Annotated in this window: 103 protein-coding genes, 1 tRNA gene and 1 pseudogene; 47 read left to right on the top strand and 58 right to left on the bottom strand. The window is 71.8% G+C overall.

Annotation, left to right across the window (positions count from 1 at the left end):
• The first annotated feature begins 31 nt into the window (after positions 1-31).
• The 3 genes from AB0L00_RS03325 (at position 32) to AB0L00_RS03315 (ending at position 3,486) form a co-directional block, all read left to right on the top strand.
• Positions 32-754, top strand: a complete 723-nt coding sequence (locus tag AB0L00_RS03325; RefSeq protein WP_364427642.1) for a TIGR03089 family protein — start codon at positions 32-34, stop codon at positions 752-754.
• Positions 755-798: 44 nt separating this feature from the next.
• Positions 799-2,223: an LCP family protein gene (locus tag AB0L00_RS03320; protein ID WP_364427639.1), complete on the top strand. Its 1,425-nt coding sequence runs from the start codon at positions 799-801 to the stop codon at positions 2,221-2,223.
• 141 nt (positions 2,224-2,364) lie between these two features.
• Positions 2,365-3,486 (top strand): acyltransferase family protein, encoded by a 1,122-nt coding sequence (locus AB0L00_RS03315; protein ID WP_364427636.1) that lies wholly within the window; start codon positions 2,365-2,367, stop codon positions 3,484-3,486.
• On the opposite strand, the gene AB0L00_RS03310 is transcribed toward AB0L00_RS03315, so the two are convergent.
• Genes AB0L00_RS03310 through wecB form a run of 3 tightly spaced genes read right to left on the bottom strand, consistent with a single transcriptional unit; the run spans position 3,416 to position 7,381 of the window.
• Positions 3,416-5,650, bottom strand: a complete 2,235-nt coding sequence (locus AB0L00_RS03310) for a glycosyltransferase (protein WP_364427633.1) — start codon at positions 5,648-5,650, stop codon at positions 3,416-3,418. The two genes, AB0L00_RS03315 and AB0L00_RS03310, sit on opposite strands and share 71 nt — an antisense overlap.
• Positions 5,647-6,321 carry a hypothetical protein gene (locus AB0L00_RS03305; protein WP_345353348.1) on the bottom strand — a complete coding sequence of 225 codons (675 nt, stop codon included), beginning with the start codon at positions 6,319-6,321 and terminating at the stop codon, positions 5,647-5,649. Before AB0L00_RS03305 ends, AB0L00_RS03310 begins: the two co-directional genes overlap by 4 nt.
• Complete coding sequence (wecB, locus tag AB0L00_RS03300; RefSeq protein WP_364428983.1) at positions 6,314-7,381, bottom strand: UDP-N-acetylglucosamine 2-epimerase (non-hydrolyzing); 1,068 nt, start codon at positions 7,379-7,381, stop codon at positions 6,314-6,316. The genes AB0L00_RS03305 and wecB overlap by 8 nt, the downstream gene beginning before the upstream one ends.
• 50 nt (positions 7,382-7,431) lie before the next feature.
• Here wecB and AB0L00_RS03295 point away from each other — a divergent pair, with 50 nt between their 5' ends.
• The 3 genes from AB0L00_RS03295 (at position 7,432) to AB0L00_RS03285 (ending at position 11,342) form a co-directional block, all read left to right on the top strand.
• Positions 7,432-8,889 carry a glycosyltransferase family 4 protein gene (locus AB0L00_RS03295; protein WP_364427630.1) on the top strand — a complete coding sequence of 486 codons (1,458 nt, stop codon included), beginning with the start codon at positions 7,432-7,434 and terminating at the stop codon, positions 8,887-8,889.
• Positions 8,890-8,901: 12 nt separating this feature from the next.
• Entirely contained in the window at positions 8,902-10,170 is a 1,269-nt protein-coding gene (locus AB0L00_RS03290) for a nucleotide sugar dehydrogenase (protein ID WP_364427627.1), read from the top strand.
• Between the two features lie 68 nt (positions 10,171-10,238).
• Positions 10,239-11,342, top strand: a complete 1,104-nt coding sequence (locus AB0L00_RS03285) for a glycosyltransferase (RefSeq protein WP_364427625.1) — start codon at positions 10,239-10,241, stop codon at positions 11,340-11,342.
• Between the two features lie 90 nt (positions 11,343-11,432).
• On the opposite strand, the gene AB0L00_RS03280 is transcribed toward AB0L00_RS03285, so the two are convergent.
• The gene (locus tag AB0L00_RS03280) at positions 11,433-13,217 is read right to left on the bottom strand and encodes a PQQ-binding-like beta-propeller repeat protein (protein ID WP_364427622.1); all 1,785 of its coding nucleotides are present in this window, start codon (positions 13,215-13,217) and stop codon (positions 11,433-11,435) included.
• Positions 13,218-13,285: 68 nt separating this feature from the next.
• On the opposite strand from AB0L00_RS03280, the gene AB0L00_RS03275 reads away from it, so the two are divergent.
• Positions 13,286-15,472: a UvrD-helicase domain-containing protein gene (locus tag AB0L00_RS03275; RefSeq protein ID WP_364427620.1), complete on the top strand. Its 2,187-nt coding sequence runs from the start codon at positions 13,286-13,288 to the stop codon at positions 15,470-15,472.
• 654 nt (positions 15,473-16,126) lie between these two features.
• Here the strand turns inward: AB0L00_RS03275 and AB0L00_RS03270 are convergent.
• The 7 genes and pseudogenes from AB0L00_RS03270 to AB0L00_RS03240 form a co-directional block, all read right to left on the bottom strand.
• Positions 16,127-16,279: pseudogene (locus AB0L00_RS03270) on the bottom strand (helix-turn-helix transcriptional regulator); the annotation flags it as partial.
• Between the two features lie 327 nt (positions 16,280-16,606).
• Positions 16,607-17,467, bottom strand: coding sequence for a glycosyltransferase family 2 protein (locus AB0L00_RS03265; protein ID WP_364427617.1), 861 nt, complete (start codon positions 17,465-17,467; stop codon positions 16,607-16,609).
• Positions 17,464-18,255, bottom strand: coding sequence for a CDP-alcohol phosphatidyltransferase family protein (locus AB0L00_RS03260; RefSeq protein WP_364427614.1), 792 nt, complete (start codon positions 18,253-18,255; stop codon positions 17,464-17,466). The genes AB0L00_RS03265 and AB0L00_RS03260 overlap by 4 nt, the downstream gene beginning before the upstream one ends.
• Positions 18,233-19,288, bottom strand: a complete 1,056-nt coding sequence (locus AB0L00_RS03255; protein ID WP_364428980.1) for an iron-containing alcohol dehydrogenase family protein — start codon at positions 19,286-19,288, stop codon at positions 18,233-18,235. Before AB0L00_RS03255 ends, AB0L00_RS03260 begins: the two co-directional genes overlap by 23 nt.
• A gap of 17 nt (positions 19,289-19,305) precedes the next feature.
• Positions 19,306-20,037: a phosphocholine cytidylyltransferase family protein gene (locus AB0L00_RS03250; RefSeq protein WP_364427611.1), complete on the bottom strand. Its 732-nt coding sequence runs from the start codon at positions 20,035-20,037 to the stop codon at positions 19,306-19,308.
• Positions 20,034-20,720 carry a DUF5941 domain-containing protein gene (locus tag AB0L00_RS03245; protein WP_364427608.1) on the bottom strand — a complete coding sequence of 229 codons (687 nt, stop codon included), beginning with the start codon at positions 20,718-20,720 and terminating at the stop codon, positions 20,034-20,036. Before AB0L00_RS03245 ends, AB0L00_RS03250 begins: the two co-directional genes overlap by 4 nt.
• Positions 20,717-22,372, bottom strand: coding sequence for a CDP-alcohol phosphatidyltransferase family protein (locus AB0L00_RS03240; protein ID WP_364427605.1), 1,656 nt, complete (start codon positions 22,370-22,372; stop codon positions 20,717-20,719). The genes AB0L00_RS03245 and AB0L00_RS03240 overlap by 4 nt, the downstream gene beginning before the upstream one ends.
• Positions 22,373-22,601: 229 nt before the next feature.
• On the opposite strand from AB0L00_RS03240, the gene ispD reads away from it, so the two are divergent.
• On the top strand, positions 22,602-23,345 hold the full coding sequence (ispD, locus tag AB0L00_RS03235; RefSeq protein ID WP_364427602.1) for a 2-C-methyl-D-erythritol 4-phosphate cytidylyltransferase: 744 nt from the start codon (positions 22,602-22,604) through the stop codon (positions 23,343-23,345).
• Here ispD and AB0L00_RS03230 read toward each other — a convergent pair.
• Positions 23,308-24,324, bottom strand: coding sequence for a glycosyltransferase family 2 protein (locus AB0L00_RS03230; RefSeq protein WP_364427600.1), 1,017 nt, complete (start codon positions 24,322-24,324; stop codon positions 23,308-23,310). The two genes, ispD and AB0L00_RS03230, sit on opposite strands and share 38 nt — an antisense overlap.
• A gap of 81 nt (positions 24,325-24,405) precedes the next feature.
• On the opposite strand from AB0L00_RS03230, the gene AB0L00_RS03225 reads away from it, so the two are divergent.
• The 4 genes from AB0L00_RS03225 to AB0L00_RS03210 all read left to right on the top strand — a co-directional run bounded on the left by AB0L00_RS03225 (position 24,406) and on the right by AB0L00_RS03210 (position 27,663).
• Complete coding sequence (locus AB0L00_RS03225) at positions 24,406-26,040, top strand: LCP family protein (protein ID WP_364427597.1); 1,635 nt, start codon at positions 24,406-24,408, stop codon at positions 26,038-26,040.
• Positions 26,041-26,134: 94 nt separating this feature from the next.
• On the top strand, positions 26,135-26,896 hold the full coding sequence (locus AB0L00_RS03220) for a hypothetical protein (protein ID WP_364427594.1): 762 nt from the start codon (positions 26,135-26,137) through the stop codon (positions 26,894-26,896).
• A gap of 100 nt (positions 26,897-26,996) precedes the next feature.
• On the top strand, positions 26,997-27,269 hold the full coding sequence (locus AB0L00_RS03215) for a hypothetical protein (protein ID WP_364427591.1): 273 nt from the start codon (positions 26,997-26,999) through the stop codon (positions 27,267-27,269).
• A gap of 37 nt (positions 27,270-27,306) precedes the next feature.
• On the top strand, positions 27,307-27,663 hold the full coding sequence (locus AB0L00_RS03210; RefSeq protein ID WP_364427588.1) for an STAS domain-containing protein: 357 nt from the start codon (positions 27,307-27,309) through the stop codon (positions 27,661-27,663).
• A 6-nt stretch (positions 27,664-27,669) separates the two neighbouring features.
• Here the strand turns inward: AB0L00_RS03210 and AB0L00_RS03205 are convergent, their stop codons facing one another.
• Both AB0L00_RS03205 and AB0L00_RS03200 read right to left on the bottom strand, forming a co-directional pair.
• Positions 27,670-28,122, bottom strand: a complete 453-nt coding sequence (locus AB0L00_RS03205; RefSeq protein ID WP_364427585.1) for a CoA-binding protein — start codon at positions 28,120-28,122, stop codon at positions 27,670-27,672.
• A gap of 89 nt (positions 28,123-28,211) precedes the next feature.
• Positions 28,212-29,531, bottom strand: a complete 1,320-nt coding sequence (locus AB0L00_RS03200; protein ID WP_364427583.1) for a UDP-glucose/GDP-mannose dehydrogenase family protein — start codon at positions 29,529-29,531, stop codon at positions 28,212-28,214.
• Between the two features lie 114 nt (positions 29,532-29,645).
• Here AB0L00_RS03200 and AB0L00_RS03195 point away from each other — a divergent pair, with 114 nt between their 5' ends.
• Positions 29,646-30,815 (top strand): acyl-CoA dehydrogenase, encoded by a 1,170-nt coding sequence (locus AB0L00_RS03195; protein ID WP_364427580.1) that lies wholly within the window; start codon positions 29,646-29,648, stop codon positions 30,813-30,815.
• Between the two features lie 121 nt (positions 30,816-30,936).
• Here AB0L00_RS03195 and purE read toward each other — a convergent pair whose 3' ends face one another.
• Both purE and AB0L00_RS03185 read right to left on the bottom strand, forming a co-directional pair.
• Complete coding sequence (purE, locus tag AB0L00_RS03190) at positions 30,937-31,419, bottom strand: 5-(carboxyamino)imidazole ribonucleotide mutase (RefSeq protein ID WP_364427578.1); 483 nt, start codon at positions 31,417-31,419, stop codon at positions 30,937-30,939.
• Complete coding sequence (locus AB0L00_RS03185) at positions 31,416-32,579, bottom strand: 5-(carboxyamino)imidazole ribonucleotide synthase (RefSeq protein WP_364427575.1); 1,164 nt, start codon at positions 32,577-32,579, stop codon at positions 31,416-31,418. The genes purE and AB0L00_RS03185 overlap by 4 nt, the downstream gene beginning before the upstream one ends.
• 168 nt (positions 32,580-32,747) lie before the next feature.
• Here AB0L00_RS03185 and AB0L00_RS03180 point away from each other — a divergent pair, with 168 nt between their 5' ends.
• Positions 32,748-33,296, top strand: a complete 549-nt coding sequence (locus tag AB0L00_RS03180) for a GtrA family protein (protein ID WP_364427572.1) — start codon at positions 32,748-32,750, stop codon at positions 33,294-33,296.
• Here AB0L00_RS03180 and AB0L00_RS03175 read toward each other — a convergent pair.
• The 3 genes from AB0L00_RS03175 to AB0L00_RS03165 form a co-directional block, all read right to left on the bottom strand.
• Positions 33,280-34,560 carry a HAMP domain-containing sensor histidine kinase gene (locus AB0L00_RS03175; RefSeq protein WP_364427570.1) on the bottom strand — a complete coding sequence of 427 codons (1,281 nt, stop codon included), beginning with the start codon at positions 34,558-34,560 and terminating at the stop codon, positions 33,280-33,282. The genes AB0L00_RS03180 and AB0L00_RS03175 overlap by 17 nt on opposite strands.
• 60 nt (positions 34,561-34,620) lie before the next feature.
• Complete coding sequence (locus AB0L00_RS03170) at positions 34,621-35,292, bottom strand: response regulator transcription factor (protein ID WP_141956913.1); 672 nt, start codon at positions 35,290-35,292, stop codon at positions 34,621-34,623.
• A gap of 165 nt (positions 35,293-35,457) precedes the next feature.
• Complete coding sequence (locus tag AB0L00_RS03165; protein WP_364427567.1) at positions 35,458-36,303, bottom strand: MBL fold metallo-hydrolase; 846 nt, start codon at positions 36,301-36,303, stop codon at positions 35,458-35,460.
• 66 nt (positions 36,304-36,369) lie between these two features.
• On the opposite strand from AB0L00_RS03165, the gene AB0L00_RS03160 reads away from it, so the two are divergent.
• Positions 36,370-36,969, top strand: coding sequence for a TetR/AcrR family transcriptional regulator (locus AB0L00_RS03160; RefSeq protein ID WP_364427565.1), 600 nt, complete (start codon positions 36,370-36,372; stop codon positions 36,967-36,969).
• 6 nt (positions 36,970-36,975) lie between these two features.
• Here AB0L00_RS03160 and AB0L00_RS03155 read toward each other — a convergent pair whose 3' ends face one another.
• Complete coding sequence (locus AB0L00_RS03155; protein WP_364428977.1) at positions 36,976-37,911, bottom strand: NADP-dependent oxidoreductase; 936 nt, start codon at positions 37,909-37,911, stop codon at positions 36,976-36,978.
• A gap of 113 nt (positions 37,912-38,024) precedes the next feature.
• Between AB0L00_RS03155 and AB0L00_RS03150 the strand changes: the two genes are divergently transcribed.
• Positions 38,025-38,996: a helix-turn-helix domain-containing protein gene (locus tag AB0L00_RS03150; RefSeq protein WP_364427562.1), complete on the top strand. Its 972-nt coding sequence runs from the start codon at positions 38,025-38,027 to the stop codon at positions 38,994-38,996.
• Here AB0L00_RS03150 and AB0L00_RS03145 read toward each other — a convergent pair whose 3' ends face one another.
• Positions 38,997-41,285 (bottom strand): LuxR C-terminal-related transcriptional regulator, encoded by a 2,289-nt coding sequence (locus tag AB0L00_RS03145; RefSeq protein ID WP_364427559.1) that lies wholly within the window; start codon positions 41,283-41,285, stop codon positions 38,997-38,999.
• Positions 41,286-41,759: 474 nt separating this feature from the next.
• Between AB0L00_RS03145 and AB0L00_RS03140 the strand changes: the two genes are divergently transcribed.
• Complete coding sequence (locus AB0L00_RS03140) at positions 41,760-42,383, top strand: hypothetical protein (protein ID WP_364427556.1); 624 nt, start codon at positions 41,760-41,762, stop codon at positions 42,381-42,383.
• Between the two features lie 332 nt (positions 42,384-42,715).
• Positions 42,716-43,204 carry a hypothetical protein gene (locus AB0L00_RS03135; RefSeq protein WP_364427553.1) on the top strand — a complete coding sequence of 163 codons (489 nt, stop codon included), beginning with the start codon at positions 42,716-42,718 and terminating at the stop codon, positions 43,202-43,204.
• Positions 43,205-43,217: 13 nt separating this feature from the next.
• Here AB0L00_RS03135 and treZ read toward each other — a convergent pair whose 3' ends face one another.
• The 3 genes from treZ to glgX are packed head-to-tail and all read right to left on the bottom strand — an operon-like array spanning position 43,218 to position 49,298.
• On the bottom strand, positions 43,218-44,942 hold the full coding sequence (gene treZ / locus AB0L00_RS03130) for a malto-oligosyltrehalose trehalohydrolase (RefSeq protein ID WP_364427551.1): 1,725 nt from the start codon (positions 44,940-44,942) through the stop codon (positions 43,218-43,220).
• Positions 44,939-47,212, bottom strand: a complete 2,274-nt coding sequence (gene treY / locus AB0L00_RS03125; RefSeq protein ID WP_364427548.1) for a malto-oligosyltrehalose synthase — start codon at positions 47,210-47,212, stop codon at positions 44,939-44,941. Before treY ends, treZ begins: the two co-directional genes overlap by 4 nt.
• On the bottom strand, positions 47,205-49,298 hold the full coding sequence (glgX, locus tag AB0L00_RS03120) for a glycogen debranching protein GlgX (RefSeq protein WP_364427545.1): 2,094 nt from the start codon (positions 49,296-49,298) through the stop codon (positions 47,205-47,207). The genes treY and glgX overlap by 8 nt, the downstream gene beginning before the upstream one ends.
• Before the next feature lie 157 nt (positions 49,299-49,455).
• Between glgX and AB0L00_RS03115 the strand changes: the two genes are divergently transcribed.
• The 4 genes from AB0L00_RS03115 to AB0L00_RS03100 are packed head-to-tail and all read left to right on the top strand — an operon-like array spanning position 49,456 to position 51,811.
• Positions 49,456-49,659 (top strand): (2Fe-2S)-binding protein, encoded by a 204-nt coding sequence (locus tag AB0L00_RS03115; RefSeq protein ID WP_345353282.1) that lies wholly within the window; start codon positions 49,456-49,458, stop codon positions 49,657-49,659.
• 52 nt (positions 49,660-49,711) lie between these two features.
• Entirely contained in the window at positions 49,712-50,191 is a 480-nt protein-coding gene (bfr, locus tag AB0L00_RS03110; protein WP_364427542.1) for a bacterioferritin, read from the top strand.
• Positions 50,188-51,333 (top strand): DUF2786 domain-containing protein, encoded by a 1,146-nt coding sequence (locus AB0L00_RS03105; protein ID WP_364427539.1) that lies wholly within the window; start codon positions 50,188-50,190, stop codon positions 51,331-51,333. Before bfr ends, AB0L00_RS03105 begins: the two co-directional genes overlap by 4 nt.
• Before the next feature lie 49 nt (positions 51,334-51,382).
• Positions 51,383-51,811 carry a hypothetical protein gene (locus AB0L00_RS03100; RefSeq protein ID WP_364427536.1) on the top strand — a complete coding sequence of 143 codons (429 nt, stop codon included), beginning with the start codon at positions 51,383-51,385 and terminating at the stop codon, positions 51,809-51,811.
• 25 nt (positions 51,812-51,836) lie between these two features.
• On the opposite strand, the gene AB0L00_RS03095 is transcribed toward AB0L00_RS03100, so the two are convergent.
• Entirely contained in the window at positions 51,837-52,511 is a 675-nt protein-coding gene (locus tag AB0L00_RS03095) for a pentapeptide repeat-containing protein (protein WP_364427533.1), read from the bottom strand.
• A 116-nt stretch (positions 52,512-52,627) separates the two neighbouring features.
• On the opposite strand from AB0L00_RS03095, the gene AB0L00_RS03090 reads away from it, so the two are divergent.
• A complete protein-coding gene (locus tag AB0L00_RS03090; RefSeq protein WP_364427530.1) occupies positions 52,628-53,299 on the top strand; it encodes a class I SAM-dependent methyltransferase in 672 nt (223 codons plus the stop codon).
• A 319-nt stretch (positions 53,300-53,618) separates the two neighbouring features.
• Here AB0L00_RS03090 and AB0L00_RS03085 read toward each other — a convergent pair whose 3' ends face one another.
• Both AB0L00_RS03085 and AB0L00_RS03080 read right to left on the bottom strand, forming a co-directional pair.
• Positions 53,619-53,900, bottom strand: a complete 282-nt coding sequence (locus AB0L00_RS03085; RefSeq protein WP_364427527.1) for a hypothetical protein — start codon at positions 53,898-53,900, stop codon at positions 53,619-53,621.
• Entirely contained in the window at positions 53,897-54,394 is a 498-nt protein-coding gene (locus AB0L00_RS03080) for an ATP-binding protein (protein WP_364427524.1), read from the bottom strand. Before AB0L00_RS03080 ends, AB0L00_RS03085 begins: the two co-directional genes overlap by 4 nt.
• Positions 54,395-54,569: 175 nt before the next feature.
• Between AB0L00_RS03080 and AB0L00_RS03075 the strand changes: the two genes are divergently transcribed.
• Positions 54,570-55,424 carry a helix-turn-helix transcriptional regulator gene (locus AB0L00_RS03075; RefSeq protein ID WP_345353266.1) on the top strand — a complete coding sequence of 285 codons (855 nt, stop codon included), beginning with the start codon at positions 54,570-54,572 and terminating at the stop codon, positions 55,422-55,424.
• Positions 55,425-55,762: 338 nt separating this feature from the next.
• Here AB0L00_RS03075 and AB0L00_RS03070 read toward each other — a convergent pair whose 3' ends face one another.
• Entirely contained in the window at positions 55,763-56,128 is a 366-nt protein-coding gene (locus AB0L00_RS03070; protein WP_364427521.1) for a hypothetical protein, read from the bottom strand.
• A 21-nt stretch (positions 56,129-56,149) separates the two neighbouring features.
• Positions 56,150-56,896 carry a TetR/AcrR family transcriptional regulator C-terminal domain-containing protein gene (locus AB0L00_RS03065; RefSeq protein WP_364427518.1) on the bottom strand — a complete coding sequence of 249 codons (747 nt, stop codon included), beginning with the start codon at positions 56,894-56,896 and terminating at the stop codon, positions 56,150-56,152.
• 114 nt (positions 56,897-57,010) lie between these two features.
• Between AB0L00_RS03065 and AB0L00_RS03060 the strand changes: the two genes are divergently transcribed.
• Complete coding sequence (locus AB0L00_RS03060) at positions 57,011-58,486, top strand: MDR family MFS transporter (protein ID WP_364427515.1); 1,476 nt, start codon at positions 57,011-57,013, stop codon at positions 58,484-58,486.
• 10 nt (positions 58,487-58,496) lie between these two features.
• Here AB0L00_RS03060 and AB0L00_RS03055 read toward each other — a convergent pair whose 3' ends face one another.
• The 9 genes from AB0L00_RS03055 to AB0L00_RS03015 form a co-directional block, all read right to left on the bottom strand.
• The gene (locus AB0L00_RS03055) at positions 58,497-59,375 is read right to left on the bottom strand and encodes an NUDIX domain-containing protein (protein ID WP_364427512.1); all 879 of its coding nucleotides are present in this window, start codon (positions 59,373-59,375) and stop codon (positions 58,497-58,499) included.
• Positions 59,365-61,434 (bottom strand): RNA degradosome polyphosphate kinase, encoded by a 2,070-nt coding sequence (locus AB0L00_RS03050; protein ID WP_364427509.1) that lies wholly within the window; start codon positions 61,432-61,434, stop codon positions 59,365-59,367. Before AB0L00_RS03050 ends, AB0L00_RS03055 begins: the two co-directional genes overlap by 11 nt.
• 94 nt (positions 61,435-61,528) lie before the next feature.
• Complete coding sequence (locus AB0L00_RS03045; protein ID WP_364427506.1) at positions 61,529-62,509, bottom strand: adenylate/guanylate cyclase domain-containing protein; 981 nt, start codon at positions 62,507-62,509, stop codon at positions 61,529-61,531.
• Positions 62,510-63,019, bottom strand: coding sequence for a PH domain-containing protein (locus AB0L00_RS03040; RefSeq protein WP_345353248.1), 510 nt, complete (start codon positions 63,017-63,019; stop codon positions 62,510-62,512).
• Between the two features lie 49 nt (positions 63,020-63,068).
• Complete coding sequence (locus tag AB0L00_RS03035; protein WP_345353246.1) at positions 63,069-63,701, bottom strand: hypothetical protein; 633 nt, start codon at positions 63,699-63,701, stop codon at positions 63,069-63,071.
• Positions 63,702-63,714: 13 nt separating this feature from the next.
• Complete coding sequence (locus AB0L00_RS03030; RefSeq protein ID WP_364427502.1) at positions 63,715-66,264, bottom strand: FtsK/SpoIIIE domain-containing protein; 2,550 nt, start codon at positions 66,262-66,264, stop codon at positions 63,715-63,717.
• 78 nt (positions 66,265-66,342) lie between these two features.
• Positions 66,343-66,603, bottom strand: a complete 261-nt coding sequence (locus AB0L00_RS03025; RefSeq protein ID WP_345353242.1) for a hypothetical protein — start codon at positions 66,601-66,603, stop codon at positions 66,343-66,345.
• Between the two features lie 105 nt (positions 66,604-66,708).
• A complete protein-coding gene (locus tag AB0L00_RS03020) occupies positions 66,709-67,554 on the bottom strand; it encodes a biotin--[acetyl-CoA-carboxylase] ligase (RefSeq protein ID WP_364427500.1) in 846 nt (281 codons plus the stop codon).
• A gap of 80 nt (positions 67,555-67,634) precedes the next feature.
• Positions 67,635-68,510, bottom strand: a complete 876-nt coding sequence (locus AB0L00_RS03015) for a sigma-70 family RNA polymerase sigma factor (protein ID WP_364427497.1) — start codon at positions 68,508-68,510, stop codon at positions 67,635-67,637.
• Positions 68,511-68,584: 74 nt separating this feature from the next.
• On the opposite strand from AB0L00_RS03015, the gene AB0L00_RS03010 reads away from it, so the two are divergent.
• Positions 68,585-69,352 (top strand): SDR family oxidoreductase, encoded by a 768-nt coding sequence (locus tag AB0L00_RS03010; RefSeq protein ID WP_364427495.1) that lies wholly within the window; start codon positions 68,585-68,587, stop codon positions 69,350-69,352.
• Between the two features lie 16 nt (positions 69,353-69,368).
• Here AB0L00_RS03010 and AB0L00_RS03005 read toward each other — a convergent pair whose 3' ends face one another.
• The gene (locus AB0L00_RS03005; RefSeq protein WP_364406639.1) at positions 69,369-70,346 is read right to left on the bottom strand and encodes an NYN domain-containing protein; all 978 of its coding nucleotides are present in this window, start codon (positions 70,344-70,346) and stop codon (positions 69,369-69,371) included.
• Between the two features lie 264 nt (positions 70,347-70,610).
• Here AB0L00_RS03005 and AB0L00_RS03000 point away from each other — a divergent pair, with 264 nt between their 5' ends.
• The 4 genes from AB0L00_RS03000 to cydC are packed head-to-tail and all read left to right on the top strand — an operon-like array spanning position 70,611 to position 76,510.
• On the top strand, positions 70,611-72,020 hold the full coding sequence (locus AB0L00_RS03000) for a cytochrome ubiquinol oxidase subunit I (protein ID WP_364427492.1): 1,410 nt from the start codon (positions 70,611-70,613) through the stop codon (positions 72,018-72,020).
• Positions 72,021-72,042: 22 nt separating this feature from the next.
• On the top strand, positions 72,043-73,089 hold the full coding sequence (gene cydB, locus AB0L00_RS02995; RefSeq protein WP_364427489.1) for a cytochrome d ubiquinol oxidase subunit II: 1,047 nt from the start codon (positions 72,043-72,045) through the stop codon (positions 73,087-73,089).
• Entirely contained in the window at positions 73,086-74,744 is a 1,659-nt protein-coding gene (gene cydD, locus AB0L00_RS02990; protein WP_364427486.1) for a thiol reductant ABC exporter subunit CydD, read from the top strand. The genes cydB and cydD overlap by 4 nt, the downstream gene beginning before the upstream one ends.
• Before the next feature lie 11 nt (positions 74,745-74,755).
• Positions 74,756-76,510 (top strand): thiol reductant ABC exporter subunit CydC, encoded by a 1,755-nt coding sequence (cydC, locus tag AB0L00_RS02985; RefSeq protein WP_364427483.1) that lies wholly within the window; start codon positions 74,756-74,758, stop codon positions 76,508-76,510.
• A gap of 74 nt (positions 76,511-76,584) precedes the next feature.
• On the opposite strand, the gene AB0L00_RS02980 is transcribed toward cydC, so the two are convergent.
• On the bottom strand, positions 76,585-77,046 hold the full coding sequence (locus AB0L00_RS02980; RefSeq protein ID WP_364427481.1) for a GNAT family N-acetyltransferase: 462 nt from the start codon (positions 77,044-77,046) through the stop codon (positions 76,585-76,587).
• Between the two features lie 181 nt (positions 77,047-77,227).
• Positions 77,228-79,804: a phosphoenolpyruvate carboxylase gene (locus AB0L00_RS02975; protein ID WP_364428973.1), complete on the bottom strand. Its 2,577-nt coding sequence runs from the start codon at positions 79,802-79,804 to the stop codon at positions 77,228-77,230.
• 155 nt (positions 79,805-79,959) lie between these two features.
• Here AB0L00_RS02975 and AB0L00_RS02970 point away from each other — a divergent pair, with 155 nt between their 5' ends.
• The 5 genes from AB0L00_RS02970 to AB0L00_RS02950 all read left to right on the top strand — a co-directional run bounded on the left by AB0L00_RS02970 (position 79,960) and on the right by AB0L00_RS02950 (position 83,841).
• The gene (locus tag AB0L00_RS02970) at positions 79,960-81,564 is read left to right on the top strand and encodes an acyl-CoA carboxylase subunit beta (protein WP_364427478.1); all 1,605 of its coding nucleotides are present in this window, start codon (positions 79,960-79,962) and stop codon (positions 81,562-81,564) included.
• A gap of 11 nt (positions 81,565-81,575) precedes the next feature.
• Positions 81,576-81,791, top strand: a complete 216-nt coding sequence (locus AB0L00_RS02965; RefSeq protein ID WP_364427475.1) for an acyl-CoA carboxylase subunit epsilon — start codon at positions 81,576-81,578, stop codon at positions 81,789-81,791.
• A gap of 77 nt (positions 81,792-81,868) precedes the next feature.
• Entirely contained in the window at positions 81,869-82,162 is a 294-nt protein-coding gene (locus AB0L00_RS02960; RefSeq protein WP_364427472.1) for a type II toxin-antitoxin system Phd/YefM family antitoxin, read from the top strand.
• A 5-nt stretch (positions 82,163-82,167) separates the two neighbouring features.
• Positions 82,168-82,596, top strand: coding sequence for a type II toxin-antitoxin system VapC family toxin (locus AB0L00_RS02955; protein ID WP_364427469.1), 429 nt, complete (start codon positions 82,168-82,170; stop codon positions 82,594-82,596).
• A gap of 135 nt (positions 82,597-82,731) precedes the next feature.
• A complete protein-coding gene (locus AB0L00_RS02950; protein ID WP_364427466.1) occupies positions 82,732-83,841 on the top strand; it encodes a hypothetical protein in 1,110 nt (369 codons plus the stop codon).
• A gap of 32 nt (positions 83,842-83,873) precedes the next feature.
• Here AB0L00_RS02950 and AB0L00_RS02945 read toward each other — a convergent pair whose 3' ends face one another.
• The 10 genes from AB0L00_RS02945 to AB0L00_RS02900 form a co-directional block, all read right to left on the bottom strand.
• Positions 83,874-86,927, bottom strand: coding sequence for a BTAD domain-containing putative transcriptional regulator (locus AB0L00_RS02945; RefSeq protein WP_364427464.1), 3,054 nt, complete (start codon positions 86,925-86,927; stop codon positions 83,874-83,876).
• 146 nt (positions 86,928-87,073) lie between these two features.
• On the bottom strand, positions 87,074-87,514 hold the full coding sequence (locus AB0L00_RS02940) for a pilus assembly protein TadG-related protein (RefSeq protein ID WP_345353208.1): 441 nt from the start codon (positions 87,512-87,514) through the stop codon (positions 87,074-87,076).
• Positions 87,511-87,999, bottom strand: coding sequence for a TadE family protein (locus AB0L00_RS02935; protein ID WP_364427461.1), 489 nt, complete (start codon positions 87,997-87,999; stop codon positions 87,511-87,513). Before AB0L00_RS02935 ends, AB0L00_RS02940 begins: the two co-directional genes overlap by 4 nt.
• On the bottom strand, positions 87,996-88,418 hold the full coding sequence (locus AB0L00_RS02930) for a TadE/TadG family type IV pilus assembly protein (protein WP_345353204.1): 423 nt from the start codon (positions 88,416-88,418) through the stop codon (positions 87,996-87,998). Before AB0L00_RS02930 ends, AB0L00_RS02935 begins: the two co-directional genes overlap by 4 nt.
• 7 nt (positions 88,419-88,425) lie before the next feature.
• Entirely contained in the window at positions 88,426-88,629 is a 204-nt protein-coding gene (locus AB0L00_RS02925) for a hypothetical protein (protein ID WP_345353202.1), read from the bottom strand.
• Between the two features lie 49 nt (positions 88,630-88,678).
• On the bottom strand, positions 88,679-89,593 hold the full coding sequence (locus tag AB0L00_RS02920) for a type II secretion system F family protein (protein ID WP_364427458.1): 915 nt from the start codon (positions 89,591-89,593) through the stop codon (positions 88,679-88,681).
• Positions 89,590-90,555, bottom strand: a complete 966-nt coding sequence (locus AB0L00_RS02915) for a type II secretion system F family protein (protein ID WP_364427456.1) — start codon at positions 90,553-90,555, stop codon at positions 89,590-89,592. The genes AB0L00_RS02920 and AB0L00_RS02915 overlap by 4 nt, the downstream gene beginning before the upstream one ends.
• A complete protein-coding gene (locus AB0L00_RS02910) occupies positions 90,552-91,853 on the bottom strand; it encodes an ATPase, T2SS/T4P/T4SS family (protein ID WP_364427453.1) in 1,302 nt (433 codons plus the stop codon). The genes AB0L00_RS02915 and AB0L00_RS02910 overlap by 4 nt, the downstream gene beginning before the upstream one ends.
• Positions 91,834-92,856, bottom strand: a complete 1,023-nt coding sequence (locus AB0L00_RS02905) for a hypothetical protein (protein ID WP_364427450.1) — start codon at positions 92,854-92,856, stop codon at positions 91,834-91,836. Before AB0L00_RS02905 ends, AB0L00_RS02910 begins: the two co-directional genes overlap by 20 nt.
• Entirely contained in the window at positions 92,856-93,731 is an 876-nt protein-coding gene (locus tag AB0L00_RS02900) for a hypothetical protein (protein WP_364427447.1), read from the bottom strand. The genes AB0L00_RS02905 and AB0L00_RS02900 overlap by 1 nt, the downstream gene beginning before the upstream one ends.
• A gap of 396 nt (positions 93,732-94,127) precedes the next feature.
• Here AB0L00_RS02900 and AB0L00_RS02895 point away from each other — a divergent pair, with 396 nt between their 5' ends.
• A complete protein-coding gene (locus AB0L00_RS02895; RefSeq protein WP_364427444.1) occupies positions 94,128-98,459 on the top strand; it encodes an FtsK/SpoIIIE domain-containing protein in 4,332 nt (1,443 codons plus the stop codon).
• A 28-nt stretch (positions 98,460-98,487) separates the two neighbouring features.
• Here the strand turns inward: AB0L00_RS02895 and AB0L00_RS02890 are convergent, their stop codons facing one another.
• The 3 genes from AB0L00_RS02890 to AB0L00_RS02880 all read right to left on the bottom strand — a co-directional run bounded on the left by AB0L00_RS02890 (position 98,488) and on the right by AB0L00_RS02880 (position 99,162).
• Positions 98,488-98,739: a hypothetical protein gene (locus tag AB0L00_RS02890; RefSeq protein WP_364427441.1), complete on the bottom strand. Its 252-nt coding sequence runs from the start codon at positions 98,737-98,739 to the stop codon at positions 98,488-98,490.
• The gene (locus AB0L00_RS02885; RefSeq protein WP_364427438.1) at positions 98,703-98,915 is read right to left on the bottom strand and encodes a hypothetical protein; all 213 of its coding nucleotides are present in this window, start codon (positions 98,913-98,915) and stop codon (positions 98,703-98,705) included. The genes AB0L00_RS02890 and AB0L00_RS02885 overlap by 37 nt, the downstream gene beginning before the upstream one ends.
• Before the next feature lie 79 nt (positions 98,916-98,994).
• Positions 98,995-99,162, bottom strand: a complete 168-nt coding sequence (locus AB0L00_RS02880; RefSeq protein ID WP_364427435.1) for a hypothetical protein — start codon at positions 99,160-99,162, stop codon at positions 98,995-98,997.
• Positions 99,163-99,207: 45 nt separating this feature from the next.
• Between AB0L00_RS02880 and AB0L00_RS02875 the strand changes: the two genes are divergently transcribed.
• Together AB0L00_RS02875 and AB0L00_RS02870 are read left to right on the top strand one after the other, a co-directional pair.
• Positions 99,208-99,957 (top strand): DUF5753 domain-containing protein, encoded by a 750-nt coding sequence (locus AB0L00_RS02875; RefSeq protein ID WP_364427433.1) that lies wholly within the window; start codon positions 99,208-99,210, stop codon positions 99,955-99,957.
• Positions 99,958-100,101: a DUF397 domain-containing protein gene (locus tag AB0L00_RS02870; RefSeq protein ID WP_364427430.1), complete on the top strand. Its 144-nt coding sequence runs from the start codon at positions 99,958-99,960 to the stop codon at positions 100,099-100,101. It begins immediately after the preceding gene.
• A 305-nt stretch (positions 100,102-100,406) separates the two neighbouring features.
• On the opposite strand, the gene AB0L00_RS02865 is transcribed toward AB0L00_RS02870, so the two are convergent.
• The 3 genes from AB0L00_RS02865 to AB0L00_RS02855 form a co-directional block, all read right to left on the bottom strand.
• The gene (locus AB0L00_RS02865) at positions 100,407-100,904 is read right to left on the bottom strand and encodes a hypothetical protein (protein WP_364427427.1); all 498 of its coding nucleotides are present in this window, start codon (positions 100,902-100,904) and stop codon (positions 100,407-100,409) included.
• Positions 100,905-100,961: 57 nt separating this feature from the next.
• Positions 100,962-101,231: a WXG100 family type VII secretion target gene (locus AB0L00_RS02860; protein ID WP_364427425.1), complete on the bottom strand. Its 270-nt coding sequence runs from the start codon at positions 101,229-101,231 to the stop codon at positions 100,962-100,964.
• 157 nt (positions 101,232-101,388) lie between these two features.
• Positions 101,389-102,630 carry an MFS transporter gene (locus tag AB0L00_RS02855; protein WP_364427422.1) on the bottom strand — a complete coding sequence of 414 codons (1,242 nt, stop codon included), beginning with the start codon at positions 102,628-102,630 and terminating at the stop codon, positions 101,389-101,391.
• 355 nt (positions 102,631-102,985) lie between these two features.
• Here AB0L00_RS02855 and AB0L00_RS02850 point away from each other — a divergent pair, with 355 nt between their 5' ends.
• The 3 genes from AB0L00_RS02850 to AB0L00_RS02840 all read left to right on the top strand — a co-directional run bounded on the left by AB0L00_RS02850 (position 102,986) and on the right by AB0L00_RS02840 (position 106,638).
• Positions 102,986-104,749, top strand: coding sequence for a biotin carboxylase N-terminal domain-containing protein (locus tag AB0L00_RS02850; RefSeq protein WP_364428970.1), 1,764 nt, complete (start codon positions 102,986-102,988; stop codon positions 104,747-104,749).
• A gap of 191 nt (positions 104,750-104,940) precedes the next feature.
• Positions 104,941-106,281: a hypothetical protein gene (locus AB0L00_RS02845; RefSeq protein ID WP_364427419.1), complete on the top strand. Its 1,341-nt coding sequence runs from the start codon at positions 104,941-104,943 to the stop codon at positions 106,279-106,281.
• A gap of 12 nt (positions 106,282-106,293) precedes the next feature.
• Positions 106,294-106,638, top strand: coding sequence for a DUF5313 family protein (locus tag AB0L00_RS02840; protein ID WP_364428967.1), 345 nt, complete (start codon positions 106,294-106,296; stop codon positions 106,636-106,638).
• Between the two features lie 130 nt (positions 106,639-106,768).
• Here the strand turns inward: AB0L00_RS02840 and AB0L00_RS02835 are convergent, their stop codons facing one another.
• Positions 106,769-108,154 (bottom strand): NAD(P)H-quinone dehydrogenase, encoded by a 1,386-nt coding sequence (locus tag AB0L00_RS02835; RefSeq protein ID WP_364427416.1) that lies wholly within the window; start codon positions 108,152-108,154, stop codon positions 106,769-106,771.
• A 70-nt stretch (positions 108,155-108,224) separates the two neighbouring features.
• On the opposite strand from AB0L00_RS02835, the gene AB0L00_RS02830 reads away from it, so the two are divergent.
• The 6 genes from AB0L00_RS02830 to AB0L00_RS02805 all read left to right on the top strand — a co-directional run bounded on the left by AB0L00_RS02830 (position 108,225) and on the right by AB0L00_RS02805 (position 113,404).
• On the top strand, positions 108,225-108,677 hold the full coding sequence (locus AB0L00_RS02830; RefSeq protein ID WP_345353176.1) for a gamma-glutamylcyclotransferase: 453 nt from the start codon (positions 108,225-108,227) through the stop codon (positions 108,675-108,677).
• Between the two features lie 33 nt (positions 108,678-108,710).
• Positions 108,711-109,511, top strand: coding sequence for a purine-nucleoside phosphorylase (locus AB0L00_RS02825; RefSeq protein WP_364427413.1), 801 nt, complete (start codon positions 108,711-108,713; stop codon positions 109,509-109,511).
• A gap of 10 nt (positions 109,512-109,521) precedes the next feature.
• Positions 109,522-111,183: a phospho-sugar mutase gene (locus AB0L00_RS02820; protein WP_364427410.1), complete on the top strand. Its 1,662-nt coding sequence runs from the start codon at positions 109,522-109,524 to the stop codon at positions 111,181-111,183.
• A 119-nt stretch (positions 111,184-111,302) separates the two neighbouring features.
• Positions 111,303-112,562: a histidine kinase gene (locus AB0L00_RS02815; protein WP_364427407.1), complete on the top strand. Its 1,260-nt coding sequence runs from the start codon at positions 111,303-111,305 to the stop codon at positions 112,560-112,562.
• A 96-nt stretch (positions 112,563-112,658) separates the two neighbouring features.
• Entirely contained in the window at positions 112,659-113,300 is a 642-nt protein-coding gene (locus AB0L00_RS02810) for a response regulator transcription factor (RefSeq protein WP_345353168.1), read from the top strand.
• Between the two features lie 30 nt (positions 113,301-113,330).
• Positions 113,331-113,404, top strand: a tRNA-Gly gene (locus tag AB0L00_RS02805).
• Positions 113,405-113,604: the final 200 nt, after the last annotated feature.

Here is a 113,604-nt window from a genome sequence, read left to right as displayed (position 1 = left end):
TGACGGCCGGGTGGCCGTAATCTTCACTTTCATGTCACATCCCGTTGAGCTCCTGCGCGGGGCCCTGGCCGCCGACCCGTCCCGTCCGCTCGTCACCTTCTACGACGACGCCACCGGCGATCGCGTCGAACTGTCGGTGAAGACGTTCGACAACTGGGTGGCCAAGACCGCGAACCTCCTGGTCGACGGACTCGGTGCGGTACCGTCCGGACGGGTGGCCCTCGCCCTTCCGGGGCATTGGCAGACCGCCGTCTGGCTGTTCGCATGCTGGTCGGCCGGGCTGACGGCGGTGCCGGTCGGCGACGGCGCCATCCCGGGCGACGCCGACATCGTAGCGGCGGAGCCCGCCCGGCTGGCCGAGGCCGCGCGCTCGGCCGCCGACGTCGTCGGGCTGTCCCTGGACTCGCTCGGCGCGCCGCTGGCGGAGTGCCCGCCGGGCGTCATCGACTACGCGGTGGAGGTGCGCGCGTACGGCGACCGTTTCCCCGGCGGCGTCCTCGATGCCGGCGCCCCGGTGGTGGAGTTCGCCGGGCGGACCCTGACGGGGACGGAACTCCTCGCCGAGGCCCGCGCGTTGGGCACGCCGGAGAGCAGCCGGGTGCTCACTACTGTGGGCTTCGACACACCTGAGGGTCTCCTGAAAGGTCTGCTGGGGCCTTTGACCTCGGGGGGATCAGTAATAATCTGCCAAAACCTCGACAGGACAGGTTTGGAACGCCGAATCTCAGTAGAACATGTGACATCCGTGATCTGACCGGATCGCCCGTTACATGGATTAATGCCGAGCCGATGGGGCCGATGATCAGCGACTACGACTACCTGGACCAGGACCATGCGTCCGGTCCCCCGCCGAAGCGGGGGATCTGGTGGCGCGTGATCGGCTGGGCGTCCATCGGGATGGCGGTGGTCCTCGTCGGCACGAGCCTGGCCGCCTACGCGGCCTACCGGAAGCTCGAAGGCAACATCAAGCACGAGGACGTCGCCGCCCAGCTGGGCGGCAAGCGCCCGCCCAAGCTCAACAACGCGCTGAACGTCCTGCTCATCGGCTCGGACCAGCGGAACGGCGCGAACGCCAAGTACGGCAGGGACGTCGGCGAACGCTCCGACACGATGATCCTGCTGCACCTGTCCCCCGGCGGGAAGAAGGCCGTCGGCATCAGCTTCCCCCGGGACTCGATGGTGCCGATCCCCTCCTGCAAGACGAGCAGCGGCCGCACCATCCCCGCGCAGAGCGTCGCCATGATCAACTCGTCGTTCAACAACGGCGGCGCCGCCTGCACGATCCGGACCCTCGAGTCGCTGACGAAGATCCGTATCGACCACTTCGTCAAGGTCGACTTCTCCGGGTTCAAGCGGGTCGTGGACGCCCTCAACGGCGTCGAGATCTGCCTCCCCAAGCGTGTCGCCGACAAGAGCAGCAAGCTGTACCTGTCCGCGGGGCGGCACGTCGTCAAGGGCGAGCAGGCGCTGGCCTACGTCCGCATGCGCCACGGCCTCGGCGACGGCTCCGACACGGACCGCATCAAGCGCCAGCAGAAGTTCCTCGGCGCCGTCGTGAAGAAGGCCACGAGCAACGGCACGCTGACCAACCCGTCGAAGCTGCTGAGCTTCCTCGACGCCGCCACCAAGTCGGTCACCACCGACAAGGACTTCACCATCGACGAGATGAAGAAGGTCGCCGGCAGCGTGCAGGGGATGTCGGCCGGCAAGGTGCAGTTCATCACCGTGCCCTGGGGGGCGTACGCCCCCGACCCCAACCGCATCGCGTGGCGGCAGCCGGACGCGGACAACCTGTTCGCCGCGATCCGCAACGACAACCAGGTGCAGGCCCAGGCCGCCACCAAGAAGGTGAAGATCCCGCCGGCGCAGGTGAAGGTCGAGGTCCTCAACGGCACGGCGACCCCCGGGCTCGCCGGACGGGCCGGGGACCAGCTCAAGGCGCGCGGCTACCAGGTGGTCAAGGTCGGCACCCTGACCGGCACGAAGCCGAGCGCGACCGAGGTGCGCTACGGCACCGGCGCCGACCAGCAGGCCGCCGCCCTGGCCCAGGTCGTCCCGAACGCCAAGCCGGTCGCCGGACAGGACACTCCGGCCGGGACCGTGGACCTCGTCCTGGGCCCCGACTGGCAGGGGCTGAAGAGCGCGCAGTCGGCCGAGATCCCCTCCTCGAGCGCCGCCGGAGCGGTGAACGCCGCCGCCGACGTCTGCTCGGACAAGTCCTAGACCCGCCGGTCCGCGCCGTTCCTGAGAGGTTCCTCATAGCTCGGCCGTTGTCCTGCGTGTGCCTCCGAGTGTCGGTATGGTCGTTTCTGAGCCCCGTGTTACCCCCGGGGTCCGGAACTCCGCCTCCACTTCCTGGAATCGATGACCTCGCCGACCGCGAACTACGCCCATTACCCGTCGTCGTCCCCGCCAACGATCCCCGACCTGTACGCCGTCTCCCCCGCGCTGCCCGCCGTGCCCGCACCCCGCGCGCGCCGCCGGCGGGACCCGTTCTTCGACAACGCCAAGTTCCTGGCGATCGTCCTGGTCGTGATGGGCCACTCGATCGTCAACCTGCGCGACGTCCGGTTCGCGCATGCCCTGTACCTGTTCGTCTACACGTTCCACATGCCGGTGTTCATCGTGATCACCGGCTACTTCTCCCGGAACTTCACGTTCTCCGGCGGCAAGGCCCGCAAGCTGATCACCAACCTGGGCGTGCCGTACATCGTCTTCGAGACGGCGTACTCCACGTACCACTGGGCGGTCGGCCACTCCGCCTTCCAGATCAGCCTGCTCGACCCGTACTACCTCACCTGGTTCCTGATGGCGCTGTTCCTGTGGCGCCTGTCCACGCCGGTGTGGCAGCAGATCCGCTGGCCGGTGCTGGTGGCCCTGATCATCTCCCTGCTGTCGGGCATGAGCGACCTGCCGGACGAGCTCGAGATGCACCGCACGTTCGGCCTCGTGCCGTTCTACGTCCTGGGCCTCATGCTCAAGCAGGAGCACTTCGACCTGCTCAAGCAGACCAAGGCCCGCGTGCTGGGGGCGCTGACGCTCCTGTTCGGGTTCGTCTTCACCTTCCTCGTCGCCGACCGCCACATGACGACCGAGTGGGTGTACTGGCGCAGCCCCAACGCCCACATGCACGTGAACAACCTCACGGGCACGGGCATGCGCCTGGGCCTGATGATCGCGGCGACCATCCTGGTGGCGGCGTTCCTGACCATGGTGCCGGCCAAGCAGACGTGGTTCACCGGCCTCGGCGGCGCCACGCTGTACGCCTACCTGCTGCACGGCTTCCTCACGAAGCTGATGGAGTACATGGGCTGGTACGACGTGTCGTTCCTGCACACCATCCCGGGCGTGCTGGTGACCGCGGCGACCGGCGCGGTGGTGGCGACGCTGCTCTGCACCCCGCCGGTGCGCAAGGTCATGCACTGGGCGCTTGAGCCGGATATGTCGTGGGCGTTCGTGCCGCTGCGGCGGCCGAGGAGGGCCTGAGCAACTCCACCCACCGCTCGCCGACGAGATCGAGGGCGTAGGACCGCGTGACCTCCGCGTGGGCCTGCGCCCTCTCCTCGTCCCACCGGCCCTCCGCGACCATCGCGGCGATCCCCCGCGCCATCGCGGCCGGCGACTCGTGGATCCAGCGCCGGTCGTAGATGGTGTCCGCGCCCGGCCAGCCGAGCAGCGCGGGCACCGCCCCGGACGCCATGCCCTCGGCCGGCGCCAGGTGGAAGCTCTCGTCGTCGCTGGTGGACAGCACGAAGCCGACGCGGCGCAGCCACGCGGCGACGTCCGGCCCGGCCGGGTCGAAGACGACCGAGCGCGCGAGCAGCGGCGACCGCCGGATCCGCCGGAACAGCGCCTCGAACGCCTCCCGCTCCTCCGTGCGGTTCCAGATCCACGGCAGGTCCCAGGGCAGCTTCGACTTCACGAACAGCGTGAACCGCGGGTCCTGCCGGCGCAGCTCCTCCAGAACGTCCACGGCCAGGTCGAGGCGCTTGCGCCACGGCGCGATCCCGATCATGCCGAGGTGGAACCGGGCGCCGGGCAGCTTGGCGCGGTCGAACTGCGCGACGTCCACCCAGTTGGGGATCACGGTGATCTTCTCGGCGGGCCAGCCGGTCATCTTGCGCGTCAGCTCCGCGTACGACGGGCTGACGCAGACGACCTGGTCGATCAGGTCGATGTCCAGCCGTCCCGGCCACGCGCCGTACAGCTCGAAGCGGTGCAGCCGGACGATCAGGCGCTGGTCCGGGCGGCCGTGCTTCTTGCGCCACTCGCTGTACCAGACGGCGTTCGGGCCGCACCACTCGCAGATGATCACATCGGCCCACTCGGCCAGCTCCGTGCTGACCTCCGGGTCGTGCGTGCCGAGGGCGGGCCAGCGGTCGACGCGCACCTCGACGTCCGGGAGCGCGCCGATGTGGTCGAGCAGCCGGGTGAAGAACTTCAGGTCGTGCCCGGCCACGACGATCCGCGTCTTGCGCCCGGCCCCGTCGGCTCGCAGCGGCGGGGGGAACGCCTGCCCCAGGTACGTACGGAGCCGGCCGGCCGCCGCGTCGAGGGTGAACGCCCGTGCGGCGTCGAGGCACCGGCGGCGGGCGAGCGCGTACACCTCCGGGTCGGTCACGTCCGCGAGCACGTCGACGACGTCGTCCTCGGTCGCGGCGAACAGCGGATAGTCCGCGCCGAGGAGGTTCTCGTGCATCGGGGTGCGGTTGAGGACCACCGGCAGGCCGAGCGCCCCCATCTCCAGGACCTTGGTGGACAGCTCCAGGCTCGCGTCGAGCTCCGGGTGGCGCCAGGACAGCCCGACGTCGCAGCCGGCCGACACCCGCATCGCCTCGGCGCGCGGGTGGCCGCCGTGCCAGGTCAGACCGGGCGTGGACTCCAGGGCCACGCGCATGCGGCGGGAGAAGCCCGGGTCCTTCCTGTCGTGGTGGATCTTGTCGCCGATCATGTGCAGCTCGGCGTCGGTCTGCCGGGCGGCCAGCCTGCGCGGCAGCGCGGTCATCTCGTAGGTATTCCAGCGCGGCGCGAACTTGCCGGTGTAGACCAGCCGCAGCGGCCTGCCGGGCGCGCGCTCCGCCGCCGGTTCGAGGCCCTCGGGGAGGGCGACGACCGGCGGGAACAGCACGCACTTGCCCGTCGCCTTGTGCAGCACCCCTTCCAGGTGGCAGCGCAGCTCCTCGGTCTGGCAAAGCAGGAACCGGGACGCCTTGGCGACCGCCGCCAGCTCGCCGCGCGTCCTCCCGTCCAGGTCGGCGACGGTCTGCGGCACGTCGGTGAGGTACGTCCACAGCCGCCCGGCCAGGGGCGTCGCGGTCAGTCGCACGGCCAGCCGCTTCCCGCGCACGACGATCAGGTCGTACGGCCGCTCGGCGTCGAGCTCGGTGAGCAGCCCGGCCGCCTCCTCGACGGTCAGCGGCGTGGTCGCCTCGTCCGGCCGCCGGCGTACGGTCACCCCGGCCAGCTTCTCCAGCGGCTCGACGAGGCGCGCGGTCCGCACCGGGGCCTTGAGGACGAAGGTCACCTCGACGCCGGCGAGCCGCAGCGCCTGCACCATCCCCTGGGCCCAGATCGCCGACCCGTCGATGAGGTTGAGATCGACGTCGCCGTACACGAGAGCGCGCACGCGTTCTCCTTCTCGCAGGATCATGAGAGTTCTTCGATGCCGAACCGGGCGCACAGGCCGGGCAGCGCGTCGGCGATCGGCGTGCCGGGCGGCACGGTCGCGTCCCAGCCGAACCCGGCGATGGCCGGGGCGGAGCCGGCCAGCACGACGGGACGGCCCCGGTCGTGGGCGACGCTCATCAGGGCGAGGAGCGCCCGGTCACGGTCGGGAACGCCCGGGACGCCCAGGTAGGCCCACGGCCCGCCGGGCGCCCCGGCGGCGGCGTCGACGATCACCAGGTCGACGTCGGTCGTGTCGAGGACGAGGGCCGCGTCGTGCGGCATCAGCGGCACGACGTGCGCGACGTCCGCCAGGGCCTCGGCGGCGGCCGGGCCGAGCACGCCGGCGACCACGAGACCGGTCGCGGGCGCCGCCGCGATCAGCCGGTCCTCGTCGCGCGCGGTGAACATCGGGCGTTCGCGGGCGTCCACGGACGTCACGACGTTCGGCGCGCCGCGGTGCCGCCACATGCGGTACAGCTCACGCGGCAGCTGGACGACGCCCTTGCCGGGCCTGCGGGCCGCGTCGGTGACGGCCCGGCCGACCTTGAGGGACGTGGAGCCCTCCAGAGCGGCGACCCGCGCCTCGAGGATCTGGACCCGCGCCTCCCGGTCGGCCAGCGCCGCCTTCAGCCGGGCCACCTGCCGGTCAGCCACCGAGCCACCCCTCCACGACGCGGGCGATGCGCGGGCCGGCGTGGCCGTCCCACAGCGGCGGGTGCTCCCGGCCCCCGTGGTCGGCCGCCAGCGCCTCGGTGACCGCCGGAACGACGTCATCGGCGGTGACGAGCCGGTTGGTGCCGTGCGTGATCGTGATCGGCCGCTCGGTGTTGGGCCGGAGCGTCAGGCACGGGACGCCGAGGATCGTCGTCTCCTCCTGCACGCCGCCGGAGTCGGTGACGACCGCCGCCGCTCCGCGTACGGCCGCCACGAACTCGACGTAGCCGAGCGGTTCGAGCAGCCGCACGCGCGGGTGCGCGTCCAGGCCGGCCTCGGTGAGCACCTTCCGGCCGCGCGGGTGCACCGGCATGACGACGTCCACCAGCTCGGCGATCTCGTGCAGCCGCTTGACCAGGCCCGCCGCGATCTCCGGGTCGTCGACGTTCGCGGGCCGGTGCAGTGTCGCGACGACGTACCGCGCGGGCAGGTCGTACGCCCGCCGCACGGCCTCGGTGTCGAACTGGTCCAGATTCGCGAGCAGCGTGTCGATCATCGGGTTGCCCACGAAGTGGATCCGCTCGACCTTCACGCCCTCGGCCGCGAGATGGCCGACGGCCTCCGGGCTGGTGACGAGGCACAGGTCGGACAGCTGGTCGACGAGGCGGCGGTTGACCTCTTCGGGCATGGTCATGTCGAAGCTGCGCAGCCCCGCCTCCACGTGGGCGACCGGGATGCGCAGCTTGGCCGCGACGAGGGCGGCGGCGATGGTGGAGTTCACGTCGCCGTACACCATGACGAGCTCGGGTGAACGCTCGATGAACTCCTTCTCCAGCGCCACCATGATCGCGGCGGTCTGGGCGGCGTGACTGCCGGACCCGACCTCCAGGTTCACGTCGGGTTCGGGCAGGCCGAGGTCGCGGAAGAACACCTCCGACATGCGCTCGTCGTAGTGCTGGCCCGTGTGGATCACCCGCTGCTCGCGGCCCGTCGAGGACAGCGCGGCGATCACCGGCGCCGCCTTGACGAAGTTCGGCCGGGCGCCGAGGACATGCGCGATCACAGTTGCGTTTCCCTTTCGTTCACGAACGATCCCTAACCTCGCCCGCCATGCAGGTGGCGAAGATGCTCTTCTTTGGAACGGTGCTCGCGTGGCGGCACGCGATCGCCGATCCCCGCCGTGCGGTCCGGCTGGCCGTACGGCTGGCGCTCCGCGCGGCACCCGGGCGCGTGCGCACGCGGTTCCGCGCGCTCGCCGCACCGGCCCCGCAGCGCGCCGACCGGGAGAACCGGGACCTGCGCGCGCTGCTCGCCGACGCCGCTCAGGTCAAGTCCCGAGACCACCGCCAGGCGCCCCGGCCGGACGGCGACCGGATGACGGTGCTGCACCTGGTCACGAACGCGCTGCCGCGCACGCAGGCCGGGTACACCGTGCGGACGCACCGCATCGTGTCCGCGCAGCGCGAGCTGGGCCTGGACCCGCACGTCGTGACGCGGCTCGGCTACCCGCTGACCCAGGGCGTCCGGGACGCGCGGGCGCGGTGCGAGGTGGACGGGATTCCCTACCACCGGCTGCTGCCGTGGACGCCGCCGCGCGGGCCGGTGCGTGAGGTGAGCAAGGCCGCCGACCTGGCCGGACGCCTCGTCGAGGAGCTCCGCCCGTCGGTGCTGCACGCGGCCGGCAACCACCTCAACGCGGCCGTCGCGCTGGAGCTGCGCCGCAGGTACGGCCTGCCGGTGGTGTACGAGGTGCGCGGCTTCCTGGAGGACTCCTGGCTGTCGCGGGACCCGGCGCGCTCGACGGGCGATGAGTTCTACCGGCTCACCCGCGAGCTGGAGACCGCCCGGATGCGCGACGCCGACCTGGTGGTGACGCTCGGCGAGGCGATGCGGGCCGAGATCCAGGGGCGCGGCGGCGTCGGCGACGTGCTGGTCGTGCCGAACGCCGTCGACGACAGCTTCCTCGCTCCCCTGCCGGACGGCGGGAAGCTCCGCGCCGACCTCGGCATCGCCGAGGGCGACGTCGTCGTCGGGCTCACCTCGACGTTCTACGGCTTCGAGGGCATCGACACGCTCATCGAGGCGGCGGCGCTGCGGCGCGACTTCACGCTCCTGCTCGTCGGCGACGGCCCCGAGCGGCCGGCGCTCGAGCGCCGCGCCGCCGAGCTCAAGGTCCCGGCGATCTTCACCGGCCGGGTGCCGGTCGATCAGGTACGTCGGTATCACGCAGTCCTCGATGTTTTCGCGGTCCCGCGGAGAGCGGACCGGGTGTGCCAGTTGGTGACTCCGCTGAAACCGCTGGAGGCGATGGCAGGGGGACTCCCAGTAATAGCAAGTGATGTCAAAGCGCTCCGCGAAATCATCGAACCGGGCGTGACCGGCACGTTAACTCTTCCAGAAGACCCGGAAGCTTGGGCGAATTGCCTGGACCAGCTCATTTACAGTCCGAAGCTACGCGGCGAAATCGGTCAGGCGGCCCGGAAATGGGTCGCGGCGAACCGCACCTGGCGGGCCGTCACGGCCCGCTGTCTCGGCGCCTACCGGGACATCGCCTCCGCAGCATCCTGAAGGGAGCCACTGGTGGATCTGGTGGTCATCGGACTTGGCTACGTCGGCCTCCCGCTCGTGCGGGAGGCCGGCCGCGCCGGCCTCCGGGTCGGCGGGCTGGACCGCGACGCCCGTGTCGTCGCCGGGCTCAAGGCCGGCCTGTCCCACGTCGACGACGTGAGCGCCGAGGACGTCGAGCACATGCTCGCCGCCGGGTTCACGCCCTCACGGGACGAGGACATCCTCGACGGTGCGCGCACCATCGTGATCTGCGTGCCCACGCCGCTGTCGACCGACGGCGGCCCGGACCTGACGGCCGTCCGGGCCGCCGCCCAGACGGTCGCGCGGCACCTGGACCCCGGCACGCTCGTGGTGCTGGAGTCGACGACCTACCCGGGCACCACCGACGAGGTCGTCCGGCCGATCCTGGAGGAGTCCGGCCTGGTCGCCGGCGAGGACTTCCACCTGGCCTTCTCCCCGGAGCGGATCGACCCGGGCAACCCGGTGTACGGCGTCCGCAACACCCCGAAGATCGTCGGTGGCCTCACGCCGTCCTGCGCGCACGCCGCCGCCGCGTTCTACGGCAAGTTCGTCGACCACGTCGTGCAGGCCAAGGGCACCCGCGAGGCCGAGATGGCCAAGCTCCTGGAGAACACCTACCGGCACGTCAACATCGCCCTGGTCAACGAGATGGCGGTGTTCTGCAACGAGCTGGGCATCGACCTGTGGGACTCGATCGCCTGCGCCGCCACCAAGCCGTTCGGCTTCCAGGCCTTCTACCCCGGCCCCGGCGTCGGCGGGCACTGCATCCCGATCGACCCGAACTACCTGTCGTACAAGGTGCGGTCCCTCGGCTACCCGTTCCGGTTCGTCGAACTGGCCCAGGAGATCAACGACCGGATGCCCCGGTACGTCGTCGAGCGCGCGCAGTCCCTGCTCAACCGCGAGGGCCTGGCGATGAAGGGCGCCAAGGTGCTCGTCCTCGGCGTCACGTACAAGCCCGACATCGCCGACCAGCGCGAGTCGCCGGCCCGCCCGGTCGCCCGGCGGCTGCGGAAGATGGGCGCCGACCTGAGCTTCCACGACCCGCACGTCGAGAGCTGGGAGGTCGACGGCGAACCGGTGCCGCGCGCCCGCGTGCTGTACACGGGGCTCGCGGAGGCCGACCTCGTGATCGTCCTCACCGACCACCGGGAGTACGACCCGGAGAGCCTCACCCGGCACGCGCGGCTGCTGTTCGACACCCGGGGCGCCACACGCCGCCTCGAGGAAACGGCCGCCGAACGCGTCGAATTGCTGTGACCTGATGGCCTCGTGGAATTCACCGAACATTCTTCCGCGCCCGCGAGACTCTCGGCGAAGTGAGAACAATGCGGATTTTCGTGTGCACCGTCGTGCACCATCCAGAGGACGCGCGAATTCTGCACCGGCAGATCCGCGCGCTTTTGGACGCCGGCCACGACGTCACCTATGTGGCGCCGTTCCGGACCTGTAATGTGACGCCCTGGCCCGAGATCGATCCGCTCGATGTCCCGCGCGCGACCGGCCGGAACCGGCTGCACGCGTTGCGGACGGCGCGGCGCGTCCTCGCCAGGCACGCGAAGGACGCCGACATCCTCCTGCTGCACGACCCCGAGCTGCTGCTCGCGGTGCCGCACCGGCTCCGCTCGCGCACCGTCTGGGACGTGCACGAGGACACCGCCGCCGCCCTGGGCGCCAAGGGCTGGCTGCCCGCGCCGCTGCGCGTCCCGCTGCGGTTCGCCGTGCGCCGGATCGAGCGCCGCGCCGAACGCCGGCTGAAGCTGCTGCTGGCGGAGGAGGGGTACCGTGACCGGTTCCGCCTTCCACACCCGGTGGTGCCGAACACCACCCACGTCCCCGACCTGCCGCCGGCCCCGCCCGGCGACGACCGGATCATCTACGTCGGGCAGCTCTCCTTCGCCCGCGGCGTGAACGACCTGATCGCGCTGGCCCGGCTGGTGCACGCCGACGGGATCACGCTCGACCTGATCGGCGGCGCCGACGCCGACGTACGGCCCCTGCTGCGCGACGCCCAGCGGGAAGGGATCCTCCGGTGGTACGGGTTCGTGCCGAACGACCGGGCGCTGCGCATGGCCGAGGGCGCCCTCGCGGGGCTGTCGCTGCTGCACGACACGCCGAACTACCGGCACTCGATGCCCACCAAGGTCGTCGAGTACATGGCACGCGGCATCCCCGTCGTCAGCACACCGAACCCGATCGCCGCCCGGATCGTCGAGGAGGCGGGCTGCGGCCTCGTCGTGCCGTTCGAGGACCCCGAGGCCACCGCGGCGGCGGTCCGGCGGTTGCGGGACGACACGGAGCTGCGCCGCGAGATGGGCAAGCGCGGCCACGAGGCCGCCCGCGCGCGGTTCCACTGGCCCGAGCAGGCCCGGTTGTTCGTCGCCCAGTTGGAGGACTGGGCCCGCGACGCGTCCAAGGCCCCGGTGGCCTGAGCCCGGCTACACGGCCGGGGGCCGGCGCCACGCGACGGCGGGCAGACGCTACGCGACGGCGGGCTGGCGCTACGCGGCGGCGGGCTGGCGCTACGCGGCGGCGGGCAGACGGGCGGCGATGACGGCGGCCAGGCGCGTCGCCGTGTCGGGCAGCCCGGAGCTGACGGTCACGATCGTGCGGCCGACCCGCATCACCACCGTGCCCGACGACGTGCCGATCGCGTACGCCTCGTTGCCGGCGCGCACCCGGTCCCGCGCGCCGTTCTGCGTGTCACGGGCGGCGGCGAACAGCGCCTTGGCCGCCCCGTCGTCGGGAGCGACCCACTGCACGGTGACCGACAGGACCCCGGCCTCCCGCTCCGGCCCGTCGGGGGCCCGTCCCCGCGCGCGACGCGGCCGGAACGTGCAGCCGGCCGGCACGCGCAGGCCGTCGACGGCGGCCGCCGTCGGCTCGCCGGAGTATCCCCGCGGCAGGTCCCGCTTCGGCAGCAGGGAGCAGGCGTCCGGCCACTGACGGGCCGGCACGCCGGCCAGCTCCGGCGGCCCCGCACCGCGAACGCCGCCCCGCAAGGCCACCAGCCTGGCCGCGCCGAACGGACGCGGCCGCGCGGCCGGCGCGGCGACGTAGAGCAGCCCGCCGCCCGCGGCGAGCCAGGGCCGTACGCCGTCCAGGCCCGCCCGCAGGACGACGGGGATCGGCACCGTCGTGCCGTTCCCGCTGACCGGGTCGATGACGTCCACACCGGCGGGCAGCAGCGGATCGGCGAGCCGGGACCGCAGCCCGTACACCAGTCCGCCCGCGACCGACAGGGCGCTGTAACCGGGCATGTCCCGATGCCAGGACGACGAGCCCGACGCGATGTCCACCGACTCGAGGCGACGCGTCGGCGTCGCGTCCTCGGGCCGCCGCCCGGTCTCGTAGGCGACGAGCAGATGCCCGGCGGTCACCGCCATCGGGCACATGTCGCGGCACAGGTCCTGACCGGCGCGGTCGAGGAAGACCCGCCCCTTCTGGTCGAACGCCTGCAGCGACGAGCCGTCGAAGACGACCGTAACGTCGCCGCCGACCGCGAGCGCCGAACGGGCGGTGCTCCGGGTGACGACCGTGAAGTCCGTACGTCCCTTGACCGGGTCGACGACCAGGATCCGGTCACTGGCACCGCAGTCGATGCTGAAGGCGGCGATCTGCTCGCTGCTGTCCGACGCGTACGGCACCGCCTCGGGCAGCAGGCAGCCGTGCGGGAGCCGCTTGGCCCACAGCCGCCGGCCCGTCGTCGCCGACCGGCCGTACAGCGTGTGCCGCCCGTCCTCGGTGACGAACACCACTCCTCCGGCGGCCGGCCAGCGCAGCGTGGTCCGGTCGATGGCGGCGGGCACGTCGCCCCGCTGCCGCCACAGCAGCGTGCCGTGCACCGCGTCCAGGCCGACCATGAGGCGGTTGCCGCGATGCCCGGTGCGTTCGAGGTAGGCGATGAGGACCTGTCCCGTGCGCGCCCAGCCGAGCATCGACCACTCGGCGCGGTAGTAGTGCCAGCGCTCCCGGCCCGTACGCGCGTCCCGGACGTCGAGGCCGTGCCCGGACACGACGACGAGCTGGCCGTCCATGATGGCGTACGCCACCCGGTCGTAGGCGGGCAGGTCGCTGTCGCCGACGGGCGTGCTGAGCTGCCAGCTCATGGTCACCGGCGTCGCCGGCGGACCGAGGTCGGCCAGCGGCGGCTGCGGCGCGTGCGTGACGGTGCGGTTCACCTGCCACCACTCCGCCTGGAGGACGAAATGGTCGGCCAGCACCCCACCGACGATCACGGTCAGCAGGGCCGTCAGGACGCTCAGGACGATGTGCCTACGGCTCCGCGCGGACTCGACCGTGATCACCCCTTCCCATGTGTGCCACGCACTGCCGAGCGTACGGGGTTCCGCGGCGGCGCACCGATAATTGGTCCATGGTCCCGACCGTCAAGGACGAGCAGATCGCCGCGGAACAGTCCCGTGTCGACGAAGCCTACGCACGCCTGGAGGAGATGCGCGCAGGCGCTCGCCGGATGCTGGAGGAGGGGTACCGCCAGGCTCAGGCCGGAACGAAGGGCTCGCTCGTCGACCGGGACGCGATGGTCCACCAGGCGGCCGTCCGCAGCCGTGCGCTGGACGTCGCCGAGGAGGGCCTCGTCTTCGGCCGCCTCGACCTGGTCGGCGGCGAGACGCTGTACGTCGGCCGGATCGGCGTCCGCACCAGCGAGCACGACTCGCTCGTCATCGACTGGCGTGCTCCGGCGGCCGAGGCCTTCTACCGCGCCACCCCCGAGGACCCGCGCGGCGTCGTACGCCGGCGGGTGCTGCACTGCCGGGGCCGCAAGGTCGTCGACCTGGAGGACGACCTGCTCATCCCCGACGCCCGGCCGGATCTGACCATCGTCGGCGACGGGGCGTTCCTGGCCTCGCTGGCCCGCAGCCGGGAGGGGACGATGCGCGACATCGTCGCCACGATCCAGCGCGAGCAGGACGAGGTAATCCGCGCCTCCGCCGACGGCACCGTCATCGTGCAGGGCGGCCCCGGCACCGGCAAGACCGCCGTCGCCCTGCACCGGGTGGCGTACCTGCTGTTCCGGCACCGGCGCAGGTTCGGCTCGCGCGGCGTGCTGATCCTCGGCCCGAACCCGCGCTTCACCGCGTACATCGAACGCGTGCTGCCGTCCCTGGGCGAGGGCGGCGCCACCCTGCGCTCGCTCGGCGACCTCGTCCCGGGCGCCGCGGCGGCCGCGCACGACGCACCGGAGCTCGCCCGCGTGAAGGGCGCCGCGATGATGACGCGCGTCCTGCGGCGTGCCGTACAGGACGCCCCGCCGGACAGCCCGGACATCCTCCGCACCGTCTACCGCGGGGTCGTGGTGTCGCTGGACCGCGAGACCCTCGACCGCATCCGCCGGGAGGTGCACCGCACCGCCAACGGCTCGGTCAACACCGCCTACCCCCGCGCCGCCGACCTGCTCCTCGGCGCGCTCTGGGAGCGGTTCTGCGAGGTCGGCGGGCTGGACGACGCGCCGGGGACGAAGCGCGCGGCGTTCACCGCGCACGTCCGCGACGAGCGGCGCTTCGTCGAGTTCCTGCGCGACTGGTGGCCGGTCCGCCGCCCCGCCGACGTGCTGCGCGCGCTCACCGACCCCGACCGCCTGCGCCGCGCCGCCGGCCGCTCGCTCAACGACCGGCAGGCCCGGCTGCTCGCGGAGTCCTGGCGCGGCCCCTGGTCCTACCTCGACATCGCGCTGCTCGACGAGGTCGGCGCGATCCTGGGTCCCCCGCCGCGGCCGCCGCGCGGCAGGAAGCGCAAGGCGGAGGACCCGTTCGTCATCGACGGCGTCAACGTCTTCACCGGCGAACGCGTCGAGGTGGAGGACGACGACGAGCCGACGCTGCGCGAGCTCACGACGTACATCGAACGCCGCGAGCAGGCGATGCGCCGCGACGACGAGGACGACGCGGACCTGCCCGTGGAGTACGCCCACATCGTCGTCGACGAGGCGCAGGACCTGTCGCCGATGCAGTGGCGCATGCTGGGCAGGCGCGGCCGGTCGGCCACCTGGACCATCGTGGCCGACCCGGCCCAGAGCGCCTGGGAGGACTCCGCCGCCGCGCGCAAGGCGCTGGACACCGCGCTCGGCCGCCGGCCGCGGCACGCGTTCGAGCTGACCACCAACTACCGCAACTCGGTGGAGATCGCGGACGTGGCCGCGCGGGTGCTGGCCCGGGCGGTGCCCGAGGCCCGGCCGGCCCGCGCCGTACGCGCCTCGGGCCACCGCCCGGTGATCCGGCACGTTCCGGAGCTCGACGGCAACGTGCGCGCCGAGGCCGCCGCCCTGGCCGACGCGGTCGAGGGCACCGTCGGCGTCATCCTGCCGGTGGGCCACCCGGCCCCGCCCCTGCCCGGCCTGCCGGAGCGGGTGCAGGTCCTCGACGCCCTCGAGGCGAAGGGCCTGGAGTTCGACGCGGCGCTGATCGTCGAGCCGGGCGAGATCGCGGACTACGCGCGGACGGGCCTGCGCACGCTGTACGTCGCCGTCTCCCGCGCCACCCAGCGCCTCACCGTCCTCACCACCGCCCCGGACTGGCAGGAGTTGCTGTCGGGCACCGGATAAGAGCCTCGCGCGGCTCATCCGGTCCAGGACCCGGCGCGCGTAGCCGTCGGTGGTCTGGATCTCGGCGAGCGGCATCACGGGGAGCCGTACCCGGGTCAGCATCGGGATCTCGCGCCGGAACGAGGTCGCGCGCAGGCACTTCTGCGACAGGTCTGTGATCTCCGTCCACAGCACCGGCGCGAACTCCTCCACCAGCCGGATCCGGAACTCCCCGTGCGTGCACTTGTACGAGAAGGGGTCCTTTCCCGAGGCGCACGGCGGCATTCGGCCGTCGGCGGCCGCCCCACCGGTCGCGGCGAGGTCCTCCTCATCCTCCTCGGCCGCGCGCGGGTCGAGGGGCATACCGCCCCACTGCAGCCAGTAGGAATTCCAGCGGGAGGCGCGCATCTCGTCCAGGAGGTCCGTCAGCCGGTCCAGCGCGTCGGGGTCGCGGGGGACCGCGACCTCAAAGACGGTGACAGGGACCGGTGCCCCCTGCAGCGCTGCCGCCATCAGACCATCGGCGAGGTACGGAGTCTCGGCGAACCAGGAGACGAAGGACGTGAACTCGATCTTCCAGTCGGCGACCCGCTCCTTCAGCGGGCGCCCGGCCGCCGCGGCGATGGCCGCGTCAATCGCCTCCCACCTCGGCTGCGCCTCCAGGTGTAACTCCAACTCCATCGCTTCCAGGATCCGGTCGGCCAGCGGAAGGCTGACATTGCGCGTGCCCCGCTCGATGGCGCTCAGCGTCGCCACGCCGACATCACACAGGTCGGCGAGGCTCCGCATGGACAGCCGCCGTGTCCTCCTCGCCTGCCTGATCAGCATCCCGATCCGCTGACTGCTCCCATCGGACATGACAGCATCATCGGCCGTACTGACGGCCGGCATCCACCGCCATCTCCAGGCTGTGGAAAACGCGTGTATGAGCGAACCCGGACGCGGGCCCGCTGGCACGGCCTGGGACGAGTCCCGGACAAGGCGGACCGCCGGATCCGGGGGTGGAGGCGCTGTTTTCCGCGCCGTCTACTCAGCGGAGAATTCGTCTCCTCTGAGTAGACGGCGCGGAACGAGGCACGGCACCCCCGGGGCGCTTCCGTCCCGGTCTAGGGCGTTTTGTCGCGCTGACCGGGTCGGCACTTGCTCGCGCGCCGCCTAGATGATCGGGGGGCGGCCTAGGCGGGTCATGCGCCAGACGGTGCGCCAGGAGATGGGACGGCGCTTGCCGGCGGGCTTGCGCCAGCCCTCGAGGAAGCCGCCGAACCAGGGGCGCAGCGCGGCCGGCTTGCGCTCGCGCAGGACCGTCATCCCCACCCACACGCCGAGGTAGGCGAAGACGAGCGGCCACGGCAGGTTGCGCCGGGCCAGCCAGACGCGGTTACGGGCGTTGAGCCGGTAGAACATCTCGTGCCGGGTCGGCGCGACCGCCGGGTGGAACATCACCGACTCGGCGTCGTACACGATGCGGTAGCCGGCGTTCAGCGCCTGCCAGGCGAGGTCGGTCTCCTCGTGGGCGTAGAAGAAGTCCTCCGGGAGCCCGCCCGCGACGTCGAACACGGCACGGCGCATCGCGCAGGCGCCGCCGAGGAACGTCGTGACGTCCGACGAGCGGAGCGGGTCGCCGGCGCGCAGCCGGGGGACGTGCCGCCGCTCCCCCGGACCGCCCTCGGGGTCGCGCACCCGGAAGGACACGATGCCGAGCTTCGGGTCCCGGGTGAACATGTCCCGCAGCCGCGCGCCGAGGTCCGGCGATTCGTACCAGCCGTCGTCGTCGAGGAAGAGGATGAGCTCCCCGGACGACGCCTCGACGCCCCGGTTACGGCCGCCCGGGATGCCGAGGTTCTCCGGCAGGCGGACGACCTTGACGTTCTCCGGCCAGGAGCCGGGGACGTCCGCGCCGTTTCCGACGAGGACCACCTCGACGTCGACCCCGATCTGGCCCAGCGCGCTCTTGACGGCGCGCTCGAGCTCGGCGGGCCGGTTCCCCATGGTCAGCACGACGACGGACAGCCTCATTTGAGCCTCCGGGACGCCACGATGCTGACGAAGTGCAGGCCCGTCTGGAGGACGGCGACGACCGCGACGGCGACGGCCAGCACGCGCGTGGCGGTCAGGCCGTGCGTCAGGTGGTCGACGACCGCGGCGGCCACGATGAGCAGGGACAGCTCGACCGCGCCGATGATGCGGTGCAACTTGAGCAGGGAGGCGGCCTCGCGGGCCAGCGCCAGTCCGGTGGACTCCGGGCGCAGCGCCCGATCCCCGGTCGCGGGGTCGGCGGGCAGGCCCGACTTGGCGCGGGCGACCACGACGTTGTCGGTCTCGGCCTTGATCAGCGCCGCGCCGAGCGCGGCGAGCAGGCCGAGCTCGACGTAGCCGCCGTTCTCCCACGCGCCCTGGGCGCGCACGCCGAGGCCGGCCAGCAGCGTGACCTCCGACATGTAGTGCCCGATCCGGTCGAGGAAGACGCCGGTGATGGACGTGCGCTTCCGGAACCGGGCGACCTCGCCGTCGGAGCAGTCCAGCAGCAGGTAGGCCTGGATCAGCACGGCGCCGACGATGGCCCAGATCAGGCCCGCGGTCCCGCGGCCGTCGACCGCGACGGCCACGCCGCCCAGCATGCCGCAGGCGATCATCATGTAGGTGAGCTGGTTCGGGCTGAACCCGATCCGGATGAACAACCAGGTGAACAGCGGCGAGATGCTGCGCATGTACAGCCGTCCCGCCCAGTGCTCTTCGTTCCGGCGTTCCTTGAGGCCGGGTGGCTGTCCGCCCGCCCGTACCTCAGCCAGCGAAGGTGCCGACATATTCGCGTACCGCTTTCAGCACAGCGCCCTCGTCGAGTCCGAGGTGCTCGAGGATGGTGTATCGGCCAGGCCGTGTCTGGGGAGCGTAGAGCACCGCCTCGGCGAACTGCTCCTCGGTCAGACCGATGTCATACGGAGTCTTGGGCAGCCCGTGACGGTCCAGGCATGCCACGATCTGGTTGAGGCGTTCCGCGCCCTCGCCGAGGTGGGCGGCGCGCAGGTGGTAGCAGAACGCCGCGCCGATCCCCGCCAGCTCGCCATGGTTGGCGGTGCCGGGGAACAGCTGGTCGATCGCGTGCAGGATCTCGTGGTCGCCGCCGCTCGACGGGCGCGAGGACCCGGCGAACGACATCGCCATCCCCGACAGCACGAGCCCCTCGGCCAGCACGGTGAGGAACTCGTCCGACTCGATCGACTTGGGCTGGTAGATGAGCGCCTCGGCGGCCGTACGGGCGAGGGTCAGCGCGAGCCGGTCGATCGGGTCGCCCTGCTCCCGGCCCGCCAGCAGCCAGTCGTCGACCGCCGAGAAGTTGCTCAGCACGTCGCCGACCCCGGCGCGGACGAGCCGGTCCGGCGCGGCGCGCACGTAGTCCAGGTCGACGACCATGGCCAGCGGCATCGTCACGCCGAAGGTGTTCTTGCCCTTCTCGTGCTCCAGGGAGGCCGTGGGCGAGCAGATGCCGTCGTGGGAGAGGTTCGTGGCGACGGAGACCATCGGCATGCCGGCGAGCGTCGCGGCGTACTTCGTGGCGTCGATGGTCCGGCCGCCGCCGATGCCGACGACCGCCTCGTACGAGCCGCTGCGCAGCCGGGAGCCGAGCTCCACGGCGGCGTCGACCGTGCCGCCGTCGACGTGGAACACCTCGCACGCCTGCAGGCTCGGCCGTATGTGCTCGGCGATCTGGTCGCCCTGCCCCGGCCCGACCGCGATGGCGACGCGGCCCTCCGTGGCGATCCGCCGGTCCGCGAGCAGCTCCCCGAGGTGGGCGATGGCCCCGCGCCGCACGTCGATGGACAGCGGCGCGGGGAGCATCCGCGTGAGCAGCGGCATCAGTATTCCTTGGCGATCCGGCGGGCCTTCTCCAGGTCGTCGTGGTTGTCGACCTCGACCCAGTCGACCGCGCCGATCGGGGCCACCGAGATCTTGCCGCCGCGGTTCACCAGCTCCTGGTAGCCGTCCTCGTAGTACAGGTCGGGGTCGCGCTCCCAGGTGGCCTGCAGGGCGGCGGCGAGCGGCTCGGCGGCGGCCGGCTCCAGCAGGGTCGCGCCGATGTACTCGCCGTACGCCTCGGAGGGGTCCATCAGCTTCGTGATGCGCTGAAGGTGCCCGTCGGCGCCGAGGATGACCTTCATCTCCTCGTCGGCGAGCTTCTTGGCGTCGTCGACGGCGAGGAGGATGTCCGGGCCGCGGTTCCCCAGGAGGGTCTTCTCGACGCTCACCGGGTGCACCGTGTCACCGTTCACCATGAGGACGCCCTCGCCGAAGTGCTCACGCGCCAGCCACATGGAGTAGGCGTTGTTCCACTCCTCGGCCTTGTCGTTGTGCACGAGCGTGATGGACACGCCGTACCGGCTCTCCAGCGCGGCCTTGCGCTGCTCGACCGCCTCCGCGCAGTAGCCGACGACGATGACGACGTCGGTAAGCTCGACCTCCGCGAGGTTGCCGAGCGCGATGTCGAGAATCGTCGTGTCACCGTCGACCGGCACCAGGGCCTTGGGCAGCGTGTCAGTGTACGGACGGAGACGTCGCCCCGCTCCCGCGGCCAGAACCATGCCGATCATGAGCCGGCTTCCTCCTCATCCTCGAGATTGACCATGACGCCCTTGCCGGTACCGGTCCGCACCCATGTGTAGACGCTCTCGATGCCGAACAACAGGGCGAAGTAGACACCGAGCACCGCCAGGACGATGGGCAGCTTGCCCGCGAGCGTGGCGACCGCCGCGATCAGCAGGCGGCCCTCCCAGCCGAGGCCGGCCACGAACACCCATCGGGCCGGCCACAGCCGCTGGCGCGTGCGGTAGACGGTGTCGTAGTGGTGGTAGGCCAGCACGCCCAGGAAGGCGTAGACCAGCGGCTTGGAAACGTCGTGGGAGAAGCCCAGCGTCGCCAGGTAACCGTACTCGATCGCCCGCATGATCGGCGGCACGAGCCAGTCCAGCCGTCCGCTGTGCGGATGCGTCGAACCGGGGCCGGCCAGCAGCAGCACCAGCACCGGAGCGAAGATCGCCGGGCTGGTCTGGCCGCTGACTCCCACTCCCAGCAGGATCGCGGTGACGATACCGGCGACGAGCAGCGGGAGCAGCGGCGGAAGCTGGCCCTTGGTCAGCCGGCCCAGGACGTGGGCGATGGGGCCGTCGTCGCGGTAGGCGACCAGTCGGCTGCCGTGGTAGGCGAGCTCGGCGTCGGGAGTGGGTGCGGCGGCGGGCCTGTCGGCCGCCGCGGACATACCGGGAAGCACACTCATTGCGAAACCGCCACCGACCTGGGCTGGGTGAGGGACCGAAGGATGCGCCCGGCGATCGTGTAGAACGCGGCGACGCCACCCCACGAGAGCAGTGCGATGAACGTCACCTGCGCGTTGAACAGCGCCGCCGTGAGGGCGATGAGCGCGAACCGCTCGCCGATCGGAAGCACGATCATCTTCTTGAACCAGTGGAAGACGCGGACCTTCTCCGAGCGCGCGGACAGCCACACCGCGAGGTGGCTCAGGCCGCTGCCCTTGGGCCGGCTCTTCGTCGGCTCCGGCTCGTCGAGCACGCTGTCGCTGGGCGTGCCGAGCGGAACGATCGGGATGGGCTCCGGTGGTGTGCGACGCTTCGAGGCGCCGAACGCGAAGTCCACCATGTGCCGGCAGGTCTGCGCCGTGATGGCGGTCGCCGCGAGGTACCACACGTCGCCGCCGTGCACCGAGCTGCCGACCGCGGCCGCGGTCGAGCCCGCCGCGAGACCGGCGAACACGGTGTACTCCTTGGCCCGGTCGAACGTCGCGTCGAGCCAGGCGCCGAGCGTGCTGAACTGCCGGGTGTAGCGGGCGAGCTGCCCGTCCACGCAGTCGAAGACGAACGCGAAGTACAGCGAGAAGGCGCCGAGGATCATCCCCCACCGCTGGCCGGTGGAGAAGAAGCCCGCGGCCACCACCGAGATCCCCATCGAGATCGCGGTGACGAAGTTCGGCGTCCAGCCGCGCTTGCCGCACCAGCGCGCGATGTAGCGCGAGTAGGTGCTGACCGCGTACGTCGTGAAGAAGCCGTCGTTGTTCTTGACCGCCGCGGCGAGCCGGACCTTGTCCTCGTCGACGGAGTCGACGGCCCGCTGGGCCGCGTCCGCCTGCGTCTGGTCGAGGACCCGCTCGCACACCAGCGTGCTGTTGCCGCGGCCGGTGACCTTAACGCCCGAGCGGACCAGACCGACGACGAGCAGAGCCGGCGCGTCGTCTCCGGTGATCGGGGTGGTGGCCAGGGCGCCCAGGTGCTCGCCGCCGACCTGTTCGATCTCGACGTCCCCGGTGTCCTCCGGGTCGTGCCACAGCCGACGGAGTGGGCTGATCTCTGTGAAGCCACCGGGCTTGTCGGCCAGCTCGGCGAGCTTGTCGGCCACCATGGCGAGTGTCCCGGTCTCCTCCTGGGAGACCCGCACGACGCCGCGGAAGACGGCGTTCGGGTCGGTCACCTGGTGGTACGGGGAGCCCGCTGACTGGATGCGGCCCTTACGGATTCGGATGAGGGGGCGGGTCAGCTCCTCGTCGTTCACCCGCACGCGGGCGACGACGGCGGACGCAGGCGCCTTGGAGTTGTAGACGAGCCGGGCGAACACCTCGCGGTGGGCGACGACGTCACCGTGCATGACGAGCATCGGCCGCTTCGCGGTGCGGGCGACCCGGGCGATCTCGCGCAGGTCGTCGGCGAGCCCCTTGGACTCGACGACCTCGCAGCCTGCCTCCCGCAGTGCGGCGGCGAATTCGGGACGGGCGATCACGCGTCGATCGGCGACGTCAAGGGACTCGAGCTGGGCGAGCAACCGGGTGACGACGGCGACGCCGCCCGGGAGTGTGAGGCCGGCCGTCGGCGTGGAACCGGACGCGACCGCCTCGGTCGCGAGAACCACTGCCAACGTCATCGGCACCCTCCGAAGATCATCTCTGTAGTCCTCAGGTCTGGGGTGGGGGTCTCTCTCCGGCCGAGGCCGTGAGATGCGAGCGCCGACCATACCGCGACTGTTAGCGCGCCGCCTCCTCGCCGTAAACATCCGTTAAGCCGGGTGACGCGGCGAGAGTTTCCATAGGTTACCGCTGCCGCGACGCTGTGGGCCCGCGCGCCCAAGGCGGCGGACAGTAAAGTGCGGCGGCATGAGAACCGTTGCGGTCGTCCTCGCCGGTGGGACGGGACTGCGCCTCGGGCTCGGCGCGCCGAAGCAGTTGGCGGCGGTGGGCGGTCGCCCCATTCTGGCCCGTGCGATCGAGGCGTTCGAGTCGGCGCCGGACGTCGACGAGGTCGTCGTCGTGATGGCCGCCGGCCACGTGCCGGAGGCCGAGGTCATCGCCAAGCCGTACGCCAAGGTGACCCGCGTCGTCGAGGGCGGCCCCACGCGTACGGAGTCGACGCTGCGCGCGCTCGCCGCGCTGGCGCACGAGCCCGGCGACACGCGCGTGCTGTTCCACGACGCCGCCCGCCCGTTCGTGGACGCCCGGATCATCGCCGAGTGCGTCGCAACGCTGGAGCGCGAAGAGGCCGTCGCGGTCGCGGTGCCCTCGTCCGACACCGTCGTGGTGGTCGAGGGCGACCGGGTGGTCGAGATGCCGCGCCGGGACGCGCTGCGGCGCTTCCAGACGCCACAGGGCTTCCGGCTCGCCGTCATCCGCACGGCGTACGAGCGGGCGCTGGCCGATCCGAAGTTCGCCGAGCGGCCCCCGACGGACGACTGCGGCGTCGTGCACCGCTACCTGCCCGAGACGCCCATCCGGGTCGTCCCGGGCAGCGAGCAGAACATCAAGATCACGCACCCGGTCGATCTGCTCATCGCCGAGCAGATCACCGCCCGGGAGGCCGGGCAGGTCAGCGCGCGGGAGAACGGCCCAGGCTCGGCGGACTGAGCAGGAAGCCGGCCCCCCACGCGAGGTGCATCGTCGCGTACACCAGCGGCAGCCGCGCCCACGCCGAGAACGGCAGGCCCCGCCCGGTCGCGACCGAGCCGACGAGGATCGCGGCGGCGTAGCCGCCGGGGATGATCCAGCCGGGCCAGAAGCCGACCGCGCCCGCGACCACCCCGGCAGCGATCGCGACCACGGCGATCGGCGGCGCGAGGTAGCGCAGGTTGAGGGTGCCCTGGTGCTCGCGGCCGACGACGCGCCGCCACTTGCCGGTGTGGAAGAACTGCTTGGCCAGCGCCCGGATGTTCGGCCGGGGACGGTACGTCACGCGCATCCGGGGGGTGAACCAGATCTTGCCGCCGGTCTGGCGGATGCGATGGTTCATCTCCCAGTCCTGCGCGCGCACGAACGTCTCGTCGTACCCGCCGACCCGGTCGAGGGCGCTGCGCCGGAAGCTGCCGAGGTAGACGGTGTCCGTCTCCCCGGACTGCCCGCCGACGTGGAACGTCGCGTTGCCGATGCCGATCTTGGTCGTCATCGCGCGCGCTACGGCCTTCTCGAACGACGTGACGCCCTCGGCGGCCATGATGCCGCCGACGTTGTCCGCGCCGGTCTCCTCGAGGGTCTCGACGGCGGCCAGGACATAGTCGGACGGCAGCAGCGAGTGTCCGTCGACGCGGACGATGATGGAGTGCCGGGAGGCCTGGATGCAGGCGTTCAGGCCGTTGGGGGTACGGCCCGTCGGGTTCGCGACGACGACGATCCGCGGATCGTCGGCCGCGAGCTTCTCCGCGATCTCCTGCGTACGGTCGCGGGAGGGCCCGACCGCGACGACGAGCTCCAGCTCACCGGGGTAGTCCTGGCCGAGGATGGACCCGACCGCCTCCGCGAGATGCCGCTCTTCGTTGAGCACGGGCATGATCACTGACACGGCCGGCCAGACGCGGTTTCGGGCGACCTGTGTGTTGGGCGAGGGATTCATGACGGCGCCACGCTACTGTACGAACGCGAGGAACGCCGCAATGAAGGCAAGACTTCGCACCCCCCGGAGAGGCGAGCCGTCATGGCACACGACGAGGAGTCCGACCCGCAGGAGCGCTACTTCCGTCCCCGTCCGGGCGCTCCGGGCGACGACGAGGCCGCGGAGGTCGAGGGCGTCGCACTCGGCGACGCCGAGTCCTCGCACGTACGCGTCGACCGCCCCTCGCGCGGGGTGTCGGCGATGGTGGCGCCGGACGGCGCGCGGCGGCAGCGCCGGTTCCTGGTCACGACGGGCCTGATGTCCACGGCCGTGCTGCTGTTCTCGGGCGGCGGCTGGGCGTTCCAGGACTACGTCCTGGGCAGCGTGCGGCGCGTCAACGCCTTCGAGGGGCTGAAGAACCGCCCCGGCTCCGGGCCCGAGGGCTCGATGAACATCCTGCTGGCCGGCGTCGACCGGCGGGAGGGGCTGACCGACCAGCAGATCAGGGACCTGCACCTGGGCAAGGCCGACGGCGAGCGCTCCGACACGATGATGCTGGTGCACATCTCGTCGAAGCACGACAAGGTCACCGTGGTCAGCATGCCGCGTGACTCCCTGGTCACCATCCCGGCGCACAAGTCGAACGGCAGCGAGGGCGCGCGCGGCACGCAGGTCGGCGAGCGGCAGGGCAAGCTGAACTGGACGTACATGTACGGCGGGGCGCCGCTCGCCGTGCAGACGGTGGAGCGCATCACCGGGGTCCACGTCGACCACTACGTCGAGGTCAACTTCCTGGGCTTCATCAAGGTCGTGGACGCGCTCGGCGGGGTGACCATCTGCACGAACCAGCCGATCGACGACCCGAAGAGCGGCCTGCGGCTGCCCGTCGGCAAGAGCACCGTGGACGGCAAGACCGGACTCGCCTACTCACGCGCCCGTTACACCCTGACCGGCGGCAGCGACCTGGGCCGGATCCAGCGGCAGCAGCAGTTCATGTCGGCCGTGGCGCACAAGGCGCTGAGCGACCCGACCAAGTACCCGGCGGTGCTCAGCGCCGCGCTGAGCACGATCCGGGCCGACAAGGAGCTGTCGAAGGGCACGTTGACGTCCCTGGCCACACAGCTGCGGGGGATGAACACCGACAGCATCGCCTTCACGACGGTGCCGCTGGCCAACCCCGACTACACGACGACGATCGGCGGCATGCGGCAGTCCACCGTGCTGTGGGATGACCGGGCCGCCGGCCGGCTCTTCGACCAGATCCAGCGGGACAAGCCGATCGTCGAGCCGCCGAAGCCCACGCAGAGCGCCTCGGCGAGCGCGTCCCCGACCATGTCGCACTCGTCGAACCCCGACGCCCTGACCGTGCCCCCGAAGAACATCGACGTGCGGGTCGTCAACGGCGTCGGCACCCCCGGGCTGGCCGCCCGGGCGGCCGGTGACCTGCGCGACGCCGGGTTCGGCGCGACCGTGGTGCCGGGTACCCGCCACGGCGCCGGGTCGACGGTCATCCAGTACGGACCGGGCCGGGAGGACTCCGCGCGGACGCTGAAGGCCGCGATCCCGGGGGCGCGGCTGAAGCAGGTGCCCGGGCTCGGCTCGCGGCTGCAGGTCGTGGTGGGCCCGTCCTGGTCCGGGGCGAAGAAGGTCACCGTGAGCGAGCCGGCCAAGTCCTCGTCCGACGACTCCCAGCAGCAGGTGAACGCGAAGACGGCGACGCAGAACCTTTGCAAGTGACTCCAATGTGCCTTTTGACGCGTTCGCCGGACTACTAGCCTTCTGCTGTACCGGCGGCCACGCCGGGGTCGCCGCGGCCACTGGGAGGACAGCGATGTCGAACGGCGCACGCCACGCCTGGGGACTTCTCCTGGGGGTGATCCTCACGGCCGCGCTCGCGGGGCTGCTCATCTTCGGCACGTACCGCCTGCAGCACGGCTTCGTGATGCAGGGGCACAAGACCGACAAGTGGCTCGGCGGGGGCCTGCTGGCCGGCGCCGCCATCGTCTTCGCCCTCCTCGTGGCGTCGCGGCTGTCGCCGCTGGGCTCGCTCATCGGCGGCCTGATCCTCACCGCCGCGGGCGTGCTGTTCTTCGTCTCCCAGAAGACGACCGCCGACCTCATCAACCGGTTCCCCTTCAAGGGCCAGCGCGTCACCCTCGCCGGCCTCGAGGAGGAGGGGTTCATCCTGTTCGCGGGCGTCGGCCTGCTGTTCGCGTCGTTCTTCCCCTCGCGGTGGCGGGCCCGGCCGGGCGCCGACGACGACCCGGCCTACGAGTACGGCCTGCCCGAGCCCGACGAGACGTACGGGCGGCGCTCCACGTCCGGCGGCGGCCGTGGCCGGCACGCCGCGCGTGACGACGGGAACACCCCGGCGTACGGGTCGCCCCGGTACGCCGACACCCACGTGTACGGCTCGGCGGACCAGGGCGACGTTCCCGCCTACGGGTCGGCCGAGGACCCCGCCACGACGGCGTACGGCCAGACGGAGTTCGACGTGCCGCTGTACGAGCCGGAGCGGTCCCATGGCGACCGCTCGCCGTTCAGCCCTCGGGACGACGACGGCGGTACCCGGGAGATGCGCCGCCCCCGATAGATCAACTGGTGTGGCGCTGTGCGGACAAACGCCGTAAGATCCGGCATACCGGTCAAGAAGTGGCTCGGGACAGTCTCCTCTCGCGAGAAGGACTATCTCCATGGCCATTTCTGTCTGGGAACCGTCTGTGATCTGCGACATCGCCACCCGGCGGCTGGTCGAGCGTTTCGACCTCCTCCCCGCCGAGATCATCGAGCGATGTGTCCGCGACGTCTGGGTCTGCGCACTGCACACCGGCGCCCGCGCCGACGCCCGGCTCCTTGAGACGCTCGCTCAGAGCCTGCTCGAAGCACTGCCCGGCCGCACCGAGACGGCCGAGCCCCTCACCGGAGTTCTCATCGAGCCGCCCGCCGGACCCCGCGCGACCGCGTGATTCTCCTGCCCACCACCCGGATACACGGAGAAGCCCCATGGAAGAGCTGACGCTCACGCACCATCGCCTGCCCGGCACCACCGTCGTCGTGGCCCGCGGCGAACTCGACGCCGGGACCGCCCGGAACCTGGAGGCGTTCCTCGCCGAGGTCCTGCACGACGGCGACGACCTGGTCTTCGACCTCGCCGAGCTGACCTTCATGGACACCAGCGGCCTGGGGGTGATCCTGGCCGCCGGTGAACGGACGCGCCGGCTCGGCGGCACGCCCCGCCTGGCGGGACTGCGCGCCGGCCCCGCGCGGGTCGTCTCCCTGACCGGCATCGCCTCCGCGATCCCCGTGCACGACACCGTCGAGGACGCCCTCGGCACCGTCGTCGCCGCCGTGGCGTCCTGACGGGTCTCAGCGAGGCAGGCCCAGGCGGGCCCACTCGATGGCCGGGCAGCGGTCCATGACGACGTCGATCCCGGCGTCGCGAACCCGCCGCGCGGCGGTCTCGTCGATCACGTCGAGCGGGAACCACACCGCCCGTACCTCGCCGTCCCCACGCGGACCGTACGCCGCGAACAGCTTGATCGCCTCGTCGGCGGCCTCGCCCGCGTGCTCGGCGCGCCGGTAGACGCCGACGACGTCCACCCGCCGCGCGACCTCGGCCAGCGACGGGACCCCCGGCTCCCCGAGGACGGTCTCGGCGCCGGGATGGACGGGGACGATGGTCTTGCCGCGGGACTGCAGCAACTGGGCCATGTCGTACGCGGTCCGGCCCGGGTTGTCGCGCAGCCCGACGAAGGCCCAGGTCCGCGATTCGAGCAGGACCCGGCGGATGACCGCCTCATCGGCGTAGGACTCGCTCATGACCGTGCCAACCACCGGGCGGCCCGCCGCCTTCCCGATCGACGTACGCGACCGCCCGGCCACTCGGGCCGGGCGGTCGGACGATAGGGCTACGGACGGCCGAGCGCGCGGTACTGCCAGCCCGCCGCGCGCCACCGCTCGGGGTCGAGCGCGTTGCGGCCATCGACGATATTGCGCTCGGCCACCGCGCCGCCCAGGACCTCCGGATCGAGCTCCCGGAACTCCTTCCACTCCGTGAGCAGCAGCACGACGTGCGCGCCGTCGACGGAGTCCATCGCGGACGAGCCGTAGGTCAGGTCCGGGTGCGCCCGGCGGGCGTTGTCCAGCGCCTGCGGGTCGTACACCGTCACCTGACCGCCCTGCGCGCGGATGGACGTCGCGACGTCGAGGGCGGGCGAGTCGCGGATGTCGTCGGAGTTCGGCTTGAACGCCGCGCCGAGGACGCCGACCGTACGGCCGATGAACGAACCGCCCAGCAGCTCACGCGCCAGGTCGACCATGCGGATGCGGCGCCGGATGTTGATGGCGTCCACCTCGCGCAGGAACGACAGCGCCTGGTCGACGCCGAGTTCGCCGGCGCGGGCCATGAACGCCCGGATGTCCTTCGGCAGGCAGCCGCCGCCGAAGCCGAGCCCCGGGCCGAGGAACTTGCCGCCGATCCGGTCGTCGTAGGAGAGGGCCTCGGAGAGCTTCGTCACATCGGCGTGCGCGGCCTCGCAGACCTCGGCCATCGCGTTGATGAACGAGATCTTCGTCGCGAGGAAGGCGTTCGCCGACACCTTGACCAGCTCCGCGGTGGGGAAGTCGCTGACGATGAAGGGAACGCCGTCGGCGATCATCGAGGCGTACACCTCGCGCAGGACCTTCTCCGCGCGGTCGGACCGGACGCCGACGACGAGGCGGTCCGGGTGCAGGGTGTCCTCGACGGCGTATCCCTCGCGGAGGAACTCGGGATTCCATGCGAGTTCGACGACGTCTCCGGCCGGGGAGCGCTCCGTCAGCCGCAGCGCGAGCCGCTCGGCCGTGCCGACCGGTACGGTCGACTTGCCGACGACGACGCAGGCCCGGGTGAGCAGGGGCGCGAGGGAGTCGACCGTGTCGTCGACGTAGCGCATGTCTGCGGCGTACTCGCCGGGCTTCTGCGGCGTGCCGACGCAGATGAAGTGCACGTCGCCGAACTCGGCGGCCTCCTCGTACGACGTCGTGAACCGCAGCCGTCCGTTCTCCAGGTTGCGGCGCAGGATCGGCTCGAGGCCCGGTTCGTAGAACGGAAGGTCGCCTCGGGTCAGTCGGGCGATCTTCTCGGCGTCCACGTCCACGCCCAGGACCTCGAATCCCAGGTCGGCCATGCATGCCGCGTGGGTGGCGCCCAGGTAGCCGGTACCGATCACGGTCAAGCGCTGTGCCAAGGTCCCGCCTCCTTTCCTCAGAGTTCCGTGCCCGACCCCGTCTACGTCCCCCACGGGCCGCTCGGCATGCTATCGGCCCTACTGGCGAGTAGGTTTACCGCGTACGATCGGCACATGACCGCAGACTTTCCTCTGTACGAACTCTCTGAAGAGCACCGGATGCTCCGCGAGACGGTTCGCTCGCTGGCCGATGACAAGATCGCTCCGCGAGCCGCGGAGACCGACGAGACCGGGGAGTTCCCCCAGGCCGTCTATGACGCGCTCGTGCAGGCGGACCTGCACGCCGTGCACGTCCCCGAGGCGTACGAGGGAGTCGGCGCCGACGCCCTCGCCACGGTGATCGTCATCGAAGAGGTCGCTCGAGCCTGTGCCGCCTCGTCCCTCATCCCGGCGGTGAACAAGCTCGGAACCGTTCCCATTCTCCTCTCCGGCTCCGAAGACCTGAAAAAACGCTACTTGAGCCCGGTCGCCCGCGGCGAGGCCATGTTCTCGTACGCGCTGTCGGAGCCGGAGGCGGGCAGCGACGCGGCCGCGATGAAGACCCGGGCCGTACGCGACGGCGACCACTGGGTCCTCAACGGCACCAAGCGGTGGATCACCAACGCGGGCGTCTCGGAGTACTACACCGTGATGGCCGTCACCGACCCGGAGAAGGGCGCCCGCGGCATCTCCGCCTTCGTGGTCGAGAAGAACGACCCGGGGGTGAGCTTCGGCGCACCGGAGAAGAAGCTCGGCATCAAGGGCTCGCCGACCCGCGAGGTCATCATGGACGACGTCCGGATCCCGGCCGACCGGATCATCGGCGACGAGGGCACGGGCTTCAAGACCGCCCTCGCCACGCTCGACCACACCCGGATCACCATCGCGGCCCAGGCCCTCGGCATCGCCCAGGGCGCGCTGGACTACGCCATCGGGTACGTCAAGGAGCGCAAGCAGTTCGGCAAGCCGATCGGCGACTTCCAGGGCGTGCAGTTCATGCTCGCGGACATGGCGATGAAGCTCGAGGCGGCCCGCCAGCTCACCTACGCCGCCGCTGCCAAGTCCGAGCGGGCGATGGAGGGCGAGAAGATCGCGGACCTGACCTTCGTCTCCTCGGCCGCCAAGTGCTTCGCCTCCGACGCGGCGATGGAGATCACCACCGACGCCGTCCAGCTCCTCGGCGGCTACGGCTACGTCAGGGACTACCCGGTCGAGCGCATGATGCGCGACGCCAAGATCACCCAGATCTACGAGGGCACCAACCAGATCCAGCGCGTCGTGATGGCCCGCCAGCTCCTGAAGTAGGCCGGTGAACAGCAAGAACTCCCCCCGCCCTGATCAGGACGGGGGGAGTTCCCCTGCGAGCAGGGGAAGGATGTCCACTCAAGACCGGCGCGACAGGCGGAACCACGCTCAACGGCGACGGCTAGGCGCGGCGGAGGCGTTCGCCCTTGCGCTTGGCCTGGGCGTGCAGGTCGCGCTGGAAGTCCTCCATGCGCTCGCGCAGCTCCGGGTCGCTCGCGGCGAGGATCCGGACGGCCAGCAGGCCGGCGTTGCGGGCGTTGCCGATCGCGACGGTCGCCACCGGCACGCCGGCCGGCATCTGCGCGATCGACAGCAGCGAGTCCATGCCGTCGAGGTACTTCAGGGGTACCGGCACCCCGATCACCGGGAGCGGGGTCACGGCGGCGAGCATGCCCGGCAGGTGGGCGGCGCCGCCCGCGCCGGCGATGATCACCCGGAGCCCGCGGGAGGCGGCCTCCGAACCGTACGCGATCATGTCCTGCGGCATCCGGTGCGCGGAGACCACGTCCGCCTCGTACGGGACGTCGAACTCCTCCAGCGCCTCGGCGGCGGCCTTCATCACGGGCCAGTCCGAGTCGCTGCCCATCACGACGCCGACGGTCATGCGGTCCCTTTCCTCAGGTAGTCGGCGGCGTGGCGGGCCCGCTCGCGGGTCTCCTCCAGGTCGTCGCCGAGCGCGGTGACGTGGCCGATCTTGCGGCCGGGCCGGACCTCCTTGCCGTAGAAGTGCACCTTCACGGCGGGGTCGTGGGCCATGACGTGGATGTAACGCTTGTAGATCTCCGGGTCGTCGCCGCCCAGGACGTTCGCCATGACGGTGTACGGCGCGGTGGGCGTCGTGTCGCCGAGCGGCAGGTCGAGGACGGCGCGCAGGTGCTGCTCGAACTGCGAGGTGCGCGAGCCCTCGATCGTCCAGTGCCCGGAGTTGTGCGGCCGCATCGCCAGCTCGTTGACGAGGACGCCGTCCTCGGTCTCGAACAGCTCGACGGCCAGCAGCCCGGTCACGCCGAGGGCGTCGGCGAGGCCGAGCGCGAGTCGCTGCGCCTCCTCGGCGCGGTCGGAGTCCAGGCCCGGCGCGGGCGCGATCACCTCGGTGCAGATCCCGTCGGTCTGGACGGTCTCCACGATCGGGTACGCGGCGCCCTGCCCGTACGGCGAGCGGGCGACGAGGGCGGCCAGCTCCCGGCGGAACGGAACGTGCCGCTCGGCGAGCAGGCCGACGCCCTCCGCGGCGGCGCGCTCGACGACGGCGCGGGCCTCCTCCAGGGACGCGCAGACCCACACGCCCTTGCCGTCGTAGCCGCCGCGTGTCGCCTTGAGCACGACCGGCCAGCCCGTCCGCTCCGCGAAACTTTCCAGGGTCGCCAGGGGCGCCTCGGGGTCGAGCACGACGAACTCCGGGCACGGCGCGCCGAGGGCGGTGAGGCGTTCGCGCATGACCCGCTTGTCCTGGGCGTGCAGCAGCGCCCCGGATCCGGGGCGGCAGGCGACGCCGTCGGCCTCCAGCGCCTGGATGTGCTCGCCGGGCACGTGCTCGTGGTCCCAGGTCACCACGTCGGCGCCCTTGGCGAAGGCGCGCAGGTCGTCGAGGGAGCGGTGGTCACCGATGCGCACGTCGGCGATCACCTTGGCCGCCGACGCGTGGGCGCTGTCGCTGAGCACCCGCAGCGGCACGCCGAGTGCGATCGCCGCCTGCTGCGTCATCCGGGCCAGCTGCCCGCCGCCGACCATGCCGACGACTGGTATCTCTTGCCTGTCCGTCACGTGGGAAGCCTATCCGCCGTGCTCAGAGAGCGGGTTCGCCGGGCGACGAGCGCGGGAACAACGGGTCCGGGAACGCCGTCTAACCTCGTAGGCCAGGGGTATCGATTGATCCGGGCTTCGCCGAGCGACGTGCGATCAGCCGCCATCCGGAATGAGAGGTCCCGCTTCGTGAGCTTCGTCAGTCATCTCTATCGGAGATTCGCGCACCTGTTCCATGAGCTCGCGGCGTTCGGGACGATCGGCGTGCTGAACTTCATCATCACCATCGGCATCTCCGACACCCTGCACCTCGGTTTCCATGTCGGCCCGCTGACGTCGTTCGGCGTTGGGACGATCGCGGCGACGACGTTCTCGTACTTCGCCAACCGGTTCTGGACGTTCCGCCACCGCGACAGGTCGGGCCTGGGCCGGGAGTACGTCCTGTTCTTCGTGTTCAACGGCGTCGGCCTGGTGATCACCTGGGTGTTCATCGGCTTCACCCACTACGTCCTCGGCATCCGGGGCGGCCTGGCGTTCAACGTGTCGCAGATCGTCGGCACCGGCGTGGCGACCCTGTTCCGCTACTGGGCGTACAAGAAGTGGGTGTTCCTGCCGCCGGCCGCGCCGCCGGTCGACCCGCACACCGGGCTGCCCGAGGCCGCGGAGCCCGTTGGGGGCGACGCCGCGCCGCCCCCGCCCCGGGTGCCCGCCGGGCAGGCCGTCAAGCGGGACCGCTGACGACGCGCTCGCGCGCCCGCAGCACCTCGTCGCCCTTCCGCAGGAAGATCGCGAAGGTGGCGGGCCGGGCGCGTACGAGCTCGAGCCGGCCGCCGTCCGCGGTCGCCAGCGAACGCGCGAGGTAGAGGCCGAGCCCGGTCCCCTGCCACCGTCCGCTGACGTTGCGGTCGAAGACGCGGCGTTCCAGCTCAGGAGGCACGCCCACGCCCTCGTCCCCGACCTCCACGACGATCGACGTCGGCGTCTCCTTGGTGTGGATGGCGACCGTGCCGTCCCCGTGCACCAGCGAGTTGTCCAGCAGGGTGGCGACGATCTGTGACAGGCCGCCGGGGCTGGCCACGGCGGTGAGCTCCGTCACGCCGGAGACCTCCAGCCGGCGTCCCTCCCGCCGGAAGACCGGCTCCCACTCCTCCACCTGCTGCGCGACGATGTCGTCGACGTCGACGGGGACCGCGTCACCCGTGGGGTCGTGCTTGGCGCGGGCGAGGAGCTGCTCGACGACCGCCGCGAGGCGCTCGACCTGCGCGGCCGCCGCGGCGCCCTCCTCCCGGACGATGTCCGGGTACTCCGCGGCCTCGATCATCTCCTCCAGCCGCATGGACAGCGCCGTCAGCGGCGTACGCAACTGGTGGCTGGCGTCGGAGGCGAACTCCCGGCTCGCGGCGAGCAGGTCGGCGATCCGCACGGCGCTGCGGTCCAGCACCTCCGCGACCCGGTCGACCTCGGGCACGCCGTACCGGCGGCGGCGCGGCCGCGCGTTGCCGGATCCGAGGCGGTCGGCGGTCTCGGCCAGGTCGATCAGCGGCAGGGTGAGCTTGCGCGCCTGCACCATCGCCAGCCCGACCGCCACCCCGACGCCCAGCACGACGAGGCTGCCGATCAGCACCAGCGTGCGCAGCGCCTCGGCCTCGATGTCGGCGGCGTCCCGGGACACCTGGACCCGGACGCCGCGGTCGTTCGCGGTCTTCCTGATGACGTGCGCGCCCTTGGGCGGCGCGACCCCGGCCGTGATCACCTCGTCGTTGGCCAGGGTGATGACGATGTAGCGGCTGGGGAATTCCTTGGCGATCTGGTCGCCGATGACGGACTGCTTGCCTTCCTGTTTCAGGTTCACGCCGGCCACCACGGTCGCCGCCTCCCGCTCGACCTGCTGCTCCGCCTCGTCGTAGAGGAGCCGATGGGTCGAGTACGCCAGCGGGATGCCGAGCAGGAGCACGGCGACGACCGCGACGGCCAGCGTCGACAGCAGAAGCCGTCGCCTCATGGGGGTCCCTCTCTTTCGCCCGGGACGTGACCAGGGGGTGGTCACGCCGGGTTCACACGACTAGTCACCGCGCTCGAAGCGGAAACCCACTCCTCGTACGGTCGTGATGTAACGCGGGCTGCCCGCGTCATCCCCTAGCTTGCGCCGAAGCCAGGAGATGTGCATGTCGAGGGTCTTCGTGGAACCCCACCAGTTGGTGTCCCACACCTCCCGCATGATCTGCTCTCGGGTGACGACCTTGCCCGCGTCGCGGACCAGCACGCGCAGCAGGTCGAACTCCTTGGTCGTCAGCTGGAGCTCCTGGTCGCCCATCCAGGCGCGCCGGGACTCGGCGTCTATTCGGACGCCCTGGACGATGGGCGTCTCGGTGCTGCCCCGGCGCAGCAGCGCGCGGACGCGGGCCAGGAGCTCGGCGAGACGGAACGGCTTGGTGACGTAGTCGTCGGCGCCGGCGTCGAGGCCCACGACGGTGTCCACCTCGTCGGCGCGGGCGGTGAGGATGAGGATCGGCACGCCGTGGCCCTCGGCGCGTACGCGCCGAGCCACTTCGAGCCCGTCGAGCTCGGGCAGGCCGAGGTCCAGGACGATGAGGTCCACCCCACCCCCGAGCGCCCGCTCGAGCGCCTGTGGACCGTCGGGACTGACTTCGACGTTGTATCCCTCCCGCCGCAGCGCTCTGGCGAGAGGCTCGGATATGGACGTGTCGTCCTCGGCGAGCAGAACTGAGGTCATGAACCGATCGTAGAGCTATTCAAGAACGTTTCCTCGGCAGTAGCGGGGCCTTGACCTGCGATCTTCCAGTCGTAGGGCTGAACAAGACATACCGATAACCGCACTAATGCAAAGTAAAGACCCTCCGCCCTGAGCAGACCTTCCCAGCTCAGGGTGCGTACGGGGTCACGAGGCGTGACCGGCTCCCCCGGCGGCGAGGCGGGCGAAGGCCCAGGGGTCGTGGGCCGAGAAGACGTCGACCTCGTCGCCGTGGTCGCGCAGGAGCTCGCGCAGGCGGGCCTGGTTGGCCATGCGCAGCGGCCGGTCGACCTCGGTGATCTCCTCCAGCGCCTCCCACAGGGGCATCGACCAGCGGCCCTCCGGCTCGACCTGACCGTGGTGGTAGAAGGCGTCACCGGCGTGCAGGAGCCAGCGGTCGCCGTCGCGTACGGCCACGGCGCAGTGGCCCTCGGTGTGCCCGGCCAGCGGGACGAGGAGGATCTCCGGGGGCAGGCCGTCGAGTTCGATCGCGTCGAACCCGAACCACGACGCGCCCTTCCGCGATTCGTAGGTCCGCCAGTGCGGGCGGTGCGCCCAGTGCGCAGGCCGGTAGCGCAGCGCGTGCTCGGGATGCCCGCTCGTGGCGGCCATGGCGGCCCGGTACTCCGCGTCGTGCAGATGAACGGTGGCATGTGGGAAGTCCGGCAGCCCGCCGCTGTGGTCGAGGTCGAGGTGGGTCAGCACGATGTGGCGGACGTCGGCGGCCGAGTGACCGAGGCGCTCGATGTGCCGTGCGGCGGTCTCCCCCGGGTCGAGGAGCGCCTGTGTGCGATCGAGGAAGGTACGGCCGAGGGTCTCCTCCGGGCGGGCGATGTCGGCCGTTCCGAAGCCGGTCTCGACCAGGACGAGGCCGGCCGCATCGGTCTCGACGAGCAGGCAGTGGTTCAGGGCGCGGGCGGGCTCCGGAGCGTTCTCCTCGCCGCCGGGGTCGATCTCGCGCATCGAGCCGCAGTTCAGGTGATGGATCTTCATGACACCTCTTTAGCTACCGAACGGTCGTACGCATTTAGCGAACGGTCGGTAGGTTAAGCTGCTGTCATGAGCCCGCGCAAGTCCGCCGTCGAGACCGCCGCCACCCGAACCCGGATCATCGAGTGCGCCCTGACCCTCGCCTCGGCCGAGGGCCTGGAAGGCGTCACCATCGGACGGCTCGCCACCGAGCTCGGCATGAGCAAGGCCGGCGTCATCGGCCATTTCGGCACCAAGGAGGCCCTGCAGCTCGCCACGCTCGACGCGGCGACCGAGCGGTTCCGCGCCCGCGTTCCGGCGCGGGTGGCGGGCGCCGACCCGGGGGTCGCCCGTCTGGCGCGGGCCTTCGGGGAGTGGATCGACTCCATGGCGGACGACGAGGGGAACGCCGGGTGCTTCATCACCTCGGTCGCCACCGAGTTCGACGGCCGCCCCGGTCCGGTCCGCGACGCGGTGCTCGCCGCCCTCGCGAGCTGGGCCGGCTACGTCGCCGCGGAGCTCCGCGCGGCCGTCGAGGCGGGCGACCTGCCGGCGGACACCGACGTCGACCAGCTCGTCTTCGAGCTGAACGGTGTCGCGCTCGCCGCCGAGCAGGCGATCCAGCTCCACCGCGACGCGGCGGCCCCCGAACGCGCCCGCCGCGCCATCGACCGCCTGCTCGGCCGCTGACCGACGTCAGCCGGCGACGGTCAGAACGATCTTGCCGGTCGTCCGGCCCGTCTCTCCGTGCTCATGGGCCTTGGCCGCCTCCTCCAGGGGGAAGACCGAGTCGATCTCGGCGCGCAGCCGGCCCTCCTCGACGAGCGCCGCGATCTCCTTCATCCCCGCGTGGTCCGTCTCGACCAGCGTCCAACCGGCTCTGATCCCCCGCTTCCCGGCCGCGGCGAGCACGTCGTCGGCCGGCGGCAGGAAGGAGACGAGAACGCCCCCGTCGCGAAGCGTCCTCAGGGACCTGAGGCCGTAGTCGCCGCCGACGGCGTCGAGCACGACGTCGACGTCCCGGACCACGTCGGCGAAGTCGACCTTCGTGTAGTCGACGACCTCGTCGGCGCCCAGCCCGCGGACGAACTCGTGCTTCGCCTCGCTGGCGGTCCCGATCACGTACGCGCCCCTGGCCTTGGCGATCTGCACCGCGAGGTGGCCGACCCCTCCGGCGGCGGCGTGCACGAGGACCCGCTGACCGGCTCGGACCCGCGCCGTGTCGACCAGGCCCTGCCAGGCGGTCAGCGCGGCCAGCGGAAGCGCGGCCGCGTGAACGTGGTCGATTCTCGCGGGCTTGCGGGCGAAGTGCCGCGCCGGGGCGGTGACGTACTCGGCGTACGCACCCGCCGGGTGGGGAAAGCGCGGCATCCCGAACACCTCGTCACCGGGCTCGTACAGCGTCACACCCCGTCCGACCGCCTCGACCACCCCGGACACGTCGAAGCCGGGCCTCGGCAGCGCCACCCCGGTCATCGAGCCGCCGCGGGCCCGGCTCTTCCAGTCCGTGGGGTTCACTCCGGCGGCGTGCACCCGGACCAGGATCTCCAGCAGGCCCGGCTCGGGCCGCTCCACCTCGGCGAGCCTGAGGACCTCGGGGCCGCCCGGCGCCTCCTGCACGATCGCGCGCATGGTGTTCATCGACTCTCCCGTTTCAGTTTCATCGGTTGCGACGGACCCCAGCCTCCGGCAGCCGCACGCCGATCGGGAGTGGCACGATGGCCATCCTGTGAAAGGATCTGGCCATGGCCCGATCCCCACACCGTGTCGTCGTCCTGGCACTGGACGGCGTGATCCCCTTCGAGCTGGGCATTCCCGGGCGGATCTTCGGTGGTGCGCGCGGGCCGGAGGGCGAGCCGCTGTACGACGTCGTGACCTGCACGCCGGACGGCGGGCCCGTGCGCACGCACGCCGACTTCTCGATCGCCGTCGATCACGACGCGTCCGTGCTGGCCGACGCCGACACCCTGGTCGTCCCGCCCTTCGGCGAATGCCGGCCGATCGACCGGCTCCCCGAGGAGCTCGCTGCGGCGCTGGCGCTCATCCGGCCGGGCACCCGCATCATGTCGATCTGCACCGGTTCCTTCGCGCTGGCCGCCGCCGGCCTCCTCGACGGGCGGCCGGCGACGACCCACTGGTACGAAGCGGCCGAGCTGCAGCGGCGGTACCCCCGGATCCGGGTCGACCCGGACGTGCTGTTCGTCGACGACGGTGACGTGCTGACCTCCGCCGGGGCGGCCTCGGGCATCGACCTGTGCCTCCACCTGGTGCGCCGCGACCACGGCAGCGAGGTGGCCAATCGGGTGGCCCGCCAGGTCGTCGTACCACCGTGGCGGGACGGCGGTCAGGCGCAGTACATCGAGCGCCCGGTCCCCGAGCCGCACGACGCGGGCACCGCGCCGGCCCGTTCCTGGGCGCTGGAGCACCTCGACCGGCCGATCTCCCTGTCCAAGCTCGCCGCCCGGGCCGGGATGAGCATCCGCACGCTGACCCGCCGGTTCCACGAGGAGGTCGGCATGAGCCCCGGCCGCTGGCTCGCCCGGCAGCGCGTCGAACTCGCCCGGCACCTCCTGGAGACGACCGACCTGCCGGTGGACCAGATCGCCCGGCGGGCCGGCTTCGGGACCGCAGTCTCCCTCCGCCAGCACCTGCACGCGGCGATCGGCGTCTCCCCGCTGGCCTACCGGCGCACCTTCCAACCGGAGGCGCTCGCCTGATCACCCTGCGCCGCCCTCCGAACCCGGGCCCGCGGGCTCCCGGGCGCGCTCATTCTCCCCGACCCAGATGGCGATCTGGGTACGAGAAGCCAGCCCCAGTTTGCCGAGGATGTGCTCGACGTGGCTTTCAGCGGTTCGCTGGGCGATCACCAGCGCCGTCGCGATCTCCTTGTTGCTCATCCCCTTGCGGATCATCCGAGCCACCTGGGTCTCCTTGCGCGTGAGGGGCATCAGCCGGTCGGACTCAGCGCGTGGAACGGCGTCGGAGGACTGTTCCTCCAGCGCGTACGCCAGCGCGTCGTCGTCATCGAGCCGGGCACCGCGCCGAAGCTCGAGACCGAAGAGATATTCGCCGATGGCGCGGCATGTTCTGGATTCGGAATCTTCGCGGTAAGTGGCCGGATACGCGTATCCCGACAGCGGAGGCTCGCCGACCTTCTCCCAGACCGACCGCAGGATTCCGTACAGCCGGGCCGCCCGCTGAAAACGGCCTTCCGTGACGGCGATCCAGGCCAGCACCTCCAGATCGACGCCGACTCCACGTGGATCGTCCAACGAGCGGTTGATCCGCAATGCCTCCGAGACCAGTTCGGTGGCCCGCCGGGTGTCGCCCTGCCGACAGGTCGCGGCACCGAGTACGACCAAGCTGTACGCCTTGCGCCAATGCTCGCCCTGTGTCTCGCAAATCGCCCGGGCCTCCTCGCCGATGGAGATGGCCAGCGATTCATCGCCCGTGAGGCAATGAGCGACGCAAAGCCGGATGAGCACCTCGACAACGCCCATGTCATAACCGATGAGACGGAAACGCCGGAGGGCCTCTTCGAGCGACGGGATAGCCGACGTCACATCGCCTCGCCCCAGCGCCAGCATTCCCGTGCAGAAGACGGTGTAGGCGAGAGCCATCGGGTCCCCGAGAGCATCCCCTAGAGATCGGCATTCCCGGAGCATCGTCTCCGCCGCGGATGCGTCTCCCTGGATGACGGCCAACACGCTGCTCGTCCACAAGGCGTGGGCCCGGACATCGCTGGGGTCGGGTTCGGCCGCCAGCCCGCGCTCCAGCCAGGCGCGCCCTTCCCCGAGGAAGACACCGCTGATCCAGTGGTACATCAGGTCGGCCGCCATCGCCAGACCGGCCCGGGCCTGGCCCGGCTCGGTGTAGCAGTACTCGAGTGCGACCCGCAGGTTCGGGTGCTCGGTTCCGAGCCGCAGGAGCCAGGACCTCTGGTCCGGCCCCGCCACCCGAGCGCGCGTCTGGGCCGCCAACCGCCGGTAATGGTCACGATGACGCCGGCGCAACGTGGCCGACCGCCCGGACTCGTCCAGCTTCTGCCGACCGTACTGACGGATGGTCTCAAGGAGCCGATATCGGACGACTTCTTCGTGTCGTTGCGGGATCAGGATTGATTTATCGACCATCCCGCCCACCAGGTCGACGACCTCCTGGCGAACGATCCCTTCGCCCGAGCACACGGTCTCCGCCGCCTCCAGGTCGAAGCTCCCCGCGAAGATCGACAGACGAGCCCACAGCAGTCTTTCCTCAGCGGTGCACAGGTCGTAGCTCCAATCGATCAAGGCACGTAGCGTCCGGTGATGAGGCAGCGGCCTCCCCGAGCCGGTGAGCAGCTCAAAACGGTCTTCGAGATTCGCGAGCAGCTGCTCGAGTGACAGGATCCGCAGTTGTGCGGCGGCCAGCTCGATGGCGAGTGGCATCCCGTCGAGGCGGCGGCAGATCTCGACCACCGCGTCGCCGTTGGCGTCGGTGACGGCGAAACCGGGCGAGACGTCCGCTCCTCGCTCGGCGAACAACCGCACCGCCTCGAACCGTTCGAGCGCGCGACCACGATCGCCCGCGCCGGTACTGCCCGGCATCGTCAACGGTGAGACCTCCAGCAACTGCTCACCGGGAACACTCAGCGACTGCCGGCTGGTCGCGAGGATCCGCAGATCCGGCGCCGTCATCTGCACCGTCCTCGTGACGGCGGCGCACTCGTCCACCACGTGCTCGCAGTTGTCGAGGATGAGGAGCAACCGCTTGTTCCGCAGATGCTCGGCGAGGACGTCCAGCGCGGCTCGGGCCGAGCGGTCGCGGATTCCCAATGCCTCGATCACCGCACGGGCCAGCATCCCCTGGCTCTGCAACGTGGCCAGGTCGACCAGCCACACACCGTCGGGGAACGCCCTGCCCACGGTGAGGGCGACTCGCGAGGCCAATCTGGTCTTGCCCACTCCGCCCGGTCCGGTCAGTGTCACGACACGGGCATCGGCCAGGATCCGCTTGACCTCGGCCACCTCCCGCCGACGTCCAACGAAGCTCGTTCTCTCAGCCGGGAGCCCATGCACCCGATCCCGTCCGCTGATGGTTGCCGTGACCATCCCGATACACCGCGTTCAGTGGCCAATGTCTCCGGCGGCCGCACCGCCCGTCGCCCTCGGCCCCCTGCCGACCCATCGACTGGAGGGCGTCGACCCGGAAAACCCCTGGTAACACGATACGTCGCAGCTCGCCCCCTCCCCGCGGACGGATACTCCGGCCCGTCGGAGCCGGTCCCGTACGTGATCCGGCCCCGGCCCGGCGTAGGAGGGGGACGCCGGGCCCGGGGCCGTATCCCGGGGGAATCCGGGGGAGGATTGATCTGTCCCATCCACTGCCCAGCATGCCGACCGGTCCCTGTATCCGACGTCCGGGGAAACACCCGGTTCGCTACCCCAACGGGTACCACCGGCGGCGCGTGGCGGACCCGTGGGCATGCGATCCTTCCCCCCATGTCCGCTCGCCGTCGCCTGGTCCTGGCCTGTGCCTCGGTCGCCGTCGCCGCGGGGTGCGCCGTCGCGGCCTGCTGGTACGTCGGGTTGTTCACCTCGGACGGCCGGTTCGCCCCGCTCGACGCCTGCCGGGTCCTGCCACCGCCGGACGCGCTGGCCCCGCTGGTGCGGAACGGCGCCCGGGAGCCCAAGGACTCACGGCCGAGGACGACGCTGGGATTGGGCGGCGACGCCGCGTCGGAGTGCAAGTGGAGCAGCGTTCCGTCCGGCCGGGATCGCCCCTTCCGTACGGTGCGCCTCCGCATCCAGACCTTGATCCACGACGGCCGTGCCTCGGGCGCCGCGCGGGCCGAACGGAACCTGGCCGGCTGGGCCCGGAAGACCGGAGCCGAGGGGCCGGTCGTCCCCGTCCGCGTGGGCGAGGGAGGGTACGCCCACGTCGACGCGCTGGCGGTCCAGGTGCTGTTCCGGCGGACGGTGGTCTATGACGTGCACGTCCAGTTCCGGATCTCCAACGCCCTGGTGGACGTGTCGGCCCGCACCCACACCCGCCCCGACGACCACGCGACCGCCCTCGTACGAAACCTGGCCGAGACCACCACCCGGCACCTCCCACGCCACTGAATCTCGTAGCTGCGGCGCACCTACCCGTCGCGGCGTCACCTGCCGTCGGCGGAGGCGCCATCAACCCCGGCGCCGACGTGGCCACCTTGACCGGCACGCTCGAGACCATCGGCTACCCACACGCCGACGTCGCCGTGCCGGATGCCGGTGAACGTGGTCTCCAAGAGGGACGAACGCCGCAAGGACCATCGTCCGCGGGTCTCTTGGAGGGGGGACGTATCAGTGTCTATCCGGCCTTCTTGGTCAAACAGCACGTAGGGCCGACGATCGCTCCACTACGGTGGCAGGCGTCCTGATCAGGACGACCCTGCCGCGTCGAGTGAGCGGAAGAGATGACAGAGCCATATCCCGGGGCCGTACCGCCCTCGCCGAACCACCCGCAGACTCCTCCTCCCGCCACCCCCTACCAGGGCGCTCCGCAGCAGGGTGGGGGCGGGTTCCAGGCTCCCTACCAGAACGTGCCGAACCAGGGGCCCTACCAGCAGCAGAACCCGCAGTACGCGAACCCGCAGTACGCGAATCCGCAGTATCCGAACCAGCCCTATCCGAACGCGCAGCAGCCGTATCAGGGGCCGCCCCAGAACGCGCCGTTCCAGGGCTCGCCCTATCAGGGGGTGGATGACGGGGAGCGCCGCAGGGCCACCCGTGCCATCGGCATCGGCGCGGCGTTCTTCGTGATCGGGTTGCTGATCACCGTGCTCACGTACTCGCACGCGTCTGGGAGCGGCGGCGGGGTCTACGTCGTCGCCTGGGGCCCGATGCTGTTCGGCGGCATCCGGATGATCATCGGCCTGGTCCTCCTGGCCAAGGCCAAGCGGTAACGAGGTCGCGGGGTCACGTCCGGCCCCGCCCGGGCGTTCGCAGGATGACGACGGACTCGCCGGGGAGCCCGCTCCCGTCCACCTCGGTCGAGGAGGCGAGGAGCACGTCGCCGTCCGGGAGCGGCAGCGGTTCCGGGCCCAGGTTGACCGCGACCCGCAGGTCTCCCCGGTGGATCACGAGCCACGACTCGCCGTGCTCGACCGCGACCTCGGTGAGGCGGGGGTCGGTGAGCTCGGGCTCGGCCCGCCGGAGCGCGATCAGCGCGCGGTACCACTCGTACAGCTCCCGGTGGTCCGATTCGTCGAGTTCGCTCCAGTTCAGGATCGAGGCGCGGTACGTCTCGGGGTCCTGGGGGTCGGGGACGTCCTCCGAGGCCCAGCCGTGGTCGGCGAACTCCCGGCGGCGGCCCTCGCTGACGGCCCGGGCCAGTTCGGGCTCCTGGTGGTCGCTGAAGTACCGCCACGGCGTGTCGGCACCCCACTCCTCCCCCATGAACAGCATGGGTGTGAACGGCGCGGTCAGCAGCAGCCCCGCCCCGACCTTGCGCAGGCCTGGGGACAGGCTCGCGGAGATCCGGTCGCCGGTGGCGCGGTTGCCGACCTGGTCGTGGTTCTGCAGGAAGCCGAGGAAGCGGTGGGCCGGGGTCCGGTGCGTGTCGACCGGCCGGCCGTGCGTGCGGCCCCGGAACGACGACCACGTCCCGTCGTGCAGGAAGACCCGGGTCAGCGTCTTGGCCAGCACCGCGGGTGAGCCGAAGTCGGCGTAGTAGCCCTGCCGCTCACCGGTGAGCAGGGCGTGCAGGGCGTGGTGGAAGTCGTCGCTCCACTGCGCGTCCAGGCCGTACCCGCCCGCCTCGCGCGAGGTGACCAGGCGGGGGTCGTTCAGGTCGGACTCGGCGATGAGGAACATCTCCCGGCCCGTCCGCGCGCTCAGCCGGGACACGGACGCGGCCAGCTCCTCCAGGAGGTGCAGGGCGCGCTGGTCCCGGATGGCGTGGACGGCGTCGAGCCGCAGGCCGTCGAGGTGGTAGTCGCGCAGCCACATCAGCGCGTTGCCGACGATGTACGCGCGGACCTCGTCGGAGCCGGCCTGGTCGACGTTGACCGCCGGGCCCCAGGGCGTCTGGTGCGCGTCGGTGAAGTACGGGCCGTAGCGGCCCAGGTAGTTGCCGCTCGGGCCCAGGTGGTTGTAGACGACGTCGAGGACGACCGCGAGGCCGCGCCGGTGGGCCGCGTCCACGAACCGCTTCAGCCCGTCCGGGCCGCCGTACGGGTCGTGCACCGCCCACAGGTGGACGCCGTCGTACCCCCAGCCGTGCCGGCCGGGGAAGGCGGCCACCGGGAGCAGTTCGACGGCGTCGACGCCGAGGGCGACGAGGTGGTCGAGGCGCTCGGCGGCGGCGTCGAACGTGCCCTCCGGGGTGAAGGTCCCGACGTGCAGTTCGTACAGGACGGAGCCTGCCAGCGGCCGTCCCCGCCAGCCCTCGTCCGACCACTTGAATCGATCATGGTCGTACGCGCGGCTCGGTCCGTGCACTCCGTCCGGCTGCCAGGGCGAGCGCGGGTCCGGGAACGGTCCATCGCCGTCGAGCACGAAGCCGTAGTCCGGCTCACCGGTCCCGGCGCCGACGTCCGCCGTCCACCAGCCGGGCCGCTCGGCGCGCGTCATCGCGTGCCGGGTCCCGCCGGTCTCCACCTCGACGGTCTCGGCGGCCGGCGCCCATACCTCGTACCTCATGCGGCCTCGATCAGGACGGCGACCGGGAGCAGCCGGAGGACCCCGTCGAGCTCCAGGCCGGAGGGGTAGGACTGGTCGGTGAGGACGTCGTGCCAGGGGCCGCCGGGCAGGTCGAGGTGGGTGTCGCTCCAGCCGCCGCGGCGCTCGAGCCCGGCGGGCAGCCGCGTCGCGACGATCACCGCGCCGCCGCGCCGGAACGCCACGGCGTGGGCGGCCGCCGAGCCGGTCACGGGCACCGGCGCGTACTCGCCGTCGAACCAGTCCGGGTGCTCCTCCCGCATCCGGAGCAGGCGGGACGTCAGGAGGAGCTTCTCGCCGTCCAGGTCGGCCGGGGTGGTCCCGGCGTCGAGGTCGGCGAGCAGCTCACGGCGGCGGGCGTAGTCGACCGGACGCCGGTTGTCGGGGTCGACGAGGGACAGGCCGGTCAGCTCACAGCCCTGGTACACGTCCGGTACGCCCGGCATGGCGAGCTGCACCAGTTTCTGGCCGAGCGAGTTCACGCGGGCGTACGGGGCGATCCGCCGGACGAACCGTTCGATCTCCCTGGTCAGCGTCGGATCGGACAGCACCGCGTCGGCGTGGGCCAGCACCGCCTCCTCGTACGCCGGGTCGCCGTCGGTCCAGGACGTGCGGGTCTTCGCCTCGCGCATCGCCTTGGTGAGGTACTCCTTGAGCCGGTCGGGCGGCAGCGGCCACGCGCCGACGACCGTCTGCCACATCAGGTAGTCCAGGTCGGGCTCCAGGGGACTCTCCGGCGCCCGGGACCGCCAGCGGCCGACGGCGGCGACCCACGCGTCCGGCAGCTCCGACAGAACGGCCAGCCGCGCCCGTACGTCCTCCTGCCGCTTGGTGTCGTGCGTCGACAGCGTGGTCAGGGTGCGCGGCCAGTCGGCGGCGATCCGCGCGCAGTAGGCGTGGAACTCCTCCGGCGACACCGCGAACCTCGCCGGGTCGCCGCCCACCTCGTTCAGCGCGGCCAGCCGCGACCAGCGGTAGAAGGCGGTGTCCTCGACGCCCTTGGCGGTCATCGGCGCGGACGTCTGCTGGAACCGTACGACGAACTCGTCCCGCGTCTCGTCCCGGCCACCGAGGCCCAGCACCAGGGGGATGACCTTGTCGAGCAGGTCGCCGTCCGGGAGGACGGCGCGGGCCTCGGCCGCGGCCTGGGCGACGATCTCCAGGGCCTGGGCCGGCGGCTCCTCGCCGGGCACCATGTAGGCCCGGTAGACCGGCATCGCGACCAGCAGCTCTACCAGGACCTCGCGCAACGCGCCGGGGTCCTCCTCCGGCAGGATCCGCGCCAGCAGCGCGGTCAGGCGGCGCACCTCGGGGACGAGGATCCGGTCGGCCGCGAAGCGCCGGGCGGCGCGCTCGACCTCGGTGAAGTCGGCGGGGCCGCCGGTCAGCGCGGTGTACGCCTCGGTCAGCGGCTTCTCGCCCGCCGGGTCGACGAACAGCCCGCCGACCATGCCGAGCGCGTCGTACCCGGTGGTGCCCGCGCAGGGCCAGTCGGCGGGGAGCGGCTCGTCGCCGGTGAGGATCTTCTCCACGACCACCCAGCCGCGCGGCCGCTCCAGCCGCCGCAGGTACCCGCGCGGGTCCGCGAGCCCGTCCGGGTGGTCGATCCGCAGGCCGTCGATGAGGCCCTGGTCGACCAGCCGCAGGATCACGGCGTGGGTCGCGTCGAACACCTTCGGGTCCTCGACCCGCAGCCCGATCAGGGAGGAGATGTCGAAGAAGCGGCGGTAGTTCAGGTCCGGTTCGCGCCAGTGCACCGCCCGGTAGCGGCCCTGGCGCGGGAAGACGTGGTCGTGGTAGCGCAGCACGTCGCCGTCCGGGCGCGGCTCGTCGTCGGGCGAGCCGAGCACGGGGACCACGACGGCGCCCTGCGACCAGTCGATGTCGAACCAGCGGGCGTACGGGGAGTCCGGCCCCTGCCGCAGGACGTCCCAGAACTGCTTGTTCAGGTTCTCCGGCGCGGGGACCGCCATGTGGTTCGGCACGACGTCCACGATGATCGACAGGCCGTGCGCCCGCATCCGGGCCGCCATCGCCCGGAAGGCCTCCTCGCCGCCGAGGTCGTCGGAGATCCGCGCGTGGTCGACGACGTCGTAGCCGTGCGCGGAGCCGGGGGTCGCCTGCAGGATCGGCGACAGGTACACGTGCGAGACGCCGAGCGCCGCGAGGTAGCCGGCCAGTTCGCCGGCCTCGGCGAACCCGAAGCCCCTGCGCAGCTGCAACCGGTAGGTCCCGGTCGGTCGCCTAGACACGACGCAGCACCTGGATGGAGCGGGACTCGACCCGTACCTTCTCGCCGCCGCGGACCACCGGCCGCTCGTGGTCCTCGTACACCTCGATGGGGGTCGCCGTGTCGAGCACGCCGGTCCACATCCCTCCGCCGGTATCGGGCAGCACGAAGTCGAGGTCGACGTCGGCCGCGTTGAACAACAGCAGGAACGAGTCGTCGCGGACCGGCTCGCCGCGCCGGTCCGGCTCGGCGATGCGGTCGCCGTCGAGGAAGACCGTCACCGCCTTCGCGTACGGGGTCTGCCAGTCGGCGTCGGACATCGGCCGGCCGGAGGTGGCGTACCAGAGGACGTCCCCCTCGCCGGTCGGGAAGCGGCGGCGCCGGAACACCGGGTGCTCCCGGCGCAGCTCGGTCACCCGCCGTACGAACGCCCGCAGGACCTCGTTCGTCGGGGAGTCGGACCAGTCCATCCAGGACAGCTCGTTGTCCTGGCAGTAGACGTTGTTGTTGCCCCGCTGGGTGCGGCCCGCCTCGTCGCCGTGGGAGATCATCGGTACGCCCTGGGACAGCAGGAGCGTGGTCAGCATGTTCCGCTTCTGCCGCTCGCGGATCGCGATGATCTCCGGGTCGTCGGTCTCGCCCTCGACGCCGTGGTTCCAGGAGCGGTTGTCGTCGGCGCCGTCCCGGTTGTCCTCGCCGTTCGCCTCGTTGTGCTTGCCGTTGTAGGAGACGAGGTCGTGCAGTGTGAACCCGTCGTGGCAGGTGACGAAGTTGACCGAGGCGATCGGGTGCCGGCCGTCGTCGGCGTACAGGTCGCTGGAGCCGGTGAACCGGCTGCCGAACTCGGGCAGCCGTCCTTCCACTCCCCGCCAGTAGTCGCGCATGGTGTCGCGGTACTTCCCGTTCCACTCCGTCCACAGGGCGGGGAAGTTGCCGACCTGGTAGCCGCCCTCGCCGACGTCCCAGGGTTCGGCGATCAGCTTGACCTGCGAGACGATCGGGTCCTGCTGGACCAGGTCGAAGAACGCCGACAGCCGGTCCACGTCGTGGAATTCCCGCGCCAAGGCCGAGGCGAGGTCGAACCGGAACCCGTCCACGTGCATCTCGGTCACCCAGTACCGCAGCGAGTCCATGATCAGCTGAAGCGCGTGCGGCTGGCGGACGTTGAGGCTGTTGCCGGTGCCGGTGGTATCCATGTAGTACTCCGGCGCGCCGTCGACGAGCCGGTAGTAGTTGGCGTTGTCGATGCCCCGGAAGCTCAGGGTCGGGCCCAGGTGGTTGCCCTCGGCGGTGTGGTTGTAGACCACGTCGAGGATCACCTCGATGCCCGCCTCGTGCAGGGTCCGCACCATCAGCTTGAACTCCTGCACCTGCTCGCCGAGCTGCCCGGTGGAGGAGTATCCGTTGTGCGGGGCGAAGAAGCCGATCGTGTTGTAGCCCCAGTAGTTCGACAGGCCCCGCTGGAGCAGGACGTCGTCGTGCACGAACTGGTGCACCGGCATCAGCTCGACGGCGGTGATCCCGAGATCCTTGAAGTAGTCGACCATCGACGGGTGCGCCAGCCCCGCGTACGTGCCGCGCTGATCCTCCGGGACGTTCGGGTTCAGCTTGGTCATGCCCTTGACGTGGGCCTCGTAGATGACCGTCTCGTGGTACGGGGTCCGGGGATGGCGGTCGGACATCCAGTCGAAGTACGGGTTGATCACCACGGACTTCGGCATGTGGCGGGCGCTGTCGTCGTCATTGCGGGCGGACGTGTCGCCGAACCGGTAGGAGAACAGCGACTCGTCCCAGTCCACCTCGCCGTCGACCGCCTTGGCGTACGGATCGAGCAGCAGCTTCGCGGGGTTGCAGCGCTGCCCGCCGCGCGGGTCGTACGGGCCGTGCACCCGGTAGCCGTACCGCTGCCCGGGGCCGACCGTCGGCAGGTACCCGTGCCAGACGAACCCCGATGTCTCGGGGAGGTCGAGCCGAGTCTCCCCGCCCTCGTCGTCGAACAGGCAGAGCTCGACCCGGGTGGCCGCTTCGGAGAAGAGTGCGAAATTCGTGCCGGCGCCGTCGTAGTGGGCGCCGAGGGGATAGGGGTCACCCGGCCATACGCGTGTCACATGGGTGAGCTTCCCTGCCGTGATCGCCTCACACGCGGATGTTCATGTCGGTTTGTAACGGAACAGGCACGCACGGCACCCCGTATTGCCTGGTCACGCACGGAGCGTTATCTTAGGAGAGCCTTACCTAATGGATCAACCGAGAGGTTCTCCCCCGATGTACGCATGTGTCTGCCACGCCGTCACCGACGATGACGTGCGCGATCATGTGGCGGCGGGAGCCTGCTCGGCCAAGGAGGTCCGCACGGCCTGCGGCATGCGCCCCGGCTGCGGCTCGTGCGTCAACCGGATCCGCGACCTGATCGAGCAGCACTTCGCCGCCGACGAGCGCGGCGAGGCGCTCACCACCGCGGCGGCCTGACCGGCGGGTCGGTCGGCTCCCTCGGCGCTTCCCCATGCCACGATGGGGAGATATGGAAGGTGACAGGGAGATCATCGGGCTGCTGAACGAGCAGCTCACCGCCGAGCTGACGGCCATCAACCAGTACTTCCTGCACGCCAAGATGCAGGAACACTGGGGCTTCACGAAGCTCGCCGAGCACACGCGCGCCGAGTCGTTCGACGAGATGCGGCACGCCGAACGCCTGACCGACCGCATCCTCTTCCTCGAGGGCCTGCCGAACTACCAGCGCCTGAGCCCGCTGCGCATCGGCCAGAGCGTGCCCGAGCAGCTCCGCTCGGACCTCGCCATCGAGATGGAGGCCGTCGACCGCCTGCGCCCGGGCATCGACCTCATGCGCTCACGCGGTGACGTCACGTCCGCCCGGATCTTCGAGGAGATCCTGGCGGACGAGGAGGAGCACATCGACTACCTGGAGATGGAGCTGGAGCTCCTGGAGAAGCTCGGTGAGCCGCTCTACCTCCAGCGCTTCGCCGAGCCTCCGGGCGATTGAGCCGGTCGCCCCGGGAGACACCCGGAGCGGATTGCGCGCTGCCGGACGCCGTGACGGCCGGTGTCACGGCGGCCTGGCGGCTGGGCTGGCAGCCGGCCGACCTCGTACGCCATGCGACCCGTACGCACGGGAGGCGGGCCGGCCGGATGATGACCGACGCGATCGCCGCCGAGATGCGCGCGTACGCGGCGGCGACCGTGGACGAGCGATGGTCCGGCCAGCTGGCGGCGCTCGGGGCGACCACCTGGTGGCGGAACGACGACACCTACCTCGCCGAGTGGGCGGCCCGCAACGGCACCGACCACGCCACGGCCGTCCAGTACGCCCTGCGCCTGACCGCGCTGCTGCGCGCGCTGCCCCGCCTCGAGATGCTCTGCCCGCCCCCCGGCGACGCCCGGCCCCTCTCCGGCTGCGCCGGGGCCTCCCCGCGTGACGCCCGGTCCTCTTCGGGCGGCGGCCGCGCGGACCGGCGAATGCTCGACCGGATCCAGGCGCTGCTGGCCAAGGCCGAGTCGACGGAGTTCCCCGAGGAGGCGGAGGCGCTGACCGCGCGGGCCCAGGAGCTGATGGCCCGGCACCGCGTCGACGCCGTGCTCCTCGCCGCGCGGACCGGACGGGCCGGCGACGGACCCGTCGGCCGCCGCCTGCCGATCGACAGCCCGTACGAGGCGCCCAAGGCCCTGCTGCTGGGCGCCGTCGCCGACGCCAACCGGTGCCGCGTCGCCTGGAGCAGGTCGCTCGGTTTCGGAACCGTGCTGGGCTTCCCCGCCGACCTGGACGCTGTCGAGCTGCTGTTCACGTCCCTCCTGGTGCAGGCGACGTCGGCGCTGGTCCACGAGGACGGCGACCGCGCCCGTACCCGTGCCTTCCGCCGGTCGTTCCTGGCGTCCTACGCCGTCCGGATCGGCGAACGCCTCGCCGAGGCCGCCGACGCGGCCGAGCGTCGGGCCACGGCCGAGGCGCCGGGCACGGACCTCCTCCCGGTCCTCGCCGCCCGCGACCGGGCCGTCGGGGACGCGATGACCGCGATGTTCCCGCGGCTCACCGGCCATCGGATGAGCGTCAGCGACCGGGCGGGCTGGCTGTCCGGCCAGGTCGCCGCCGACCGCGCCGACCTCAGCGCCCGTCGGCCGGTCCGATGACCGTGTCATTTATCGGCACATCTGATCACGATGTGCGACGATCAGCGCTATGGGACTCGATGTCTATGCGGTCCGCCCGGGAGACCCGGCGGTGAAAGGCCACGACACGCTGCGGACGCCCGTGACGTGGGAGTGGGAGGGGCCGGCGGACCTCGATCCGTTCGAGGACGTCCCCCGGGACTTCCCCGAGGGCCTGTTCTGGCCCTCCGACGGCGACTTCACCGGGTTCCGCGGCCAGGTCTACCGGGAGTGGGCCAACCGTACGCTCGGGTTCAATCTGTACGAACTGCTCGACCCGGCGCAGGTCCGCGAGCTCGCCGACCGTCTCGACCACTGGCTGGCCGACCTCCGCACCTCCGGCGTCGACAAGGTCGAGCTCGATGACGACACCACCGTCCCGTTGAGCGGCATCGAGGCGCTCGCCCAGTTCCTCCACGCCACCGCCGCCCAGGACCTCTGGCTCTTCCCCGACTCCTGACCGGACCGGCGCTCCATCACTGCTCCTAGTCCTCGATCCTGATGCCGAACGCGGACGCCAGAGCCCATACGAGGCTCTGCGCGTCGGCGGACGACACCGTCGCACCGCGAAGGCTCTCGACCCCGCCCAAGCCTGACAGATCGCAATCCTTGAACCGGGCGTCGATGATCTTCGCCTGGGAGAACTGGGTGCCGGCCAGGCGGCAGTTCTCGAAGAGGACGCCGTTGAGAGTGGCGGCCTGGAAGCTGGCCTCTGTGAGGTCGCAGTCGCGGAAGATCACATCCCGCAGTGCCGACATCCGGAACCGGGCGAGGTTGGCACGGCAGTCGGTGAACACCATGTCGCGCATGCTGCAGTCGATCCATGCCAGACCGGTGAGCCTGGAGTTCGCCAGGCGGGTGGTGAACATCCGGCCATCGATGATCTGCAGGTTGGCCAGATCACAGCGGGTCAGCTCGACGTCCTCGAGCCGGGCACGCGGCAGAATCACGCCGGGGATCTGAGCATCGGTGAACCGGCACCGGTTCACCTCCACGTCCTCGGCCTGTATCCCCGCCCAGCCGCCGCCGTGCAGCTCCAGGGACAACAGCACCTGGTCGTCTCCGACCGGTTGGTCGGGTACGGCGATGCGCGTCAGTCGGCTCGGAAGCCGGGGAGCGGCCGGCTCGCGAAGCCGAGTCGGAGGACGGGAGTTCGGCATCGCCCGAGCGTACCGGCGGACGTCGTCCCCCGACGCGGACCGGCTTCCGCTCCGCCGAGGCGACCCCGAGGTGCCGTGCCCCGGGCCTGTCGGTGCCAGCTGCGAGGATGCCGGTCGTGAGCGCCGACGCCGCTGCCATCGCGGAGTACTGGGACGCCGCCGCACCGACCTTCGACGACGAGCCGGATCACGGGCTGAGGGACGAACGGACCCGTACGGCGTGGATGCGGCTGCTGCACACGTGGACGCCACCCGGCCCGGTCGACGTCCTCGACGTCGGGTGCGGGACCGGCTCATTGTCCCTGCTGCTGGCGCAGACCGGGCATCGTGTAACAGGCGTGGACCTGGCACCCGGGATGGTCTCGCAAGCCCGTGAGAAGCTGAAGGCCGCCGGCCTGCCGGGCCGGATCCTGGTGGGCGACGCGGCCGCACCGCCGACCGGCGGCGAGATCTTCGACGTCGTGCTGGCGCGCCACCTGGTGTGGACGCTGCCTGATCCCGAGGCCGCGCTGCGTGAATGGGTGACACGGCTGCGGCCCGGTGGCCGGCTGGTACTGATCGAGGGCCGGTGGCGCGAGTCCGGGCAGCGTGGGACGTCGTACGTGAGCGGAGCGGAGTTCCTGCCGTGGAACGGCGGGATCGGCGCGCACGACCTGGCCGCCGCCGTACGCCCCCTCGTCGCCGACCTGCGAATCGAGCCTCTCAGCGCACACGCGGACCTGTGGGGCGCCCCGGTGACCGACGAGCGCTACGCCCTGATCGCCCGGCTCTCCGAAAGTCGTGTTTGACGAACCTCCGCGATACGTACGGCCATGTGATCGGCGTTGAGGGGCGTAGCGCTCGGTGAACCCGTTGAGCACGGGCCTCTTACCGGGACGAACCACTCGCCAGCACGAACTTTCGCCGAGCGTTACGCCCGCCCCGAGCTGCATGGAGCCTGTCCCATCCGGGCCGCGGAGTCCTCTGCCGGATCGATCAGCCACTGTGACGTCGAAAGTGACGTAACAGGTCCGGCAAACCGGTCATCGATCCGTCACCGTCGACGGCAAGGTGACCACGACGACGGCACCGTGCCCACGGCGGCGAACGACTGCTCGATTTCGAGGCTCATGGGATCGGCATCGCCAGTTCGGCTGCGCGGCATCGGAACACAAACCGCCGCGGGTCGCGGTCGTAAATGATCGTCGACTCGGGGCCGAATCTCGCGATGGCGGCGTACTCGCGGCGGTACCAGCACCACATCACCAGCCACTGCGAGCACAGGTCCTGGACCTCGGCGAGCTGGGCCGGGGACGGGTCCGCCGGCTCAGGTCGGCGTGGTGGCGGCCAGGCGGATCGGTCGGGCTTGGTGATCAGGATCCCGAGGGAGGCGAGGAGCCGTCGGATCACGACGCCTCCCGAATCTCGGCCAGCTCGACGGTCGTCAGGATGACGCCGGGTGCGGTGATGAGGGCGTGCACGGTCTTGCCGTGACCGGTGTAGGTGACCCATCGGGCGGCGGCGTGCTGGTCGACGATGGCCAGGCCGCGCCCGCGTTCGGCGAGCAGGCCGCCGTGCTGCTGGGCGGGCAGGGGCTCGGTGTCGGGGTCGCTGACGGCCAGGTGCGCGTACCGGTCGGTGACGGTCAGCGCGACGCCGATCGGCCGGATGTCATCCGGCCAGGAGGGGTGCATGGCCTCGGCTGCGCGCACGGCGTTGGTCGTCAGCTCCGACGCCAGCAGCGCGACCTCGTACGGGTCGTAGGGGTGCCCGGCCACCGCGTCGGCGGCGAAGCGCCGGGCATCGCGTACGGCGTCGCGCCGGACATGGAGCGAAAGCGACGCGGGCGCCGGGGCGGGGGGATATGGGGAGCGGTCGGCGATGACCGCGGGATCAGGTGTCACGGGAGATCAACTCTCCGTAGTCATGCCGGGGCGGGCAGGCCCGACGGGCTGAGTAGGTAGCCCTACAATGAACCTTAGGGCCTAAAGTTTCAAGCCCATGCCTTAAGCTTCATAGTTTGAGGCGTATGGCCGTTTCACGAGAGGGGGCGGAATGACGGTCGATACCATCGCCCCCATGCCAGAACGTCGCAGCCCGACTCTGCGCCGACGTCGCCTGTCCGCCGAGCTCAGACGCCTACGCGCAGAGAAAAGCCTGAGCGTCATCGAGGTCGCCGAGCAGGCGAACTGGTCCGAGGCGAAACAACGCTGGATCGAAGACGCTCAGTGGGTGCGGCCCAACCCGCGCGACGTTCAGGACCTGCTCGACATCTACGGCGTCACCGACACCCGCGAGCGCGAGGAACTCCTGCGCTGGGCGCGCGAAGGCCGCCAGAAAGGCTGGTGGCACGCCTACCGCGAGATGCTGTCCGAGCGGTACTCCACCTACATCGGTCTCGAGGCCGAAGCGGCCGAGGTGCTCACCTTCGAGCTGGCGGTCATCCCCGGCCTGGCGCAGACCGAGGCGTACGCCCGCGCTCTCATCAAGGAAGGGCCAGCTGAGATCGACAAGGCGGAGATCGAGAAACGCGTTGAGATTCGGGTCGAACGCCAGCAAATTCTGATCGCCGACGATCCAGTGAGCCTGCAGATGGTCATCGATGAGGCGGCTCTGCATCGACCGGTGGGCGGCCCGAAGGTCATGCGTGAGCAGATCCAGCGGCTGATCGAGCTGGCGAACCTCCCGCACGTGATCGTCCAGCTCCTGCCGTACGACGCCGGCCCGCACCCGGGTACCGGGGGACCTTTCACGATCCTGTCCTTCGAGGGCGATCCCGCCGCCGTCTACGTCCCGACGATCGCGGGCGAGCTTCTCATCGAGGAAGCAAAGGACGTGAAGCGGTACGAACGTGTCTTCCGTCGTCTCATCGGGAAGGCTCTGAGCCCAGAGGCTACGATCTCGAAGCTGGCCACCGAGGTAGCCGGAACCTGACCGCCCACTACTAGAGAACGTGCGCCCATGGACTCACCCCGAGACGTGACCCACGAGATCGACTGGCGCAAGGCGTTGCGCTCGCAGCAGCAAGACGCCTGCGTCGAAGTCGCCGTCGTCAACAGCTGAGCAGCGAGGAAGCCCCCGCGCCGTCGGCCGGGGGCTCTCTGCGGCCTAACTCGACCCACCGACGAAGGCATGTCGCCCTGCAGGATCGATGTCACGATGTGATCCCTGGCGAATACTGCGTTCTAGCAGCAGCATCCGCCAATGATCAGCGCGACTGGGTGACGGGGAGCCTGCACGCGATTTCGCGTCGAGCGGGGAGGGCTCCGGGGCTATTCGTCTGTCAGGTCGTGGCGGAGGCGGGTGACCAGCGCCTGCAGCCGCTGGCGCATGTCGCTCGGTTCGAGCGTAGGGCTGATCGTGCCGTGAGTGGGCACGACCCGCGTGAACGCGTGGCGGCTGAGCCGTTCGAGTGAGTCGACCTGGACGGTCCATGAGCACCAGCACATGTACGGCTCCGCGCCGAGATCATGTTGGATCCAACCACGCAGTGCCGCGGTGAACCGTGGCGAATCGATGAGCACGTTTCCGGCGGCGCCCTGCACGACGAAGGCGTTGCCGCCTGCGTTCTCCGGCCGCGCTTTCGGGGTGACGCCGGTCGCCGCGAGCCATGACGACCGACCTAGGGCCTGTCTCAAAGGCAGGCCAGCCATTCATTGCTAGCGGCGTCCGCCGTACTCGCGTTCGATGCCGTCCAGGATCCAGGTAAGGCCCTGCTGGAAGTCCTCCTGGGCGTGGATCCCCGCATCGAGCACCGGCTTCAGGTGCGGGAACCGCCCGTCGGCCAGGAGGCTTCGCACATAGGGCTGTTCCTCGATGCCGCCCAGGGCGCGCGTTTCGCCTTCCGGGCTGTGGTGCGCGCGGAGCGTATAGCCGAGCATGTAATGGTCGATGGCCGTCACGATGGCCAGCATCTCGCGCGGATCGTCGGTGAGCCGACTCGCGGCCGCGAAGACCTGCTCGGCGTGCATAAGCCCGTTGGGCCCGACCCGTGGCGAACGCCCCACGAGTTGGAACAGCCACGGGTGCCGCAGTCCGGTCTCCCGTTCCCTGTCGGCGATCCGCTGGAGCGCCTCGCGCCAGTCGGCGGGCAACTCTCCCTCGATCAGCACCTCGGCGGCCACCTCGTCGTGCATGAGGTCGAGGAGGTCCTCCTTGGCGTCGATGTGCGTGTAGAGGCTCATGGCACGCACGCCGAGCTCGCTCGCGATGCGCCGGATCGAGACGGCGTCCAGTCCCTCAGCATCGGCGATCGCGATGGCGGCAGCCACGATCGCCTCCCGGCTGAGCTTGGGCCGGCGCCCACCGCGAGGGCGGGACCACACCGGCTCGGCGGCGCGTTTGCGGTCGCCGGCACGCTGGTAGCGCTCGGGTGTCCCGGACGGCCGGTCCCCATCGATGGTCATACCCGAATCCTACCCGTACATCGTACGGCGCTACCGATACGGTGTACGTATCGAGCGATACGCTGTACGGTCTTAGCGATACAGCGTATCGAAACCTCACCGAGAGAAGACCGGATGACCACCGCACCCACCCGCGAACCCGCCGCCGACCGGCGCGGCATCGATCCCGAGCTTCGTCGGCTGGCGATCGTCGTGCTGCTCGGGACGATCATGACGATCCTCGACACCACGATCGTGAACGTCGCCGTCACCACCCTCGGCAAGGACTTCGACGCCTCGTTGTCGTCGATCCAGTGGGTGATGACCGGCTACACGCTGGCCCTGTCCATGGCCATTCCACTCACCGGCTGGTCGGTCCGCCGCTTCGGCGCGCGCACGATGTGGCTGACCTCGCTCGTGCTGTTCATCTCCGGCTCGCTGCTGTGCGGACTGGCCTGGTCGGTGCCCGCCCTGATCGCCTTCCGGATCCTGCAGGGCGTCGGCGGCGGCATGCTGATGCCGATCGGCCAGACCGTACTGGCCCGGGCCGCCGGGCCCGATCGGATGGGCCGGGTGATGACCGTCGTCTCGGTGCCGGCCATGCTCGCGCCCGTGCTCGGCCCGCTGCTCGGCGGCGTGATCCTCGACAGCGTCAGCTGGCGCTGGCTGTTCTTCATCAACATCCCGTTCTGCGCGCTGGCGCTCGCCGCCGCGCTGCGCATGATGCCCCGCGACACCGAGCGCGACCCGGGCGCGCCGCTGGACCTCGTCGGCATGCTGCTGCTGTCCCCCGGCCTGGCCGCGCTGGTGTACGGCCTGGCCGAGACCGGCAAGGGCGCGGGGCTGTCGAACCCCCGCTTCCTGACCGGTGTCGTGGCCGGCATCATGCTGGTCGCGGCGTTCGTGGCGCACGCGCTGCGCAAGGGGGCGGGAGCGCTGATCGATGTGCGGCTGCTGCGCGACCGCTCGTTCGCCGCCGCGACCGGCGGGCTGTTCGTCTACTGCGTTCCGATGTTCGGCCTGACGGTGCTACTGCCGCTGTTCTCCCAGGTCGTGCGGGGTGAGTCACCGATGGACGCGGGATGGCTGATCTCCCCGCTCGGCCTCGGCGCGATGATCACGATGACGGTGGCGGGGAGGATGACCGACCGGTACGGGGCGCGATGGATCGCGACCGCCGGGGTGGCGCTGGTGCTGGCCGGGACGCTGGTCCTGACCCGGATCGACCCGTCCACCGGCCATCCGACGCTGATGGCCCTGATACTGGTGATCGGCCTGGGGCACGGCGCCGTGTCTCCGGTCCTGATGGCGGCCGCCTACCAGGGGATCCCGCGTGAGTCGGTGCCCGCCGCGACGACCGGCGCCAGCATCCTCATCCGGGTCGGCAGCTCGTTCGGCACCGCGATCCTCACGATCCTCCTCCAGATCATGATCCGCGCCGAGGTGCCGGGCGCGACCGGCAACCTCAAGGACGCCGTGACCCACCGCACCGCGCAGACGCCCGCGCAGCTCACCTCGGCGTTCACGGACACGTTCTGGTGGGCGGCGGCGCTCCTGGCGGTCACGCTGGTCCCCGTGCTGCTGGTTCCGCGCAGGCGCGGCGCCGCATGAACCGGCGGGATCAGCAGGTGTGATGTTCGATGGAGGCGAGGGTGCGGTCGGCGACCTGGAGGACCCAGAAGGCGCCCTTCGGGAGCTTGGGGTCCTCCGGGGACGGGGCGCCGAGTTCCTCGCAGGCCCGGCTGATCAGGTCGGGTACGAGCTCCCCGTGGGTGCAGATCACCACGGGGACGCCGTCGGCGAGGAGTTCGGCGAGGCGGTCGCCCGGGGCCTTGGCGGTGCCGACGGTGACGGCCCAGTCGGTGCGGACGTCCGCGGCGGTCCGGGCGGCGTAGGGCAGGACCGTCTCGAGGCAGCGGGCCGTCGCCGAGCTGATCACCCGCGCCGGGCCGTAGCAGACGAGCACGTCGTCGAGCCGCTGGGCCTGCGCGCGTCCCTCCTGGTCGAGGGGGCGGAGCAGGTCGTCCTCCTCCCAGTCCCGCTTCTGCCCGGCGGCGCCGTGCCGGAGGACGATGTACGGCGTGGTGCGCAAGGGACCGGCGGCGAACTCTCGCAGCACGTCGCGGTCGTGGTCGTGGCTGAGCCACCGCTCCGCCTCGGCGATCGGCAGCCACTCGATCCGGTCGACCTCCTCACTCGGGACGAACCGGGCCTCGTCCCCGGTCGCCGCCCAGTAGTCGACCCGCTTGGGGCGGTCTCGCACCGTATAGCGGACCGTGCGCAGCCGGCGGCCGAGCACCGGCCAGACGCCGGTCTCCTCCCAGACCTCGCGGGCGGCGGCGCGTACGACGTGCTCGTCGCGGTCGACCTTGCCCTTCGGGAAGGACCAGTCGTCGTACCGGGGGCGGTGGATCAGTGCGACGAGCGGCCGACCGTCCGGGCCGGGCCGCCACAGGACCGCGCCGGCGGCGCGGATCGTCCCCGGGGGATCAGGATTCAACGGTCCTCCAGCGGCGTGCCCGCATCAGGTTGGTCTGCACGTCGATGTCTCCCCCGTGGCGGGTCCAGACGCCGCTCTCGCCGAGGATCCAGCACTTGGTGTCCGGGCCCATCGCGAGGTCGAAGCGGCCGACGAGGTCCGCGCAGTGGGCCGGGTCGGTGACCCGCACGAGCGTCTCGACCCGGCGGTCCAGGTTGCGGTGCATGAGGTCGGCGCTGCCGATCCAGACCTCGTGCTCGCCGCCGTTCTCGAAGGCGTACACGCGGGAGTGCTCGAGGAACCGGCCGAGGATGCTGCGGACCTGGATCGTCTCCGACATGCCGGGCACGCCGGGGCGCAGCGCGCAGATCCCGCGGACCCAGACGTCGATCGGGACGCCCTCCTGCGACGCCCGGTAGAGCGCGTCGATGAGCACCTCGTCGACCAGGGCGTTGCACTTGAACCGGATGCGGGCCGGACGACCCTCCTCGTGCCGCTCGATCTCCCGCTCGATGCGCTCGACCAGCCCGGCCCGCAGGGAGTCGGGGGCGACCAGGAGCCGCCGGTAGTCGGTGTCCCGCGAGTAGCCGGTCAGGTGGTTGAACAGGGCGCTGACGTCCTGTCCGACCTCGTGGTCGGCGGTCAGCAGGCCGTAGTCCTCGTAGATCCGGGCCGTCTTGGGGTTGTAGTTGCCGGTGCCGATGTGGCAGTAGCGGCGCAGCGAGCCGTCGGACTCCTGCCGGACGACCAGCGCGACCTTGCAGTGGGTCTTGAGGCCGACGAAGCCGTACACCACGTGACAGCCGGCGCGCTCCAGCTTGCGCGCCCAGGTGATGTTCGCCTGCTCGTCGAACCGCGCCTTGATCTCGACGACCACGACGACCTGCTTGCCCGCCTCGGCGGCGTCGATGAGGGCGTCGATGATCGGCGAGTCGCCGCTCGTGCGGTACAGCGTCTGCTTGATCGCCAGGACCTGCGGGTCGGCGGCGGCGTCCTCGATGAGGCGCTCGACGCTGGTGGTGAAGGAGTCGTACGGGTGCTGGACGAGGACGTCGTGGTCGCGCAGGGTGGCGAAGATGTCGGTGTCGTGCGGCAGCGCCGCCTCGGACGGGACGAACGGTGGGTACTTCAGCTCGCTGCGGTCCAGGTCGGCGATGGCGGACATGCCGCCGAGGTCGAGCGGGCCGGGCACGCGGTATACCGCGCGCTCGTCGACCTCCAGCTCGGTCATCAGCAGGTCGAGGACCTCCGGGGTGATCGACTCCTCGACCTCCAGGCGTACGACCGGCCCGAACCTGCGGCGCAGCAGCTCGCGTTCGAGGGCCTGCAGGAGGTCCTCGGCGATGTCCTCGTCGACCTCCAGGTCCTGGTTGCGGGTGACCCGGAAGGCGTGGTGCTCGAGGATCTCCGTCCCGGTGAACAGCTCCGGCAGGTTCTCGGCGATCACGTCCTCCAGCGGCACGAACCGCGACGGCGACGCCTCCAGGAACCTCGGCAGCAGCGGCGGGACCTTGACGCGCGCGAACATGGTCGCGCCGATCTCCGGATCGCGGACCAGCACCGCCAGGTTGAGGGACTGTCCGGAGATGTACGGGAAGGGGTGCGCCGGGTCGACCACCAGGGGCGTCAGAACCGGGTAGATCCGCCGCCGGAACAGGCGGTTCAGGCTCTCCTTCTCGGTGTCGGCCAGCTCGTCCCAGCGCAGGACCTCGATCCCCTCCTTGGCGAGGGCCGGCAGGATCTCCTCGCGGAAGAGGGCGGCGTGCTCGAGCATCAGCTCGCGCGCGACCTCGGAGGTGTGCGCGAGCACCTCGCGGGGCTGGCGGCCGCTGGCGCTCTGCACGGCGATGCCGGTGGCCATGCGCCGGGTCAGCCCGGCGACCCGCACCATGAAGAACTCGTCCAGGTTGGTCGCGAAGATCGACAGGAAGCGTACGCGCTCGAGCAGCGGCAGCGACGGGTCGGCGGCCAGGTCCAGGACGCGCTGGTTGAACCGGAGCCAGCTCTCCTCTCGATCAAGGAACCGATCCTCCGGCAGCCCGTCCACGGAACGAGCAAAATGCCCTGGTTCAACGCTCATGAGGTATATGGTCCCCATTTTTGGTGAACGGAAAGCGAACGAGATGTTGCCGGTCCGATTTCCCCCGTCACCCCGCTGACCGGCAAAGACTCCGCTATCGGGCGCGGCGGACGACGTAGGGCTGGATGACGCCGAGGCCGCGGGCCGGGCGGCGGCCGATGCGGACCAGTTCGTACGCGCCGTCGCCGCGCAGGCCGTCCGCCAGACCGGCGTCGGCCAGGACGGTTCCGGGCCGGGCGATCGAGGTGAGCCGGCTGGCGAGGTTCACGGTCGTGCCGAACACGTCGCCCATCAATGAGAGCACCAGGCCGTACGCCATGCCGACCCGCACGTCCATGTCGCCCCCGGCGCGTACCGCCTCGGCGATGCGCAGCCCGATCTCCGCGCCCAGCGTGGGGGTCTCGGCGGTGTAGAGGACCTCGTCGCCCAGGGTCTTGACGATCCGCCCGCCGTGCTCGGCCACGACGTCGGAGGCGGTCTCCTCGAAGCGTTCGACCAGCTCGGCCAGCTCCAGCTCGCCGAGGTTCCGGCTGGTCGCGGTGAACCCCACGATGTCGGCGAAGCCCACCGCGACCCGGAGCCGGCCCGGCATGGCGTCCTCCGCCGCCGACGCGGTCAGCGCGCGGGTGCCGGCGGCGGCGAGCTGCCGCCGCCACGCGTGGACGAGGAGCGGTTCCAGCGCCGCGACGTGGCTCTCGGCGTGGTCCACGATGAGGCGGACGACGTCCGGAGAGGGCGGTTGCAGGGGGTCGGCGAGCGCGCCGACGATGATGTCGACCTGCCACTCGGCGAGCCGCGCCATCGTCTGGCCGACGGCGCGGACCATCCGCAGGACCATCTCCTCGTCCAGCAGGCCCTCGTGGAGCAGGTCCTTGATCCGGACGAGCGCGTCGAGGTCGCCCTCGGTGAAGGCGACCGTGTCGTCGGCGAGATGCGGGAAGCCGAAGGCCCGCCAGAGCCGCTGGGTGAACTCCCGCGACACCCCGGCGCGCTCGATCGCGTCGACCCGGGTGAACCTCAGCTCACCGCCGAGGAGCAGCTCCTCGATCTGCCTCGGCTCCGGCGCGTCGCTCATCTACGGCTTGACGCCGTCGCCGTCGGTCAGCTCCTCGACGATCCGGTAGAGCTGGTTCTGGGCGTACTCGACACGGGGGATGTTCTTCAGGACGAGCTGGCCGTGCTCACCGCCCGACTCGACGATCAGCGTGCCGGTGCCCAGCATCCGCTGGATGAGGTTGTGCTCGAACGACACGTCGTTGACCCGGGTGAGCGGGATGTCACGCCCGGAGCGGGACAGGATGCCGTGCCGGAGCACGAACCGCCGGTTCGTGAGCGTGTAGGAGGTGGTCACCCAGCGCAGGAAGGGGACCAGCCCGAAGACGAGGATCACGACGACCGCGACCGCCGCGATGATCAGGCGGATGATCGTCTGTGCGCCGCCGCCCGGGATGAAGAAGATGGCGACCGCGGCCACGACCACCGTCACGACCGACCAGAAGATCGTGCCGACCAGCGTCGACCAGTGCGGGTGGAACTCGAGGACGATCTCCTCGTCCCCGCCCAACGAGCTCTTCGCAAGACCCATGGCCGCAATCCTGACAGAAACCGACGGTCTACGACGATCAGAGTGCTGATCACGTTACGAAGTGCATGACGATGACGATGAGGGCGATGAGCCACACCCCGCCGCCGCCGACCAGACCGCCGGTCGCGGTGTCGACGGCGTACTCGCGCTCCTCGTGCGACGTACGGAGCCGGATCCAGCCGCCCGCCGCGAGCTGCCCGAGCCAGGGCGCCGCCAGCACCGGCCCGTACACCAGGACCAGCCGCACCTGCCCCAGGCCGCGCAGGCTCTCGGCGAGCTCGAAGCCGACGGCGGTGACGACCACGGCCACCACGAAGCCCAGCACCGCCATCTGGATGTAGCGGCCGGTGAGGGGATAGTGCACCGGCTCGCGCACGCGCCGGTGCGCCTCCCCCACCAGCTCAGCGGCGGCCTGGTCGGGCCGTACGTCGTCGGCGGGCTCCGGAAGCGGGCCGACCGTGTGCGACCCGAAGCGGGTGGTCAGCTCCCGCCAGACGCCGGCGGCCCGTTCTTCCAGACCGTCGAGGCGCGCCCACTCCTGTTCGACGGAGGCGTACGCCGCCGTCCGCCGCTCCTCGGCCTCCGCCAGGCCGCGCCTGGCCCCCTCCGCGGCCAGCAGCCTGCGGCCGGCCTCGGCCGCGTACTCCTTGTACGCGCGCCGTGCCGCCTGCGGGTCCGTCATCAGCCCTCCGCCCTCACCCGGCACCGTCCCCGGACTCGCTCATCACCTCGAACGGGATGATCGGCTGGGGCGGCACGCCGGTGCGCTGGTCGTGGAACAGCGCCCGCCGGTGACGCGGGCTCCAGCTCAGCAGCTGACCGCCCGGCAGCGGCGACAGCTCACTGTCCCGTACGTCCAGGGCGACCCACGCGTCCATGTTGCGGACCGACCCGACGCGCTCGACGACGTCGGCCTTGAGCCGGTCCGTCGTCCGCCACCAGCCGAGCACGTGCATCCGGCGTTCCGGGCCGTGCTCGACGAGGCGGCGGATCGCCCGGCGCAGGTCGTCCGAGCGGCCGGTCCCGGCGTCCACCGCGAACAGCGCGAGATACTCGGGCACGTCCCGGTCGGCGGGCTCGGGCAGGTCGCCGCCGAGCGTCACCTCGTGGCCGTCGTCGGCCAGTCGCCGGGCCAGCAGCCCGACCCGTGGCTCGAGCTGCTCGTCCAGCGCGTACAGCCGGAAGACCGCCGACCCGGGCGGGTGCCCGCGGGACAGCGACAGCACCGCCGAGGCCAGCACGTCGTACGCCTCGTCGGCGCGGGTGCCGACCACCGCGAGGTTGCGGCCGGGCGCGCGATCGAAGCGCACGGTCGCCGGGCTGCCGGCCAGGTCGATGAGCTGGCCGACCGCGCTCTCGCCCGGCGGCAGGACCGGCGCGGTCATCAGCTCGGGCACATGCGCGCCGTCGAAGATGCGGGGCGGCGCGAGGTGCTCGGGGCGGCGCTGCCACAGTTCCCGCTGCAGCGCGTCGAACGTGCCCGCGACGCCGGCGTCCGGCAGCCGGGCGATGCGGTTGGCCTGCCGCGCGCCCGACTCGGGGTTCACGACCGCGCAGAAGCGCGCGACCTGCGACGCGGCGAAGTTGTCGTCGGCGAGGATGCGGCGCGCCTTGGGCAGCGCGATCCGCAGCGTGAACTGGTCGAGGATGGCCCCGCGCCCCCACAGCGACTGCACGCCGCTGACGTTCTGGCTGGCCAGGACGAGGTGGATGCCCTGGGACCGGCCCCGGCGGGCCAGGTCGTTGAGGAGGTACAGCGACTCGTCGGTGATCTTGTCCTGCTGCTGGATCAGCACCTGGAACTCATCGATCACCGCGACGATGCGCGGCCAGTGCCCGTCCGGGTCGACGGCCCGCAGCTCCTCCAGTTTGGTGACCTCGTGCTCGCGGGCGGCGGCGCCCCGGCGCTCCAGCTCGCGGGCCAGGAAGCGCAGCAGCGCCAGGCCGAACTCCCGGTCGTTGTTGATGTTCACGCCGATGAGCCGGGCGTGCGGCAGCCACGTCTTGTCGGTACGGCCGCTGGCCAGGCGGGCGAACGACACGCCCTCCTTGAAATCCAGCAGGTAGAACTCCAGCTCGTCGGGTGAGTACCGCGCCGCCATCGACCCGATCATGGCGTAGAGGAAGTTCGTCTTGCCGGAGCCGGGCGGACCGCCGACGAGCGCGTGCACCGGGTCGTCGCCGAGGAAGACCTCCACCGGCTCGTACCGGTCGACGTCCTCGCCGATCGGGGCGCGCACCCCGGCCGCCGACGACTCGCTCCACATCCGGTGCGGGACGAGCTCGGCGAAGCGCGGCGGGTCGCGTTCGATGCCCGCCCAGCGGGCGGCGCGCTCGCACACCGCGCGGACCAGCTCGGGCGGCGGCGGCTCGACCGTCACCTCCAGCTCGCCGGTCATCGAGGTGGTGACGCGGCCGTCCGCCGTGATGTCGACCGCCTCGATGCCCGGCGCGTCCTCGACCGGCACGTCACGGCAGATCACGTGGATGCCGCAGGCCGCGCCGGCGTGCATCACGCTGGTCAGGTGGGCGACCTCGTCGTCGCGGAGGCCGCGCACCGGGCTCTGCACGATCACGACCTGCCACGGCTCGGGGCGCCGGCCGGTGGCCGCGGCCAGCTCCGCGAGCGAGGAGTGCCCGCCGCCGAGCACGTCGCGCTGGATGCGCCGGATGTCGCGGTCCAGCGAGCCGAGGAGGTCCTTGAACTCCTCGACGCCGTACACGGTGAGCAGCCCCGGCCGGGACAGCGCGTGGAAGCCGCCGAGCCCCGCCCCGAGGCGCCGCGGGTCGTACAGGCTCACCCGTACGGAGCCGGGCCGCGTCGTGGCGACGATCCGGACGAGCAGCGCGTCGACGACGGCGTCGGCGACCGGCGTCTGGCCCCCGGTGATCCTCAGGTGGCCGGAGTCCAGCAGCGGGACGAGGGCGGGAACCTCACCGGCGGCCGTGCCGACGCGGTACAGGCACGGCCCGGAGTCGGCCGGCTCCGGCTCGGCCGGCCAGTCGGTCCAGGGCGCGGACGCGGCGCCGGGCGCGGCCTCGGCGGCCAGCTCCCGCCAGCCGGCGACCGCCGCCGCGGTCTCCGGGCCGCTGGTCGCCGCGACGTCCCGGCGGCTCTGCTCGACCGCGGCCTCGGCCTCGGCGATCTCTTCGTCGAGCCTGCTCCTGCGGGCGCGGATGGCACCACGCGCCTGCCGGATGTCCTTGCGCACGGCGGCAACGAGATCGCCGGGCTTGAGCGTCATGTGGGGGTTCCTGCGGCTTTCACGCAGAGGGCGGTGGGCGATGGACCTCGGTCGGGGACGTGCTGGTGTGCGGTCGCCTCAGAGCCCCTCTGCGTAGGCGTTCGCCTCTTCGATCGCGGCGGCGATCTGCTTCTGGCACTCCTCGATGCTCTCGACCGCCTGCCCCATCGCGCCCAGCGCACCGCTCAGGGCATCGTGCTCACTCCCCTGTGCCACGGCGATGAGGTACTGCAGCGCCGACTCGGCTCGGCCGCCCGCCTGGACGAGCAGCTGCACGGCCTGCTCGGCCTCTTCGCCGGCCTGGGCGATGGCGCCCTTGAGCTCAGCCACACTGGCCATGCAACGACCTCCGGAGGATGGGGATAGCCCAATTAAACCGGCGTGTCGCGGACCGGTCCAGTTGAGTGAGGCTCACAGAGTGTCCGGTGGATCAGCTGATGCCCACTAGCGGACGTGGACGACGTCGCCGGCGCTGAGCGCGTGGTCGCCGTCGGCCGCGCGGACGACCAGGCACCCGTTCTCGTCGACGTCCACGGCCTCCCCGGTCAGGACGCCGTCCGGCGCGCCCGGGGCGCCGCCGGGCAGCTGCACGCGCACCTGACGGCCCAGCGTCGCGCACACCTCGCGGTACGCGTCCCGGAGCGCCCCCTCGTTCCACTCCCCGCAGAACTCGAGGTACCGGCCCGCCAGCTCGCGCAGGATCGCGCGGAGCACCGGGTCGCGGTCGGCGGGGGCGTCCTCCAGCGTGAGCGAGGTCGCGGTGGGCACCGGCAGCTCGTCGGCGCGCAGGCTGACGTTCAGCCCGATGCCGAGCACGACGGCGTCGCCCGCGCGCTCGGCGAGGATCCCGGCGAGCTTGCGGCCGTTGATCAGCACGTCGTTCGGCCACTTCAGCGCCGCGTCGGCCATCCCGCCGCGCGACGCCCCCTCGATCTCGGCGAACCCGCGCAGGGCGCGTACCACCGCCACCCCGGCCACGAGCGGCAGCCAGCCGAGCCGGGCGACCGGTACGGGAGGCCGCAGCAGCACCGAGAAGGCCAGTCCCGAACGCGGCGGGGCGGTCCACGCCCGGTCGAGGCGGCCGCGCCCGGCCGTCTGCGCCTCGGCGACGAGGACCAGGCCCTCCTCCGCGCCGGCCCGGGCCTGCTCCGCCAGGTCGGCGTTGGTCGAGCCGGTCTCGGCGACCACCCGGATCCGCCGCCACAGCCCGTCGGGCTGGACGAGGGCGCGGTTCAGCGCCCGCTCGTTCAGCGGCGGACGGTCCAGATCGGTGTACGGCGAAGGGCTCACCTGCCCAGCCTAGGGGGCAGGGAACCGCGCCGGACCGCTGACAAGGAGGCGGGTCGGAGGGCGAGGCCGCGCCGGAGCCGTCAGTCCAGGGTGATGTCGAGGGTTCGGAGGCGGTCCGGGTCGGCGATGATGTCGATGGCGGTGATCGCGCTTCCGGCGAAGGCGAACCGGATGACCACCGAGAGCCTGCCGAGCGGCGCCATGATGAGGGCCGGCCGCCCGTCGACCAGGGCTAGGGCGGTGAAGCGGGCGCGGGGGGTCGCGGCGACGGCGCTTCTGGCGACGGCCAGGGCGCCTTGCAGGGTGAGGGGTCTGCCGGCGCCGGTGACCGCCGCGTCGGCGCGGAGCTCGACCTCGGGGTCGAGCAGGGTCAGCAGCGCCTCGAAGTCCCCGGTCCGCGTCGCCGTCAGGTAGGCCTCGACGGCGTGCCGCCGGCGGGCCGGATCCGCAGCCTGCGGCCCGGTGCCGCGCACCTTGGCGCGGGCCCGGCTGGCGAGCTGCCGGACGGCGGCGGGGCTGCGCTCCATCATCCGCGCGATGTCGTCGAAGGCCACGTCGAACATGTCGTGCAGGACGAACGCGATCCGCTCCGCCGGGCTCAGCCGGTCGAGCACGACCAGCATCGCCAGCCCGACCGAGTCGGCCAGCTCGGCCTCCTCCTGGGGGATCCGGTCCTCGTCGGCCGCGCCGAGCCAGTCGGCGGTGAAGCTTTCCAGGGACTCCTCGCGCCGGGTCTGGCGCGCCCGGAGCAGGTTGAGACAGACGCGGGTGACCACGGTCGTCAGCCAGGCCGCCAGGTTCTCGATCTGTGTCAGGTCGGTCCGGTCGAACCGCAGCCAGGCCTCCTGGACCGCGTCGTCCGCCTCGGCGCCGGAGCCGAGCATCCGGTAGGCGAGCGCCCGCAGCCGGGGTCGCTCCACCTCGAATCCGTCGAGTGACGAAGAATCCTGGATCACCGTGTCACATTCCTGAGCCCGGCCGGGTCGTAGCCGTGTAGCACCGCAAATCTACACAGCAGGAAGATCAAGGGATGTCCAACACCATTCTGGTCACCGGCGGCACGGGGCTTCTCGGCTCGCAGGTGGTCCCGCTCCTCCGGCGGGCCGGACACGAGGTCCGGGTGCTGAGCCGCCACGACCGGCAGCCGGGCGACGGCGTGGAGTACGTGGCCGTCGACCTGCTGAGCGGGGACGGCCTCGAGGAGGCGCTCGACGGGGTACGGACCGTGCTGCACCTGGCCGGCGGGCCCAAGGGCGACGACGCCGCCACCCGGAACCTGGTTCAGGCCGCCAAGCGTGCGGGCACCGTGGAACACCTGGTGCTCATCTCGGTCATCGGCGCGGACGCCGTGCCGATCGGCTACTTCGCCCGTAAGGCGGAGGCCGAGCGGATCGTGGCCGCCTCCGGCATCCCGTACACGATCCTGCGCGCCGCGCAGTTCCACGAGCTGGCGCTGAAGACGGTTCGGGCCATGGCGAAGGCGCCGGTCCTGCCGGCGCCCGGCGGGATCCGCTGGCAGCCGGTCGCCTCCGGCGAGGTGGCGGCCCGGCTGGCCGAGCTGACCCTGGGCACCCCGGCGGGCCGCGTCCCCGACCTGGCCGGACCGCGCGTCTACACCTTGGAGGAGCTGCAGCGCGGTTACCTGGCCGCCGTGGGCAAGCGCCGGATGCGGCTGCCGATCCGCGTCCCGGGCAAGGTCGGCAAGGCCTACCGGTCGGGGGCCAACCTCACCCTGGACGCGCCTACCGGCAGCGACACCTGGGAGCGGTTCCTGACCGCCCAGACCACCGGCGGGTGAGCGGCGAAGGGGGCCGTCAGCGGGGGGCCTTGCCGGAGATGCCGACGCCGAAGTCGAACTCGCGGTAGACGCGCGCCCAGAAGCCCTCCCGCAGCCAGTCGCGGGCCTCCTTGTAGGGGCGCAGCGAGTGGCCGAGCTCCTTCTCGCCCTCGATCAGCAGCTCCTTGTCGATGACCGTGGGCAGGATCGGGCCGGGCAGCAGGTCGCGGATGTTGTCCCGGCCGCGGGTGAGGATCCACTTGTGCGCGATGTGCTCGCCGATCTCCTCGACTCGGTCGCGGCTGGGACCCAGTTTGGCGACCGGGCTCGGCTGCGCCGGGCGGACCGGCGGCGGGGCCGGCTTCGGCGGCCGGGCGCCGAAGACCGCGGTGGGCGACGGGATCGGCGGCGTGACGGGCGGCTCCGGGGCCGTCTCGCGGGAGGTGTCGAGCGTGAAGTACGGCTTGACGAAGTCGGCGTTCACCACGTCGACGGTGTCGGATTCCCAGATCAGCCGCTCGGCCTGGTTGGTGCCGTACGGCGGCTCGACGCCCCACAGGTGGATGAGGACCCCGTAGGTCTGCGCGGCCTCCACGGCCGGGAGCATGTCCTCGTCGCCGGCCAGCAGGATGGCGTCGGTGACGGCGCCGTGCCGGGCGAGCGTCTCCAGGTCCTCGCGGATCTGGGCGTCGACGCCCTTCTGCTGGTTGTGCTTGTTGAGATTGCCGAGCCGGAGCTTCACCTGGGGCAGCGGCGCCACGACCCGCTGGTCGATCGTCGGCACCCGGTCGCGGGCCGCGTCGAACCAGTAGATGCGCAGCAGCTCACCGCGCATGCAGGTGGCCGCTCGACCCTGGAGTGCCTTGATGAGGCCCTCGGCGTCCACCCGGTAGGAGCGGCGGGAGGAGACGCCGAACAGGAGGTCACCCGCCGCGGCGTAGAGATACCCCACGTCTACGAGGATCGCGTAGCGCGGCAGCGGCGACGGTTGAGACACGGACTCGCGAACAGTCATCACCTATGACTTTAGGTGAAGATCAGCCCCCCGTCCTCGGTTGTGCCGCCTTTCTGGCCGCTCAGCGGTGCTTTCGCACGTGAACGGCACACCGAACGCCGACACGCCGCCGTCCGGTCGCGCGGTATCCCGGAATCGGTGCGGCCCGTTATCCGCGCGCAGCACTGTGATCGACGTAACGGAGCACCCGGGGACGACGCGCCATAGGATCTACTACGAGAGGTAGTACTACGAGATGTAGTAGATGAACGGAGGGCCGCGGGGATGAACCCGCTCGACATCGCCCGGTGGCAGTTCGGGATCACGACCGTCTACCACTTCCTGTTCGTACCCCTGACGATCGGCCTGTCCGCACTCGTGGCGGGCCTGCAGACGGCATGGGTGCGGACCGGGGCCACGGGGTACCTCCGCGCGACGAAGTTCTGGGGGAAGCTCCTCCTGATCAACTTCGCGATGGGGATCGTCACCGGCATCGTGCAGGAGTTCCAGTTCGGGATGAACTGGAGCGCCTACTCCCGGTTCGTCGGTGACGTGTTCGGCGCGCCGCTGGCCCTGGAGGGACTGCTCGCCTTCTTCCTCGAGTCGACCTTCCTCGGCCTGTGGATCTTCGGCTGGGACAAGCTACCGAAGAAGATCCACCTGGCCTGCATCTGGATCGTCTCCGTCGGAACCCTGCTGTCGGCGTACTTCATCCTCGCCGCCAACTCCTGGATGCAGCACCCGGTCGGCTACCACCTCGACCCGGCGACCGGACGCGCCCGACTGACCGACTTCTGGGCCGTGCTGACCAACTCGACGATGCTCGTCGCGTTCCCGCACACGATCACCGCGGCCTTCGTCACGGCGGGCCTGTTCATGGTCGGCATCAGCGCGTGGCACCTGGCCCGGCGCCGGCACGTCGAGGTCTTCCGGCCGTCGATGAAGATCGCCTTGGCCGTCACACTGATCGCCTCGATCGGCGTCGCCGTCACCGGTGACCTGCAGGGCAAGGTCATGACGAGGCAGCAGCCGATGAAGATGGCCGCGGCGGAGGCCCTGTACAGGACGGCACAGCCCGCGTCGTTCTCCCTGTTCACCATCGGCACCCTCGACGGCCGCAAGGAGATCTTCGGCGTCAAGGTCCCGCGGGTCCTGTCGTTCCTCGCCACCGGGGACTTCGACGGCAAGGTCGACGGCATCGACGACGTGCAGGCCGCCGAGCAGGCGAAATACGGTCCGGGCGACTACCGGCCGGTCGTCCCGGTGACCTACTGGAACTTCCGGATCATGGCCGGCATCGGGCTCCTCACCGCGTTCCTCGCCCTGCTCGGCCTGGTGCTCATGCGCCGCGGACGGCTGCCGCGCAACCGGTGGGTGTGGCGCGCCGGCGTGCTGTCGCTCGCCCTGCCGTTCGTCGGCAACTCCGCCGGCTGGATCTTCACCGAGATGGGCCGCCAGCCCTGGTCCGTCTACGGCGTCATGAAGACCTCCGCGAGCGTCTCACCGGGCGTCTCGGCCACGTCGATGCTCATCTCCGTCCTCGCGCTGACCGCGCTGTACGCCGTGCTGATCGTCATCGAGACCGGGCTGATGGTGCGGTACGTCAAGGCCGGCCCGCCCTCCGAAGAGGACGTCGCGCCACCCCCGCCCGGCGACGACGCCTCCGCCGAACAGTCGCTCACCTTCGCCTACTGACCTACTGACAAGGGGTTGCGCCATGGAGGCCACGACCGTCTGGTTCGTCGCCATCGCCTTCCTGTGGACCGGCTACTTCTTCCTGGAGGGGTTCGACTTCGGCGTCGGCGCCCTGCTACCGGTGCTCGGCCGCGACGACACCGAGCGCCGCGTCCTGCTCAACGCCATCGGACCGGTCTGGGACGGCAACGAGGTCTGGTTCATCGTCGCCGGGGCCGGGACGTTCGCCGCGTTCCCGGAGTGGTACGCCACCCTCTTCAGCGGGTTCTACCTGCCGCTGCTGGCGATCCTGCTCGCGCTGATCGTGCGCGGCGTGGCGTTCGAGTACCGCGGCAAGCGGGACGAACCCCACTGGCGCCGCCGTTGGGACCGCGCCATCTTCTGGGGCAGCGTCGTCCCGGCGTTCGTGTGGGGCGTGATCTTCGCGAACCTGAGCCGCGGGGTCGCGCTGGACGCCAAGCACGAGTACGTCGGCACCCTCACCGACCTCCTCAACCCGTACGCGCTGCTCGGCGGGCTCACCACGCTCACGCTGTTCGTGCTGCACGGCGCGGTGTTCCTGGCGCTCAAGACGGCCGGGGACGTGCGCGCCCGGGCCGTCCGGATCGCCCGGGTCGCCGTGGTCGCCGCCATCGCGGTGGGCGGGACGTTCCTGCTCATCACGCAGCTGCAGCACGGCAAGCCGGTCACCTGGGCCACCGTGACGGTCGCCGCCGCCGGTCTGGTCGGCGCGGCGGTCGCGGTCGCCCGCGGTCGCGACGGCTGGGCGTTCATCGGCACGGGCGCGGCCATCGTGTTCGCCGTGGTGACCCTGTTCGCCGCGCTGTTCCCGGACGTCATGCCGTCGACGATCACCGCCGCGAACAGCCTCACCACGACCAACGCCGCCTCGTCCCCGTACACGCTCAAGATCATGACGATCTCGGCGGTCGTGTTCACGCCGCTCGTCGTGCTCTACCAGGGCTGGACGTACTGGGTGTTCCGGCGGCGCATCGACGCCTCGCACATCCCGCAGCCGACGCGGCCGACCGAGCCGGAGCCGACGAAGGACCCGGAGCCGGCGAGATGAGGCCATTCGACCCCCGGCTGCTGAGGTACGCCCGCACGACGCGGGCGTACCTGGCCCTGTCGGTGATCCTCGGCACCGCCACCGCCGGCCTGGTCATCGCCCAGGCGGCGCTGCTCGCGGGCCTGATCGCCGACGCGTTCCTCGGCGGCGCCACGCTCGCCGCGTCCCGTACGCCGTTGCTGCTCCTCCTCGCCGTCGTCGCCGGCCGGGCGCTGGTCGCCTGGCTGCAGGAGGTGGCCGCGCACCGCACGTCCGCCGCCGTGAAGTCGCGGCTGCGCGGGCTGCTGCTCGAACGGGCGGTGGCACTCGGCCCGCGGTGGCTGTCCGGCGAGCGCAGCGGTGAGCTCGCCACCCTCGCCACCCGGGGGATCGACGCGCTGGACGCCTACTTCTCCCGCTACCTGCCGCAGCTCGTGCTCGCCGTGCTCGTCCCGGCGGCGGTGGGCGCGCGGATCCTGTTCGGCGACTGGTCGTCCGCGCTGATCATCGCGCTGACGCTCCCGCTCATCCCGATCTTCGCGATCCTCGTGGGGCTGGCCGCCCAGCGGAAGATGGACCGCCAGTGGCGCACGCTGTCCCTGCTGTCGGGGCACTTCCTCGACGTCGTCGCGGGCCTGCCGACCTTGAAGGTGTTCGGCCGGGCCAAGGCGCAGGCGCGCGCGATCCGCGAAGTCACCGGCCGGTACCGCACGGAGACCATGGCGAGCCTGCGGGTGGCGTTCCTGTCCGCGCTGGTGCTGGAGATGCTCTCGACGATCTCCGTCGCGCTCGTCGCCGTCTCGATCGGCCTGCGGCTGGTCGACGGGGAGGTCGGCCTGCGGACCGCACTGCTCGTCCTGATCCTCGCGCCGGAGGCGTACCTTCCGCTGCGCCAGGTCGGCGCGCAGTACCACGCCAGCGTCGAGGGGCTCACCGCCGCCCAGCGGATCTTCGAGGTGATCGAGACGCCGCTCCCGCGCCACGGCGCCCGGACCGACGTTCCCGACCCGGCGGCCACGCCGCTCCGCCTGGAAGGAGTCACGGTCGCGTACGAGGGCCGGGACGAGCCCGCGCTCGACGGCTTCTCGCTCGTCGTACGCCCGGGCGAGACCGTCGCCCTGACCGGGCCGAGCGGGTCCGGCAAGTCGACGCTGCTCGCGGTGCTCCTCGGCTTCGTCCGCCCGGACGCCGGGCGGGTCCTCCTCGGCGGGACCGACCTGGCCGACCTCGACCCGGACGCCTGGCGGTCACGGATCGCCTGGGTCCCTCAGCGGCCGTACCTGTTCGCGGGGACGGTCGCCGACAACATCCGGCTGGGCCGCCCCGACGCCTCCGACGACGAGGTACGGCGCGCGGCGCGCGACGCGTTCGCCGAGGAGTTCGTCGACGCGCTGCCAGAGGGGTTCGCCACTCGGCTCGGCGATCGCGGGACCGGCCTGTCCGCCGGGCAACGGCAGCGGATCGCCCTGGCACGGGCGTTCCTGCGCGACGCGCCCATCCTGCTGCTGGACGAGCCGACGTCCGGTCTGGACGCCGAGAGCGAGGCGGCCGTGATCGACGCGGTACGGCGCCTGGCGGCCGGGCGCACGGTCGTCCTGGTCGCGCACCGGCCGGCCCTGGCCGACCTCGCCGACCGCGTGGTGCGCGTCGGAGGAGTGCTGGAGGCGGCGGCATGAGGAGCGCTGTCATGGGGGAAGGACGGGGACCAGTGCTGCGGCTGCTCGCGGCGGGTCGTCCGGCGGGCGGGCGGCTGGGGCTCGCCGCGCTGTTCGGGGCGCTGGCGCTGGGCAGCGGGGTCGGGCTGATGGCGACGTCGGCCTGGCTGATCTCGCGGGCCGCGCAGCACCCGCCGGTGCTGGTGCTGATGGTCGCGATCGTGGCGGTGCGGGCGTTCGGCATCGGGCGGGGCGTCTTCCGGTACGCCGAACGGCTGATCGGGCACGACGCGACGTTCCGGATCCTCGCCGACCTGCGGGTCCGGGTGTACGAGCGCCTGGAGCGGCTCGTGCCGGCCGGGCTGCCGCGGGTGCGCGGCGGCGACCTGCTCGGCCGGCTCGTGGCCGACGTCGACGCCGTTCAGGACCTCTACCTGCGCGTGCTGCTGCCCTCCGCCGCCGCCGTCCTCGTCGGCGGGGCGTCGGTGGGCCTCGCGTGGAGCCTGCTGCCGTCCGCCGGCGTTCTCCTGCTGGCCGGCCTGCTGCTGGCGGGCGTCGTCGCCCCGTGGCTGTCGGCCGCCATGGCGCGGCGGGCGGAGCACCGGACGGCCGATCTGCGCGGCGAGCTGACCGCGCACGTGGTCGACGTGCTGCACGGGGCGCCGGAGCTCGTGGCCTACGGCGCCGCCGCCGACCGGCTCGCGACGGCCGCGCGGCTGGACGACGGCCTCACCCGGGCGGCGGCCCGGTCCTCCGCGACGGCGGGGGCGGGCGCGGCCGTCACGGCGCTGGCCGGCGGGCTCGCCGTCTGGGGCGCCCTCGTCGTCGCCATCCCGGCCGTGCGGTCCGGGCACCTCGACGGGACGCTGCTCGCCGTGGTCGCCCTGCTCCCCCTGGCGGCGTTCGAGGTGGTGGCGGGCCTGCCGCTCGCCGCGCAGCAGTTGCAGCGGGTCCGCCGGTCGGCCGCCCGCGTCTTCGCCGTGCTCGACCGCGAGGAACCGGTGCGCGACCCCGCCGCGCCGGTCCCGCTCCCCGAGCCGCCGTACGCCCTGCGCGTCACCGACGTGCGCGCCCGGTGGACGCCCGACGGGCCGTACGCCCTCGACGGCGTCTCCCTGGACCTCACGCCGGGCCGGCGGTGCGCGGTGGTCGGGCCGAGCGGGTCCGGCAAGACCACGCTGACCGCCGTGCTGCTGCGCCTCCTCGCGCATGAGTCGGGCCTGGTGGCGCTGAACGGCGTCGAGCTGAGTGAACCGACCGGGGACGACGTGCGCCGCGTGGTCGGGCTGTGCGGCCAGGACGCGTACCTGTTCGACACGACGATCGGGGAGAACCTCCGGCTCGCCCGGCGGTCCGCCACCGACGAGGAGATCCGCGACGCGCTGCGCCGGGCCCGGCTGCTGGACTGGGTGGAGGCGCTGCCACGGGGGCTGGACACCCGCGTCGGGGAGGAGGGTGCCCAGGTCTCCGGTGGGCAGCGGCAGCGCATCGCGCTGGCCCGCGTGCTGCTGGCCGACTTCCCCGTGCTGCTGCTCGACGAGCCGGCCGAGCACCTCGACGTCGCGACCGCCGACGAGCTCACCGCCGACCTGCTGGCGGCCACGGAGGGCCGCACCACCCTGCTCGTCACCCACCGCCTGGCCGGGCTGGACGCCGTCGACGAGATCGTGGTGCTCGACGGCGGCCGGGTGGTGCAGCGCGGCGGCCACGCGGACCTGCTGGCCCGGCCGGGACCGTACCGCGCGATGTGGGACCGCGAACGCCGGCACGACCACGCACTCCGCTGAGCGGCCGGTGCCGGCCGGTGGCCTTCGGGGCAGGACCGGGACTCGGCGTCAGGGCGGGCGCGGACGCCGCCGCGTCAGACGCGGTCGAATTCCGGGCGCAGGTCCTTGCGCATGTGGACGGCATTGCGGCCTTCGATGCTCTCCCGGCCCGTCCGCCGGTAGCCGAGGGACTCGTACAGGCCGATGTTGGAGGTCATCTTCTCGTTGGTGTACAGCCGCACCGCGGGCAGCCCGAGCGACCGGGCGCGGAACTCGGCGAAGGCCAGAAGCCGGTGCCCCAGCCCCCGGCCCTGGCGGTCGGGGCGGACCGCGACGTTCTCCACGAGAAGCGTCCCTTCCTCGGGGACAAGGACGATCAACCCGTCGACCTCGTCGTACTCGAGCACGTACACGCGCCCCTCAGAGATCAGCTCCCCGTAGTCCGCGACGAGCGGCAGGGGTTCCACGCCGATCACCGGGATCCACGGGTCGTACGCCACCTTGACGATCGCCTCTACCGCGTCCTGGTCGACGGCTTCGGCCAGCCTGATGCCCATGCCCTTCCCTAACCGTCAGATCGACGAGAATCATCCGAATCTACCCGACGCGACTCGCAAGATCGGTGCGGACGTCTCTCCAGCGGCCGGGCCAGGGCGTTCCGCCTGCGGTCCGTACATGACGAACGCCGCCGGCCCGCCCTGGGGGCGTGGCCGGCGGCGTACCGTCGGGACTTGCGGATCAGCCGGTGTTCTGAAGGCCCGCCGCGACCCCGCCGGCGGCGAGGAGCAGCAGGTCCTCGATCCGCTCGCGCTCGGCGTCGTCCTCGATCCCGGCCCGCAACTCCTTCAGCGCGCGCAGCTGGAGGTGGGACAGCGCGTCGACGTACGGGTTGCGCAGCTCGACCGCGCGGGACAGCACCCGGCGGTTCTCCAGGAGCCGGGTGTGCCCGGTGACCTCCAGGACCAGGGAGCTCGTGCGGTCGTACTCGGCCAGCACCGTCTCGGCCAGCTCCGGGCGGTCGCCGAGGGCGAGGTAGCGCTCGGCGATCGCGCGGTCCGTCTTGGCCAGGCTCATCTCGGCGTTGTCCAGCAGCGCGGCGAACAGCGGCCATGAGCCGTACGCCTCGCGCAGGGCGTCCAGGTCCTCGGCGGCGGCCAGGCCGCTGCCCAGGCCGTACCAGCCCGGCAGGTTGACCCGCGTCTGCGTCCAGGAGAACACCCAGGGGATCGCCCGCAGGTCGTCCAGCGAGGTCGTCGCCTTGCGGCGGGACGGCCGGGAGCCGAGCCGCAGGTTGCCCAGCTCGTTCAGCGGGCTGACGTGGGCGAACCACTCCGGGAAGCCCGGCGACTCCACCAGCGACCGGAACGTCCGCTCGGCGGCCGCGCTGATCTTGTCGGCGAGCGGCCGGAACCGCTCGGCGGCGGCCAGCGCGTGCTCCTGCACCGCCGGAGTGGAGGCGAGCAGGACGGCGTTCGCGACCTGCTCGACGTGGCGCTGGGCGATCTCCGCGTGGCCGTACCGCGCGAAGATGACCTCACCCTGCTCGGTCACCTTGAACCGGCCGGCGACCGAGCCCGGCGCCTGCGCCAGCACCGCGCGGTTGGCCGGACCGCCGCCGCGCCCGAGCGCGCCACCGCGCCCGTGGAACATCGTCAGCTTCACGTCGTGCCGGTCCGCCCAGGCCGCGAGCGCGGCCTGCGTGTCGTACAGCTTGAGGGTCGCCGTCGTCGGACCGAGCTGCTTGGCCGAGTCGGAGTAGCCGAGCATGACCTCCATGCGGCGGCCGGTCTCCAGCAGGCGGCGGCGCACCGGCGCGAGGTGCAGCATGCCGTCCAGCACGGCCGGGGACCGGTCGAGGTCCTCGCCGGTCTCGAACAGCGGCACGACGTCGAGCACCGGCGCCCGGCCGCCGAGCGCGGCCGCCTCGGCCAGCTCGTACACGGCGGCCACGTCGTCGGCGGTGCGGGTGAAGGAGATGACGTAGCGGCGGCAGGCGTTCACGCCGAACCGCTCCTGCACCCAGGCGATCACCCGCAGGGTGTCCAGGACCTCCTCGGTCTGCTCGCTGAGCGGGCCGCCGGCGCGGACCTCGGCGAGGGCCTTCTCGTGCACCGCGGAGTGCTGGCGGACCTCCAGCTCGGCCAGGTGGAACCCGAAGGTCTCGACCTGCCAGATGAGGTGCTGCAGCTCGCCGTACGCCTGGCGCCGCGCGCCCGCCGCCACCAGGGAGTCCTGGACCAGCCGCAGGTCGGCCAGCAGGTCGGCGGGGCTGCGGTACGCCAGGTCGGCGTGGCGCAGCCGGGTCGCCTGGATCCGCTCGGCGGCGTACAGCAGGAACTGGCGGTGCGGCTCGCCCGGCGAGCGCTTGGCGATCTCGGCGACCTGCTCGGGCTGGGCGGCGCGGGCGGCGGCGAGCGCGCCCCGCAGCGCCTCCGACGGCGGGGTCGTCGTCTCGTGCACGGTCAGCGTGCGGCCGATCCGGACGCAGGCGTTGGCCAGCGCGCGCAGGATGTGGTCGGACTGGACGCCGATGGCCTCCCGCGTGATCTGCGCGGTGACGTACGGGTTGCCGTCCCGGTCGCCGCCGATCCAGCTGCCGTAGTGCAGGAACGGCCGGGCCAGCGGCGCGCGCTCGCCCGTGCCGGGCGCCAGCGCGGCGTCGAGCGAGCGGTAGATCGCCGGCACCACGCGGAAGATCGTCTCGTCGAACATGGCCATGGCGGTGCGGACCTCGTCGAGCGGGTCCGGCTTCGTGCGGCGCAGCTGCGAGGTGCGCCAGAGCAGGTCGATCTCCTCGACCAGCCGGCGGGTGAGCTCCGCGCGCTCCCCGGCGGCCGCGCGCGGGTCGTTCAGCTCGGTGAGCAGCCCGCTGATCCGCAAGATCGCGGTGACGACCGCGCGGCGGCGCGCCTCCGTCGGGTGCGCGGTCAGGACCGGGCGCAGCTCCAGATCGTCCAGCAGCTCGCGGACGCGGTCCGCGCCGATCTCGGCGACCGCGGCGGCGACGGACTCGCGCTGCGGCGTCTCGCCGGTGTCCCGCTCCCGCAGCGTGCGGATGCGCTGGTGCTCCTCGGCGAGGTTGGTCAGGTGGAAGTACACGGTGAACGCGCGGGCCACCAGTTCCGCGCGGTCGATCGTCCAGCCGCCGACGATCGCGGCGACGTCATCGACGGAGGTCTCGCCCCGGCGCGCGGCGATGACCGCGTGCCGTAGGGCCTCGACGTCGTCGAGCAGGCTCTGCCCGCCGTACTCGACGAGAACGTTGCCCAGGAGGGAACCGAGCAACCGGACGTCACGGCGCAGTGGCTCGGGCATCTCCTGCCGAGCGGAGTTTCGAGTCGACACGCACCTCAGGGTAGTTCGTCCCGCAAGGCGATCCGAGTCCGTCTCGCCTGCTGAGAAGCCGCAGCCGACGCTAAGATCGTGCCCCTCCTGGCACGCCGTTCCGGGCGCTGGCTAACCTGGCCTTCATGGCCACGCAAGCTCCTGAGCCGCTGCCCGCGGACGAGATCGACATCCATACCACGGCGGGCAAGATCGCCGACCTGGAGCGCCGCCGGTACGAGGCGGTCCACGCCGGTTCCGCGCGTGCGGTCGAGAAGCAGCACGCCAAGGGCAAGATGACCGCCCGGGAGCGGATCGACGCGTTCCTCGACGAGGGGTCCTTCGTCGAGTTCGACGAACTGGCTCAGCACCGCGCGCACGGCTTCGGCGTCGAGAAGAACCGCCCGTACGGCGACGGCGTCGTCACCGGCCACGGCACGGTCGACGGCCGGCCCGTGGCGATCTTCTCCCAGGACTTCACGGTCGCGGGCGGCTCGCTCGGCGAGGTGTTCGGCGAGAAGATCGTCAAGGTCATGGACCACGCGCTGAAGACCGGCTGCCCGGTCATCGGCATCAACGACTCCGGCGGCGCCCGCATCCAGGAGGGCGTGGTCGCGCTCGGCCTGTACGCCGAGATCTTCAAGCGCAACACCCACGCCTCGGGCGTGATCCCGCAGATCTCCCTGATCATGGGCCCCTGCGCGGGCGGCGCGGTGTACTCCCCCGCCCTCACCGACTTCATCGTCATGGTCGACCAGACCTCGCACATGTTCATCACCGGGCCCGACGTCATCAAGACGGTCACCGGCGAAGAGGTGACGTTCGAGGACCTCGGCGGCGCGCACACCCACAACACCAAGTCCGGCGTCGCGCACTACCAGGCGTCGGACGAGCAGGACGCGCTCGAGTACGTCAAGGCGCTGCTGTCCTACCTGCCGTCGAACAACCTGTCCGACCCGCCCGCGTACGACGCCGCCGCGGCGCTGGAGATCACGGACGAGGACCTCGAGCTCGACACGCTGATCCCTGACTCGCCGAACCAGCCGTACGACATGCACACCGTCATCGAGCACGTCCTCGACGACGAGGAGTTCCTCGAGGTCCACGCGCTGTTCGCGCCGAACATCGTCTGCGGGTTCGGGCGCGTCGAGGGCCGCTCGGTCGGGATCGTCGCCAACCAGCCGATGCACTTCGCCGGCACGCTGGACATCGAGGCGTCGGAGAAGGCCGCACGGTTCGTCCGCACCTGCGACGCGTTCAACATCCCGGTGCTGACCTTTGTCGACGTCCCCGGCTTCCTGCCCGGCACCGACCAGGAGTGGAACGGCATCATCCGGCACGGCGCCAAGCTGCTGTACGCCTACGCCGAGGCCACCGTGCCGCTCGTCACCGTGATCACCCGCAAGGCGTACGGCGGGGCGTACGACGTCATGGGCTCCAAGCACCTCGGCGCGGACATCAACCTGGCGTGGCCGACGGCCCAGATCGCCGTCATGGGCGCGCAGGGCGCGGTGAACATCCTGTACCGCCGCGAACTGGCCGCCGCCGAGGACCCCGACACGCGGCGGGCCGAGCTCATCACCGAGTACGAGGACACCCTCGCCAACCCCTACATCGCCGCCTCACGTGGCTACGTCGACGCCGTGATCAAGCCGTCCGAGACACGCGGTCAGGTCGTGAAGGCGCTGCGCGCGCTCCGCGACAAGCGCAAGACGCTGCCGCCCAAGAAGCACGGCAACATCCCCCTGTAGGAGAGGACCACATGAGCGAGCGCCCCTTCCTGCAGGTGGTGCGCGGAGACGCGACGCCGGAGGAGATCGCCGCCCTGGTCGCGGTGCTGGCCGCCCGGGCCCGGGCCGCCTCGGCGGTCCGGGCGACGCCCCCGGCGCGTCGCTCGGCCTGGGCCGACCGCTCCCGGCAACTCCGCCGCCCCCTCCCCCACGGCCCGGGAGCCTGGCGCACCAGCGCCCTGCCATAGAAACGAACACGTTCAGTGTTCGGGTGGACACGCGACCACCGCCTTGGTCTAGACTGTCTGGACAGAGGGGGGATCGTATGACCACAGCACATGACGGGGAGCCGGCGCAGCACTGGCAGGTCCAGGAGGCGAAGCAGCGCTTCAGCGAGGTCCTGCGTCGGGCCCACGACGAAGGCCCCCAGATCATCACGAGGCACGGGGAAGAGGTGGCGGTCGTCATCGACATGAGCGAATACCGTCACACGCAGGCGAAGAAGATGAGCTTCCACGACTACCTGCTGTCCGGGCCGCCGTTCCCGGACGACTTCGACGACCTCATCAAGCGCGACGAGGACTACGGACGCGACGTGTCGTTCCTCTTCGAGGAGTGAGGGGAGTGTCCTACCTTCTCGACACCAACGTCGTCTCCGAGCTTCGGAAGGGGCGCGGCTCCGACCCGAACGTACGCGCCTGGTACGACTCGACCCAAGGCTCCACCAAGTACCTCAGCTCACTCGTCATCGGAGAGCTCACGCGCGGCGTCCATCAGCTCAGTAAGCGCGACGTTCCGCAGGCGACCAGGCTCGCTGCCTGGCTGACCGGGATCAAGGAGCATTACGCCTCGCGAATCGTCCCGGTCGACACTGCCACGGCGATCATCTGGGGACGATGGCAAGCGGCGTCCCCGATGCCCGTCGCCGACGGGCTGATGGCGGCGACGGCGTACCTCAATGACTGGACGTTCGTCACCCGGAACGTCAAGGACGTCGAGCGGACCGGGGTGCGCACGCTCAACCCGTTCGAGCCGATGGCAACCTCTTCGTAATTATCCGCTCACGATCCGCCCTCGGGCGGCTAGAGTCCGGCGGCTATGGAGGGGTGCAGACCGGCGTCGCGCCGCAGCTTCGCAGTCGTCGTGACACTCGCCGTCGGATGTGTGGTGCTCTGCGGGTGTCAGTCGGTGCCGTTCCGGGGCCGGCCGGGGCCCGACTCGCCGGTGCTGGCGCTCGGCGGGCCGGCGCCGTACGTGCGGCCGTCCGCGACGCCGCCGCCTCCTCCGCTCAGCCGACTCGCCAGGTCGCCCGACCGGCGGCCCGGCGTCTACGCCGCGACGCGGGCCGGCATGCTCGGTCCGGTCGCCCGGCGCCTGCCGCCGCGGGTGTACGTCCCGGTCAGCGGGGGCACCGCGGTCCAGGTCGTCGACGCCCGGACGTACCGGCCCATCCGCCGGATTCCGGTCGGCCGGGCGCCACGGCAGGTCGTCCCGTCGTGGGATCTGCGGACGCTGTGGGTAACCGAGGCGGCCGGTCTGGTGCCGGTCGACGCGCGGACCGGCGCGGTCGGCCGTGCGGTACCGGTCCCCGATCCCGTCGACCTGTACTTCACCCTCGACGGCCGGTACTCCCTGGTCCTGGGCGCGCGGCCGGGACGCCTGCAGATCCGCGACCCGCGCACCCTGCGGCTCCGGTCGACCATCCGCCTGCCCTGCCCCGACCCGGCCGCGGCCGACCTGTCGGCCGACGGATCGACGATGGTCGTGGGGTGCGCCGGCGGGCGGCTGGTCCGCGTCGACCTCGCGCGGCGGTCGGCCACGGAGACGGCCCGGCTCGCCGAGAACACGCGACCCCAGGACGTCCGGCTGTCCCCGGACGGATCGACCTTCTACGTCGCCGACGCCGGTCGCGGTGGCGTGTGGCTGGTCGGCGCGACGGACCTCCGGCCGACCGACTTCATCGCCACCGGACGCGGCGCGCACGGCCTGTACCTCAGCCGCGACGCCGGGACCCTCTACGTCACCGACGGTGCCGCGCGGGCCGTCTCCCTGATCTCCGTCGCCGAGCACCGCGTGACCGACCGGTGGCGGCTCCCGGCCGTACCCGACATGGGCGGCGTGTCGGCGGACGGCCGGGTGCTGTGGCTGTCCGCCCGACAGGCCGGCACGGTCTTCGCCGTCTCGACGGACACCGGACGGATCATCCGGCGGCTGCCCGCCGGACCCGCCCCGCACGGCCTGTGCGTCTTCCCGCAGCCCGGCCGGTTCTCCCTGGGCCACACCGGCATCTACCGGTAGCGGCCGCAGCCCGCCGCCGCTCGGTCGTGGGCTCAGCCGGCGCCCTCGGCGACGCCGCGCCACTGGGGGACCAGTTCCTCGACCAGGGCCTCGGTCTCCGGCTGCAGTTGCGCGGCGAACGGGTCGGCGCTGACACGGTCGCTCAGCTCGTCGACGACGCCGTGGACCGAGGCCTGGTCGCCCGTGGCGTGGGTGGCGCGCAGCAGGTCGCGCCACAGGCCCTCGTCGTCCACCGCCAGCCGCAGCCCGGCACGGGCCGCGGAGACCGCGTCGCGGGCGTCGCCGTCGTCGAGGCGCATCAGCACGAGCCGGTGCGCCACGTCCGCGACGCGCGCGGTCGCCTCGTACTCCAGATCCTCGGCGGCCAGCCAGGAGTACCGGCCGCGCGGGCGGCCGGCCAGCAACGGACCCCGTACGAGGTCCAGGGCGTAGGACAGGTAGGCCGTCTCGGAGGCGGGTTCGGCGGCGGACCGCCAGACGAGCCAGCGGAACATCTCCCAGTCGACCCGGACCTCCGATCCCAGCCGGATCCGGCCGCGCTCGTCGTGGTACAGGTTGGGGCGGCCGCGGGAATCACGCCCGAGCCAGTCGGCGACGCGGGCGACGGTCGCGTCGCGCACCGGCGCCGACACCCCGCGCGGCCACACCGCGCCGCCCAGCACGGTCGGGTGCACGCCCTCGGGGTGCGTGGCCAGGTAGACGAGCACCTCGGTGCACAGCGCCCGGCGGCTCTCCTCCACGACGCCGGGCGCGTCCACCTCGACGGGCCCCAGGATCCGGATGTCGACGGCCGGCCGTACCTCGCCCATCGCGGGCGGCGCCACCGGCTCCTCGTCGATCCCGCCGTACGGGACGCCGTCCGCCCGCCCGGCGGTACGGAAGAGCTCGAGGACGGCCCGGTAGTGCTGCTCGGGGACGAGCTGAGCCTCGACGTCGAAGCCGAGGACCCCGGCGCGGAGCCGCCCGTCGGCCGTGACGTCCCAGGTCCAGGTGGCGCCCGGCGTCTCGCCCGCGACGATGTACCCGGCTGCCATCCGCTGACCGGTGCGGGCCAGGGCGACCAGGCGTTCGGCCTCCTCGGGCGTCGGCGGATCGGCCATGATCAGGTAGTGCGGCATCCACGCCTCGCCGAACACGCCGCGGCAGCGGCCGGTGAGCACCGAGTCCACCCCCGACGCGGCGAGGGCCTGCCGCACCTCCTCGGTCCGGCTCTCCAGCTCCGGCAGGGCCTCGGCGAGCGTTGCGACGGTACGGATACGGTCCGGGGCGATCAGCGAGAGCTCCTCGCCGAAGCCGACGAGCGTGATCCGCATGTGGTCGGACCAGCGGTTGGTCGCCAGCTCGACCGCCACCGCGGCGAGCACGGCGCGGCGGGCCTCGTCGGGTCCCTGCAGGGAGATCAGCCCGTGCGCGGTCTCCAGGTCGACGAGGATCCGGCCGGTGTCGTTCGTGCCGATCGAGACGAGCCCCGGGTACGGCGCCAGGACGTCGGCGAGGTCGGCGGTGGCCACCTCGTCGAGGGCGCCGGCGTTCAGCCGCCAGACCTGCCCGTTGTCGTACTCCTCCCATGGCGCCGGCGGGTTACGGTCGGCGGGCGCGATCCACAGGTCGAGGCTGTCGGCGCCGAGGTGCACGCCGTACACGGTGGGCAGCGTGCGCCCCTCGGCCGCGAGAGCCTGGGACATCTGCCGGAGACCGAGGTCGAGCAGGCGGGTGGCGTCGGTGTCCGCGCCGATGCGCAGCGCCTGCTCGGCGAGCGCGGCCTCGCCGTCCGGCCGGGCGATCCTCGTGCCGAACGCCCGCCGCCACAGCTGCTCGCGCCGCCGGCGGCCGAGTACGGCGAGGACTCCGGCGGCGAGCAGCGACGCCACCGCCAGCTCCTCCGGCCAGCCGAACGCCGGCAGGTGGACCGGCTGCCGCTCGGCGGGCCTGTGCTGCTCGGCGGGCGGCCGCTGCTGCTCGGACGGGTGCCCGGAGTGCTCCGGCCGGGCCGGCGTGGGGTGCGCGGCCGGCGGCGACGCGTGGGCGGACGGCCGTCCCGAGGGAGCCGTATCGGGCGCGGTCGCGTGCGGTGACTGCGCGGCCGGCGGCCGAGCCGCCTCGGACCCGTCCTGCCGATCGGAACCCTGGGTGCCCTGGCCGGCCTGGTGACCGACCTGGTGCTGCCGCGCCTCCTCCTGGGCCGCCCGCCGGGCCGCCTCCACGGCCTGCTTCTCGGTGTTGACGGAGCCGCTGTGGTGTACGCCCCCGGGCACCTGGGAGTGCGGCACGCCGTGCTCGTGCTCCCCGTCGTGCGGGCCCCGGTGGACCACCTCGACATGCGTCGCGTCGGCCGGCATGTCGAGCACCCAGCCGGGCCGGATCAGGCTCGCCATGGTCAACCGGGTACCGTCCGGCTGCACCTTGCCCTTGTTCAGCGCGTAGATCTCGCGGTACCGGCGGCCGTCGCCGAGGCACTTCTCGGCGATCTCCCAGAGGCTCTCGTGGTGCCGTCCCTCCGGTGGCCGGACCCGGTAGATCTTGCGGACGGCGTTCTGGTCCATGGGTGCCGCCGGCCCGGCGTCCTCTTCCACAGGGGCCTGCCGGGTGGCGGGCGCCTCGGCGTGTTCGGCGGCCGGCCTCGGCTGTTGCTGCTGCCGCGGCGGGTCCTTGACCTGGACGTGCGTCGCGCGGGGCGCCGTCAGGGCGGGCACCACCACCGTGGTGGCGGTGAACAGCAGCAGCGCGGCGACGACGAGCCGGTGCGCCACCGCCTGCGGACCGCCCGCGAATGGCACTCGGGCCGGTACACCGACGCCACGGATCCCGGCGTACACCTCGACGAGCACACAGGCGGCCAGTTGCAGCCAGGCCAGCCACACGACGATGACGAGGATGCGCATCAGCGCCGTGGTGTCCAGCCGCTGCGTCAGCGTCTCCATCGACGGAGGCCTGCTGGGAATCGGCGAGCCGAAGAAGGTGACCAGCGCGAACGGCACGCCGACCAGCAGCGCGGCGAGGGCGGCGAGCGCGAGCACGCCGACGGCCACGTCACCGGGCCCGCGTCCGCGGTCGATCCGCACGGGCTGCCGCCGAAATGTGCTCACGCGGCCTCCTTCGTCGGAGGAGTGACCAGAGACACTGCGCTGATGGCTCGCTCGCTCCGCTCACTCACGCGGCCTCCTTCGTCGGAGGAGTGACCAGAGGCACTGTGCCCATGATTCGCTCGCTCACGCGGCCTCCTCCTCTCTCATCAGATCCCCTCCTGGGGGTGGGCGGTCGCCGCGGACGTCATGGTGAAGTCGCTGAAGCCGGGGACGATGGCGAGCAACTGCAGCCGGACCTTGATCTGCACGACGACCCGTGCGGTACGGCCGCCCTCGATCTGGCACTTGGCCCGTCCCGTCACCTCGGGGTACGCGGCGACGAGGCGCTCGGCGCGGGTGCAGGCGGCCCGCGGGTCGGTGATCCGGGCCTGCCCCGTCTGCCGCAGGACGTCCTGGTCGATGTCGTCGGCCGCGGCGCGGGCGCCCTGTTCGGCGATGTCCGCCGCGCGCTGGCGGGCGTGGATCGCCAGCCCGCCGTCGACGACCAGCCCGGCCAGCACGATCACGAACAGGGCGAAGATCGTGGTGAACATCGCGACCGTCCCGCGGTCGCGGCCTTCGGCCACCGCCCGATGCCACCGCGTCAATCGATCCTCCGCAGCGTGTCGAGGGGAGCGGTCGCCGTACCGACCATCGTCTTGGAGGCGCCCAGCCCGATCAGTGACAGGCCGCCCAGGTCGATGTCGCAGCGCACCGTGACCGTGACCTGGCCGCCCTGGCGCCAGTCGCGGAAGTCCGGGTCGGTGCGGGGCCCGCCCCGGCACCACTTGGTCCCGCTCATGGTCGCCTTGGCCGCGTCGTCCGCGGCGACCCGCGCGCTGCCGCGGTCGCGGGATACCGAGGCGGACCGGGCGGCGTCGCGGGCGGCGCCGTCGACCTGGCTCTGTGCCTCCACGATCCGGCCGAGCCCGACCATCAGCATCATGAACGCCACGAGGACCGGCGTGAGCAGCACGAGCTCCAGCGACATCGTGCCCGCGTCGGCCCGCCGCCCCACGGGATCGGTCGCGGTGCGCGGGCTCGAGGCGACGGCCCGCGGCCCGCGGGGATTCGTTGCGGTGCGCGGGCTCATGGCTGCGGCCCGCCCCCGCAGGTGGCACCGGCGCCGACGTCGGGCCGGTAGCACTCGATGGGCCCGCCGGAGCGCTGGCTGACGTGGAACGTCAGGAAGGGCACGACGCGTACGGCCGTGCCGGTCACGGTGACCCACCGTTGGTTCTGGTCGCCGTCGGCCTGCGGGGTCACCCCGCTCAGCAGCTCCGGCCCGATCTGCTGGACGTACTCGCGCGCCTTCGCCTCCGCCTGTTCCTTCCAGCTCCCGGTCCCGCTCTCGCGCGCGACCCGCGCGCCGGACTGTGCGGCGGCGAGCGCGACGTGCCGGGCGTGGTAGACCATCGCGAACTGCACCACCAGCAGGATGACGAGAAGAAGGACCGGGGTCAGCAGCGCGAGTTCGAGGGTGCTCGCGCCACGGTCCGTCCTCTTGTCCATCAGGTGGTCACTTGGTCTTGATGTCGTTCGCGGCGGACCGGACCTTGCGGTAGATGACGACGCCGACGCCGAGCGCGATCATCGCCAGCAGGCCGGTGATGATCGCCCACTCGATCGCGGACGCGCCGCGGGAGCGCTCGGTGTCGTCGCGCAGCCGCTCGATGCGTGCCTGCACCGACGACCAGACATAAGCCACGAAAGGATCGTTCATCGGGTTCATGGCACTCCTTGCGCGAAGCGGGGACTGGTGGAGATCGACGTCACGCGGCCATCACCCGCATCACCGCCGGATAGGCCAGGAAGATCAAGAAGCCCGCGCACAGCAGGAGCTGCGCGACGAGCATGGACTGGGAGCGTTCGCCGGCGCGGCCTTCGACGTCGGACAGCTCGCGGCTGCGCATGCTGGCCGCGCGGGCGGCGAGCGACTGGCGCACCTTGGCCCCGTCGTCGGCGACCAGCGCGAGGGCGGCGGACAGGTCGCGCAGCTCGTCGACGCTGACCTCCTCGCCCAGCCGGCCGAGCGCCTGCCAGGGAGTGATCCCGGTGATGCGTGCGTTGGACAGGGCGTCGCGGATGCGGCGCATGGCCCAGCCGTCACCGACGCGCGCGGCGGTCATGAGCGCCTCGGGCACGCCGCGCCCGCCCGCGAGGTTCATCGCGACGAGGTCGAGGAACGCGCTGACCGCGTGCCGGAAGTCGCGCCGCCGCGCCCCGGCCTCCTGGCGCAACTGCAGGTCCGGCAGCAGGAAGAAGATGACCGCGAAGAACAGGCCGACCCAGACCGGGACCGCCACCGCGACGCCGAGGCCCAGGATCGCGAAGTAGCCGACGAGGACGGGGATGAACACGATCGCCGCCGCCGACAGCAGGAACTTCGTCGCGAGGAACCCCTCGAAGGACCGGTCCAACAGGGCCAGGTCCGCGCGTACCGAGCGCTGCTGCCATCCCCGCGCCTCGTAGAAGGCGGCCAGCGAGCGGCCGACCTGGGCGCGCAGCCCGGGGAACCGGCCCGAGTCGCCGGAGGGGCGGCGTTCCGGCCCGGTCTCGCCGCGCCGGCGCGCCGTGTCGAAGGCCGCGAGGCGCGCGGCCAGCCCCGGCCGGGGCGGGAACAGCGCGCGGAACAGCAGGTAGCCGCCCAACCCGAGGAGCGCCCCGGCCAGCAGTGCGGTCGTCATCGGGTGCCTCCCTTGACCGTGGGGTTCGGGCCGGTGCCGGTCCGGCCCTGCCAGCGCGCGACCGTCTCGGGCACCTCGGCGGGGACTCCGGGCCGGTCGGTGTCGGCCCCGCCGAGGAAGCGCTGCGGCATCTCGTACTTGGCGAGCCGGCGCAGCCAGACGAACCCGAGGGCGAACAGCCCGACGACCACGGCGAGGACGAGCTGGCCGACGAACGAGTCGTACATCTTCACGTAGGACCGGTTGAAGACGGCGAGCAGCAGTGCCGTGCCGACCGAGACTCCGACGACGATCTGCACGCTGCGGCGCGTGGTGCGCCGGTTGGCCTCGACGCGGCGCCGCATGTCGAGCTCGGCGCGGGCGGAGGTGGACAGCGCGCCGAGCATGTCACGCAGGCCGGGGCCGCGCAGCCGCGCGTTAAGGATGAGCGCGGCGACCACGAGGTCGGCGGACGGGTCGTTCAGGTCGTCGCCGAACCTGCGAAGGGCGTCGGCGAGCGGCACCCGCGTGTGCAGTCGGTCGACCAGGGCACGTACGTGCGGCTCCAGCACCGGGGCCACGGCCCGCAGCGAGGAGGGGATGGCCTGTTCGAGGCCGACCGCGCCGGCGATCGTGTCGCGCAGCGACTCGGTCCACGCGGCGAGCGCCTCCAGCCGGGCCATCGCGCGGCGTTCCTCGGCGGCGCCGCCGCCGATGGTTTTCCAGCCGAGGACGAGCAGGCCGGTGCCGATGGCGGCGACCGGCCACCGCGTGACGATCAGGGTGAGGACGCCGGCGATGGCGGCCATCGCCGTACGCGTGCTCAGCGTGCGGATGAGGTCCTCGCGGCTGCGCCCGGTCGGCCGGCCGGGCCGGGGCCGTACGCCGCGCACGGCGACGATGAGCAGGAGCACGCCGCCGCCGACCATCGCGCCCGCCACGATGGCGGGCAGCGTGGCCAGGTCGGCGAGACCGCCCGTCACCAGGGGACCCCGGCGGCCGGGTCGTAGCCGAACGGCACGAGCTCCTGGGCACAGGCGATCGGCGCGGCGGGCACGGCGGAGCCGTCCGGGCCGGGCTCGAAGATCTCGCTGGACAGCACCCGGCCGTCGCAGCCGGTCACCTCGCGAACGCTGGAGACGAAGCGCCGCAGCCGGCCGCCCTGGGCGTAGTCGTTGCGCTTCTCGATGAAGATGACGAAGTCGATGGCACCTGCGATGAGCATGTGCGTCGCCTCGATCGGCAGTCGTTCGTCGGACTGCAGGGCGTACGTCGCGATGCGGTTGAAGACCTCCCACGAGGAGTTCGCGTGGATCGTGGACAGGGAGCCGTCGTTGCCCTGCGTCATCGCGTTGAGCATCGTGACGATCTCGTCGCCGAGGACCTCGCCGACGATGACGCGGGAGGGGTTCATGCGCAGCGACCGGCGGACGAGCCCGGCCATCGTGATCGTGCCCTGGCCCTCGGAGTTCGGCAGCCGCTCCTCCAGCGCGACGACGTTCGGGTGCAGCTCGGGGAACTGGTCGAGCCCGAGCTCGAGCGCGCGCTCGACGGTGATGAGCCGCTCGGCGGCCGGGATCTCGTTGGCGATGGCCCGCAGCAGCGTCGTCTTCCCGGCGTTCGTCGCCCCGGCGATCATGATGTTCTTGCGGGCGGCGACGGCGGCCCGCAGGAACAGGCCGAGCTCGGTGCTCAGCGTGCCGTTGCCGGCGAGGTCGGACAGGAACACCTTGCCGAGCCGGGCCCGGCGGATCGACAGCGCGGGCCGTACGGTGACGTCCATGACGGCGGACAGCCGGGACCCGTCGGGCAGCCGCAGGTCGAGCTGGGGGTTGGCGGAGTCGAAGGGCCGGCTGGACAGCCCGCTGTAGGCCGCCAGGATCTGGATGAGCTCGACGAGCTCCTCGTCGGACTCGGCGACCGGCTCGCCCATGACCTCGCGGCCGTCGGCGTACCCGATGAACACCCGGTCGCAGCCGTTGATGTCGATGTTCTCGATCTCGGGGTCCTCGAGCAGGGGCTGGAGCCGTCCGACGCCGAACAGCGCGGCGTGCACGCCGGCCGCGAGCTGCTCCTCCTCTTCGGCGTTCGGCGGGCGCCGGCCCGCCGCGATCTCCGCTCGGGCGTACTCCTCGAGGACCTGCCCGATCAGGGCGCGGGCGAACTGCCGCTCGTCCTCGGGGACCATCGGCGCGAGGCCGTTCGCGGCGTCGAGCCGCCGCTGGTCGGCGAGCCGGCCGCCGACCTCCTGCCGGAGTCGCTTAACGAGACTGTGATCCACTAGCCGCTCCCTGCGCCTCGCGGCCCGTGTCCGGGCCGCCCGCGGCCCGCGCGGCGAGCCCGCCCGCGATCTGCCGGGCCGAACGAATCAGCAGCGATCTGTCAAGCCTCCCGCCCCAACGTCCCCTCAGCATTTCAGCACCCTTGGGATCCAGCGCGAAACCCCCCAGAACACTCGCGGGCAATTTGGCATTGGAAATGATGCGGCCCACCTCGGTGATGGAACCGCGGTATTCGCGGGGATCGGCCACCACCACGACACCGATCGGCGGCGCGGCGTGACCGCCGAGTTCGGAAGCGAGCGAGTTAATGCGTTCGCGCAGGTGAGCGACGTGTTCGAGGGTGGCGCGGGTGAACAGGACGATCGTGGACGCCTCGCGCAGCAGGTCGGTGAAGGCCGATCCGGCGCCCAGCCGGCCGCAGTCCGCCACCACGTCGACGGGGATCTGGCTCGCGGGACCGCCCGCTCCGCTCACGGGCGCGCCGCCCTGGACGGGGAACCCGCCGCTCGGCGTCGTGCCGTTCCCGGCGTGCCCGCCGCCCGGCAGGGTGACAGTCCCGTCGCTCGGCGTCGCGCCGTTCCCGGGGTGCCCGGCGTCCGGCGTGGCGCCGTTCCCGGCGTGCGCGGCGCCGTCGGCGTACGGGTCCGGGACGGTGAGGTTGGCGAACGCGCGGCCGAGCGGGCTCCACAGCCAGGTCAACCCCTGGGCCTGTTCGGCGTTGGTGAGGCCGACGAGCACGTCCAGGCCGCCGACGAGCCGCTGCGTGTGCTCCCAGACCTGGTCCGCGCGCAGCCCGCGCCGCGCGGTGGCGGCCAGGCTCAGCATGCCGCGCGCGGGGTTCAGCATGCCGCCGTCCTCGGCGGGCAGGCGGTACACCAGGTCGCCGCCCGCCTGGTCGCACTCGGCCAGCAGCACCGGGCGCGGCCACACCGCCGCGATGGCGATGGCGGCGGTGGTGACGCCCGGCGCTCCCTTGTCGGCCGCGAGGACGATGAGCCCCATCAGGGCCTGCCCGTCGGGCCGCCGGGCGTGGCCGCGGTCGACCGGTGTGCCGTACGGCCCGGGGTCGGCTGCCGGCCGGTCGGCCGGCCGGTCGGCTCCTGGTCGGCCGTCGACTGCTGCGGCGTCGGAGGTACGGCGGCCGGCGCGGTGGCGGCGCGCGCCCGCTTCCCGGACGCCTGCTCGCCGGGGGCGAGGACGGCCACCGCGACCGCGCCCGCCGACGCCGCCTGGGTGACGAGCGGCGCCTCGTCGGTGGGCACGGTCACCGACACCTGGACCTGGTCGCTCTGAACGTCGTTCTGCCCGGGCTCGGCGACGTCGTAGACCATCGCGGCCGGAGCGAGCACCGCCCCGGCCGCGATGCCGGTCTGGCCCTGCACCGCCACGGCGTACACCGCGACGCGGTCGCCCGGGTGCAGGCCGCCCGCCGGGAGTTGACCGGGCTTGAGCGCGAGCCCGACGACGACGGTGCCCTTGGCCGCCGAGGCGGCCGTGCTGATCATCCCGTTCGTCAGGAGCGATCCGCTGACCAGGGTGACGGTCGCGTACGTCTGCGTGACCTTCACGCGGTCCCGCCACGGAATGTAGTCCAGGCCGCCGGTCGCCGAGACCTGGACCTCCTCCAGCGCGGACGCCGGGATCCGTTGCCCCGCGGCGACCGGCTTGGCGATCCGGATGACCGGGACGCGCTGCCCGCTGGCCATCACCAGATAGGCGCTGACCAGCGCACCTCCGACGATGAGCAGGACGGCGAGCGCCGCCATCGCCGGCTTGCGCTCGCGGGGCGGCACGGGAATCCGGTGGCCGGCCGCCACTGCGAGCGACGGCCGCCCGGAGGTGTCGGCGACGCTCTTGCGATCACTGCTCGTCGTCACTGGATACTCCGCCAATTCGGGGGATTGCGGACTGTCGGCGTTGACGGGACGCGGCGAACCATCGTTCCGTCCTTACCGCTCCGCGTCAATGCGGCCTCCACAGTTTGTTTCGTCCCGGATGTCGGCCACTAGTTAAGTGATCAAGACTGCACTCCGCCGGACCGGCTGGAGACACCCCGGCACCCTCTCTATCCTGGTCCGGCAGACGGCGAATCCGGAGGGGTAATGCGAATCTCGCTCACGGTGATGACCGATCAGGGTCCCCGTGACGTCGTGGTCAACGGTGATTCCGATATGACGGTAGAAACCGTTGCGAGATCACTAATTACGGCGCTCAACACCGAGCCGGTCAAAGAGGCCCTCGCGGAAGTCGTACACCTACCAAGCGCACGCTGGGTGGCCGAACCCGCGCCTCCGCTCTGGGCGGGCGGGCGCATGCTCGATCCGGCGGTGCCCGCCGCACGGGTCCTGCGCGACGGCGCCCTCGTGGCCCTCGACCCGGCCGGCGCCGTCGCGACCGTCCTGGCCGAGCCCACCGGAAGCGCGGAGATCCGCGTCACCGGCGGCCCCGCCGCGGGCGCGGTGCACCGCCTCGGCATCGGCGAGACGACCTTCGGCAACGGCCCTGACGTGGACATACGGCTCGACGACCCGTCGGTGGCACCGCACGCCCTCACCATCACGGTCGAGTCGCACCGCGTCACCGTGACCGTCGCCGTCGCCGCCGTCGGCGACGCCCTCCTCGACGGGACCGCGTTCGACGGCACCGCCACGTGGCCGCCCGGCGGGGTGCTGACCGTCGGATCGTCCGTGCTGACCCACGTCCCGGCCACCGCTCCGGACGCCCACCTCGCACCGCTGGACGACGGCGGGCTCGCCTACAACCGGCCACCCCGCCTGCTGCCGCCCGAGCGGCGCTCCACGCTCGAGGTCCCGCAGCAGCCGCCCAAGACGCAGCGCGAACGGCTCCGGCTGCTCGGCTCGCTGCTGTTCGCCGTCACCGGCATCGTCATGGCCGTCGTCACGCGCCAGTGGTACTGGGCGCTGATGGCGTTCGCGTACCCCGTCATCCAGGTCGGCGAGTGGATCGGCGACCGGATGTACGGCCGCAAGTCCTACAAGAAGGCGATGAAGGACTACCGGCGCGCCAAAGAGGAGTTCGACGCCGCGCTGGAGCACCTGCGCCGCACCGACGAGCAGGACCGCCGCGCCCTCGCGCCCGACCCCGCCGAGGTGCTGCTCACCGCCACCGGCCCCCGGCGGCGGCTCTGGGAACGCCGCCGCTCCGACGCCGACACCCTGCACCTCCGCGTCGGTCTCGCCGACCGGCCCGCGGACATCGAGCTGGTTCCCGGTCGCGGCGGCGACGCCGAACCCGTCATCCCCGAACAGCCCGTCGCCCGCGCCGTCCCCGTGACGCTCCCGCTCGCCGACCTCGGCGTCATCGGGCTCGCCGGGCCGCGCGACCGCTCCCGCGCGCTCGCCCGCTGGCTCGTCGCCCAGGCCGCCGCCCTGCACAGCCCGCGCGACCTCGCGATCGTCGTACTCTGCGCCGACCCCGACGGCGCCGAGCACTGGAACTGGGTCCGCTGGCTGCCGCACTCCGCCCCCCGCGAAGGCGAGGAGTGCGTCGCCCTCATCGGCGCGGACCCCGAGTCGGTCGCGCACCGCATCACCGAACTCGCGATCCGCGTCACCGAGCGACGCCGGGCCGCCGACCGGTCCGCCGGCGGGCTCTTCGGCGGCGCCGCCCAGGGCTCCGGCCCGTACAACATCCTGCTCGTCATGGACGGCGCGCGGCGGCTCCGCCGGATGCCGGGCATGCCGCAGGTCCTGTCCAGCGGCCCGACGTACGGCCTGCACGCGATCTGCGTCGACGACGACGAGCGCCTCCTGCCCGAGGAGTGCACCGCCGTCGCGGTCTGGGACTGGGACCGGCCGACGCACGTACGGCTGCGCGGCCACGGCCTCGACTCCGTCGGCCCGATCCTGGCCGACCAGGTCTCCACCGGCTGGTGCGACCGCATGGCCCGCGCCCTCGCCCCCGTACGGGACGTGTCCCGCGACGACGCCGAGTCCGCCGTCCCGCGCGAGTCCCGGCTCCTCGAGATCCTCGGCATGCCGAACCCGACCGCCGCCCACGTCCAGGCGATCTGGGCGGCCGGCGGCCGTACGACCGCCGTCCCGATCGGCGTGTCGGCCGACGGCGTGTTCACCGTCGACCTGCGCGTCGACGGACCGCACGGCCTGATCGCCGGCACGACCGGCGCCGGCAAGTCCGAGCTCCTGCAGACCCTGATCGCGTCGCTCGCCGTGGCGAACCGGCCCGACGAGATGACGTTCGTGCTCATCGACTACAAGGGCGGCGCGGCGTTCAAGGACTGCGCGGCACTGCCGCACGTCGCCGGAGTCGTCACCGACCTCGACGGCCACCTCACCGAACGCGCGCTCGAGTCCCTCGGCGCCGAGCTGCGGCGCCGCGAGGAGATCCTGCTGCACGCCGGCGCCAAGGACATCGAGGACTACTGCGAGCTGTACGACGACGGCGACCCCCGCGCCGCCGTCCGGGTGCCGCGTCTCGTCCTCGTCATCGACGAGTTCGCCACGCTCGCCACCGAGTTGCCCGACTTCGTCGAGGGCCTCGTCGACATCGGCCGCCGCGGCCGGTCCCTCGGCGTCCACCTGCTCCTCGCCACCCAGCGCCCCGCCGGCGTCGTCACCGCCGACATCCGCGCCAACACCAACCTGCGGATCGCGCTGCGCGTCACCGCCGCCGAGGAGTCCACCGACGTCATCGACGACCCGTCCGCCGCCCGGATCTCCAAGTCCACGCCCGGCCGCTGCTACGTACGCTCCGGCGCCGCGGCCCCGCACGCCGTGCAGTCGGCCCGGATCGGCGGACGCCGCCCCGGCGCCCTCACCGGCCTGCCCGCCCAGGTCCTCCCCCTCCCGTGGCAGGGCCTCGGCCGCCCCCTCGCCGTGACCGACGCGCCCGACGACGAGGCGGCCACGGTCACCGACCTGAAGGCGCTCGTCGCCGCGATCCGCGAGGCCGCCGACCGCGCCGGCCTCGACGACCAGCCGCCCCCGTGGCTGGAGCCGCTGCCGGCCCGCCTGACGCTCGACGACCTGCCCGCCGTGTTCACCGACCACGACGACGTCCCGCCGCTCGCGTTCGGCCTGACCGACCTGCCCTCCGCCCAGTCCCGCTCCGTCCTCGCCCTCGACCTCCTGCAGGGCGGCCACCTGTACGTCGCGGGCTCGGCACGCTCGGGCCGGTCCACGGTCCTGCGCACCCTCGCCGGCTCCCTCGCCGCCACCTGCGGCCCCGCCGACGTCCACCTCTACGGCATCGACTGCGGCGGGAACGCCCTCCTCCCCCTCGTCGCCCTCCCGCACTGCGGCGCCGTCGTCACCCGCGACCAGACCGAACGTCTCGAACGCCTTCTCGCCCGCCTGCACGCCGAGGTCGGCCGCCGCCAGCAGATCCTCGCCGCCACCGGCTTCTCCTCCCTCGCCGAGCAGCGCACCGCCGCCGCGCCCACCGAACGCCTGCCCTGGATGCTCCTGGTGCTCGACCGCTGGGAGGGCTACGTCGCCGCGTTCGAGAACTACGACTACGGCCGCCTCATCGACTCCCTCCTGCGCCTCCTGCGCGAGGGCGCCGCCGTCGGCCTGCGCGCCGTCTTCACCGGCGACCGCTCCGGCCTCACCGGCCAGGTCTCCACGGTCTTCGACGGCCGGCTCATCCTCCGCATGGCCGACCCGAACGACTACACCTACGCCGGCATCAACGAACGCCACATCCCCGCCGACATGCCGCCGGGCCGGGTGCTCGAGGCGGTCGGCCCGGACGGCGGCACCCTGCGCGAGTCCCACATCGCCCTCCTGACCGAGGTCGCCGCCGGCACCGCCCAGGTCGCCGCCCTCCAGCGGCTGGCGCGCGAGGCCGAGCGGACGTACGACCGGCCGGGCCCCGCCCAACGGCCGCTGCACGTCGACGAGCTGCCGGTGCACGTGACCTACGGCGAGGCCCTGGCCCTCGACCCCGACTTCGTCGCGCCGTCCCCGCTGTGGGCGCTCGTCGGCGCGGGCGGCGACGAACTCGGCCCGATCGGCGTCGACCTCCTCGCCGAGGGCCCCGGCTTCACCGTCGCGGGCCCGCCCCGCTCCGGGCGCTCCACGGTCCTGATGACGATGGTGAGCTCGTTGCTCGACCCGCGGATCGGCGAGGGCACCGTGCCGGTCGTCCTCGTCTGCCCGCGTCGTTCGCCGCTCCGGGACCTGCGCGGCGAGCCGGGCGTGCTCGCCGTCCTGGAGGGACCGGAGGACGCGTACCGGTTCGAGGAGACCATGGAGGGCCGGAGCCGGTACGTCGTGGTGGTCGACGACGCCGAGCTGCTCGACAACACCCCGTTCGACGAGGTCCTGGTCCGCGCGCTGCGCGCGGCCCGCGACGCGGAGCAGGCCCTGATCATCGCCGGGACGACACAGGACCTGGCGCGCGGCTACAGCGGCTTCATCTCCGAGACGCGCCGCTCCCGCACCGGCGTCCTCCTCGCCGTCACCTCCCCGGATGACGGCGACGTCTTCAATCTCCGGCTCCCCCGCCAGATCTCCCTGGACGGCCCCACCGGCCGCGGCCTGCACGTCCACCCCGGCCAGGCCATGCCGATCCAGGCGGCCGTCCGCCCACTCGCCGAAGGAAGATCGAGCCACCACCGGTAAGGCGTCCGTGCAGGCGGCCGTGAGGTTGTCAGGGAACCGACGGGAGCAGGCTTGCGTCGATGACGTCGAAGGTGGCGCGGACGGTCTTGCCGGGTTGGGCCGGGTGGACGGTGACGCGGGAGAGTTCTTCGGCGATCCACAGGCCGAAGTGGCCGACCTCGCCAGGCAGGTGCTGCACGGGCAGGTCCGCCGAGGCGTCGGTGACGTCGATGACGATCGCCGGTTCCTTCCCCTTCCGTACGGTCAGGGCGAAGGTGACGGGGGCGGCGCCGTGCGCCATGGCGTTGGTGACCAGTTCGCTGGTGCCAGGATCACGTCCTCGACCAGGTCGGCGTTCCAGCCGAGCAGGACGCCCGTGGTCAGGGCGCGGGCGGTGACGACGGCGTAGGGGTCGCCGTCGAGGCGGCAGGACCACTGCTGCTCGCGCGGCGGGCCGGCGGTGCACTCGGGGGACATTGCTGGGACCTCCAGGAGGTGTCGGTGACCGCAGCGGCCGGGCATCGGGGGAAGAACCTGGCCGCTGCGGTGGCTTGTTTCAGGGTTCGGGGCAGCCGAGGACCTGGGTGATGCGGGCGGTGGCGATGTCGAGGTTGTCGACGTGGGCGATCCGGTCGCCGAACGACCAGCAGAACCAGCACAGCCCCGCCTGATCCCGCCGCAGCGTGAGATCGTCGTTCAGCGGCGGCGCGAGCGGATTCACCACCCGCAGTAGGACATCGAGAGAGAACTCGAGTTCGACCAGTCGTGGATGTCGAGGGTCGAGCACGGCGAACGCGGAATGAAGGCCAGGGACGTACGAAGCCTTCTTGATCTTTTCGGCCGACACACCTCGGTTGAAGAAGGGCAGCGGGAAGAGCTTCTGTCACTCGCACGGGCCGGTTTCTCCGGCAAATCCGACTGGTGGAGGAAACTCTCCGGCAAGGGACTGAAGCCGAAGTTCGACCTGCTGATCGCGGCGGAGGCCGGGGCTCGTACGATCAGCCACTGGCGCAGCCAGATCCTGCCCGGCATCCTCCAGACCGATGCGTATGCACAGGCCGCGATCGAAGCGACCGACGTCGAGGGCGTTGTGGATGTCGACGGAAGGATCGGCATCCGACGCGCACGACAAGAGATCATTACGCGGGAAGAAAATCCCGTCGCGCTTCAGGTGATCCTCGACGAAGCCGTCCTCCACCGCCAGGTCGGCGGACCAGAGGTTATGAAGGAACAGCTTCAACGGCTCGCCGAGCTGAGCAGCCTACCCAACGTCAAGATCCAAGTACTCCCCTTCGCAGTAGGCGCGCATCCAGCCGTCAACGGGGACTTCGTCTTGCTTGTCTTCAAGGCGAACGACGACCTCGGAATGGTCTACCTGGAGACTGCGACGAGTGGGCTCGTGCTCCAAAGCCAACACGAGGTCCGCCGGTACAGTCGGACATACGGGATGTTGCAGGCGATGGCGCTGAGCCCAGCCAAATCCGCATCCCTGATCGCTTCTACGGCCAAGGAGCTATAGGTGCAGTTCGAAGAAGTGGGACACGACATGAGCCTGCGAGCGGAGCCCCGCATCTGGTGGAAGAGCTCCTACAGCGATGCAAATGGTGAGTGCGTTGAGCTGTCTGTCGACCAGCCTCACGAGGAGTCCGACGAGGAACTCTGACAACCCCCGCTGTCCCTATGGCCCGGCCGGCTGAGTGTCACCACGCCGCTCACGCCCGTCACGCGCTGCAGGACTTTGCCGTCGCTGCCGCCGGATCAAAGGCGACGATCCGGACCTCCTACCGGCCACACCGACGGCAATCTGTCCACAGCTGGGGCACTCAGCGCACGCGGTGGCGCTCATAACGCTTGCTTCCTCGACCGGCTCGTGCCCGTGTGCGCCCGGCTGCATGCCCCCCTCGGGGGACCCCTGAGGCGCCGGAAGCGGCGTGCCGGCCGATCGGCTGCGGCCGGCCGCATCACCGGCTACTGATAGGTCGGCTTGGCCCGTGCGTACTCCCGTGCCGGTCGGCACAGCAACCAGCCGACGGAGGCGCACGACACGACCGCGCCGATGAAAGCGGCCAGGAAAACGGGCGTCAGAAGGATGCCCCATCTCGGCGCGAGAACGATCACACGGAGGGCGGGGAACGCCACGACCGTACCGAAACAGGTCATGAAGCATTCCAGACCGATGACCGTCCGGCGAATGCCGTTCTTACCCGGTTTAAGGCCTAGCGCCAGGCCGAATGAGCCCAAGGCGAAGAACGTCACCGATCCGGTCCACGCGCACCAGAACACAAGGTGGTGGACGTTCCCCAGCCCGTCCTGATCGAACAGGTTGATGACGCCGTAATACGAAGACGTCATGGCGACCATCGCCCAGATCGACGCCTGAACCCAGAGGAGGATACGTGCCGCTTTCACCGGTGTGGGCGCCAGAAACGGTCGCCGGCCGCCCGGCCCCACATACGCATAGGCCATGATCGAAACATAGCCCCACCATGGTCGGTAGCGACAGGCGCCCCTCGGCGGCGCGGGTTACTTACCGACGTTGCGGAAACCTTCGGCCCTGCTGTTGATGTCCCGGTGGGCCTCCTGGAAGGCGACGACCATCTTGTCGAATGACGGCTTCGCCTGGGCCCAGGCCTCGCGGAACCGGTTCGCCCCGGGCCCCTGCCAGATGCTCTGGCTACTCTGGGTGTTGGAGTTGAGATCCCTGATGATCTGGTCGAGTTCTTGGCCGTGCTTCTGGAAGAGGCTTGCGAGCCTCTTCATGGCCTCCGGGTCACCGCCGTAGATACCACTCATCAGGGCTTCCCCTTCCGCGATCTCGTGTCGCCGCTACGTTCTCTTCTCTTCTAGGTCGCCACGCTGATCAAGTGCTGGAAGGCGACCAAAAAGGGCTATTACCTGACCGCTTCCGGCCACAGATCTGCACAAATATGCGCAAAGCGTCCCACGGTACTCAGGGCTCATCGTGCGCGAGGATCGGACTGTCAGGGGTGCCGGCCGGTAGGTGGCGGATCGCGGGGACGGCCAGGGTGGCGAGGGCCACGAGGAGCTGGAGGGTGCCCGCGAGCCAGAGGGCCGGGTGGATGCCGAGTCCGGCACCGAGGGGACCGGCCGTGGCCTGGCCGATGGGCTGGCAGGCGTAGGACCCGAACCAGTCGTACGCGCTGACCCGGGAGAGGGCCTTGTCGGGGACGCGGTGCTGGATGGAGGTCTCCATGTAGGTGTTGAAGAGCGTCATCCCGATGCCGCCGAGCAGGGCCAGGCCCGCCATCGGGACGACGGGCAGGTGCGCGGCCAGTCCCAGGGTGGACAGGGACGAGAGGGCGAGGGCCGACACGCCGATCCGCAGTGGACGGCGCGGGTGCAGGCGCAACGCGATGAGGCCGCCGATCAGGGCCCCGACACCGAGTACGGCCTGGATGGCGGCCCAGGTGGCCGGGCCGCCGGACGCCAGTGCGGTGGCCGCCGGGCCGAGGACGTAGAAGGCCGCGAACAGCAGATTGGTCAGCGACGCCGCCACGACGAGCGTCCACACCCAAGTCCTGGAGCTGAACTCCGTCCAGCCCTCCCGCAGGTCGCGCACGAAGGACTGGGCCGGTGCGGGCCGGTGCGCGGGCGGGCGTAGTCGGGCGAGCATGATCGCGCTGATCGCGAAGGTGGCCGCGTCGGCGGCGATCGCCCATCCGGGGCCGACCGTCGCGACCAGGAGACCGGACAGGACGGGACCGCCGATCCTGCCGATCGAGAGCGCCAGGCCCCGCAGCGCGTTGGCCTGCTGGAGGTGTTCGCCGGAGACGATCGCGGGGATGAGGCCCGTCGAGGCGGGACTGAACAGGGCGGCCGACATACCGTGCACGGCTTGGCAGACCGCGAGCTCCCAGATCGCCGCGTGCCCGCCGATCAGGAGTGCGGCCATCGTTCCCTGGCCGACGAAGCGCGCCAGGTCGGCAGCCACCATGATCCAGCGCCGGGGCAGCCGGTCGGCGAGCACCCCGCCGGCCGGCAGGCCCGCGATCATGGGGATCGTCCGGGCCGCCAGGACGTACCCGAGGTCGGCCGGTGACCCGGTGAGGTCCAGGACCGCGAACGCGAGGGCGACCCCCACCATGCCGTCGCCGAGCAGCGACGCCGACTGCCCGATGAAGAACCGCCGGAAGTCCCGTTCCCTGAGGACGGCGAGGGCCCTCCCGGACACGAGGTTCAACGCTCAGCCCTCTCGCCGTACGGCGCTCGTCCCCTGTCGATCACGACGACCATCTTCGACCGACCACGCGTACGGCTGGATCGAGGCGAGAACGAGTGAACGGAAGTCCCGGTGAACGGGCGTGAGTTCTCGCGGCAAGCCGGACGAAAGCGCACGAATGCATCACAGCTCGGGCGGTTATCCGAGTCTTTTGCCCGCCCCCGAGCCGTCCGGCGGGCGGGGCCCCGCAGCGGTGTGTAGCAAGTGCTCGGTTACATTGGAGTTCGCGGTAACCCGGCGGCCCTTGCGGATGATGGAGGCGGGGTTGCCTACACTTCCTCTGATCGGCAAGAGCGAGGAGTCGTACGTGCGCAAGGTCCTGATCGCCAACCGCGGTGAGATCGCCGTCCGTATCGCGCGGGCGTGCAGGGACGCGGGAATCGGCAGTGTCGCCGTTTACTCCGAGCCGGACCTGGACGGGCTGCACGCGCGGGTGGCGGACGAAGCGTACGCGCTGGGCGGGTCGACGGCCGCGGAGAGCTACCTCGACATCGACAAGCTGCTGCGGATCGCCAAGGAGAGCGGCGCCGACGCCGTGCACCCCGGCTACGGCTTCCTCTCCGAGAACGCCCACTTCGCCGAGGCGGTGATCGACGCCGGGCTGACCTGGATCGGGCCGCCGCCGAGCGCGATCATGGCGCTGGGCGACAAGGTGCAGGCGCGGCACATCGCGCAGAAGGTCGGCGCTCCGCTGGTGGCGGGCACCAAGGACCCGGTCGAGAACGCCGACGAGGTGGTGGAGTTCGCCCGTGAGCACGGGCTGCCCATCGCCATCAAGGCGGCGTTCGGCGGTGGCGGGCGCGGGCTGAAGGTCGCGCGCACGATGGAGGAGATCCCCGAGCTGTACGAGTCGGCCGTCCGCGAGGCGGTGGGCGCGTTCGGGCGCGGGGAGTGCTTCGTCGAGCGATACCTCGACAAGCCGCGCCATGTGGAGACGCAGTGCGTCGCCGACCAGCACGGCAACGTGGTGGTCGTCTCGACGCGTGACTGCTCGCTGCAGCGGCGGCACCAAAAGCTCGTGGAGGAGGCCCCGGCGCCGTTCCTCAACGAGGAGCAGCTCGCCACGCTCTACTCCAGCTCCAAGGCGATCCTGCGCGAGGCCGGGTACGTCGGGGCGGGCACGTGCGAGTTCCTGGTGGGCCAGGACGGCACGATCTCGTTCCTCGAGGTGAACACCCGGCTCCAGGTCGAGCACCCGGTGACCGAGGAGGTGGCGGGCGTCGACCTGGTACGCGAGCAGTTCCGCGTGGCCGAGGGCGAGGAGCTCGGGTACGACGACCCGGCGCTGCGCGGGCACTCGATCGAGTTCCGCATCAACGCGGAGGACGCCGGGCGCAACTTCCTGCCTTCTCCGGGCACGATCACCCGGTGGAGCCCGCCGAGCGGTCCGGGCGTGCGCCTGGACTCGGGCTTCGAGCAGGGCATGACGGTCCCGCAGATGTACGACTCGATGATCGCGAAGCTGGTCGTCACCGGCGCGAACCGGACGGAGGCGCTCCAGCGGGCTCGGCGCGCGCTCGCCGAGTTCGAGATCGAGGGCATGCCGACGGTCATCCCGTTCCACCGGACGGTGATCGAGGATCCGGCGTTCGTGGACGAGCCGTTCCGGGTGCACACGCGCTGGATCGAGACCGAGTTCGACAACACGATCGCGCCGTACGACGCGGCGGTCGAGGCGACCGAGCCGGCGGAGCGGGAGCGGGTGACCGTCGAGGTCGGCGGCAAGCGCCTCGAGGTGGTGCTCCCCGCGGGCCTGGGGGCCTCCGCCGCGGGCGACCCCGACCCGGGAGGCGGCCGTGCGGCGCCCGGCCGGCGCAAGGGCGGCAAGAAGGCCGGAGCGGCGGCCGCGGGCGGGGACGCGCTGGTCAGCCCGATGCAGGGCACGATCGTGAAGATCCTCGTCGAGGACGGTACGGCGGTCGAGGCCGGGGCGACCATCGTGGTGCTCGAGGCCATGAAGATGGAGCAGCCGCTGACGGCGCACAAGGCGGGCACGGTGACGGGCCTGGCCGCGCAGGTCGGTCAGACGGTCTCGAACGGCGCCGTGATCTGCGAGATCAAGGACTCCTGAGCCGGCGACGGAGAGACGCCCTTCACGGTGGGGCGGCGTACGAGCGGAGGGTAGCGCGGGGTTCGCCATCGGTTACCCTCGGCTCAGGGATGGCCTGGATCAGCGTGGGGATACCTCGCGTGTACGGAACCATCCCGCCCGCTGGTTCGTCGAAGCTAGTCAAAGCAACCACACTGATCACCTGAGGCGTCATGAAGATTCGCCGTTCGACGATTTTCGCCGCCGTGGCCGCCGTCGTCGCACTGCTGTTCGCGTTCGCCGCTCCGGCGAGCGCCGACCCGTTCCAGAGCGTGGTCCAGGGACTGAAGAGCCAGCGGCTCTACGTGTCCCAGGACTCTGGTGCGTCGATGTCCGGCTCCGACCGGCAGACCGTGATCAACGCGCTGAAGGGCGACGATTCGACCGTCCGGATGGCTGTGGTGAAGGAGAACCGCGTCACCAGCGCGGGCCTGCGCCAGCTCGACTCCGCGCTGGGCGGGAAGGGCACGCTGATCCTGCTCGACGGCAAGGGTGAGCGCATCCTCGCGGGCTCCCACGAGGGGCTGGGCAGCGGCAAGGTCAGGCAGCTGGTGACCCAGGCGCGGGGCGACTCGTCCAACCTCAAGGACCTTCTCCTCAACCTGAACAAGCGCTTCGACAAGGCCGTCTCCGACAAGAAGTCCGGTTCGGCCACGGCCGGGTTCGTGGTGCTGGGCGTGCTGGTCCTCATCGTCGTGGGCGTCGTGGGCCTGATCTTCTTCGCCCGCAAGCGGCGGAAGGAGCGGGAGGCCAAGCAGCTGGCCGAGCTCAAGGAGAACGTCTACGAGGACGTCACCCGGCTCGGTGAGGACATCACCGGACTGAACCTCAACGTCATGGACTCGAGCCTCGACCCGGCCACCCGGGACGACTACCAGCGGGCCATGGACTCCTACGACCGGGCCAAGGCGGCGGTCGACGCGGCGCGCCACCCGCAGGACATGAGCAAGGTCACCGAGGCGCTGGCGGACGGCCGGTACTACATGACCGCGGTGCGGGCCCGGCTGGACGGCCGGCCGGTTCCCGAGCGGCGGGCGCCGTGCTTCTTCAACCCGCAGCACGGCCCGTCGGTGCAGGACGTCATGTGGGCGCCCGGAGGCGGCGCGCCGCGGTCGGTGCCGGCCTGCGCGGCCGACGCGCAGCGGGTGCTGTCGGGCATGGACCCGGACGCCCGCCTGGTCACGATCGGCGGTCAGCGGCGGCCGTACTGGGACGCCGGGCCGGCGTACGCGCCGTACGCCGGTGGCTACTACTCCGGCTTCGGCGGCGGGGACATGCTCGGCGGCCTGCTGATCGGCACCGCGCTCGGCTCGATCTTCAGCGGGGGCTGGGGCGGCCACGGCGGCGGGTACGACGCGGGCTACGCGGCCGGGTACGACGCCGGCAATGACAACGGCAACGACTGGGGCTTCGGCGGTGGAGACGGCGGCGGCGGTGGCTTCGACATCGGCGGCGGCGACTTCGGCGGCTTCGACGGTGGCGGCGGCGACTTCGGTGGCGGCGGCGACTGGTGATGGAGGTCCCCGCTGACCCGGCTACCCGGTGACCCGGGCCCGCTCCGGCGGGCCCGCTACATCATGGGATTCCGGCTTCCGCCGGAGAACCTCGGCTGGGTACGGCACGACCTGATGGACGCGGGGTGGCGTGGCCGCATGATGGTCCGCCACCTCGTTCTCATGGTGCCGGTGTGCGTGGGGCTGGCGCTGCTCCCGGCCGAGGCTGGCATCCGGGTGGCCGTCGTGGCGCTGGCGCTGCTGAGCAGCGCGTTCGTGGTCGTGATCAGCGCCGGGGACATCCGCCGGGCCCGGCTGCGGCAGCACGGCCTCCCCGTACCCGACGAACCGCGGCCCGGTCCTCCTCCCCGGTACTGACCCCGGGTGAACCGCCGCCGCGGCCCTGGAAGCTCGCCCGCGCCTGAGCGGTGCCACACGCCGGCCCCCGGCTGTCCACAGGGTTCTTCCACAACGGTTGTCCACAGGTTGTGGAAGGGCGCGTCGGCCGTCAGTAGGCCGACTCCTGCATCAGGCGGCGGGCGGCCTCGGTGATGCTGCCGGACACGGACGGGTACACCGCGAACGTGTGGGCGACCTGGTCGACGGTCAGGTGCTGCTGCACCGCGACGGACAGACCGAGGATCAGCTCGCCGGCCCGGGGCGCGACGATCACGCCGCCGAGCACGATGCCGGTGGCCGGCCGGCAGAAGATCTTCACGAAGCCGTCCAGGAAGCCCTGCATCTTCGCGCGCGGGTTGGTGGCGAGGGGCAGCTTCACGATCCGGGCCGGGACCTCGCCGGAGTCGATCTGCGCCTGGGACACGCCGACCGTGGCGACCTCCGGGTCGGTGAAGATGTTGGCCGCGACCCAGCCGAGCTTGAGCGGCTGCACGGCCTCGCCGAGGGCGTGCCACATCGCGATCCGGCCCTGCATGGCGGCGACCGAGGCGAGCATCAGCACGCCGGTGCAGTCCCCGGCGGCGTACACGTGCGGCGCCGACGTGCGGGAGACCTTGTCGACCTGCACGAACCCGCGCTCGTCGAGCCGTACGCCGGCCTCCTCGAGGCCCATCCCGTGCGTGTTGGGCACCATGCCGACCGTCATGAGGCAGTGCGAGCCGGTGACCGTACGGCCGTCGGTGAGCGTCACCTCGACGCCGTCGCCGGTGCGCTTCACTCCGGCGGCCCGGGAGCGGGCCAGGAGGTTCATGCCACGCCGCTGGAAGACCTCTTCGAGGACCCGCGCGGCGTCCTCGTCCTCGTTCGGCAGCACGTGGTCGCGGGAGGAGACGAGGGTGACGCGCGAGCCGAGCGCCAGGTACGCGCCGGCGAACTCGGCGCCGGTGACGCCGGAGCCCACGACGATGAGGTCCTCGGGCAGCTCGGGCAGCTCGTACAGCTGACGCCAGTTGAGGATGCGCTCGCCGTCGGGCTCCGCGCCGGGCAGCACCCGTGGCGTCGCGCCGGTGGCGATCAGTACGACGTCCGCGTGGATCCGCTCGTCGCCGACGGCCACGATCTGCGGGTCGACGAGCCGTCCCTCGCCGCGGATGATCCGGACGCCCTCGTCCGCGACGCGGTCCTCGATGTCGGCGGACTGGGCCCAGGCCAGCTCCTTGACCCGCTTGTTGACCAGCGGGAGATCGACCTCCGGCCCGCCGACCTCGCCGTCCGCGCCGCCGGAGAACCGGACGCCGAGGGACGCCGACTCCGACAGGACGGCCATGCGGGTGGACGTCGCGATCAGTGTCTTGGACGGGACGCAGTCGGTGAGGACACAGGCCCCACCGGGCCCGTCGCGTTCCACGAGCGTGACGTCGGCGCCGAGCTGTGCGGCGACCAGGGCGGATTCGTAGCCGCCGGGGCCGCCTCCGATGATGGCTACGCGTGTCATATCGGTCATTCTCCCGCACTCCCGGGGTTGACGCGCCGTCGCGTCCGTTAAGGCCGTACGCTGGGCGACCGTGGCCTTGTACGCGGCGTACGCCTCCAATATGGATCCCGCACAGATGGCGCAGCGGGCTCCGCACTCGCCCCTGCGCACGACCGGCTGGCTCCAGGGCTGGCGGCTGACCTTCGGCGGTGAGAACGTCGGCTTCGAAGGCGCCCTCGCCACGGTGGTCGAGGACGCCGACGAGCACGTCTTCGTCGTGCTCTACGACGTCCCCGAGTTCGACGAGCAGGCCCTGGACGAGTGGGAGGGGGCGGCCCTCGGCGTCTACCGGAAGATCCGGGTGCGGATCGCCACCCTCGACGGCGACGTCCTCGCGTGGCTCTACGTGCTCGACGCCTACGAGGGCGGGCTCCCGTCGGCGCGGTATCTCGGCATCCTCGCGGACGCCGCGGAGAGGGCCGGGGCGCCCGACGACTACGTCAAGGATCTGCGCACCCGGCCGTGCAAGTCACTCGGCGACTGAGCAGCGCGTTCGGCGTGGGTAGTCTGTCCGCTTGTGAGCAATGACGCCTACGAACTGGCCCGATCGGCGGCCGACGCGCTGAAGCGACGCCTGACCGCCGACTCCTTCGACGTCGCCCTCGTGATGGGGTCCGGCTGGGTTCCGGCGGCGAACGCGCTGGGCGCGCCCGCCGACGAGTTCCCCGTCACCGAGCTTCCCGGCTTCGCCGAGCCGGGCGTGCCGGGCCACGCGGGCACGGTCCGCGTCATCGAGGTGGGCACGCGGCGGGCGCTGGTCTTCCTCGGCCGCACCCACCTGTACGAGGGGCGGGGCGTGCGGCCGGTCGTGCACGGCATCCGCACGGCGCTGGCCGCCGGGGTCAAGACGGTCGTGCTCACCAACGCCGCGGGCGGCACCCGCCCGGAGTGGCAGAAGGTCGGCGACCCGGTCCTGATCAGCGACCACCTGAACCTCACCGGCCAGAACCCGATCTCCGGTCCGACCTTCATCGACATGACCGAGGCGTACTCCCCCGCCCTGCGGTCGCTCGTCAAGGAGATCGACCCGACGCTCGCCGAGGGCGTCTACGCCGCGCTGCCCGGCCCGTCGTACGAGACGCCGGCGGAGATCCGCATGCTCCGCACGATGGGCGCGGACCTGGTCGGCATGTCCACCGTCCTGGAGACGATCGCGGCGCGTGAGGGCGGCGCGGACGTTCTGGGCATCTCCCTGGTGACGAACATCGCCGCCGGCCTGACCGGCGAGCCGCTGGACCATCAGGAGGTGCTGGCCGCCGGGCGGGCCGCCGCCGAGCGGATGGGCGGACTCCTCGGCAAGGCCCTGCGGGCCCTCTGAGCCTTCCGGAATGGACGGACACGTGAGCGACGGTTATCGGTGGCAGGCCGAGGAGTGGCTGGCCCAGGACCCCGACCCCGAGACCCGCGAGGAACTGCGGGCCCTGCTGGGCGACGAGGCGGCGCTGGCCGAGCGGTTCGGGGCGAAGCTGGAGTTCGGCACGGCGGGCCTGCGCGGCGAGCTCGGGGCCGGCCCGAACCGCATGAACCGGGTGACGGTCATGCGGGCCGCCGCCGGCCTCGCCGCCGTGCTCACCTCCGAGGACGCGGCCGAACGCTTCGAGCGGCCCGGCAACGGCGCCTCCGTGGTGATCGGCTACGACGCGCGGCACAAGTCCGACGTCTTCGCCGAGGACTCCGCCGCGGTGCTCACCGGGGCGGGCGTCACGGTGCACCTGATGCCGCGGCCGCTGCCGACGCCGGTCCTCGCGTACGCCGTCCGCTTCCTCGGCGCGGACGCGGGCGTCATGGTGACCGCCAGCCACAACCCGCCGCGCGACAACGGCTACAAGGTGTACTGGGGCGACGGCGCCCAGATCATCCCGCCGCTGGACGCGGAGATCTCCCGGTCGATCGACGAGGTCGGGCGGATCGACGAGCTGCCGCGCGGCATGGAGTGGAACACCCTCGACGACGGCATCGTCGAGGCCTATCTGCACGCGCTGTCGCGGCTCCCGCTCGGCACCGCGCGGGACGTCTCGGCCGCCTACACCCCGCTGCACGGGGTGGGCGGGGAGGTGCTGGCCCGCGCGTTCGCGTGGAACGGCTTCGTGCCGCCGGACGTCGTCGCCGAGCAGTCCCGGCCCGACCCGGACTTCCCGACCGTCGCCTTCCCCAACCCCGAAGAGCCGGGCGCGATGGACCTGGCCCTCGACCTGGGCAAGGGCCACGACCTGGTCATCGCGAACGACCCGGACGCCGACCGCTGCGCGGTGGCCGTGGGCGGGCGGATGCTGACCGGGGACGAGGTCGGCGGGCTGCTGGCCGAGCACGTCCTGCGGCACACGAGCGGCGCCGACCGGCTCGTCGTCACGACGATCGTGTCCTCGTCGCTGCTCGGCGAGATCGCGGCCGCGCACGGCGTGCGGTACGCCGAGTCGCTGACCGGCTTCAAGTGGATCATGAAGGCGGGCACCGTCCACGACCGGCTCGTGTACGGCTACGAGGAGGCCCTGGGCTACTGCGTCGGCGGTGACGACGGCGTCCCCGTACGCGACAAGGACGGCATCGGCGCCGCGCTGGCCGTCGCCGCGCTCGCCGCCGAGGCGAAGGCCGAGGGCCGTACGCTCCTCGACCTCCTCGACGACCAGGCGCGCCGCTACGGCCTGCACGCGACCGCGCAGCTGTCGGTACGGGTGGCCGACCTGTCGCTGATCACGGACGCGATGGACCGGCTGCGCGCCGCACCGCCGGACCGGCTCGGCGGCCGTACGGTGACGGACGTCGACGACCTGTCCGCCGGGCTGGGCGGCCTCCCGCCGACGAACGGCCTGCGCTTTCGGCTGTCGGAGGGCGGCCGCGTCGTCGTCCGCCCGTCCGGCACCGAGCCGAAGCTCAAGTGCTACCTCGAGGTCGTCGAGCCGGTGACCGGTTCCGTCGCCGAGGCCCGTACGACCGCCGACGCCGCGCTCGCCGCGCTCCGCGACGACCTCGCCGGAGTCCTCGGGCTCTGACGCTCGTGGACGAACCCGCCCGGCGTGGCCGTACGGATCCGCGGCCTCGACCGAGGTCACGGCGGAGTCGACTTTCGGCCGATGCCGGTCCGCCGGGCGGGGACCTACCGTTGGGGACCATGAGCGGTATGGCGGTGTCCCGCCCCGACCACCCGTCCCTCCTCCCCGCCCTGCTCGCGGCCCCCGACCCGGCCGAGCGGGTCCCCCGGTCCGCCCGCGACTGGGCGGTCGACATCGCCTGCTTCGTGCTGGCGGTGCTCTTCGGGGGCTTCATGCTGTTCGCGACGTCCCACGGGTCTTCAGGGGTCCATCATCCGCCGCGGCTGCCCGACGTGCTGATCGGCGCGCTCGGCTGCCTCGCGCTGTGGTGGCGCCGGCGCCACCCCGTGGAGCTCGCGGTCGCCCTGGGCGTGGTGAGCCTGGCCTCGGCGAGCGTCTCCGGGGCGGGGTGCATCGCGCTGTTCACGGTGGCCGTGCACCGGCCGTTCCGTACGGTGGCCGCGGTCGCTCTGGTGCACCTCGTCACCGGAGCGATCTACACCGCCGTGTTCCCCGATCCCACGGAGTCGTACTGGGTCGGAGTCGTGTGGGGCGCCGTGGTGACCGCGGCGGTCGTGGCGTGGGGGATGTTCGTCCGCGCGCGGCGGCAGCTCATCCTGTCCCTGCGGGAGCGGGCGCTGCGGGCCGAGGCCGAGCAGCAGCTCCGCGTCACGCAGGCCCGGCAACAGGAACGCGCGCGGATCGCCCGCGAGATGCACGACGTCCTCGCCCACCGCATCTCGCTGCTCAGCGTGCACGCGGGGGCGCTGGAGTTCCGTCCCGACGCTCCTCCCACCGAGATCGCCAAGGCGGCGGGCGTGATCCGGGCGAGCGCGCACCAGGCCCTCCAGGACCTGCGCGAGGTGATCGGCGTGCTCCGCGAGGACGCGACCGAGGACACGCCCGAGCGCCCCCAGCCGAACCTCGGCGACCTGCCCACGCTCATCGACGAGTCGCGGCGGGCCGGGATGACCGTGACCTACGAGAACCGGCTGCACGACGTCGACGCGGTCCCCGGCGCGCTCGGGCGCAGCGCCTACCGCACCGTGCAGGAGGCGCTCACCAACGCCCGCAAGCACGCGCCGAACGCCACCGTGAGCGTCATCGTCGACGGGTCGGCGGGCACCGACCTCACCATCGAGGTCCGCAACCCGCTGGTCAACGCCGCGTCGGGCATTCCCGGCTCGGGCACCGGGCTGATCGGACTCGCCGAACGCGCCATGTTGTCCGGCGGCCGGCTCGAACACGGCCCGACCCCGGACGGGGAGTTCCGTGTCCGGGCCTGGCTGCCCTGGCGCGGCGAGGCCACGCCGGCCGGCGCGCCGGGCGGGGCCGCCTGACCCTGATCGGGCGGTGGCGCCCGGCCCGGCGGTGACGCCTGGTCCTGATCGCGCGGAACGCCTCGTTGGTCGGCGCGCGCCGTTAGTGTGTCCCCCGTGACCATTCGCGTGCTGATCGTCGACGATGACGCATTGGTCCGTGCGGGCCTGTCGATGATGCTGGCCGGCGCCGACGATCTGCGGATCGTCGCGGAGGCCGGCGACGGCACCGAGGTCGCCGCGCTGGTCGCCGAGCACTCGCCGGACGTCGTCCTCATGGACATCCGGATGCCCCGCATGGACGGCCTGGCCGCGACCGAGGCGCTCCGGGCCCGCCAGGGAGCCCCGGAGATCATCATCTTGACCACGTTCGACGCCGACGAGCACGTCCTGCGGGCCCTGCGCGGCGGCGCCGCCGGGTTCCTCCTCAAGGACACCCCGCCCGGCGAGATCATCAACGCCATCCGTCGCGTCGCCGCGGGCGAGCCGATCCTCTCCCCCAGCGTCACCCGCCGCCTCATCGCCCACGTCGCCCAGACCCGGCCCAACCCGGCCCAGGAGCGCCTCGCCCGCCTCAGCGACCGCGAGCGCGAGGTGGTCGTCGCCATCGGTCAGGGCAAGTCGAACGCCGAGATCAGCTCCGAGCTCTTCATGAGCGTCGCCACCGTGAAGGCCCACGTCTCCCGGCTGCTGGCCAAGCTGGAACTCAACAATCGCGTCCAGGTCGCCCTGCTCGCCCATGACGCCGGTCTCATCTAGTCCTGAGATCCGCTATTCTTAAGGGGTCACGCGGACGTGGCTCAGACTGGTAGAGCATCACCTTGCCAAGGTGAGGGTCGCGGGTTCGAATCCCGTCGTCCGCTCTCGCTCAGCGTTACTCGCCGCCCTCCGGGGCGGCTTCGCTGTTTCCGGGTGTCCACCCGGGGGGACGACCCCCCGAACCCCCCGATGCCAGGCTCCGCCCGGCCCAGCGTTACTCGCCGCCCTCCGGGGCGGCTTCGCTGTTTCCGGGTGTCCACCCGGGGGGACGACCCCCCGAACCCCCCGATGCCAGGCTCCGCCC

It is taken from the genome of Actinoallomurus sp. NPDC052308, assembly GCF_040679195.1.
Lineage (GTDB): Bacteria > Actinomycetota > Actinomycetes > Streptosporangiales > Streptosporangiaceae > Actinoallomurus > Actinoallomurus liliacearum.
The sequence above is the reverse complement of the archived record's forward strand: the minus strand, read 5'-3'. Positions and strand labels throughout refer to the sequence as shown.

Bases quoted from the DNA above. Each gene is read 5' to 3' on its own strand.
- AB0L00_RS03165 (WP_364427567.1), bottom strand. From the start codon at position 36,303: ATGAAGATCCATCACCTGAACTGCGGCTCGATGCGCGAGATCGACCCC.
- AB0L00_RS03195 (WP_364427580.1), top strand. From the start codon at position 29,646: ATGACCGCAGACTTTCCTCTGTACGAACTCTCTGAAGAGCACCGGATG.
- AB0L00_RS02960 (WP_364427472.1), top strand. From the start codon at position 81,869: ATGACCACAGCACATGACGGGGAGCCGGCGCAGCACTGGCAGGTCCAG.
- AB0L00_RS02860 (WP_364427425.1), bottom strand. From the start codon at position 101,231: ATGAGTGGTATCTACGGCGGTGACCCGGAGGCCATGAAGAGGCTCGCA.
- AB0L00_RS03275 (WP_364427620.1), top strand. From the start codon at position 13,286: ATGGTCCCGACCGTCAAGGACGAGCAGATCGCCGCGGAACAGTCCCGT.
- cydC (WP_364427483.1), top strand. From the start codon at position 74,756: ATGGGGGAAGGACGGGGACCAGTGCTGCGGCTGCTCGCGGCGGGTCGT.
- AB0L00_RS03140 (WP_364427556.1), top strand. From the start codon at position 41,760: ATGTCCGCTCGCCGTCGCCTGGTCCTGGCCTGTGCCTCGGTCGCCGTC.
- AB0L00_RS02820 (WP_364427410.1), top strand. From the start codon at position 109,522: ATGGACGGACACGTGAGCGACGGTTATCGGTGGCAGGCCGAGGAGTGG.
- AB0L00_RS03240 (WP_364427605.1), bottom strand. From the start codon at position 22,372: ATGACGTTGGCAGTGGTTCTCGCGACCGAGGCGGTCGCGTCCGGTTCC.
- AB0L00_RS03050 (WP_364427509.1), bottom strand. From the start codon at position 61,434: ATGAGCGTTGAACCAGGGCATTTTGCTCGTTCCGTGGACGGGCTGCCG.
- AB0L00_RS03035 (WP_345353246.1), bottom strand. From the start codon at position 63,701: ATGACGGACCCGCAGGCGGCACGGCGCGCGTACAAGGAGTACGCGGCC.
- AB0L00_RS03295 (WP_364427630.1), top strand. From the start codon at position 7,432: ATGCAGGTGGCGAAGATGCTCTTCTTTGGAACGGTGCTCGCGTGGCGG.
- AB0L00_RS02920 (WP_364427458.1), bottom strand. From the start codon at position 89,593: ATGACGACCGCACTGCTGGCCGGGGCGCTCCTCGGGTTGGGCGGCTAC.
- AB0L00_RS02865 (WP_364427427.1), bottom strand. From the start codon at position 100,904: ATGGCCTATGCGTATGTGGGGCCGGGCGGCCGGCGACCGTTTCTGGCG.
- AB0L00_RS03225 (WP_364427597.1), top strand. From the start codon at position 24,406: ATGGCACACGACGAGGAGTCCGACCCGCAGGAGCGCTACTTCCGTCCC.
- AB0L00_RS03095 (WP_364427533.1), bottom strand. From the start codon at position 52,511: ATGCCGAACTCCCGTCCTCCGACTCGGCTTCGCGAGCCGGCCGCTCCC.
- AB0L00_RS03030 (WP_364427502.1), bottom strand. From the start codon at position 66,264: ATGACGCTCAAGCCCGGCGATCTCGTTGCCGCCGTGCGCAAGGACATC.
- AB0L00_RS03135 (WP_364427553.1), top strand. From the start codon at position 42,716: ATGACAGAGCCATATCCCGGGGCCGTACCGCCCTCGCCGAACCACCCG.
- AB0L00_RS03250 (WP_364427611.1), bottom strand. From the start codon at position 20,037: ATGATCGGCATGGTTCTGGCCGCGGGAGCGGGGCGACGTCTCCGTCCG.
- AB0L00_RS03100 (WP_364427536.1), top strand. From the start codon at position 51,383: ATGGGACTCGATGTCTATGCGGTCCGCCCGGGAGACCCGGCGGTGAAA.
- AB0L00_RS03325 (WP_364427642.1), top strand. From the start codon at position 32: ATGTCACATCCCGTTGAGCTCCTGCGCGGGGCCCTGGCCGCCGACCCG.
- AB0L00_RS03040 (WP_345353248.1), bottom strand. From the start codon at position 63,019: ATGGGTCTTGCGAAGAGCTCGTTGGGCGGGGACGAGGAGATCGTCCTC.
- AB0L00_RS03310 (WP_364427633.1), bottom strand. From the start codon at position 5,650: ATGATCCTGCGAGAAGGAGAACGCGTGCGCGCTCTCGTGTACGGCGAC.
- AB0L00_RS03000 (WP_364427492.1), top strand. From the start codon at position 70,611: ATGAACCCGCTCGACATCGCCCGGTGGCAGTTCGGGATCACGACCGTC.
- AB0L00_RS02965 (WP_364427475.1), top strand. From the start codon at position 81,576: ATGAGCGAGCGCCCCTTCCTGCAGGTGGTGCGCGGAGACGCGACGCCG.
- AB0L00_RS03025 (WP_345353242.1), bottom strand. From the start codon at position 66,603: ATGGCCAGTGTGGCTGAGCTCAAGGGCGCCATCGCCCAGGCCGGCGAA.
- AB0L00_RS03170 (WP_141956913.1), bottom strand. From the start codon at position 35,292: ATGACCTCAGTTCTGCTCGCCGAGGACGACACGTCCATATCCGAGCCT.
- AB0L00_RS02885 (WP_364427438.1), bottom strand. From the start codon at position 98,915: ATGTCCCCCGAGTGCACCGCCGGCCCGCCGCGCGAGCAGCAGTGGTCC.
- AB0L00_RS03150 (WP_364427562.1), top strand. From the start codon at position 38,025: ATGGCCCGATCCCCACACCGTGTCGTCGTCCTGGCACTGGACGGCGTG.
- bfr (WP_364427542.1), top strand. From the start codon at position 49,712: ATGGAAGGTGACAGGGAGATCATCGGGCTGCTGAACGAGCAGCTCACC.
- AB0L00_RS03255 (WP_364428980.1), bottom strand. From the start codon at position 19,288: ATGCTCCCCGCGCCGCTGTCCATCGACGTGCGGCGCGGGGCCATCGCC.
- AB0L00_RS03230 (WP_364427600.1), bottom strand. From the start codon at position 24,324: ATGAATCCCTCGCCCAACACACAGGTCGCCCGAAACCGCGTCTGGCCG.
- cydD (WP_364427486.1), top strand. From the start codon at position 73,086: ATGAGGCCATTCGACCCCCGGCTGCTGAGGTACGCCCGCACGACGCGG.
- cydB (WP_364427489.1), top strand. From the start codon at position 72,043: ATGGAGGCCACGACCGTCTGGTTCGTCGCCATCGCCTTCCTGTGGACC.
- AB0L00_RS03205 (WP_364427585.1), bottom strand. From the start codon at position 28,122: ATGAGCGAGTCCTACGCCGATGAGGCGGTCATCCGCCGGGTCCTGCTC.
- AB0L00_RS02890 (WP_364427441.1), bottom strand. From the start codon at position 98,739: ATGGCGCACGGCGCCGCCCCCGTCACCTTCGCCCTGACCGTACGGAAG.
- AB0L00_RS02970 (WP_364427478.1), top strand. From the start codon at position 79,960: ATGGCCACGCAAGCTCCTGAGCCGCTGCCCGCGGACGAGATCGACATC.
- AB0L00_RS03160 (WP_364427565.1), top strand. From the start codon at position 36,370: ATGAGCCCGCGCAAGTCCGCCGTCGAGACCGCCGCCACCCGAACCCGG.
- AB0L00_RS03210 (WP_364427588.1), top strand. From the start codon at position 27,307: ATGGAAGAGCTGACGCTCACGCACCATCGCCTGCCCGGCACCACCGTC.
- AB0L00_RS03005 (WP_364406639.1), bottom strand. From the start codon at position 70,346: ATGACTGTTCGCGAGTCCGTGTCTCAACCGTCGCCGCTGCCGCGCTAC.
- AB0L00_RS03155 (WP_364428977.1), bottom strand. From the start codon at position 37,911: ATGCGCGCGATCGTGCAGGAGGCGCCGGGCGGCCCCGAGGTCCTCAGG.
- AB0L00_RS03115 (WP_345353282.1), top strand. From the start codon at position 49,456: ATGTACGCATGTGTCTGCCACGCCGTCACCGACGATGACGTGCGCGAT.
- AB0L00_RS02845 (WP_364427419.1), top strand. From the start codon at position 104,941: ATGAAGATTCGCCGTTCGACGATTTTCGCCGCCGTGGCCGCCGTCGTC.
- AB0L00_RS03265 (WP_364427617.1), bottom strand. From the start codon at position 17,467: ATGAGGCTGTCCGTCGTCGTGCTGACCATGGGGAACCGGCCCGCCGAG.
- AB0L00_RS03245 (WP_364427608.1), bottom strand. From the start codon at position 20,720: ATGAGTGTGCTTCCCGGTATGTCCGCGGCGGCCGACAGGCCCGCCGCC.
- AB0L00_RS03220 (WP_364427594.1), top strand. From the start codon at position 26,135: ATGTCGAACGGCGCACGCCACGCCTGGGGACTTCTCCTGGGGGTGATC.
- AB0L00_RS02815 (WP_364427407.1), top strand. From the start codon at position 111,303: ATGAGCGGTATGGCGGTGTCCCGCCCCGACCACCCGTCCCTCCTCCCC.
- AB0L00_RS03320 (WP_364427639.1), top strand. From the start codon at position 799: ATGATCAGCGACTACGACTACCTGGACCAGGACCATGCGTCCGGTCCC.
- AB0L00_RS03175 (WP_364427570.1), bottom strand. From the start codon at position 34,560: ATGAGGCGACGGCTTCTGCTGTCGACGCTGGCCGTCGCGGTCGTCGCC.
- AB0L00_RS02875 (WP_364427433.1), top strand. From the start codon at position 99,208: ATGTCGAGGGTCGAGCACGGCGAACGCGGAATGAAGGCCAGGGACGTA.
- AB0L00_RS03065 (WP_364427518.1), bottom strand. From the start codon at position 56,896: ATGACCATCGATGGGGACCGGCCGTCCGGGACACCCGAGCGCTACCAG.
- AB0L00_RS02835 (WP_364427416.1), bottom strand. From the start codon at position 108,154: ATGACACGCGTAGCCATCATCGGAGGCGGCCCCGGCGGCTACGAATCC.
- ispD (WP_364427602.1), top strand. From the start codon at position 22,602: ATGAGAACCGTTGCGGTCGTCCTCGCCGGTGGGACGGGACTGCGCCTC.
- AB0L00_RS02935 (WP_364427461.1), bottom strand. From the start codon at position 87,999: ATGAGCCCGCGCACCGCAACGAATCCCCGCGGGCCGCGGGCCGTCGCC.
- AB0L00_RS03045 (WP_364427506.1), bottom strand. From the start codon at position 62,509: ATGAGCGACGCGCCGGAGCCGAGGCAGATCGAGGAGCTGCTCCTCGGC.
- AB0L00_RS02975 (WP_364428973.1), bottom strand. From the start codon at position 79,804: ATGCCCGAGCCACTGCGCCGTGACGTCCGGTTGCTCGGTTCCCTCCTG.
- AB0L00_RS02980 (WP_364427481.1), bottom strand. From the start codon at position 77,046: ATGGGCATCAGGCTGGCCGAAGCCGTCGACCAGGACGCGGTAGAGGCG.
- purE (WP_364427578.1), bottom strand. From the start codon at position 31,419: ATGACCGTCGGCGTCGTGATGGGCAGCGACTCGGACTGGCCCGTGATG.
- AB0L00_RS03315 (WP_364427636.1), top strand. From the start codon at position 2,365: ATGACCTCGCCGACCGCGAACTACGCCCATTACCCGTCGTCGTCCCCG.
- AB0L00_RS03215 (WP_364427591.1), top strand. From the start codon at position 26,997: ATGGCCATTTCTGTCTGGGAACCGTCTGTGATCTGCGACATCGCCACC.
- AB0L00_RS03075 (WP_345353266.1), top strand. From the start codon at position 54,570: ATGCCAGAACGTCGCAGCCCGACTCTGCGCCGACGTCGCCTGTCCGCC.
- AB0L00_RS03260 (WP_364427614.1), bottom strand. From the start codon at position 18,255: ATGTCGGCACCTTCGCTGGCTGAGGTACGGGCGGGCGGACAGCCACCC.
- AB0L00_RS03010 (WP_364427495.1), top strand. From the start codon at position 68,585: ATGTCCAACACCATTCTGGTCACCGGCGGCACGGGGCTTCTCGGCTCG.
- AB0L00_RS02905 (WP_364427450.1), bottom strand. From the start codon at position 92,856: ATGGGGCTCATCGTCCTCGCGGCCGACAAGGGAGCGCCGGGCGTCACC.
- treZ (WP_364427551.1), bottom strand. From the start codon at position 44,942: ATGAGGTACGAGGTATGGGCGCCGGCCGCCGAGACCGTCGAGGTGGAG.
- AB0L00_RS03285 (WP_364427625.1), top strand. From the start codon at position 10,239: ATGCGGATTTTCGTGTGCACCGTCGTGCACCATCCAGAGGACGCGCGA.
- AB0L00_RS02925 (WP_345353202.1), bottom strand. From the start codon at position 88,629: ATGAACGATCCTTTCGTGGCTTATGTCTGGTCGTCGGTGCAGGCACGC.
- AB0L00_RS03060 (WP_364427515.1), top strand. From the start codon at position 57,011: ATGACCACCGCACCCACCCGCGAACCCGCCGCCGACCGGCGCGGCATC.
- AB0L00_RS02930 (WP_345353204.1), bottom strand. From the start codon at position 88,418: ATGGACAAGAGGACGGACCGTGGCGCGAGCACCCTCGAACTCGCGCTG.